At 70.4% G+C, this 115,343-nt stretch carries 89 protein-coding genes, 1 other RNA gene and 2 pseudogenes (1 of these 92 only partly in view); 45 read left to right on the top strand and 47 right to left on the bottom strand.

The window, feature by feature from the left end:
• The 5 genes from ACZ4UU_RS03450 to ACZ4UU_RS03430 all read right to left on the bottom strand — a co-directional run.
• Nucleotides 1-438: the 5' portion of an LLM class F420-dependent oxidoreductase gene (locus ACZ4UU_RS03450; protein ID WP_468036222.1), read on the bottom strand. 576 nt of this gene lie to the left of the window's left edge; 438 of the gene's 1,014 nt are visible here — the first part of the coding sequence; the start codon lies at nt 436-438; its stop codon lies beyond the left edge, outside the window.
• Between the two features lie 106 nt (nt 439-544).
• Nucleotides 545-1,315 carry a hypothetical protein gene (locus ACZ4UU_RS03445; protein WP_468036221.1) on the bottom strand — a complete coding sequence of 257 codons (771 nt, stop codon included), beginning with the start codon at nt 1,313-1,315 and terminating at the stop codon, nt 545-547.
• 193 nt (nt 1,316-1,508) lie between these two features.
• Nucleotides 1,509-2,456, bottom strand: coding sequence for an N-acetylmuramoyl-L-alanine amidase (locus ACZ4UU_RS03440; RefSeq protein ID WP_468036220.1), 948 nt, complete (start codon nt 2,454-2,456; stop codon nt 1,509-1,511).
• A 64-nt stretch (nt 2,457-2,520) separates the two neighbouring features.
• On the bottom strand, nt 2,521-3,171 hold the full coding sequence (locus tag ACZ4UU_RS03435) for a class I SAM-dependent methyltransferase (RefSeq protein ID WP_468036411.1): 651 nt from the start codon (nt 3,169-3,171) through the stop codon (nt 2,521-2,523).
• Nucleotides 3,172-3,302: 131 nt separating this feature from the next.
• On the bottom strand, nt 3,303-5,045 hold the full coding sequence (locus ACZ4UU_RS03430; RefSeq protein ID WP_468036219.1) for an MFS transporter: 1,743 nt from the start codon (nt 5,043-5,045) through the stop codon (nt 3,303-3,305).
• 240 nt (nt 5,046-5,285) lie between these two features.
• On the opposite strand from ACZ4UU_RS03430, the gene ACZ4UU_RS03425 reads away from it, so the two are divergent.
• The 6 genes from ACZ4UU_RS03425 (at nt 5,286) to ACZ4UU_RS03400 (ending at nt 11,958) form a co-directional block, all read left to right on the top strand.
• The gene (locus ACZ4UU_RS03425) at nt 5,286-6,722 is read left to right on the top strand and encodes an MFS transporter (RefSeq protein WP_468036218.1); all 1,437 of its coding nucleotides are present in this window, start codon (nt 5,286-5,288) and stop codon (nt 6,720-6,722) included.
• A 136-nt stretch (nt 6,723-6,858) separates the two neighbouring features.
• Entirely contained in the window at nt 6,859-7,398 is a 540-nt protein-coding gene (locus tag ACZ4UU_RS03420; RefSeq protein ID WP_468036217.1) for a SigE family RNA polymerase sigma factor, read from the top strand.
• A gap of 29 nt (nt 7,399-7,427) precedes the next feature.
• Nucleotides 7,428-8,273: a hypothetical protein gene (locus tag ACZ4UU_RS03415; protein ID WP_468036216.1), complete on the top strand. Its 846-nt coding sequence runs from the start codon at nt 7,428-7,430 to the stop codon at nt 8,271-8,273.
• A gap of 754 nt (nt 8,274-9,027) precedes the next feature.
• Nucleotides 9,028-9,885: a MaoC/PaaZ C-terminal domain-containing protein gene (locus ACZ4UU_RS03410; RefSeq protein ID WP_468036215.1), complete on the top strand. Its 858-nt coding sequence runs from the start codon at nt 9,028-9,030 to the stop codon at nt 9,883-9,885.
• A gap of 32 nt (nt 9,886-9,917) precedes the next feature.
• The gene (locus ACZ4UU_RS03405) at nt 9,918-10,994 is read left to right on the top strand and encodes a Zn-dependent alcohol dehydrogenase (protein WP_468036214.1); all 1,077 of its coding nucleotides are present in this window, start codon (nt 9,918-9,920) and stop codon (nt 10,992-10,994) included.
• A 25-nt stretch (nt 10,995-11,019) separates the two neighbouring features.
• Entirely contained in the window at nt 11,020-11,958 is a 939-nt protein-coding gene (locus tag ACZ4UU_RS03400) for a 3-oxoacyl-ACP reductase (RefSeq protein ID WP_468036213.1), read from the top strand.
• 78 nt (nt 11,959-12,036) lie between these two features.
• Here the strand turns inward: ACZ4UU_RS03400 and ACZ4UU_RS03395 are convergent, their stop codons facing one another.
• Both ACZ4UU_RS03395 and ACZ4UU_RS03390 read right to left on the bottom strand, forming a co-directional pair.
• Nucleotides 12,037-12,201, bottom strand: a complete 165-nt coding sequence (locus tag ACZ4UU_RS03395) for a hypothetical protein (RefSeq protein WP_167366203.1) — start codon at nt 12,199-12,201, stop codon at nt 12,037-12,039.
• A 95-nt stretch (nt 12,202-12,296) separates the two neighbouring features.
• Nucleotides 12,297-13,475, bottom strand: a complete 1,179-nt coding sequence (locus ACZ4UU_RS03390) for a hypothetical protein (protein WP_468036212.1) — start codon at nt 13,473-13,475, stop codon at nt 12,297-12,299.
• A gap of 233 nt (nt 13,476-13,708) precedes the next feature.
• Here ACZ4UU_RS03390 and ACZ4UU_RS03385 point away from each other — a divergent pair, with 233 nt between their 5' ends.
• From ACZ4UU_RS03385 to ACZ4UU_RS03375, 3 genes are read left to right on the top strand one after another with little or no spacing between them, the layout of a single operon-like run.
• Nucleotides 13,709-14,563 (top strand): Nif3-like dinuclear metal center hexameric protein, encoded by an 855-nt coding sequence (locus tag ACZ4UU_RS03385; RefSeq protein ID WP_468036211.1) that lies wholly within the window; start codon nt 13,709-13,711, stop codon nt 14,561-14,563.
• Nucleotides 14,560-15,303: a zinc ribbon domain-containing protein gene (locus tag ACZ4UU_RS03380; RefSeq protein ID WP_468036410.1), complete on the top strand. Its 744-nt coding sequence runs from the start codon at nt 14,560-14,562 to the stop codon at nt 15,301-15,303. The genes ACZ4UU_RS03385 and ACZ4UU_RS03380 overlap by 4 nt, the downstream gene beginning before the upstream one ends.
• Before the next feature lie 20 nt (nt 15,304-15,323).
• Entirely contained in the window at nt 15,324-16,670 is a 1,347-nt protein-coding gene (locus tag ACZ4UU_RS03375; RefSeq protein ID WP_468036210.1) for a bifunctional RNase H/acid phosphatase, read from the top strand.
• On the opposite strand, the gene eda is transcribed toward ACZ4UU_RS03375, so the two are convergent.
• Nucleotides 16,653-17,300, bottom strand: coding sequence for a bifunctional 4-hydroxy-2-oxoglutarate aldolase/2-dehydro-3-deoxy-phosphogluconate aldolase (eda, locus tag ACZ4UU_RS03370; protein ID WP_468036209.1), 648 nt, complete (start codon nt 17,298-17,300; stop codon nt 16,653-16,655). The two genes, ACZ4UU_RS03375 and eda, sit on opposite strands and share 18 nt — an antisense overlap.
• A gap of 101 nt (nt 17,301-17,401) precedes the next feature.
• Nucleotides 17,402-18,184, bottom strand: a complete 783-nt coding sequence (gene yaaA, locus ACZ4UU_RS03365; protein ID WP_468036208.1) for a peroxide stress protein YaaA — start codon at nt 18,182-18,184, stop codon at nt 17,402-17,404.
• A gap of 73 nt (nt 18,185-18,257) precedes the next feature.
• On the opposite strand from yaaA, the gene ACZ4UU_RS03360 reads away from it, so the two are divergent.
• Complete coding sequence (locus ACZ4UU_RS03360) at nt 18,258-19,706, top strand: RNB domain-containing ribonuclease (RefSeq protein ID WP_468036207.1); 1,449 nt, start codon at nt 18,258-18,260, stop codon at nt 19,704-19,706.
• Here ACZ4UU_RS03360 and ACZ4UU_RS03355 read toward each other — a convergent pair.
• Complete coding sequence (locus ACZ4UU_RS03355; RefSeq protein ID WP_468036409.1) at nt 19,669-20,259, bottom strand: hypothetical protein; 591 nt, start codon at nt 20,257-20,259, stop codon at nt 19,669-19,671. The genes ACZ4UU_RS03360 and ACZ4UU_RS03355 overlap by 38 nt on opposite strands.
• Complete coding sequence (locus ACZ4UU_RS03350; RefSeq protein ID WP_468036206.1) at nt 20,259-21,020, bottom strand: MerR family transcriptional regulator; 762 nt, start codon at nt 21,018-21,020, stop codon at nt 20,259-20,261. Before ACZ4UU_RS03350 ends, ACZ4UU_RS03355 begins: the two co-directional genes overlap by 1 nt.
• Nucleotides 21,021-21,184: 164 nt before the next feature.
• On the opposite strand from ACZ4UU_RS03350, the gene ACZ4UU_RS03345 reads away from it, so the two are divergent.
• The 8 genes and pseudogenes from ACZ4UU_RS03345 (at nt 21,185) to pglX (ending at nt 42,093) form a co-directional block, all read left to right on the top strand.
• Nucleotides 21,185-21,763, top strand: a complete 579-nt coding sequence (locus ACZ4UU_RS03345; RefSeq protein WP_468036205.1) for a Uma2 family endonuclease — start codon at nt 21,185-21,187, stop codon at nt 21,761-21,763.
• 41 nt (nt 21,764-21,804) lie between these two features.
• The gene (locus tag ACZ4UU_RS03340; protein WP_468036204.1) at nt 21,805-22,629 is read left to right on the top strand and encodes a helix-turn-helix domain-containing protein; all 825 of its coding nucleotides are present in this window, start codon (nt 21,805-21,807) and stop codon (nt 22,627-22,629) included.
• Between the two features lie 22 nt (nt 22,630-22,651).
• Nucleotides 22,652-23,431 (top strand): annotated as a pseudogene (locus ACZ4UU_RS03335) (DMT family transporter); the annotation flags it as partial.
• Between the two features lie 115 nt (nt 23,432-23,546).
• An RNA gene (gene rnpB, locus ACZ4UU_RS03330) (RNase P RNA component class A) lies at nt 23,547-23,961 on the top strand.
• 326 nt (nt 23,962-24,287) lie between these two features.
• Entirely contained in the window at nt 24,288-31,055 is a 6,768-nt protein-coding gene (locus tag ACZ4UU_RS03325) for a DUF3320 domain-containing protein (protein ID WP_468036203.1), read from the top strand.
• 189 nt (nt 31,056-31,244) lie between these two features.
• Entirely contained in the window at nt 31,245-33,131 is a 1,887-nt protein-coding gene (locus ACZ4UU_RS03320; RefSeq protein ID WP_468036202.1) for a DUF2075 domain-containing protein, read from the top strand.
• Nucleotides 33,132-33,787: 656 nt separating this feature from the next.
• A complete protein-coding gene (gene pglW, locus ACZ4UU_RS03315) occupies nt 33,788-38,497 on the top strand; it encodes a BREX system serine/threonine kinase PglW (protein ID WP_468036201.1) in 4,710 nt (1,569 codons plus the stop codon).
• Nucleotides 38,494-42,093, top strand: a complete 3,600-nt coding sequence (gene pglX, locus ACZ4UU_RS03310) for a BREX-2 system adenine-specific DNA-methyltransferase PglX (protein WP_468036200.1) — start codon at nt 38,494-38,496, stop codon at nt 42,091-42,093. The genes pglW and pglX overlap by 4 nt, the downstream gene beginning before the upstream one ends.
• Here the strand turns inward: pglX and ACZ4UU_RS03305 are convergent.
• On the bottom strand, nt 42,020-42,604 hold the full coding sequence (locus tag ACZ4UU_RS03305) for an ATP-binding protein (RefSeq protein WP_468036199.1): 585 nt from the start codon (nt 42,602-42,604) through the stop codon (nt 42,020-42,022). The genes pglX and ACZ4UU_RS03305 overlap by 74 nt on opposite strands.
• 196 nt (nt 42,605-42,800) lie before the next feature.
• Between ACZ4UU_RS03305 and ACZ4UU_RS03300 the strand changes: the two genes are divergently transcribed.
• Nucleotides 42,801-43,631 carry a helix-turn-helix domain-containing protein gene (locus ACZ4UU_RS03300; RefSeq protein ID WP_468036198.1) on the top strand — a complete coding sequence of 277 codons (831 nt, stop codon included), beginning with the start codon at nt 42,801-42,803 and terminating at the stop codon, nt 43,629-43,631.
• Nucleotides 43,628-43,831 carry a DUF397 domain-containing protein gene (locus ACZ4UU_RS03295; RefSeq protein WP_468036197.1) on the top strand — a complete coding sequence of 68 codons (204 nt, stop codon included), beginning with the start codon at nt 43,628-43,630 and terminating at the stop codon, nt 43,829-43,831. Before ACZ4UU_RS03300 ends, ACZ4UU_RS03295 begins: the two co-directional genes overlap by 4 nt.
• Before the next feature lie 197 nt (nt 43,832-44,028).
• On the opposite strand, the gene ACZ4UU_RS03290 is transcribed toward ACZ4UU_RS03295, so the two are convergent.
• Together ACZ4UU_RS03290 and ACZ4UU_RS03285 are read right to left on the bottom strand one after the other, a co-directional pair.
• Nucleotides 44,029-44,874: a helix-turn-helix domain-containing protein gene (locus ACZ4UU_RS03290; protein WP_468036196.1), complete on the bottom strand. Its 846-nt coding sequence runs from the start codon at nt 44,872-44,874 to the stop codon at nt 44,029-44,031.
• Between the two features lie 19 nt (nt 44,875-44,893).
• The gene (locus ACZ4UU_RS03285) at nt 44,894-45,649 is read right to left on the bottom strand and encodes a DUF6879 family protein (protein ID WP_468036195.1); all 756 of its coding nucleotides are present in this window, start codon (nt 45,647-45,649) and stop codon (nt 44,894-44,896) included.
• A gap of 172 nt (nt 45,650-45,821) precedes the next feature.
• On the opposite strand from ACZ4UU_RS03285, the gene ACZ4UU_RS03280 reads away from it, so the two are divergent.
• The 6 genes from ACZ4UU_RS03280 (at nt 45,822) to ACZ4UU_RS03255 (ending at nt 51,801) form a co-directional block, all read left to right on the top strand.
• Nucleotides 45,822-46,028 carry a hypothetical protein gene (locus ACZ4UU_RS03280; protein ID WP_468036194.1) on the top strand — a complete coding sequence of 69 codons (207 nt, stop codon included), beginning with the start codon at nt 45,822-45,824 and terminating at the stop codon, nt 46,026-46,028.
• 344 nt (nt 46,029-46,372) lie between these two features.
• Nucleotides 46,373-46,873, top strand: coding sequence for a hypothetical protein (locus tag ACZ4UU_RS03275; RefSeq protein WP_468036193.1), 501 nt, complete (start codon nt 46,373-46,375; stop codon nt 46,871-46,873).
• 71 nt (nt 46,874-46,944) lie between these two features.
• Entirely contained in the window at nt 46,945-47,601 is a 657-nt protein-coding gene (locus ACZ4UU_RS03270) for a class I SAM-dependent methyltransferase (protein ID WP_468036192.1), read from the top strand.
• A gap of 20 nt (nt 47,602-47,621) precedes the next feature.
• Nucleotides 47,622-48,038 carry an NUDIX hydrolase gene (locus ACZ4UU_RS03265; protein ID WP_468036408.1) on the top strand — a complete coding sequence of 139 codons (417 nt, stop codon included), beginning with the start codon at nt 47,622-47,624 and terminating at the stop codon, nt 48,036-48,038.
• A 297-nt stretch (nt 48,039-48,335) separates the two neighbouring features.
• Nucleotides 48,336-49,199 (top strand): hypothetical protein, encoded by an 864-nt coding sequence (locus ACZ4UU_RS03260; RefSeq protein ID WP_468036191.1) that lies wholly within the window; start codon nt 48,336-48,338, stop codon nt 49,197-49,199.
• 673 nt (nt 49,200-49,872) lie between these two features.
• The gene (locus ACZ4UU_RS03255; RefSeq protein ID WP_468036190.1) at nt 49,873-51,801 is read left to right on the top strand and encodes a PKD domain-containing protein; all 1,929 of its coding nucleotides are present in this window, start codon (nt 49,873-49,875) and stop codon (nt 51,799-51,801) included.
• 616 nt (nt 51,802-52,417) lie between these two features.
• Here ACZ4UU_RS03255 and ACZ4UU_RS03250 read toward each other — a convergent pair.
• The gene (locus tag ACZ4UU_RS03250) at nt 52,418-52,816 is read right to left on the bottom strand and encodes a PIN domain-containing protein (protein WP_468036189.1); all 399 of its coding nucleotides are present in this window, start codon (nt 52,814-52,816) and stop codon (nt 52,418-52,420) included.
• Nucleotides 52,813-53,145 carry a hypothetical protein gene (locus ACZ4UU_RS03245; protein WP_468036188.1) on the bottom strand — a complete coding sequence of 111 codons (333 nt, stop codon included), beginning with the start codon at nt 53,143-53,145 and terminating at the stop codon, nt 52,813-52,815. The genes ACZ4UU_RS03250 and ACZ4UU_RS03245 overlap by 4 nt, the downstream gene beginning before the upstream one ends.
• A 109-nt stretch (nt 53,146-53,254) precedes the next feature.
• Between ACZ4UU_RS03245 and pglY the strand changes: the two genes are divergently transcribed.
• Nucleotides 53,255-57,142 carry a BREX-2 system ATPase PglY gene (pglY, locus tag ACZ4UU_RS03240; protein WP_468036187.1) on the top strand — a complete coding sequence of 1,296 codons (3,888 nt, stop codon included), beginning with the start codon at nt 53,255-53,257 and terminating at the stop codon, nt 57,140-57,142.
• The gene (gene pglZ / locus ACZ4UU_RS03235) at nt 57,139-60,045 is read left to right on the top strand and encodes a BREX-2 system phosphatase PglZ (RefSeq protein WP_468036186.1); all 2,907 of its coding nucleotides are present in this window, start codon (nt 57,139-57,141) and stop codon (nt 60,043-60,045) included. The genes pglY and pglZ overlap by 4 nt, the downstream gene beginning before the upstream one ends.
• Nucleotides 60,046-60,092: 47 nt before the next feature.
• Here pglZ and ACZ4UU_RS03230 read toward each other — a convergent pair whose 3' ends face one another.
• Both ACZ4UU_RS03230 and ACZ4UU_RS03225 read right to left on the bottom strand, forming a co-directional pair.
• Nucleotides 60,093-61,139, bottom strand: a complete 1,047-nt coding sequence (locus ACZ4UU_RS03230; protein WP_468036185.1) for a CBS domain-containing protein — start codon at nt 61,137-61,139, stop codon at nt 60,093-60,095.
• Entirely contained in the window at nt 61,136-62,953 is a 1,818-nt protein-coding gene (locus ACZ4UU_RS03225; RefSeq protein WP_467463948.1) for a GmrSD restriction endonuclease domain-containing protein, read from the bottom strand. Before ACZ4UU_RS03225 ends, ACZ4UU_RS03230 begins: the two co-directional genes overlap by 4 nt.
• Nucleotides 62,954-63,092: 139 nt before the next feature.
• On the opposite strand from ACZ4UU_RS03225, the gene brxD reads away from it, so the two are divergent.
• Nucleotides 63,093-64,442, top strand: coding sequence for a BREX system ATP-binding protein BrxD (brxD, locus tag ACZ4UU_RS03220; protein ID WP_468036184.1), 1,350 nt, complete (start codon nt 63,093-63,095; stop codon nt 64,440-64,442).
• Nucleotides 64,442-66,640, top strand: a complete 2,199-nt coding sequence (locus tag ACZ4UU_RS03215) for a DEAD/DEAH box helicase (protein WP_468036183.1) — start codon at nt 64,442-64,444, stop codon at nt 66,638-66,640. Before brxD ends, ACZ4UU_RS03215 begins: the two co-directional genes overlap by 1 nt.
• A 323-nt stretch (nt 66,641-66,963) precedes the next feature.
• On the opposite strand, the gene ACZ4UU_RS03210 is transcribed toward ACZ4UU_RS03215, so the two are convergent.
• A complete protein-coding gene (locus ACZ4UU_RS03210) occupies nt 66,964-68,964 on the bottom strand; it encodes a ricin-type beta-trefoil lectin domain protein (RefSeq protein WP_468036182.1) in 2,001 nt (666 codons plus the stop codon).
• A 632-nt stretch (nt 68,965-69,596) separates the two neighbouring features.
• Between ACZ4UU_RS03210 and ACZ4UU_RS03205 the strand changes: the two genes are divergently transcribed.
• The gene (locus ACZ4UU_RS03205; protein ID WP_468036181.1) at nt 69,597-72,401 is read left to right on the top strand and encodes a beta-L-arabinofuranosidase domain-containing protein; all 2,805 of its coding nucleotides are present in this window, start codon (nt 69,597-69,599) and stop codon (nt 72,399-72,401) included.
• A 370-nt stretch (nt 72,402-72,771) separates the two neighbouring features.
• Here the strand turns inward: ACZ4UU_RS03205 and ACZ4UU_RS03200 are convergent, their stop codons facing one another.
• From ACZ4UU_RS03200 to ACZ4UU_RS03135, 14 genes are all read right to left on the bottom strand, one after another.
• The gene (locus ACZ4UU_RS03200) at nt 72,772-73,512 is read right to left on the bottom strand and encodes a hypothetical protein (RefSeq protein WP_468036180.1); all 741 of its coding nucleotides are present in this window, start codon (nt 73,510-73,512) and stop codon (nt 72,772-72,774) included.
• A 27-nt stretch (nt 73,513-73,539) separates the two neighbouring features.
• Nucleotides 73,540-74,028, bottom strand: a complete 489-nt coding sequence (locus ACZ4UU_RS03195) for a hypothetical protein (protein ID WP_468036179.1) — start codon at nt 74,026-74,028, stop codon at nt 73,540-73,542.
• Nucleotides 74,029-74,036: 8 nt separating this feature from the next.
• On the bottom strand, nt 74,037-75,314 hold the full coding sequence (locus ACZ4UU_RS03190; protein WP_468036178.1) for an MCE family protein: 1,278 nt from the start codon (nt 75,312-75,314) through the stop codon (nt 74,037-74,039).
• A complete protein-coding gene (locus ACZ4UU_RS03185; RefSeq protein ID WP_468036177.1) occupies nt 75,311-76,603 on the bottom strand; it encodes an MCE family protein in 1,293 nt (430 codons plus the stop codon). Before ACZ4UU_RS03185 ends, ACZ4UU_RS03190 begins: the two co-directional genes overlap by 4 nt.
• The gene (locus tag ACZ4UU_RS03180; protein WP_468036176.1) at nt 76,600-77,727 is read right to left on the bottom strand and encodes an MCE family protein; all 1,128 of its coding nucleotides are present in this window, start codon (nt 77,725-77,727) and stop codon (nt 76,600-76,602) included. The genes ACZ4UU_RS03185 and ACZ4UU_RS03180 overlap by 4 nt, the downstream gene beginning before the upstream one ends.
• Nucleotides 77,724-78,890, bottom strand: a complete 1,167-nt coding sequence (locus ACZ4UU_RS03175; protein ID WP_468036175.1) for an MCE family protein — start codon at nt 78,888-78,890, stop codon at nt 77,724-77,726. The genes ACZ4UU_RS03180 and ACZ4UU_RS03175 overlap by 4 nt, the downstream gene beginning before the upstream one ends.
• Nucleotides 78,887-79,927, bottom strand: coding sequence for an MCE family protein (locus ACZ4UU_RS03170; RefSeq protein ID WP_468036174.1), 1,041 nt, complete (start codon nt 79,925-79,927; stop codon nt 78,887-78,889). Before ACZ4UU_RS03170 ends, ACZ4UU_RS03175 begins: the two co-directional genes overlap by 4 nt.
• Complete coding sequence (locus tag ACZ4UU_RS03165; protein ID WP_468036173.1) at nt 79,924-81,192, bottom strand: MCE family protein; 1,269 nt, start codon at nt 81,190-81,192, stop codon at nt 79,924-79,926. Before ACZ4UU_RS03165 ends, ACZ4UU_RS03170 begins: the two co-directional genes overlap by 4 nt.
• Nucleotides 81,193-81,200: 8 nt before the next feature.
• Entirely contained in the window at nt 81,201-82,016 is an 816-nt protein-coding gene (locus ACZ4UU_RS03160) for an MlaE family ABC transporter permease (RefSeq protein WP_468036172.1), read from the bottom strand.
• A gap of 11 nt (nt 82,017-82,027) precedes the next feature.
• The gene (locus tag ACZ4UU_RS03155) at nt 82,028-82,798 is read right to left on the bottom strand and encodes an MlaE family ABC transporter permease (protein ID WP_468036171.1); all 771 of its coding nucleotides are present in this window, start codon (nt 82,796-82,798) and stop codon (nt 82,028-82,030) included.
• The gene (locus ACZ4UU_RS03150) at nt 82,795-83,742 is read right to left on the bottom strand and encodes an ABC transporter ATP-binding protein (protein ID WP_468036170.1); all 948 of its coding nucleotides are present in this window, start codon (nt 83,740-83,742) and stop codon (nt 82,795-82,797) included. The genes ACZ4UU_RS03155 and ACZ4UU_RS03150 overlap by 4 nt, the downstream gene beginning before the upstream one ends.
• Before the next feature lie 148 nt (nt 83,743-83,890).
• Nucleotides 83,891-84,988, bottom strand: a complete 1,098-nt coding sequence (locus ACZ4UU_RS03145; RefSeq protein WP_468036169.1) for an RNA polymerase sigma factor — start codon at nt 84,986-84,988, stop codon at nt 83,891-83,893.
• A gap of 236 nt (nt 84,989-85,224) precedes the next feature.
• Nucleotides 85,225-86,235, bottom strand: a complete 1,011-nt coding sequence (locus ACZ4UU_RS03140) for a lytic transglycosylase domain-containing protein (RefSeq protein WP_468036407.1) — start codon at nt 86,233-86,235, stop codon at nt 85,225-85,227.
• 142 nt (nt 86,236-86,377) lie between these two features.
• Nucleotides 86,378-87,472 carry a hypothetical protein gene (locus tag ACZ4UU_RS03135; protein ID WP_468036168.1) on the bottom strand — a complete coding sequence of 365 codons (1,095 nt, stop codon included), beginning with the start codon at nt 87,470-87,472 and terminating at the stop codon, nt 86,378-86,380.
• 172 nt (nt 87,473-87,644) lie between these two features.
• On the opposite strand from ACZ4UU_RS03135, the gene ACZ4UU_RS03130 reads away from it, so the two are divergent.
• From ACZ4UU_RS03130 to ACZ4UU_RS03115, 4 genes are all read left to right on the top strand, one after another.
• Entirely contained in the window at nt 87,645-89,153 is a 1,509-nt protein-coding gene (locus ACZ4UU_RS03130) for an alpha/beta hydrolase (protein WP_468036167.1), read from the top strand.
• A gap of 65 nt (nt 89,154-89,218) precedes the next feature.
• Nucleotides 89,219-89,935 (top strand): response regulator transcription factor, encoded by a 717-nt coding sequence (locus ACZ4UU_RS03125; RefSeq protein ID WP_468036166.1) that lies wholly within the window; start codon nt 89,219-89,221, stop codon nt 89,933-89,935.
• Between the two features lie 146 nt (nt 89,936-90,081).
• Nucleotides 90,082-91,884: a flavin-containing monooxygenase gene (locus ACZ4UU_RS03120; protein WP_468036165.1), complete on the top strand. Its 1,803-nt coding sequence runs from the start codon at nt 90,082-90,084 to the stop codon at nt 91,882-91,884.
• Complete coding sequence (locus ACZ4UU_RS03115) at nt 91,881-93,536, top strand: hypothetical protein (RefSeq protein ID WP_468036164.1); 1,656 nt, start codon at nt 91,881-91,883, stop codon at nt 93,534-93,536. Before ACZ4UU_RS03120 ends, ACZ4UU_RS03115 begins: the two co-directional genes overlap by 4 nt.
• 149 nt (nt 93,537-93,685) lie before the next feature.
• On the opposite strand, the gene ACZ4UU_RS03110 is transcribed toward ACZ4UU_RS03115, so the two are convergent.
• Complete coding sequence (locus tag ACZ4UU_RS03110) at nt 93,686-94,252, bottom strand: DoxX family membrane protein (protein WP_468036163.1); 567 nt, start codon at nt 94,250-94,252, stop codon at nt 93,686-93,688.
• 149 nt (nt 94,253-94,401) lie between these two features.
• Here ACZ4UU_RS03110 and ACZ4UU_RS03105 point away from each other — a divergent pair, with 149 nt between their 5' ends.
• Nucleotides 94,402-94,728, top strand: a complete 327-nt coding sequence (locus ACZ4UU_RS03105; protein WP_468036162.1) for a nuclear transport factor 2-like protein — start codon at nt 94,402-94,404, stop codon at nt 94,726-94,728.
• 68 nt (nt 94,729-94,796) lie between these two features.
• Entirely contained in the window at nt 94,797-95,819 is a 1,023-nt protein-coding gene (locus ACZ4UU_RS03100) for an aldo/keto reductase (protein WP_468036161.1), read from the top strand.
• A gap of 247 nt (nt 95,820-96,066) precedes the next feature.
• Here the strand turns inward: ACZ4UU_RS03100 and ACZ4UU_RS03095 are convergent, their stop codons facing one another.
• Nucleotides 96,067-96,843 (bottom strand): SDR family oxidoreductase, encoded by a 777-nt coding sequence (locus ACZ4UU_RS03095; protein WP_468036160.1) that lies wholly within the window; start codon nt 96,841-96,843, stop codon nt 96,067-96,069.
• Between the two features lie 134 nt (nt 96,844-96,977).
• Between ACZ4UU_RS03095 and ACZ4UU_RS03090 the strand changes: the two genes are divergently transcribed.
• Nucleotides 96,978-98,621 carry an alkaline phosphatase D family protein gene (locus tag ACZ4UU_RS03090; protein WP_468036159.1) on the top strand — a complete coding sequence of 548 codons (1,644 nt, stop codon included), beginning with the start codon at nt 96,978-96,980 and terminating at the stop codon, nt 98,619-98,621.
• On the opposite strand, the gene ACZ4UU_RS03085 is transcribed toward ACZ4UU_RS03090, so the two are convergent.
• The gene (locus ACZ4UU_RS03085; protein WP_468036158.1) at nt 98,608-99,639 is read right to left on the bottom strand and encodes a Gfo/Idh/MocA family protein; all 1,032 of its coding nucleotides are present in this window, start codon (nt 99,637-99,639) and stop codon (nt 98,608-98,610) included. The two genes, ACZ4UU_RS03090 and ACZ4UU_RS03085, sit on opposite strands and share 14 nt — an antisense overlap.
• A 103-nt stretch (nt 99,640-99,742) precedes the next feature.
• On the opposite strand from ACZ4UU_RS03085, the gene ACZ4UU_RS03080 reads away from it, so the two are divergent.
• The 3 genes from ACZ4UU_RS03080 (at nt 99,743) to ACZ4UU_RS03070 (ending at nt 103,701) form a co-directional block, all read left to right on the top strand.
• Nucleotides 99,743-101,041, top strand: coding sequence for a multidrug effflux MFS transporter (locus ACZ4UU_RS03080; protein ID WP_468036157.1), 1,299 nt, complete (start codon nt 99,743-99,745; stop codon nt 101,039-101,041).
• Complete coding sequence (locus ACZ4UU_RS03075) at nt 100,993-102,171, top strand: serine hydrolase domain-containing protein (RefSeq protein WP_468036156.1); 1,179 nt, start codon at nt 100,993-100,995, stop codon at nt 102,169-102,171. Before ACZ4UU_RS03080 ends, ACZ4UU_RS03075 begins: the two co-directional genes overlap by 49 nt.
• A gap of 522 nt (nt 102,172-102,693) precedes the next feature.
• Nucleotides 102,694-103,701, top strand: a complete 1,008-nt coding sequence (locus tag ACZ4UU_RS03070) for a small ribosomal subunit Rsm22 family protein (protein ID WP_468036155.1) — start codon at nt 102,694-102,696, stop codon at nt 103,699-103,701.
• A gap of 63 nt (nt 103,702-103,764) precedes the next feature.
• On the opposite strand, the gene ACZ4UU_RS03065 is transcribed toward ACZ4UU_RS03070, so the two are convergent.
• Nucleotides 103,765-103,977 carry a DUF6243 family protein gene (locus tag ACZ4UU_RS03065; protein WP_468036154.1) on the bottom strand — a complete coding sequence of 71 codons (213 nt, stop codon included), beginning with the start codon at nt 103,975-103,977 and terminating at the stop codon, nt 103,765-103,767.
• 109 nt (nt 103,978-104,086) lie between these two features.
• Between ACZ4UU_RS03065 and ACZ4UU_RS03060 the strand changes: the two genes are divergently transcribed.
• Both ACZ4UU_RS03060 and ACZ4UU_RS03055 read left to right on the top strand, forming a co-directional pair.
• Nucleotides 104,087-104,725: a TetR/AcrR family transcriptional regulator gene (locus ACZ4UU_RS03060; RefSeq protein ID WP_468036153.1), complete on the top strand. Its 639-nt coding sequence runs from the start codon at nt 104,087-104,089 to the stop codon at nt 104,723-104,725.
• A gap of 156 nt (nt 104,726-104,881) precedes the next feature.
• Nucleotides 104,882-105,613, top strand: a complete 732-nt coding sequence (locus ACZ4UU_RS03055; protein WP_468036152.1) for a bifunctional DNA primase/polymerase — start codon at nt 104,882-104,884, stop codon at nt 105,611-105,613.
• 37 nt (nt 105,614-105,650) lie between these two features.
• Here the strand turns inward: ACZ4UU_RS03055 and ACZ4UU_RS03050 are convergent, their stop codons facing one another.
• From ACZ4UU_RS03050 to ACZ4UU_RS03025, 6 genes are all read right to left on the bottom strand, one after another.
• On the bottom strand, nt 105,651-106,643 hold the full coding sequence (locus tag ACZ4UU_RS03050) for an SCO2278 family lipoprotein (RefSeq protein ID WP_468036151.1): 993 nt from the start codon (nt 106,641-106,643) through the stop codon (nt 105,651-105,653).
• Nucleotides 106,603-107,475, bottom strand: coding sequence for an iron uptake transporter permease EfeU (gene efeU, locus ACZ4UU_RS03045; protein WP_468036150.1), 873 nt, complete (start codon nt 107,473-107,475; stop codon nt 106,603-106,605). Before efeU ends, ACZ4UU_RS03050 begins: the two co-directional genes overlap by 41 nt.
• 6 nt (nt 107,476-107,481) lie before the next feature.
• Complete coding sequence (efeB, locus tag ACZ4UU_RS03040) at nt 107,482-108,738, bottom strand: iron uptake transporter deferrochelatase/peroxidase subunit (RefSeq protein ID WP_468036149.1); 1,257 nt, start codon at nt 108,736-108,738, stop codon at nt 107,482-107,484.
• Nucleotides 108,739-108,749: 11 nt separating this feature from the next.
• A complete protein-coding gene (gene efeO / locus ACZ4UU_RS03035; protein WP_468036148.1) occupies nt 108,750-109,907 on the bottom strand; it encodes an iron uptake system protein EfeO in 1,158 nt (385 codons plus the stop codon).
• Between the two features lie 129 nt (nt 109,908-110,036).
• Nucleotides 110,037-110,855, bottom strand: coding sequence for a heme ABC transporter ATP-binding protein (locus ACZ4UU_RS03030; protein ID WP_468036147.1), 819 nt, complete (start codon nt 110,853-110,855; stop codon nt 110,037-110,039).
• A gap of 382 nt (nt 110,856-111,237) precedes the next feature.
• Nucleotides 111,238-112,323 carry a FecCD family ABC transporter permease gene (locus ACZ4UU_RS03025; RefSeq protein ID WP_468036146.1) on the bottom strand — a complete coding sequence of 362 codons (1,086 nt, stop codon included), beginning with the start codon at nt 112,321-112,323 and terminating at the stop codon, nt 111,238-111,240.
• Nucleotides 112,324-112,391: 68 nt separating this feature from the next.
• Here ACZ4UU_RS03025 and ACZ4UU_RS03020 point away from each other — a divergent pair, with 68 nt between their 5' ends.
• Nucleotides 112,392-113,036: a PhzF family phenazine biosynthesis protein gene (locus ACZ4UU_RS03020; protein WP_468036145.1), complete on the top strand. Its 645-nt coding sequence runs from the start codon at nt 112,392-112,394 to the stop codon at nt 113,034-113,036.
• Nucleotides 113,037-113,046: 10 nt separating this feature from the next.
• Here the strand turns inward: ACZ4UU_RS03020 and ACZ4UU_RS03015 are convergent, their stop codons facing one another.
• Both ACZ4UU_RS03015 and map read right to left on the bottom strand, forming a co-directional pair.
• Nucleotides 113,047-113,694, bottom strand: coding sequence for a biliverdin-producing heme oxygenase (locus ACZ4UU_RS03015; RefSeq protein ID WP_468036406.1), 648 nt, complete (start codon nt 113,692-113,694; stop codon nt 113,047-113,049).
• A 143-nt stretch (nt 113,695-113,837) separates the two neighbouring features.
• Nucleotides 113,838-114,695: a type I methionyl aminopeptidase gene (gene map / locus ACZ4UU_RS03010; protein WP_468036144.1), complete on the bottom strand. Its 858-nt coding sequence runs from the start codon at nt 114,693-114,695 to the stop codon at nt 113,838-113,840.
• Between the two features lie 58 nt (nt 114,696-114,753).
• On the opposite strand from map, the gene ACZ4UU_RS03005 reads away from it, so the two are divergent.
• Nucleotides 114,754-114,984, top strand: coding sequence for a hypothetical protein (locus ACZ4UU_RS03005; protein WP_468036143.1), 231 nt, complete (start codon nt 114,754-114,756; stop codon nt 114,982-114,984).
• On the opposite strand, the gene ACZ4UU_RS03000 is transcribed toward ACZ4UU_RS03005, so the two are convergent.
• Together ACZ4UU_RS03000 and ACZ4UU_RS02995 are read right to left on the bottom strand one after the other, a co-directional pair.
• Nucleotides 114,985-115,131 (bottom strand): hypothetical protein, encoded by a 147-nt coding sequence (locus ACZ4UU_RS03000; protein ID WP_468036142.1) that lies wholly within the window; start codon nt 115,129-115,131, stop codon nt 114,985-114,987.
• Between the two features lie 65 nt (nt 115,132-115,196).
• Nucleotides 115,197-115,343: pseudogene (locus tag ACZ4UU_RS02995) on the bottom strand (MFS transporter); the annotation flags it as partial.

Below are 115,343 nucleotides of genomic sequence, written 5' to 3'. Positions count from 1 at the left end.
GCGATACGGGTGGGCGTGAAAGCGCCCGTCGAGCTCGACTGGTGCCTCGCGGCGCAGGACCTGCCGTACGACGTCGACGTACTCGCGCGTGGCGGTCAGCGGCGACCTCGGGAACGGCCGCCCGTACCACCCCTCCACCACCTGCGGCCCCGACAGCCCGAGCCCCAGCATCATGCGCCCGCCGGAGAGGTGGTCGAGGGTGAGGGCGTGCATGGCGGTCGTGGTCGGAGACCGGGCGGCCATCTGCGCAACGGCCGTACCGAGCCTGATCCTTGACGTCCGCGCGGCGATCCAGGTCAGCGGCGTGAACGCGTCGGACCCCCAGGACTCAGCGGTCCACACGGAGTCGTATCCCAGCCGCTCGGCCTCCTGCGCGAGGGGAACATGGTCCGCGGAGGGGCCGCGACCCCAGTAACCGAGTGCGAGCCCGAGCCGCATGCCGCCTCCTGACACACCGTCAGTTCTGCTTTGGCTTGCGACTGTACGACGACGGCCCCTCACCGGGAAGGGCGAGGGGCCGCTCGTACGGCTTCAGTTGCTGTGGTCAGCCGCGCTGGATGCCCGACGTGTCCTGGAGGACACCACGGCGACCGTCCTGCGTCTGCGCCACCAGGGCCGGACCGCGCTGCTCGACGGCCAGGTACCAGGTGCCCGGCGCGAGCTCGGCGATCGGCGTCGGCGAACCGTCCTCCGCGAACAGCGGCCGCGCCACGGGCACGGCGAACCAGAACGGCGAGAAGTCCGCGGCGGGCGCCTGCGGTGCCTGCGGCGCCTGGGGTGCCTGGGGTGCCTGGGGCTGCCCGCCGAACGGCTGCCCGGCCTGCGGCTGACCGCCGTACGGCTGCCCGGCCTGCGGCTGCTGAGCACCCGGGTAGCCGTAACCACCGGGGGGCTGGGCGCCGTAGGGCTGAGGGGCGGCGGGGCTGGGGGCGGGGAGGAGGGCGGCCTGGAGGGCGGGGACCAGGGGGGTGGCGATGCCGCCGCCGGCGATGATCAGGGCGGAGAGGAAGCCAAGGATGAGACCGGCTCCTGCCTCGATGCCGTCGGGGACGTCCACCAGGAACCAGAAGAGGATCCACGCGTCCAGAATGGCGAAGGCCGTACCGGTCGCACCGAGTTCCAGACCGGCCACCTTGCGCGGCTGCGGCAGGAGGCGGTTGACGACGATCAGGGCGGCGCCGATGATTCCGCCCAGGTAGGCGCCCATGCCGGTGTAGAGCTGTTCCCACGCGTTCGGAGTGTCGGAGACGCCTTCAGCGCTGTAGAAGCTGAGGAAAGACGCGATGAACAGCAACACCGCTGCTCCGATCACCACGCCGTCGCCTCGAGTGAGGGAGCGGATATTCACTTCAAAGGTCCTTCGTCGGTCGTCTCGTCGTCGGTAGAGGCGTCGCTGTCACCATGTCGCCGTCAGGCCCCGGTGTGAAGCGCGGGGGTGGCCCCTCATCGTAAGGACGACCTTATCGTCCGACCGACGAGGGTGTCCGCCTGGATCAGCCCATGGACCACTACCCGCGCAGGAAACTCACGATCCCTTCAGAGATCCCTTGCGCCGCCTTCTGCCGCCAAGCGCCACTGGTGAGCAACGCCGCGTCCTTGCTATCGCGCATGTTGCCGCACTCGATGAACACCTTGGGAACCGTTGACAGATTGAGACCGCCCAGGTCCTTACGCGTGACGAGACCGGTGCCGTCGCCGACGTAGTTGGAGGGAGCGCTGCCCGTGACCCGGACGAAGGAGCCCGCGATGCGCTCGCCGAGGTCGCGGGAGGGGGTGACGATGGGGCCGGTGTCGGCGGCGCCCGCGTTCACCTTGCCGGGGAGGATGACGTGGAAGCCGCGTTGGCCGGTGCCGGCTCCGTCGGCGTGGACGGAGACGACGGCATCCGCCTGCGCCTTGTTGCCGATCTGGGCGCGTTCGTCCACGCAGGGGCCCCACGAGCGGTCGCCGTCCTGGGTGAACCTGACCGTGGCGCCCTGCTTCTCCAGCAGGGTGCGCATGCGGTGGGCGACGTCGAGGGTGAACTTGGCCTCGCTGTAGCCGTCGTTGGTCGACGTCCCCGTCGTGTCGCACTCCTTCCAGTTCGTGCCGATGTTCACCTTGCGGTTGATTTCGGCCGTGTGCTGGAAGTTGTTCGGGTTGTGGCCCGGGTCGATGACGACGACCTTGCCCTTGAGAGGGCCGGAGGCGGGGGCGGACTCCGGGGTGGGGGTGGGGCCCGGGGGCTTGTCGTCGTTCGTGGCGGAGATGGTCGGCGCCGTGTCCGACGGCGTCACGGAGGACGGCCGTACGGCAGCGTTGCCCGAGCCGCCGCCGTCGCCGGGGCTGCCCACGGCCTCGTACACCACCCAGCCGAGCAGCGCCCCGGGCACCAGGGCGGCGAGCGCGACGGTCAGGGTTCGACGGCGGTTGCGGCGGGGCTGGGGAGGATCGAAGTCCGGGCCTACGTACGACACGCCTGCCACCTTACGGGCCGACCGCGGCCCGCGGCGGGAAGGCACGATCGGGCGGCGCCGGAGTTCAGACGCCTGCCCCCGTCCGCCGCAGCACGCGCAGCGAGCCCGTGACGGACACCTCGGTGAACGCGCCGGACTCCAGCGCCCGCAGGTACACGCGGTAGGGGGCCTGGCCCGTGAACTCGTCCGCCGGGTCCGGGAACACGTCGTGGATGACGAGCAGGCCGCCCTCGGCGACGTGCGGGGCCCAGCCCTCGTAGTCGGCGGTGGCGTGTTCGTCGGTGTGGCCGCCGTCGATGAAGACCAGGCCGAGCGGGGTGCCCCAGACCTTCGCCACCTGCGGGGAGCGGCCGACCAGGGCGACGACGTGCTCCTCCAGGCCCGCCGTGTGCAGCGTGCGGCGGAACGTCGGCAGCGTGTCCATCAGGCCGATCTCGGGGTCCACCGTCTCCGGATCGTGGTACTCCCAGCCCGGCTGCTGCTCCTCGCTGCCGCGGTGGTGGTCGACCGTGAGGGCTATCACCCCGGCCGCGCGGGCGGCGTCGGCGAGCAGGATCGTGGAGCGGCCGCAGTAGGTGCCGACCTCCAGGAGAGGGAGGCCGAGGCGCCCGGCCTCGACCGCCGCCGCGTACAGGGCCAGCCCCTCGTCCACCGGCATGAAGCCCTTCGCCGCCTCGAACGCGGCCAGGATCTCGGGCTTGGGTGACGGGGCCATGGGGTCCCTTTCGGTCGTACGGGTGCGTGGGGTGCTGGGTGCGCTGGTGTGCTGGGTGCTCATGGTGCACCAAAGCCCCCCGCCGAGTGGACGCCGGGGGGCGTACGTGGAGGGTGTCAGGCGGAGGGGCGTCAGGCGTTGACCGTCTCCCCGGGCAACGCCAGGTCCACGTCCACCGCGCAGTCGTCGCCCGCGTGCGTCGCCGAGGAGGCGAGCGGGGCGTGGCCGTCGGCCCGGGCGGCGAGGACGTAGGCGCCCTGGGTGGGGACGGTGAGGGTGTAGGTGCCGTCCTCGGCCGAGAGGGTGGCGCCGGCCTGGCGGCCGCGGCGGTCGATCAGGGTGACCTTGGCGCGAGCGACCGGGGTGCCCTCGGCGTCCACGACGCGGCCGCGGAAGCCGCGCAGGGCCTGCTCGGCGCGCTCCAGGTTGGCGTCCTCCTCGCTGCTGGCGCGCAGCTGGGGGTGGGTGGAGGCGGGGCGCTGCTTCGGGAGGAAGAGGGCCAGCGCCAGGCCCACCGCGACCGCGGCCGTCGCGATCAGGAAGGACACCCGGAAGCCGTGCATCGTCGGGATCTCGACGCCGCCGACGTCGTTCGCGGTGTTCGCCAGCACCATGCCGATGACGGCGCTGGAGACCGACGTACCGATGGAGCGCATCAGCGTGTTGAGGCCGTTCGCGGCGCCCGTCTCCGAGGCCGGGACCGCGCCGACGATCAGGGCGGGCAGGGAGGAGTAGGCCAGGCCGATGCCCGCGCCGAGGACCACCGAGATGACCAGGCTCTGCCAGGGGGCGCTCATCAGGCCGAGTCCGGCGCCGTAGCCGATGGCGATGATCAGCATGCCGAGGATGAGAGTGGTCTTGGGGCCGTACTTGGCGGAGAGGCGGGCGTAGACGGGGGCCGTGAACATCATCGTCAGGCCGAGCGGGGCGACCAGAAGGCCCGCGACGACCATCGACTGGCCGAGGCCGTAGCCGGTCTCCTTCGGGAGCTGGAGCAGCTGGGGGAGGACGAGGGAGACGACGTAGAAGCTGACCCCGACCATGATCGACGCCAGGTTGGTGAAGAGGACGGCCGGGCGGGCCGTGGTGCGCAGGTCGACCAGGGGGGCCTTCGTGCGCAGTTCGTAGACGCCCCAGAGGAGGACGACGACGGCCGACGCGGCGAACATGCCCAGCGTGAGGCCGGACGTCCAGCCCCAGTCGCTGCCCTTGGTGATCGGCAGGAGGAAGAGGACGAGGCCGGCGGAGAGGCCGAGCGCGCCGAGGAGGTCGAAGGTGCCTTCCGCGCGGACCTCGGACTCCGGTACGACGAGGAGGGTGAGGGCGATGGAGAGGACGCCGAGGCCGGCGGCGCCGTAGTAGAGGGCGTGCCAGTCGGCGTTCTGGGCGACCAGGGCCGCGGCGGGCAGGGCGAGGCCGCCGCCGACGCCGATGGAGGAGCTCATCAGGGCCATCGCCGAGCCGAGCCTCTCGCGGGGGAGCATGTCGCGCATCAGGCCGATGCCGAGCGGGATCGCGCCCATCGCGAAGCCCTGGAGGGTACGGCCGACGATCATGGGGATCAGATCGCTGGTGACCGCGCTGACCAGCGCGCCGATCACCATGACGGCCAGGCTGGATATCAGCATGCGCCGCTTGCCGTACAGGTCGCCCAGACGGCCCATGATCGGGGTGGCGACGGCGCCGGAGAGCAGGGTGGAGGTCAGGACCCAGGTGGCGTTGCTGGGCGCGGTGCTCAGCAGCTGCGGCAGGTCCTTGATGACCGGGACGAGCAGGGTCTGCATCACCGCGACAACGATGCCCGCGAAGGCGAGGACCGGGACGAGGGGGCCGGTCGCTCTGCCGGTGGGCTGGTCGTTCGTCGTTTGTGTCATGTGAGGGACCAACCCGGTGTGCCTGGGCAACTATTCCGATGCTTTGGCCAGCTAACGATTTTTTGACCTTCTCTTGGGGGAGGGCCGGGATGGCGGGGGTCTGGGGGCGACCCGGGATGACGGGGATGACGGGGATGACTGGGGGTGACCGGGGTCGACAGGGGACGACGGGCCTAGGTCGATCGGTGGCGGAGGGTCTGGGTCCAATTTCTGATGCCAGGAGCGTCGGTCGTTGAGACCATGACACTCATGCTCGGAGCCGCTGACGCCACCGCCCGCCTGTCCCGCCGTACCGCGCCCCCCGCCTGGCTGGTGGTGGCGCTCGCCTGCGCCGGACAGTTCCTCGTCGTGCTCGACGTGTCCGTCGTGAACGTGGCGCTGCCCTCGATGCGGGCCGATCTGGGGATGAGCGCGCAGGGCCTGCAGTGGGTCGTGAACGCGTACGCCATCGCCTTCGCCGGGTTCATGCTGCTCGGCGGGCGGGCCGGGGACCTGTACGGCCGTAAGCGGATGTTCCTCGTCGGGCTCGCCGTGTTCACCATGGCCTCGCTGGCCGGCGGGCTGGCCCAGCAGGACTGGCAGCTGCTGCTCGCGCGGGCCGTGCAGGGGCTGGGCGCCGCGGTGCTGGCGCCCTCGACGCTGACGATCGTCACGGCGGCGGTGCCGGAGGGGGCGGCGCGGGCGCGGGCCATAGGCACGTGGACGGCTGTCGGCGCGGGCGGCGGTGCGGCGGGCGGGCTCGTCGGCGGGGTGCTGGTGGACGTGCTGTCGTGGCGGTGGGTGCTGCTGATCAACGTGCCCGTGGGCGCGGTCGTGCTGGCCGGTTCGCTGCTGTGGCTCGTGGAAAGCCGGGCCGGGGACGGGCGGCGGCTGGATCTGCCGGGCGCGGTGCTGGTCACGGCGGGGCTGGCGACGCTGGCGTACGGCATCTCGCAGACGGAGGCCTCGGGCTGGACGGCGACGGCCACCGTCGTGCCGCTGCTCGCCGGTCTCGCCCTGATCGGCGTCTTCGTCCTCGTGGAGGCGCGTACGGCGGCCCCGCTGATGCCGCTCAAGCTGTTCCGGGCGCGGGCGGTGTCGTCGGCGAACGTGGCGATGTTCCTGTGCGGCTCGGCGATGTTCTGCATGTGGTTCTTCATGACGCTGTACGCGCAGAACGTGCTCGGCTACACCCCGCTGGAGGCCGGCCTGGCGCTGGTGCCGAGCTCGCTGGCCGTGCTCCTCGGCTCCAAGCTCGCGCCCCGGCTCATGCCGAGGATGGGCACGCGCACGGTGGCGGTCACCGGCACGCTCGTGGCCGTCGTCGGCTTCGGCTGGCAGTCGACGCTGAGCGTGACGGGCGGCTACGTCACCTCGATCATGGTTCCGGGCATCCTGATGATGCTGGGCGCGGGCCTCGCCGCGACCCCGCTCGCGGCGCTGGCCACGTCCGGGGCGGACCCGGGGGAGGCCGGGCTGGTGTCGGGGCTGGTCAACACCTCCCGCACGATGGGCGGTTCCCTGGGCCTCGCGGTCCTGTCGACCCTGGCGGCGGCCCGCACCGGCGGCACCGCGACGCCGGAGGCGCTGACGGAGGGGTACGCGCTGGCGTTCCGGACGGGGGCGTGGGTGCTGGGCGGGGGAGTGGTGCTGATGCTGGTGTGGCTGCCGCGGCGGTCGGCTGCGGCCGCGGCCTGAGTCGCCGGGCCCAGGCGAGTCGGCGGGGTTGCGGGAGGCGAACCAGCGACTCCGTGGCCCGGGTGGAAACTGGCGTGCGTCGGGAGGCAACGGTCCGGGCGCCTCATGGACTCCTTTGAATATCAAGGAGGTGCCCATGGGGGATCGCAAGGCGGCTCGGGACTCGGAGTTCCAGAGCTTCGTCATCGGCCGCTGGCCGCGCCTGCTGCGGACGGCATTTCTCCTCACGGGGGAGCAGCACGCCGCGGAGGATCTGGTGCAGTCGACGCTGGAGCAGGTCTATGTGGCCTGGCGCAAGGTCGGGTCGGCCGACGACCTGGAGGCCTACGTGAGGCGCATGATGATCAACGCGCACGCGCGCAAACACCGACGGCGGCTACGGGAGTTCCTGGCGCCGAAGGACGACTCGGGGCTGGCCCGCGAGGTGCCGGACGCCGGTGACCGCATCGCGCAGGCCGACGACCGCAGCGCCCTGCTGGCGGCGCTGGCCCAACTGCCGACACGGCAGCGGGAAGCAGTGGTCCTGCGCTACTGGGAGGACCTGACCGAGACACAGACGGCGGAGGCGATGGGCTGTTCCATCGGCGCGGTGAAGAGCAACGCGGCCAAGGGCATCGCGAAACTCCGCGCCATACCGGGACTGGCGGAGACGGTCACGCAGGGAGCGCGGAGCTGATGAGCGCGAACCGGGAGAGGAACCACGGGATGACGAGCCACGACATGACCCACTCGGACATCGCCGTCCTGCTGGCCGACGCCGCGGACGAGGTCGAGATCGGTATAGCCCCCTACGACGCCGTGCTCCGCGGCGGCCGCCGCCGCAAGGCCCGCCGCTGGGCGGTGGCCACGGCTACCGCCCTGGCTCTGGCGGGCTCGGCCGGGACCCTGGCGGTGGCCGGGATGCCGGACGGGGACGGGAACCGGGGCTCCTCGGTGGCGACCAGCCCGCCCACCGCGCCGCCCGCGCCGGACGTGCGTACGCCTTCGCGAACCCTGCTCGCGTCGGGGACGGACCACGGCGAGAAGTGGCGGGTCCTCATCGACGTCTGGCAGGCACCGCGCGACAAGCGCGAGGCGTCCGCCGAGCTCGCCGCGATGCGGGAGTTCGGGCAGACCCCGACGGGGCTGGGCGATGCCTCCGAACTCGTCGGCAAGGCCTCGTACTTCGTGGTGCGCGAGTACGGCGACTCGGGGAAGGAAGAGGTGATGATCGAGGACGCGTTCACCGAGGAGGACAACCTGTCCGGCCGGGACATCGAGGCCGCCGCGGTGTCCGTGGATCCCGGCGAGCAGGGCCCGAAGCGGCTGGTCGTCGGCCAGGTCGCCGTGACCGCTCAGCAGGTCACCTGCACCTGGAAGGACGGTTCGACCACCGACGTCCCCACGGAGTGGGAGGCCATGGGCGCCGGACGCGACCCGTCGGGAGGAGACGGAATCGACCTGAGCAGCGACAACCTCCTGATCCGCCCGGTGGGCGGCTCGCCGGTGAGCTGGTTCGTGTGCGTGGCCCCCGAGGGGACGGAGTTCAACTCGGTGGCGGTGACGAAGTAAGGCGGCCCGGGCGGTTCGCGTCCCGGTTCACAGCCCCCTGCTGACGTGCCTCCCGCGGTGCCTCCATGCGGTTGCGGGTGCCCGTCCTGCGGGCATGTCGCGAAGGAGAACCGCGTCACCCGAGCGAAGTTCGTATGCGCGGCGTGCGGGTTGCACACCGGCGGACGGCCCGGCTTGATGCTCTGCGGCAGCAACGGCTCCAGCCGGGCCCACTGGCTGTTCGTCCACTTTCGCGATAGATCCCTAGGCCATCGCCCCTGCGGGGTCTCCTGATCGCAGCAGGCTGGATCCTCGCCACAACCATCGCCGCCGGAGTGACCCGCAATCTCAACCGCCAATGACCTGTCCTGCCTGGAAGCCTCGATTTCGCGGTTGCCCAGCAGACGGTCTGGGCGTTTCCGTCTCTCCACGGACCCGCCTTGAGCGCGCCACTCCCGCCGGGCTGTAGCTACGAGATGCGAAAGCTGGCCGTCCGCCTTGAGGCGACCGTGCTGGTCGCAGTCCTCAACGAGTGGCTGTGACCAGCACTTTCGCAACAGGCCCTAGCCGCGACCGTAGGAAGCCCGCGCTGCGGTACGGCAGACCCATACAGACCTGACACGCCGTCAGGAGCCTTCACAACTGCCGTGCCCTCGGCTATACAGAGGTCGCCGGACTGGAACGCGTTCTAGATCGGCCCGCGACGACCTCGGTGCGGCCGACGGTGCGGACGGCCGTACCGGGGTCTTGACCTGAAGCCACTGTCAGGAGCCGTATGCCCATCGACGCAGCCAAGGCGCTCGCCGCCGAACCCCGGACCGGCGAGATCTCCTGGAACTCCAAGGACGTCCAGCTCTACCACCTGGGCATCGGGGCGGGGATCCCGGCCACCGACCCCGACGAGCTGCGCTACACCCTGGAGTCCCGCCTGCACGTCCTGCCCAGCTTCGCCACCGTCGCGGGCTCGGGCTCGCCCGGCGTGATCAGCGGACTGTCCATGCCGGGCATCGAGGTCGACCTCGCCCGTGTCCTGCACGGCGGCCAGTCGCTGACCGTCCACCGGCCCCTCCCGGCGACGGGCACCGCCACCGCCACCCACCGCGTCGCCGCCGTCCACGACAAGGGCAAGGCGGCCGTCCTGGTCCTGCGCACCGAAGTCGCCGACGCCGACGGGCCGTTGTGGACCAACGACGCCCAGATCTTCATCCGCGGCGAGGGCGGCTGGGGCGGCGACCGCGGCCCCTCCGCCCGCCTCGACCCCCCGGCCGGAGAGCCCGACCGGACCGTCGAGCGGCCGGTCCGCGAGGACCAGGCCCTGCTCTACCGCCTCTCCGGCGACTGGAACCCGCTGCACGCCGACCCCGAGTTCGCCAAGGTCGCCGGATTCGAGCGGCCCATCCTGCACGGGCTGTGCACCTATGGCATCACGCTGAAGGCCGTCGTCGACACCCTGCTCGGCGGCGACGTGACCCGGGTGCGGGCGTACACCACCCGGTTCGCCGGGGTCGTGTACCCGGGGGAGACCCTGCGTATCCGCATGTGGCGGCAGGAAGGTGCCGTACGGGTCGCCGTCAGCGCCGTCGAGCGGGAGGACGCGCCCGTCCTCGCCGACACCGTCGTCGAACACTCCTGAACCCAGAACGCCGTACGAGGGGAGCCCGCACCATGCGCGCAGCCGTACTGCACGAGACCGGCCAGGACAAGCTGGAGGTCCTCGACGACGTCGAGGCGGTGGGCTTCGGGCCCGGCCGGGTGAGGGTCCGGGTACGGGCCACCGGGCTGTGCCACTCGGACCTGTCCGCGATGAACGGCGTACTGCCCCAGCCCGCCCCCTTCGTACCCGGTCACGAGGGCGCCGGCGAGATCGTCGAGGTCGGGGAGGGCGTCCGCCACCTGAAGCCCGGCGACCGGGTCGTCGTCTGCTGGCTGCCGGCCTGCGGTGCCTGTCCCGCCTGCAAGCGCGGCCAGACCGAGCTGTGCCTGGCCGGGTTCATGAACGCCGGCACCCCCAACTTCAAGCGACCCGCCGGGGACGTCTTCGGCTTCGCCGGCACCGGCACCTTCGCCGAGGAGGTCGTCGTCGACGCCGGCTGCGCGGTGCCGATCCCCGACGACGTGCCCTTCGACATCGCCGCCCTCATCGGCTGCGGGGTGACCACCGGGCTCGGGGCCGCGCTCAACACCGCCGACGTGGAGGCCGGTTCGTCGGTCGCCGTCATCGGCTGCGGCGGCGTCGGCATCTCCGCGATCCAGGGCGCCCGGCTCAAGGGCGCCGCCGAGATCGTCGCCGTCGACCCGGTGGCCTCGCGACGCGAGGCCGCGCTCAGGTTCGGCGCCACGAAGGCCGTCGCCCCGGACGGGCTGGCCGACGCCAAACAGCAGGTCACCGCCGGCGAGGGCTTCGACTACGTCTTCGAGGTCGTCGGCAGGTCGGCCACCGCCCGCACGGCCTACGAGAACACCCGGCGCGGCGGCACCCTGGTCGTCGTCGGCGCGGGCGCCATGGACGACTTCCTCCAGCTCAACATGTTCGAGCTGTTCTTCGACGAGAAGCGGATCCTGCCGTCCATGTACGGCGGTGGAGACGTCCTGCGCTCCTACGAGCGCACGATCGCCCTCTGGCGCGCGGGCCGCATCGACCTCGCCGGCCTGATCACCCACCGGGTGCCGCTGAGCGAGATCAACGAGGCCCTGGACCAGATGCGGACGGGCACGGCGCTGCGTACGTGCATAGAGATCTGAACCCACCTGCTGCGAAGGGGCGTTGATGTCACTGCCACTCGAAGGCCTGTGCGCGATCGTCACCGGTGCCGGGCGCGGGCTCGGCCGGGCCGAGGCGCTGGAGCTGGCCCGGCTCGGCGCGGCCGTCGTCGTCAACGACTACGGACAGCCCGGCCGGGACGGCTCGGGCGAGGCCTCCGCCGGGCCCGCCGAGGAGGTGGCCGCCGAGATCCGCGCGGCCGGCGGCACGGCCGTCGCCCACACCGGTGACGTCGCCGACTTCCAACAGGCCTCCGCGCTGGTCGAGTTGGCCGTCGCCGAGTTCGGCAAGCTGGACATCCTGGTCAACAACGCGGGCATCCTGCGCGACCGCATGGTCTTCTCCATGGCGGAGGGGGAGTGGGACTCGGTGATCCGGGTCCATCTCAAGGGGCACTTCAACACCACCCGTTTCGCCGCCGCGCATTGGCGCGAGCGTTCCAAGGAGGTGGGCGGCCCGGTGTACGGGCGGATCGTGAACACCTCCTCGGAGGCGTTCCTCGCGGGATCGGCGGGACAGCCCAACTACGCGGCCGCGAAGGGCGGCATCGTCGGACTGACCACCTCCACCGCCCTCGCGCTCGCCAAGTACGGCGTCACCGCCAACGCCATCTGCCCGCGCGCCCGCACCCGGATGACCGAGGACGTCTTCGCGGGCCTCGCCCGGCCGGACGACGGACTGGACCCGCTCGCCCCGGAGCATGTCGCCCCGCTCGTCGGCTATCTGGCCTCGCCGGCCGCCGCACGGATCAACGGCCAACTGCTCGTCGTCCACGGCGGCATGGTGGCCATCGTCGAACGACCGCGGATCGCCGCCAAGTTCGACAGCAAGCAGGAGACGTTCACGTACGACGAGCTCGACGCGCTGCTCACCTCGCACTACGCCGGGCGGCCGGCGGGGGAGACGTTCGGGGCGGCGGAGGTGCTGGGGCTGAAGCGGGGCTGACGCGGGCTGACGGCTGCGGACACGGGAACGGCCCCGTCCCTCGTGGGGACAGGGCCGTATGCCGTTGCTCGCGCGGCGTCAGGCGGCCGTCTCGGTCTCCTCGACCGGCTTGCGGTGACGACCGCGGGGAGCCGTCTCGCCGTCCTGGGCGGACACCGGGCCCCGGTGCCTGCCGTGACCGGCGGCCTTCTGAACGTCGTGAACGTCGGCCGGCCCCGGCTGGGTCGTGCTGGCGTTACTCATCGGAAAACTCACCCCGTCAACATGATCTTTCTTACAGCCGGGCGAGTTTAACCGGATCACCGTGGGCCGAATCCAGGCGCCCACGCCAACCGCCACTACTTCGTTACAAGACCGCCCAACGGGGCTTGCTGCAACGGTACGGGGCGCGTCCGCGCGGGGGGCGAGGGGGACTGTGGCTGTGTGGGTGCCGGGTCCCGTGGTTGGGCGGGTGCTGCGCCGTCGTGGCTTGTCGCGCGGTTCCCCGCGCCCCTTTGGGGGGTTTCCCAGCGCGTTACTCCGCAAGGCACCGTCCCTGTCGCGTACGGCAGTTGCAGCACCCCGTCCCGCGTCCACCACCCCGACCCCGCCAACCACCCCTCCGGCGCCGGGAGATGACGTACCTGACGGTCGGCCGGGCGCCACACGCCGACCCAGCTGCCGGCCCGGCCGTCGACGCGCAACGCCACCCCGCAGCCCTCCGGCGTCAGTACCTGCCCCGGCTGGATCGCGAACGGTGTCACCACGCAGTCGGGCATCCGCAGGCACTCCGGGAAACGCACCGGCAGCGTGCTGCCCAGCACACCCCAGCCCAACCGTTCCTGCCCCGGCGAGGGGGCGTCCGACCGGATCAGCAGCAGCCCGCTGTCCGGGTCGGCGAGCGCCAACCGGTCGTCGCTGTCGTCCGTGATCTGCAGCAGCGCGGACACCTCGCCGCCCCGCTCCAGATCGACCACGACGGCCTTCGTACGGCCCCCGGACTCCCGGTCCAGGGCCAGCATCCGCCCGCCCCGGTCCAGCCACACCCCGCCCGAGCAGCGCCCCGGGACCTCCGCGAGCCGCTCGGGCCCGAAGGCGCCCCCCGCCACCAGCCACACCGTGCTGGAGCGCCGGCCCACCGCGAGCGCGTACGCCTTGTCGCCGCCCGGCGCCGGGGGCAGCAGCCGCAGCCGGGTCTGGTCGTCCGGGCACTGCACCGCGCCCAGCGGCAGCTCACCGGTGCCGGGGCCGGTCGGGTACAGCAGCGAGAACATGTGCCGTCCGTCGGTCGCGCGGCAGATCAGGACCCGCCCGTCGCCCATCGGCTGCACCTCGGTGCCGGGCTCCTCCGGCTGGTGGGCGGGCAGCGGCACGGCGTACGGCTCGGGGCCGTCCAGGGTCCAGCGCTCGGGGAACCAGCAGTCGCCGGCCGGGGCGAGACGGGCGGCGTAGGAACCGTCCGCCGTGATGCTGCATCCCGCCCGAGGCGAGTCGCCGTCCTCGTGCTCCGCCGCAGGCTCGATCGCACAGGCCGTCATGGTCCGGTCACCTCCGGTAACGAAGCTAGTTTTCGCACGCACGGACGTGGGATCAGCGAGGTTCGGCTTCACACAAAGGGGTGGCCCAGGAACGATTCGCCTGTGGTGACGGGGGTGATTGTGCTGGGCGGGGCCGGTCGTGCCGCGGGTGGCCGGGGCGTCCGCCACGAGGCACGATCCGACGGCTCCGGGACCGGTACAGCCGTACGGAACAGCCAGGTAGCCTTTCCCTCGTGCCCCGTCTGTCTGAAGTCATCGCCGCGCTGGAGAACCTGTGGCCCGCCGAGCGGGCCGAGTCCTGGGACGCGGTCGGCACCGTCGTGGGCGACCCCGACCAGGGGGTCTCCCGGGTCCTGTTCGCCGTCGACCCGGTGCAGGAGATCGTGGACGAGGCGGTGAAGCTGGACGCCGACCTGCTGGTCACCCACCACCCGCTCTATCTGCGCGGTACGACGACCGTCGCGGCCTCCACCTTCAAGGGCTGGGTCGTGCACACGCTGATCAAGAACGACATCGCCCTGCACGTGGCGCACACCAACGCCGACACCGCCGACCCGGGAGTCAGCGACGCCCTGGCCGGCGCCCTGGACCTGCGGGTCGTACGACCGCTGGTGCCGGACACGAGCGACCCGACGGGCCGTCGGGGCCTGGGCCGTGTCTGCGAACTCGACCACCCGCTGACCGTCCGTGAACTCGCCGCCCGCGCCGCCGAGCGGCTGCCCGCCACCGCGCAGGGCATCCGCGTGGCCGGCGACCCCGAGGCGACGGTCCGCACGATCGCCGTCAGCGGCGGCTCCGGGGACAGTCTCTTCGACCAGGTGCGGGCCGCCGGTGTCGACGCCTTCCTCACCGCGGACCTCCGCCACCACCCGGCGTCCGAGGCCGTGGCCCACAGTCCTCTCGCGCTGCTCGACGCGGCGCACTGGGCCACCGAGTGGCCCTGGTGCGAGCTGGCTGCCACCCAGCTCGACGAGATCTCCGACCGCAACGGATGGGACCTGCGCGTCCACGTCTCGAAGACGGTCACCGACCCCTGGACCGCCCACGCGGCATCCTCCGTCACCGATCCATCTGGAGCCCCCAACTGAACGCCGCGCCCGCCGACCAGATCCGCCTCCTCGACGTCCAGGCCCTCGACGTCCGTCTCCAGCAGCTCGCGCACCGGCGGAGGTCGCTGCCCGAGCACGCCGAGATCGAGTCGCTGACCAAGGACCACACCCAGCTGCGTGACCTGCTCGTCGCCGCGCAGACCGAGGAGAGCGACACCGCCCGCGAGCAGACCAAGGCCGAGCAGGACGTGGACCAGGTGCGCCAGCGCGCCACCCGCGACCAGCAGCGCCTGGACTCCGGCGCCATCACCTCCCCGAAGGACCTGGAGAACCTCCAGCGCGAGATCGCCTCCCTCGCCAAGCGCCAGGGCGACCTGGAGGACATCGTCCTGGAGGTCATGGAGCGCCGGGAGTCCGCGCAGGAGCGGGTCGCCGAGCTGACCGAGCGGGTCGGCGCCGTCCAGGGGAAGGTCGACGACGCGACCGCCCGCCGGGACGCCGCGTTCGAGGAGATCGACGGCGAGGTGGCCACCGTGACGAAGGAGCGCGAGGTCATCGCGAGCGCCGTCCCGGCCGACCTGCTCAAGCTCTACGACAAGCTGCGCGAGCAGCAGGGCGGCATCGGCGCGGCCAAGCTGTACCAGCGCACCTGCCAGGGGTGCCGCCAGGAGCTCGCCATCACCGAGCTGAACGAGATCCGCCAGGCCGCGCCGGACACCGTGGTCCGCTGCGAGAACTGCCGCCGGATCCTGGTGCGTACGGCCGAGTCCGGCCTCTGAGAGCTCTGGGAGTCTGTGCCGTGCGGGAGTTCATCGTCGAGGCCGACGGCGGGTCACGGGGCAACCCGGGGCCCGCGGGCTACGGAGCGGTCGTGATCGACGCGGCGACGGGGCAGACGCTGGCCGAGGCGGCCGAGTACATCGGCGTCGCCACGAACAACGTCGCCGAGTACCGGGGTCTGGTGGCCGGTCTGCGCGCCGCGTACGACCTGGACCCGGCGGCCACGATCCACGTCCGTATGGACTCCAAGCTCGTCATCGAGCAGATGTCGGGGCGCTGGAAGATCAAGCACCCCGACATGAAGCCGCTGGCCTTCGAGGCGGCGCGGGTCTTCTCGGCGCCTCAGGTGACGTACGAGTGGATCCCCCGCGAGCGGAACAAGCACGCGGACCGGCTGGCCAACGAGGCGATGGACGCCGGGAAGCGTGGGGAGCGGTGGTCGCCGGCGGCTTCGACGGCGGAGCTGGAGGCGGCTGACGCGAGGGCCGCGAGGGCCGCGAGGGCCGCGAGGGTTGCGCAGGGTGCCGCCGAGCCCGATCCGTCCGGTCCGCCGGGAGACGCCGCCGCGGGCGCGGCGCGAGCGCGTGCGGCGCTGGCGGAGGGGCGCGGCTCGGCGGCTTCCGCCGCTCCTGCTGCCGACGCTCCCGTCAAGGCCGGGGGCAGGGCCAAGGCCGAGGCCGATGTCAGCGCCGCCCGCACCGTGGCCGCGCCCTCGTCCGGCTGGGCCCCCGCCGACATGGGGGCGCCCGCCACCTTCGTACTGCTCCGGCACGGCGAGACCCCCCTCACCCCGCAGAAGCGGTTCTCCGGCAGCGGCGGCACCGATCCCGCCCTCTCCGACGTCGGCCGGGACCAGGCCGAGCGCGTCGGCGCCGCCCTCGCCCGGCGCGGCACCATCCAGGCGATCGTGGCGTCGCCGCTCGCCCGGACCCGGGAGACCGCCGGGATCGTCGCTGCCCGCCTCGGCCTGGAGGTGACCGTCGACGACGGCCTGCGCGAGACCGACTTCGGCGCCTGGGAGGGGCTCACCTTCGGCGAGGTCCGCGAGCGCCACCCGGACGACCTCACCGCCTGGCTGGCCGACCCGGAGGCCCGTCCCACCGGCGACGGCGAGAGCTTCGCGGCCACCGCCACCCGTATCGCCGCCACCCGCGACAAGCTGATCGCGGCGTACGCGGGCCGCACGGTCCTCCTCGTCACGCACGTCACCCCGATCAAGACGTTCGTACGCCTCGCGCTGGGCGCCCCGCCCGAGTCCCTGTTCCGCATGGAACTCTCGGCGGCCTCCCTCTCGGCGGTGGCGTACTACGCCGACGGCAACGCGAGCGTACGGCTCTTCAACGACACGTCACACCTGCGCGCCTGAGTTCCTGAGCCCGGCGGCCTCCCGCGCCAACGCCTCCACCCGCCCCCAGTCCCGCGCCGCCACCGCGTCCGCCGGGAGCATCCAACTGCCGCCCACGCAGGCGACATTGGGGAGCGCGAGGTATCCGGGCGCGGTCGCCGCACCGATCCCGCCCGTCGGGCAGAAGCGGGCCTGCGGCAACGGGCCGTGCAACGACTTGAGGTATGCCGTACCACCCGCGGCCTCGGCCGGGAAGAACTTCATCTCCCTCACCCCGCGCTCAAGGAGGGCCACGACCTCCGACGTGGTGGACACCCCGGGCAGGAACGGCACCCCGGACGCGCGCATCGCGTCCAGCAGTACGTCCGTCCAGCCGGGGCTGACCAGGAAACGCGCGCCCGCCGTGACCGAGTCCGTCACCTGCTCCGGCGTGATCACGGTGCCCGCCCCGACCACCGCGTCCGGCACGGCGTCCGCGATCGCCCGGATCGCCTGGAGCGCGGCCGGCGTCCGCAAGGTCACCTCGATCGCGGGCAGTCCGCCCGAGACGAGGGCCCGGGCCAGCGGTACGGCGTCGGAGGGGTCGTCGACCACGACCACGGGCACGACGGGCGCGAGATCCAGCACGGAGGCAGACAGGGGAGAGGGCATGGCCTCATCCTGCCGATGTCAAGCACTGTGCGCAAAAGTCATTGCGCATACTGCAACGCGCTGCGGCCATACCTCAGCGGCCGTACCTCAGCGGCTGTACCTCAGTGGATCTCCGCCACCAGCACATCCAGCGTCCACGCCTTCCCCGCCCTGGCCGGCGCCTCCACCTCCACCTCGTACCCGAGGTCCCGCAACGCCTCCACCAGCTCGGCCGGATCCTTGGGCGCCGCCCCGGCCGTCAGCAGGCTCCGTACGATCCGCCCCTTCGTGGCCTTGTTGAAGTGGCTGACGACCTTCCGGGTCGGCGCGTGCAGCACCCGTACCGTCGCCGTCCGCCCGGCCACCTCGCCCTTCGGCTTCCAGGCCGTCGCGTACGCCGACGACCGCAGATCCAGCACCAGCCCGTCCCCGGCCGCCTCGGGCAGCACTCGCGCCATCGGCGCCCGCCAGTGCGCGCCGAGCGCCCCGAGACCGGGCAGCTTCACGCCCATCGAACAACGGTAGGAGGGGATGCGGTCGTTGACCCGCACCGCGCCCCACAGGCCCGAGAACACCAGCAGCGACCGGGCCGCCCGCTTCTTCGCCGCCGCGTCCAGCGACGCCAGGTCCAGGGCGTCGTACAGCACACCGGTGTAGATCTCCCCGGCCGGCCGGGCCCCCGCCGAGAGCAGCCCGACGTTCTTCGCGACCTCCCCGCGCAGCCCCTCGCTCAGCCCGAGGACGTCCCGCGCCTTGTCCTCGTCGCCGCCGCACAGCTCGACCAGCTCGTTCAGCACGGCCTGGCGGGCTTCGGTCAGTCCCGGCAGGGACAGCGACTCCAGCTTCAGCGAGGCACCCCGACCGGACGAGGCCTTCCCTTCGGAAGGCGGCAGCAGGACAAGCACACGTACTCCTTCAATCGAACCCCGCCACAGGGTACGGCGTGCCACCCGGCCGACCTCGCCCTACGCTCGACTCATGCCCCGCCGCCACATCCGGGTGACCGGCGCCCCCGAGGCCCCCCTCCGGGCCGCCCTCACCGCGCTGCGTACCGAACTCGGCGTCCCCGGGAGCTTCCCGCCCGAGGCGCTGGCGGAGGCCGACCGGTCCGCGAAGGCTCCGGTCCTGCCGCCCCACGACGCCACCGACATCCCCTTCTTCACCGTCGACCCGCCCACCTCCACCGACCTCGACCAGGCCCTGCACCTGTCCCGCCAGGGCACCCGCGCAGGGACCGGCAGCGGCTACCGCGTCCGGTACGCCATCGCCGACGTCGCCGCCTTCGTCGTACCGTCGGGCGCGCTCGACCGGGAGGCCCACCGGCGGGTGACGACCCTCTACTTCCCCGACCTGCGCATCCCGCTGCATCCCGAGTCGCTCAGCGAGGGCGCGGCGAGCCTGCTGCCGGGCCAGGACCGGCCCGCCGTGCTGTGGACGATCGACCTCGACGCGGACGGCCGTACGCTCGCCGTCGACGTCCGCCGCGCCCTCGTCCGCAGCCGGGCCAAGCTGGACTACGCGGGCGTGCAGAAGGAGATCGACGGCGCGACGGCCGAGGAACCGCTCGCGTTGCTCAAGGAGATCGGGGAGCTGCGGGAGAGGCTGGAGGTCGAGCGGGGCGGGATCTCGCTCAACGTGCCCGAGCAGGAGATCGTCGAGCGAGACCACACCTACGAGCTCGCCTACCGAGCCCCGCTCCCGGCCGACGGCTGGAACGCCCAGATCTCCCTGCTGACCGGCATGGCCGCCGCCGACCTGATGCTGGCCGGCGGCACGGGCATCCTGCGCACCCTCCCGCCCGCCCCCGACGGCGCCGTCGGCCGGCTCCGCCGTACCGCGCACGCCCTGCGCATCGACTGGCCGCACCACGTCTCCTACGCCGGACTCGTCCGCTCCCTCGACCCGCACCGCCCGCACCACGCGGCCTTCCTCCAGGAGTGCACGACGCTGCTGCGCGGCGCCGGTTACACCGTCTTCCGGGACGGTGACCTGCCCGCCATCACCACCCACTCCGCCGTGGCCGCCCCGTACACCCACTGCACGGCCCCCTTGCGCCGCCTCGCCGACCGCTACGCCTGCGAGGTCTGCCTCGCGGTGGCGGCGGGGCAGCCGGTGCCCGACTGGGTGCGGGCCGGCCTCGACGCGCTGCCCGCGCGGATGGCCGAGGGGGCCCGGCGCGCGGGCACGGTCGAGCGGGAGTGCGTCGACATCGTCGAGGGGGCGCTGCTGAAGGACCGGGTGGGGGAGGTGTTCGACGGCTGGGTGGTGGACGTGGAGGAACGTCGTCCTGCCGTCGGGACGGTCCAGTTGGAGTCCCCGGCGGTCATCGGCCGGATCGAGAACACGAACGGGGACCGGCTGCCGCTCGGCGAGCGGCTCAGGGTCCGCCTCACCCGAGCGGCGAAGGTGCGGTTCGAGCCCGCTTGACCGCCTGGACGAGATCGGCGGCCTCGTCGCAGTGCAGGCGCACGAGACGGACGTCCCGCCGGCGGCCCAGGAAGGTGAAGTGAGCGACGGGCTCGGCGAGTTCGAGCGTCACGGTCGTCTGCGCGCCGATCGCCAGGTTGAGCTCACCGTCGGCCCGCTCATGGGTGGTGCGCAGCTCCCGCCGTACATGCGCGATGTTCTCCAGCGGTATGCGCAGATCGACGTGCGCGGCGCGCCGCACGCGCAGGGAACCGGCGTCGAGGACGTGGGGCCGTACGACGGAGGCGGCGTGCATCCCGGCGACGAGCACGATGGTGTACACGTCCAGCATGAACACCACCCGGTGCACGGCCGGGTAGTCCCGCAGCAGGACGGCCATGGTGAGCGACTCGATCACGCACACGAACGCGAACCCGAACATCATCGGGCCCTGCCCGCGCGCATACCCGAAGGCGGTGCCCGTGCCGGTCCCGTGCCGGCGCCGGGCGACCCACAGCCCGAGACTGCCGAGGAGCCGCAGCTCGTGCCGGGTGAGGACGAGCACGGTCCGCATCACGGCCCGTCTCCTTCCGTGAGGATGCGCAGGGTACGACGGATGGCCTCCGCCTGGGCCGGGGCGAAGTCGGCGTAGAAGGCCCGCAGGAAGCTGTTGCCGGGGTCGACGCCGACCGTCCCCGGAAACAGGTCGCGAGGCAGGCAGTCGGCGAGGGCACGGGCCGCCTCGTCCACGCGCGGGTCGGCGGGGTCGGCGTCGACGAGCTGGTCGAGCAGGGCATACGCGGCGAAGGCCCGCTCCTGGCCGCCGGGCCGGGCGAGCGCGCCACCCAGGGCGCCCATGAACTCCTCCCGAGTCTCGGGATCGGCCGTGGTCTCGATCAGCGCGAGCATCTCGCGGTCCTTGGCGGCCATGGGGGAGTCGCCGCCGAGGTGCGCCATGTCCTGGAACAGCGCGCCCAGCCTCGGCGACACCGGCCCCTCGGCCGGCAGCCCGCCCCCGGTCTCCAGCAACGCCCGCAGCCGCTCCCGCCGCTCCCGGATCGCCGCCTCCTGCCGGGCGAGGTCCTCATCGAGCTCGGTCAGCACCTCGACCAGGTCCTTCCCGGCGTCCTCGGCCAGGACGTCCCGCACCTCCGCGAGCCCGAGTCCCAGCTCCGTGAGCCGCCGGATCCGCGCCAGCACGACGGCATGCCGCAGCGTGTACTCCCGGTAACCGTTCGGCCGCCGCTCCGGCTCGGGCAGCAGCCCCTGATGGTGGTAGTGCCGCACCGTGCGCGTGGTGACGCCGACGGCGGCGGCGAGTTCTCCGATCCGCATGGGATCAGTAGAGACGTTGACGTTGCGGCAGGGTCAAGGCGACCGGGTCGTCGTCTGACGACAGCCGTCATCGTGTGCCACGATCGAGGGAACGGTTCCCGATCTCACGGACAGGTGATCTTCCGATGTCCAAGGCTGGCGAGCGACCGAAGGAGGGGCGTGACATGACTGCCATGGCCCATGAGCCGCTCACGCAGGAAGAGGTCCTGCTGGAGGGCTTTCTCGCCCTGGACACCCCGGAGGGTTTCCGGGCCGAGTTGATCGAGGGGGAGATCGTTGTGACACCGCCGCCGGACGGGGATCACGAGGACTACATCAATCTGATCATGAAGCAGGTGATCAGGCGGTCCCGGACCGACATGGACTTCTCCGGAAACAAGGGGCTGAAGCTGCAGAGCGGAGGCGGCTGCCCGAAGGACCACGTGATCCCGGACGGCACCTTCGCCGCCACGAAGCTGCGGCTCTACCGGGGCGCCGACTCCTGGATGCCCTGCGAAGGCGTCGCCATGGTCCTGGAGGTGACGTCGACCAAGCCCAAGGCCGACCGAGAGGCCAAGCGCCGCTGCTACGCCCGCGGCGGCATCCCGCTCTACCTGCTCGTCGACCGCGAGGCCTCGTCGGTCACGCTCTTCAGCAGCCCGGAGAAGGACGACTACCGAGAGCACTGCACGCGCCCCCTCGGCAAACCCCTCGCCCTCCCGGAACCCTTCGCCTTCGACCTGGACACGTCGGACTTTCTCTGAGCCTCTGAGCGTTGCACCCCCTGGGAACCCGGGGGTGCGCGATGAACACACAGGAACAGGCCAGTTGGACCAGAGCGAGGCTCGGCCGCTGCGGCCCGCCCCTCGACCTGCTCACCGCCCGATTCGCCCGGCACGTCTACGCCCCGCACGCGCACGAGGAGTTCACCGTCGGCGTGACGGTGGGCGGGCTGGAGGTCATCGCCTACCGGGGCGGGCACATCCGCTCGGGCCCCGGCTCCATCGTCGTACTGGAACCCGGAGAGATGCACACGGGCGGCCCCGCGGCCCCCGAGGGTTACGCCTACCAGGCCCTGTACGCGGCTTCCGCCCTGCTGTCCGACGGCACCACGGGCGGCCTCCCGCACTTCCGCGAACCCGTCCTGAACGACCCCGAACTGGCCTGCGCCCTGCGCCGCGCCCACACCGAACTGAGCGCCTGTCCCGATCCGTTGGAAGCCGAGTCCCGCCTCCCCTGGCTGCTCAGCGCGCTCGCCCGCCGCCACTCCACGGCCCGCCCGGCCGACGACAGGATGCCCGGCGCGGACCGGGTGGCCCTCCTGGTACGCGAGCGCCTCGCGGACGAGCTGCTTGCCCCGCCCTCCCTGGCCGACCTCGCCACCGACCTGGGCATGTCCCGCTACCAGCTCCTGCGCGCCTTCCGTACGACGATGGGAGTGCCGCCGTACGCCTGGCTGGCCCAGTACCGCGTGACCAGGGCCCGCGGCCTGCTGGAGTCCGGCCTGCGCCCCGCCGAAGCCGCCGCTCTGGTCGGCTTCGCGGACCAGGCGCACCTCACCCGATGGTTCCGCCGGGTCGTGGGGGTGACCCCGGCGGCATACCGCAACAGCGTTCAAGACCGACGGTGAGGCCGCGCCCGAGACTCACCTCATGACTGCACGAGGCTGGTTTCTGTTCTCCCTCATGGGAGTGATCTGGGGCATCCCGTATCTGATGATCAAGGTGGCGGTGGCGGAGGTCTCCCCGTCGATGGTGGTGTTCACGCGCTGCGCGCTGGGCGCCGCGCTCCTGCTGCCCTTCGCACTGCGCCAGGGCGGCCTGACCCGGACGGTCCGGACACACTGGCGCCCCCTGCTGGCCTTCGCGTGCATAGAGATCATCGGCCCGTGGTTCACGCTCACGGACGCCGAACGCCATCTCTCCAGCTCCACGGCGGGACTGCTGATCGCCGGCGTCCCGATCGTCGGCGTCGCCCTGGCCCGCTTCTTCGGCGACACGGAACGCCTCGGCGTACGGCGGACGACCGGGCTGGCACTCGGCCTGGCGGGCGTGACGGTACTGACGCTCCCGCACCTCACCGGCGGCGACGCGCTGTCCCTCGCCGAGGTCCTGGTCACGGTGCTGGGCTACGCCACGGCCCCGCTGATCGCGGCGCGCTGGCTGAAGGACGTCCCGTCCCTCCAGCTCACGGCATCCTGCCTGGCGCTGGCGGCGCTGGTCTACGCGCCCGCGGCGGCGCTGACCTGGCCGGACACGGTCCCCTCGGCCGAGGTCCTGACGGCGTTGGCCGCGCTGGGCGTGATCTGCACGGCGATCGCCTTCGTCGCCTTCCTGGAACTGATCAAGGAGGCGGGCCCGACGCGGGCGACGGTGATCACGTACGTCAACCCGGCGGTAGCGGTGACGGCGGGCGCGCTCTTCCTGGACGAGCGCCTGACGCCGACGATCGCCGTGGCCTTCGCCCTGATCCTGACCGGCTCGGTACTGGCCACGGCCGCGGCACCGAAGGGCCCCGCCCGCCCGGTACCATGGTCGACACGGCAGACGAGCCGGGCGGACGGCCGCGTGGAGTCCCCCTAGGGGGCTTCCCGAGGAACGTCCGGGCTCCACAGGGCAGGGTGGTGGCTAACGGCCACCCGGGGTGACCCGCGGGACAGTGCCACAGAAAGCAGACCGCCGGGGACCTCGGTCCTCGGTAAGGGTGAAACGGTGGTGTAAGAGACCACCAGTGCTCAGGGTGACCTGAGCAGCTAGGTAAACCCCACCCGGAGCAAGGTCAAGAAGGGGCCGCCTCCTCGAAAGAGGGGCGACCCTGCGCGGACGTTCGAGGGCTGCCCGCCCGAGTCCGCGGGTAGACCGCAGGAGGCCGGCGGCAACGCCGGTCGTAGATGGATGGCCGTCGCCCGGGGCTCCGCGAGGAACCCCGGGAACAGAACCCGGCGTATAGCCCGACTCGTCTGCCTTTCAGGCTTCTGGCCAGCTAAAGCCTGGGTCGGAGGCCCTCGCTTGGGGAACTGCGGCCGTCGCCTCGCCCTGGTCCGTATCGATTCAAACCGGACCTCACGGCTGCACCGAGGCTCTGTGAAAGCGAGAAAACATTCCGTAGTTAACGCTTCACGCATTGGTGCGCTGACCGTAGAATTCGCGTCCAGGGGGGATCAGCGGGACTTGTGCGGCCACCAGGACAGAACGGACGTCTGTGGCCGCGCTTTGCGTTGGCGGCAGAGGGGACTGCCGTCGACGCCGGTACTCCGTTGGCCCAGAAGCGACAACATCAGGGACCAGCGTGACGAACTCGGGTGATTTCGGGGGCAGCCAGGAACTCGACCGCCTCAAGGCGATGCTTGAGATCTGGCGCACGTCTCTGGTGGACCTGAGCGGCCGCAACCGGCTGCTCAACTTCCGCCACACCAAGTCGGCGACACTGGAGATCTCGACTCCATCCGCGCAGGAACTCGTCGAAGGCCTGGCCCGTGGCTGGGACTTCGCGCCGCTCCCAGACGAGGAGCCCGAGGCCGACCAGGGTAGGCGACTCGGCGAAGTGGTCCTCTCGAAGAAGGGCGACCGCACCGACGGAGTCGTCACCCAGAAGACCACCGCGCCTTCGCTCCTGCGTGCGTTGAATAGCTTGCGCGCCAGAGCGACGCAGGTCTTCAACGACTACGGCCTGTGGACCCTCAACCTCGGCGTCGGCATGCTTCGCTGGCGTGAGGACGGAGCCGAGGCGGGCAGCGACGCCCCCCTGGTCCTGATGCCGGTGGTCATCGAGCGCGCACGCAACGGCCGGATCCGCCTCAGGTCGAGTGACGACGAGGAACCGCGTCTCAACCCGGCCCTGAAGGTGAAGCTGGAGCAATTTCATATCGACTGGACGCCGGTTCGCGAACAGGACCCTTCGGACCTGCAAGCGGTGCTCTCCGCCGCGGCCCGCGCGGTGGCGGGCAAAGCCGGATGGCAGATCGCCGACCGTGTGGTGCTCGCACTCTTCGCCTCCCACAAGGAGTCGATGTACCAGGACCTACTGGACAACGAGGATCGAGTCCTCGGCAGTGACCTCGTACGGGCGATGGCGCTCGGCCCGAACTCGGGACTCGCCTCCGACCGTTTCGACTTCGAGGAGATCGAACTCGACCGGATCGACGAACTGAGCCCGCCCGAGGACAGTCCGCTGGTGCTTGACGCCGACGCCTCGCAGCGACAGGCCGTCGCCGCGGCCGTGGCCGGACAGTCGTTCGTCCTGGACGGCCCGCCCGGCACTGGCAAGAGCCAGACGATCACCAACATGATCGCCGGTCTTATGCAGGCCGGTCGGAGTGTGCTGTTCGTCAGTGAGAAGGCGGCGGCCCTCGACGTCGTCCTGGACCGGCTGAAGTCAGTCGGACTCGACTCGTACGCCCTGGCCCTCCACAGCCACAACACCAGCCGCATGGCGGTGGCCCAGGAGCTCGGTCGGGCTCTCGCGGAGGAACCGCGCGCACCGCAGCTGTCACAGCAGACCCTGGCCCAGGCCCGGGAACTGCGCCTCGCTCTCAGCGCCTACGCCGAAGCGATGAACGAGGTCCGCGACCCGCTGGGAAGGACCCTGCACGACGTGCTCGGTCAGGTCGGCCGACTGTCCGAGGCGCCGGTGGCCTATCTGAGCCACGGTGACGACACCCCCACGGGGACAGGGGCGACGTTTCGTGCGGAAACGCTCAGCGACGAGGCCCTGCGCCTGGTCGTTGAGGCGACGAAAGCCATTTCCGAGGCTTGGGAGGCTGTCGCCGATCCGTCGTTCCCTTGGCGTGACCTGCGGGCCGGCCTGCCGCATCCACGTCCTGTGCTGGAGCAGGCACAGGCGGCACGGGACGCGCTCGCGACGGCGGTCGACCGGTACCGGGATCTCGCGCCCGGGGGAGTGCCCGTCACGGACCAGAGCGGAATCGACCGTCTGATCGCCCTCCTGCGGCTGCTCGATGTGCGGAGTCCTGTACCGGAAGCGTGGTTGACCACGGATGTCTTCGCCGACGAGGTGGATGACCGGGTCGATGCCTTCCTGGCGGAACTGCGCAAGGCGCAGCGTACGAGCGCTGCCGTCCGAGCGACGGTGGGCGAGCGGTGGCAGGAGCTGTCCACCAGGCTGACGGCTGAGCCGAAAGAAGCCGAGAAGACGCTCTCGGCGATGGCGCCGCGTGGCCTTGACCTCGCCGGACTCACGGAGGAGCGAGCGCGACAGCTCGCCGGGGAGTTTGACGCGACCGCTGGTTTGCTGGAGCGGACCCTGCAGAGCCTCGCCAGTGTCAGCCACCTCACCGGACTCACGAATCCCGGCAGCCCCGAGGAAGCACGTCAACTGTGTGACGTGATCGTCGTGGCCGGCACCGAACACCGCCCTCTCGAGCAGTGGTTGGTCCCTGAAGGTCCCGCGCGGGCGGAGGCGGCGGCGGTCGGGGCCGTCGCCGACGCACTGAGAGACTTCTTCACACGACGGGACCACGTACTCTCCGCCCAGGCCCTCGCGACGGACCATGCGGGCCCGGGGTGGGCCGAACTGCGTCAGGAAGTGAGCGCCGAGCGACCGGCCAACGAGCAGGCCCTCGCTGCACTGGCACCGCCTGGCGCCGACATCGCGTCGTTGACCGGCCGCGAGGCCGCGGCACTGGCCGGGCGGTTCGACACGCTCGCCGACACCCTTGAGACGGCCGCCGAGCACGCCGACTCAGTGGCCGAGCGCCTTGGGTGTGACCGGCCCAAGGCGACGTCCGAGGCGGAGGACCTGGCCACGCTCGTGGAGCTGGCCACAGCCTCGGACCGCACGCTCGAAGCATGGCTCGATCCCCGGGCACTTCCCGGTGTCCAGGCGGCCGTCGCGGAGATCTCCGAAGCCGCCGAAGATTTGGCTGGCGCGGAGGAGGCGGCGCGCGACACCTTCCTGCCCGACGTCGTCTCCACGCCTGAACTACCCGAAGCAGTCCACCGGCTCATGGAGGGCCGCCAGGGCCTCGCCGGCATGCTGTCCAGCGGCGTCCGGGCCGACCGGAAGCTCGTGGCCCGGCTGACGCACGGCGGCTCGTGGCGTGGCGAGCTGTACGACAAGCTGCCACTCGCTGACGCCTGGTGCACCGCTTACCGGAAGCTGCTGTCGCTGGCCACGACCCATGCCGAGCTGCTCGGCCGCTATCGGGGCACCGCGTTGCCCGACGTCCCGGCCCTGCGTAAGGCGCTCGCGCACGCTGAAGCGGTCCACGCACTCGCGCCGGAAACCGTCGCCGATCCCTACCGCCGGGGCCTGCTCGCCACTCACCTGGCCGACGGCCGAGAGGCGCTACCCACACTCGTCGAGCAGGGAACGGCGCTGCACAGCGACCTCGCCACATGGCGAAGGGATTTGGGCAGCTCGTCGCTGGCACCTCATGCGGCCGACCTCACCAAGCAGCCGCTCGACGCCGCCGCGCGCTGGCTGCGCGCCCACCTCGCCCCCTTGCGACAGGCCGTCGCGTTGCTGGACACCGTGGCCTCGGCTGGTCGCCGGGACGGCGGCCCCGGTTCCGAGCACACGCTCGCCTCCGCGCGCACGGCGGTCACAGCTGCGCACGCGGCGCAGAAGGAGACTGCCGCGTTCGCCGCTCAGGCGGTGACCGACCGCGGCCTTCTCGGCCCCTGGTACCGGGGCCTCGACACGCGAGCGGACGACCTGTACGACGCCGCGCCCAACAGTGTGACGGGCTCCGAGCCCATGGGGCAGCTCCTGCGCCACGGCCTTGACCTGACGCGACGGCAACCGGGCCCGTACGCCACGGAGCAACAGCGCGAGTTGCTGGGCCGATACGTCGATGAAGGGCACCCCCACACCGAGGCCTTGCGAGCCGCCCTGGACTCCGCTGGGCTGATCGCCCGCCTCGCACTCGACACGCTCACGGAACCGGCGCGCCGGACCAGCCTCGTAGATGTACTGGCCGACGGTCGGCCCGAACCGCGCGAACTCCTCGCGCAGACCGACCAGATCCGCCGTCACCTGGACCTATGGCAGGAGTACACCGGGCAGCCCCACCTCGCGGCGGTCGGCACAGCACTCGCCGCCCGCCCCCTCGAACGGTCGGCGAGCTGGCTCCGCGCACACGTGGAGTCCTTCGAGGACGCGGCCGACCTCATCCACTCAACCGCCCGCGTCATGGACCAGGAGACGGGCCTCACCCTGTCGCGGGCCAGGGAAGCGGTGGCCGCAGTCGTCTCCGCCCGCGCCGCCGAGTCCTCTTTCGCTGAGAACGACGTCACGTACCGAAGCCTTCTCGGTTACCTCTATCAGGGCACCGAGACAGACCGCGATGCGATCCTGGACGCGCTTGACTGGGCCCAGAAGGTCCGTCGAACCGCACATGGCGGCCACTCCGCGCCCCTGTCGCAAACGGCAGCCCGGCTGATGCTGGCCGCGTCAGCCGAACCGTCCGTCGCGGACCGCGCCGGCGACTGGAGCCGTCAGCGCGAGGCACTCGCCGGGTACTTCGAGCCTGAGCGGGCTGAGGAGCTGCGGCGCGAACTCGCCGAATCCCTCACCGCGGCACAGTCCGTCCTGTCCCGCCTCGACGACGACCCCTTCGGCCCGGAAGCGTGGACCAGCTGTGCCGACGCACTGACCCTGCTGCGCCGCTACCACCTCGACGGGCTGCCCGACCAGCTCGCACGCCGCGAGGTTTCCGCCGAGGACTTCCCCGCCACCATGGAACGTGCCGTGCTCACCGCGTGGGTCGAGCACCAGCTCGCCACCGACCAGAGGCTGAAGCCGATGCGGGCCGTGGAACGCGACCAGTTGGTGGAGCGCTTCCAGAGGGCGGACCAGGACCTGGTGGCGGCGGCACACGCCGAGGTCATCGCCGCGTGCAACTCGCGCCGCCCCCGCCGGACATCGGTGGGCCAGGCCGCCGTGATCCGCCGCGAGGCCGAGAAACAGCGACGCCACATGCCCGTACGGCACCTGCTGAAGCAGACCCGTGACGTCGTACGGCTGGTCAAGCCCTGCTTCATGATGAGCCCGCTGACGGTCAGCCAGTTCCTGCCACCGGACTTCGAGTTCGATGTCGTCGTCTTCGACGAGGCGTCGCAGGTGCTGCCCCAGGACGCCGTGAACTCCGTCTACCGGGGCAAGGCCCTCATCGTGGCGGGCGACCAGAAGCAGTTGCCGCCGACCTCGTTCTTCACCGCGGCCGGCGACAGCGGCGACGGCGACGAGTGGGACGAGGACGCCACCGACGGCTTCGAGTCCATCCTCGACATGTGCAAGGCCAGCGGAGTCCTGCGCGGGCTGCCTCTGCGCTGGCACTACCGCAGCCGGCACGAGAACCTGATCGCCTTCAGCAACCACGACTTCTACGACAACTCCATGGTCACGTTCCCGGGCGCCCTGGAACAGGGACCGGACATCGGCGTGGAGTTCATCAAGGCGGACGGCGTCTACGACCGCGGCGGGAGCAGCGACAACCCGCTCGAGGCCACCAAGGTGGCCCAGCGCGTCATCCACCACTTCGACACCCGCCCCGAGCACACCCTCGGCGTGGTCGCGTTGTCGAAGGCGCAGGCGGAGGCAATCGAGGTGGCGGTGCAGAAGGCCAGGGCGGCGCGTCCGGACCTCGACCACCACTTCACGGAGGGTCGGCTCGACGGTTTCTTCGTCAAGAACCTCGAAACAGTCCAGGGCGACGAGCGCGACGTCATCATCCTCTCCATCGGCTACGGTCCTGACCACCGGGGCAAGCTGCTGTCGACCTTTGGCCCCATCAACCGGGAGGGCGGCTGGCGACGCCTCAACGTGGCCGTGACCCGCGCCCGGCGCCGCATGGAGGTCGTCGCCTCCTTCCACGGAGGCGACCTTCCGGACAGCAACAACAAGAGCGTGCAGCACCTCAAGCGGTACCTGCAGTACGCCCAGCACGGCCCTGCGATTCTCCAGACGGAGGCCCCCGATCCGGACGCTTCCCCGGAGAGCCCCTTCGAAGAGGAAGTCATCGACGTCCTGCGCGGCTGGGGATATGAGGTCCAGCCGCAGGTGGGGGTCGCAGGCTTCCGTATCGACATGGCGGTACGGCACCCGGGCGCGCCCGGCACATATGCGCTGGGCATCGAGTGCGACGGCGCCATGTATCACTCCTCGCGGGCGGCTCGGGACCGCGACCGACTCAGGGAAGCGGTCCTGCGCGACCTGGGTTGGAGGCTGCACCGGATCTGGGGTACGGACTGGTACCGGAACCGGCGGGATGCCATGGCACGGCTGCGGGCCGCGGTGGAGGCGGCCTGTGCGGAGGATCCGCATGCGGTGCGAGTGGCGCCGCCCGTGGGGGCGGTCGGCAGCGGTGGCGACCTCGGCAACGGTGGCAGTGCGGCAGTTGTTGTGGACGGCCCCCTGAGCGCGGAGGGCGGGGAGCCTGTAGAAGTGGCAACTGGTCCGGCAGTCCCGCGAGTGGATTTCGTGACGGTCGACGCCGGCCCTGCGCCCTGGAGCCGTCCCTACCAGGAGGTCGACCTTGACCTGTTGGCAGAGGTACGTGACAGGTCGAGCAGCCAGCGAGGCATGTGGGGCGTGGAGTTGCAGGATCCCGCTGCCCTCGACGTGGTGGCGGACGTGGCGCTGTGTGTGGTCGAGGTGGAAGGGCCTGTCGAGAAGGAGGTGATCTATACCCGGGTCCGTCTCGCGTGGGGCCTCGGACGAGCCGGCCAGGTGGTTCGCGACCGCATCGACCGAGCTCTTCGCCGCCTGCTCAAGCAGGGCAAGATCGTCCACGTCGGTACGGCCTACGACAGGCCCGGCCACGAGACGGAGTTCGCCCGCACGCCGACGGAGCGGTGCGCCCGACGAGTGGCGGAGGTTCCCGTAGCGGAGCGGCAGCTCGTGCTCAGAAACGTGGTCGACGAAGGACCTGGCGTGCATCGCGAGGACCTGCTGCGGGAGACCGCTCGCTTCTTTGGGTGGGCTCGGCTCGGCGCCGATATCCGGGACGCGCTGACTGGCGACATCGGCGCGTTGATCGCCGCTGGGGACTTGATCGAGTCGGAGGGCGGCCTGATGCCCGCCGAGGGTTCTTGATTCGTTCAGGGGAGACCGAGCACGGCGCCCCCTGCCGCCGCTGCGATCACTGGTACGACTGTCAGTACTGCCAGGTACCCTCGAAGCCATCGTCAACGCGGCCCGACGGGCTTCCGCTCCACCTCGGTGGAGTCTCGAAGGACATGCCCCCACCCGCACGAGTCTCTTCGTGCTGCCTGGGAGAAGTCCTTGCTGTTCCGCGCGTCCGCGAAAACGGTCGCCGTCATGGCACTCGACGGTTCGTTGTTCCTGCACCTCACCGACAAGTTCGTCCACATGCACGGCTATCGGCCCGGCACCTCGGAGGTGCGTTCCTGGGAGCGCAGCATCCCCGCCCTGGCCGCCGCACTCAACGACGCCGGCCTGGGCGACGTGGAGGTCATGCTGGAGTACTCGCTCCCGCTGAACAGTAAGCGTGCAGACGCCGTGCTCGCGGGAGTTCATCCGGTCACGGGCGAACCGTCGTACGTCGTCGTGGAGCTGAAGCAGTGGAGCCAGGCGCTTCCTCACGAGGACGACCCCACCCTGTGCCATGTCGACGCCTATGCACAGCCGGTCCTCAACCCCATCGAGCAGGTGCGCCGCTACTGCGAATACCTCGTCAATTTCAATGGCGCGGTGGCTGAACACGGGCAACGAGTGGCCGGAGTGGCGTATCTGCACAACGCCACCGAGTTCGGCGTGACCGGGCTGCGCGAGATCGAACGGGACGGCCACGGACTGCTCTTCACCGAGGAACGCCGCGGCGCCTTCCTCGACCACCTTCGTACGAGGCTGAGCGACAAGCACCCTGGAGCCCAGGCCGCGGACGAACTCCGTGGGGGCGCCACGGTGCCGTCGAAGCAGCTCATGTCCGTGGCTGCTGAGGAGGTGCGCGACCGCACACAGTTCGTCCTCCTCGACGAGCAGCAGGTCGCGTACCGCCTGGTGCTCAACGCGGTGGAGAAGGCGAAGCACGCCGATCGCAAGGAGGTCGTCATCGTCACGGGCGGCCCCGGCACAGGCAAGAGCGTGATTGCTCTCCAACTGCTCGGCGAGCTCTACCGGCGTGGCGTTCCGGCGCTGCACGCCACCGGCTCGCAGTCGTTCACGAAGACGATGAGGAAGATCGCGGGAGCCCGCAAGCGGGAAGTCCAGGACCTGTTCAAGTACTTCAACAGCTTCATGACGGCCGAGAAGAACAGCCTGGGCGCCCTGATCTGCGATGAGGCGCACCGCATCCGGGAGACCTCGGCCAACCGGTACACGCGTGCCGAGAACCGTACGGGCAGGGCACAGATCGACGAACTCATCGACGTCGCCTACGTTCCCGTCTTCTTCCTCGACGAGCACCAGGTCGTCCGCCCCGGTGAGATGGGCACAGTGGCCGAGATCAAGGCGGCAGCGGCGAAGCGGGGGATCCCCTGCACTGTCGTCCCGCTGGACAGCCAGTTCCGCTGCGGTGGCAGCGACGCCTACCTGCGCTGGGTGGTCCGACTCCTCGGGCTGGAGGCGGGCGGGCCGGTCGTGTGGGAACCCGACGGCCGCATGCAGTTGCTGGTCGCCGACAGCCCGCAGGAGATGGAAGCCTTCCTCGAAGCGCGTCGGACCCAGGGCTATGGGGCCCGTATGTCCGCGGGCTACTGCTGGCGCTGGTCCCCGGAACCCAAGCCAGGTGCCCCGCTCCCGCCCGACGTCGTCATCGGCGACTGGGCGCGCCCCTGGAACCTGCGCGGTGACCGCTCCGTCTCCGGCGCGCCCCCGGCCGCCCTGTGGGCCACCGACCCGGCGGGCTTCGGACAGGTCGGCTGCGTCTACACCGCCCAGGGCTTCGAGTACGACTGGTCCGGCGTCATCATCGGGCCCGATCTGCTCTGGCGCGGTGACCGCTGGATCACGGACCGCACGGCGTCGAAGGACCCGGTCTTCAAGAAGTCCACCCCCGACGCCGATGTGGACCGCCTGATCCGTAATACCTACAAGGTCTTGCTGACCCGGGGCATGGTCGGCACGATCGTGTACTCGCCCGACCCGGAGACGCGACAGAAGCTGCGGGAGCTTGCGGGTGGACCGGCACGGAAAGCCGTGCCGGTCTGACGGGACGTTCGCGTGCGTTCAGACGTCGTCAGAAACCCAGGTGGGTGGATTCCGCTGAGTTTCACGCAGAAAGCGGTCGACGTCGAATCCGTGCTCGCTCAGCCGGTACTGAGCCGTGTCCAAGTGGTGCTCCTGGAAGAGATGCCGGTACCACGGCAGGAGAACGAGAAACCGTCCGAGGTGTTGCCGCCGCGCAAGAGCTGCTTCGCGGCCCCGACACCGCCCAGCTCACCCAACATCTGCACGAACCGCGTGGGGTCTCATCGATGCCCCCTTCGTGGTGCGAGGAAGAGAACGTCGAGTCCCTGTCGGCAGGCGTCCTCGTAGAGCAAGAGTCCGGGCGGTCGAACAGGGCGGTCACACTGTCCCGCCAGTAGGCGAACTTCTAAGCATGAGTCCTGGGCAAGGCGCCACTCGACGCTTCACGGCCTCCTGCCACGCAGGGTGATTCGATCCGGTATAGGGCTGTTCAGCCGTTATCTGCGCCCCGGTGTGCGGGGTGCGGAGCACCCGATTCCCGCGATGCGCGAGGTATATCCCATAGCCCCGTTCTTCATCGCCCCTTCTCATGTCACAGGCACGGACTAGGATCTGCATCCTGGGTCTGGCCATGGGGAACGGTGACCCTTGCGGGACACAAGGAGCGAGGAACAGGCATGCGGGAAGGCCGGTGGGTCACGGTCACCGAGTCCGAGTTCGATCATGAACGCCGCGGCCTGGAGGCCATCCGCGAGAAGCTGCCGGATTCCGACCCCTGGCGCGCCTGGTCGAACTTCACCTTCACGGCGAACACCGGCCACGTCCGGGAAGTGGACCTGCTGGTCGTCGCCCCCGGCGGCGTCTGCATGATCGAGCTGAAGGACTGGCACGGCTCGGTCACGTCCGAGAACGGCACCTGGGTGCAGACCACGCCCGGTGGCCGCCGCCGTACGCACGGCAACCCGCTGCACCTGGTCAACCGCAAGGCCAAGGAGCTGGCCGGCCTGCTCGCGCTGCCCGGCAACAAGCGCGTATGGGTCGCCGAGGCCGTCTGCTTCACGGACAACGGCCTTCGTGTACGTCTGCCCGCCCACGACCAGAACGGCGTCCACACCGTCGACCAGCTGGTCGAGATGCTCAGACAGCCGCCGCGCGACGAGCGGCGCCGTATCACCGCGATCGGCTCGCGCGAGATCGGGGCGGCCCTCAAGAACATCGGGATCCGCAAGAGCGACGCGCAGTACAAGGTCGGCCCGTACGAGCTGGAGCGGAAGTCCTTCGACTCCGGCCCCACCTGGGCGGACTACCTCGCCCGCCACAGCGATCTCCCCGAGGCCGCCCGCGTCCGCATCTACCTCAGCGAGCGTGGCTCCGACACCTCTCTGCGTCAGTCCGTCGAGAACGCCGCCCGGCGCGAGGCCGCGGTGCTGGGCCGTTTCAAGCACCCGGGCGCGGTCGAACTCAAGCAGTACTTCCCCTCCGGCCATGCCGCCGGCCCGGCGCTGATCTTCGACTACCACCCGGACACCCTGAAGCTGGACGAGTACCTGGTCCAGTACGGCGAGAAGCTGGACATCCTCGGCCGGATGGCGCTGGTCCGCCAGCTCGCCGAGACGATGCGCTCCGCGCACTCCAGCCGCATCCACCACCGCGCACTCGCCGCCCGCTCTGTGCTCGTCGTCCCCCGCCCCCGCGGAAGGAAGGGCAGGGCTGTGGGGGAGGAGGCCGCCTGGCTCACCCCGCAACTCCAGATCTCCGACTGGCAGATCGCGACCCAGCGCAGCAGCGACTCCTCCCAGGGCCAGGGCATGACCCGCTACGCGCCCACCACCCTGTCCGCGATGCACCTGGCCGACGACGCCGACGCCTACCTCGCCCCCGAACTCACTGCCCTCAAGCCCGACCCCGTCCACCTCGACGTGTACGGGCTCGGCGTCCTCACCTACCTGCTGGTCACCGGCAAGGCCCCGGCCGCCAGCCAGGCCGAGCTGCTGGCCCGCCTGGAGGCGGGGGAGGGCCTGCGCCCCAGCTCCCTGGTGGACGGACTGTCGGAGGACGTGGACGACCTGGTGCAGGCCGCCACCGCCTACCGGCCCGGCCAGCGCCTGGCCAGCGTGGACGAGTTCCTGGAGCTGCTGGAGGTCGTCGAGGACTCCCTCACCGCCCCGGCCCCGGCCGCCACCGGCACCGAGGGGCCGGGCGACGAGGACGACGGGACCGCCGCCGACAAGGACCCGCTTGAGGCCGTCGCCGGTGACGTGCTCGCCGGGCGGTGGGAGATCCGCCGCCGCCTCGGCACCGGCTCCACCAGCCGCGCCTTCCTGGTCCGCGACCTCCAGGCCGAGGCCCGCAAGACCCGCCCGCTGGCCGTGCTGAAGGTCGCCCTCTCCGACAACCGCGGTGAGATCCTCGCCCGTGAGGCCGAGGTCATGGGCCGCCTGCGCCCCCACTCCGGCATCATCCGCCTCGTCGAACCCGAGCCGCTGCACATGGGCGGCCGTACGGTGCTGGTGCTCGAGTACGTCGGTGACGAACGCGACGACAATGGTCAGGGTGCCGAGGCCGGGACCCGCCCACGCCGCCGCGAGGAGACCGTCGCCCGTCAGCTCCGCGACAACGGCCGCCTCCAGGTGGACCAGTTGGAGGCGTACGGCGACTACCTCTTCGGCGCGGTCGACTTCCTGGAGGGCGAGGGCGTCTGGCACCGCGACATCAAGCCGGACAACATCGCCATCCGTATCCGCCCCAACCGCACCCGCGAACTCGTCCTCATCGACTTCTCGCTCGCCGGCTATCCGGCGAACAAGACCGACGCGGGCACCGACGGCTACCTCGACCCCTTCGTCGACGTCATCACGCGCGGCACCTACGACTCGCACGCCGAGCGCTACGCCGTCGCCGTCACCCTGCACCAGATGGCCTCCGGCGAGCTGCCCAAGTGGGGCGACGGCACTGTCCTGCCGCGCATGACCGACGCGAAGGAGTGGCCGTACCCGACCATCGCGGCCGAGGCCTTCGACCCGGCCGTACGGGACGGACTGGTCGCCTTCTTCCAGAAGGCCCTGCACCGCGACGCGGGCAAGCGATTCCCCGAGCTGAAGCCGATGAGGGACGCCTGGCGCAAGGTCTTCCTCGACGCCTCGCAGACGGTCCCGTCCAGCCACCGTTCCCGGCACCCGGCCGCCGCGACCACGGGAGAGGGGACACCCGCCGAGGGCACCGCCGCTGCGGCAATCGCGGACGCCGAGCCGGAGAGCGCGGAGCAGCAGCGCGACCGGCTCGCCGCCGAGGTCACCCGGGACACCCCGCTGACCGTGTCCGGCCTCACTCCCGCCGCCCAGTCCTTCCTCTACGGCCTGGGCATCACGACAGTCGGAGAACTGCTCGACTACAGCCGCCGCAAGCTCGTCAATGCCCCCGGCCTCGGCGCCAAGACCCGCAACGAGGTCCAGCAGCGCCAGCGTGAGTGGGGCGAGCGGCTGCGCGAGATCCCCGTCTCGCCGCTGACACCGAAGGGGCGAGCGGAAGCCAAGGAGGAGCTGGATCAGCTCACCGCCGCCGAGTCGGCCCTCGTCGGCGAACTCGCCACGGGCCCCTCGGCGGGCGCGCTGCCCCCGCGCACCCTGCGCTCCGTCAGCCTCGACACCCTCGCCACCGTCTTCGTGCCTGCCGTCAACAACAACGGCTCCAACCGCAACAAGGCGGAGATGGTACGGCTGTTGCTGCGCCTGCCCGACGAGCATGGGGTCCTGCCGGACATCGGGGTCTGGCCGAAGCAGAAGGATGTCGCGGAGGGCCTTGGGCTGAGCCATGGCCGTATCCCGCAGATGCTCAAGGAGGAGCGCAAGCGCTGGAAGGCCGAGCCTGCCGTCCAGGCGCTGCGCGAGGAGATCATCGACCTGCTGGTGAGCATGGGCCGGGTCGCCTCGGCGGTGGAGATCGCGGATGCCCTGGCGGTCCGGCGTGGCACGCATCTCGCCGGGCGCGAGCAGCGGCGCGCGATGGCGCTGGCGGCGGTACGGGCCGTGGTCGAGGTGGAGCAACTGGCCCCACAGGAGGCCGAGTTCCAGCACCAGCCGAACCGCAAGGCGACGGACGAGTCCCTGGGCGCCGGCCTGCTCGCCCTCGACGTACGGGAGACCGACGGACCGGACACCCCGACCGCGCCGGGCCTCCTGGAGTACGCGGCACGGCTGGGCAAGACGGCGGACAGGCTCGCGAGGCTGGACACGTTGCCGACGGCGGCGACCGTTCTGGCCGAGCTGGGAGCGCTCACGGTGCCGCCGGGTGCGGTGGACTGGGACGAGCGGCGCATGGTGGAGTTGGCGGCTGCAGCGTCCGTGAACGCTGCCGCCACTCCGCGCCTGGAGATCTACCCGCGCGACCTGTCGCTGGTCAGAGCGCTGCGCCTCACGCAGGCCGGGCTTGTCCGCTGGATCCCGGGTATGCCGGAGGGGCAGCAGCCGGGTCTGACCGGGGAGGCGGTGCATGAGCGGGTCCGTGCTCGCTTCCCGGAGATGGTCGTTCCGGATGGGCGTGGCGGCACGCACCACGAACTGCCGACGGGGGGCCCGCTCACCAAGGCGTTGCGTGACGCCGGCTTCGAACTGTCGCTCAACATGCACGAACGCGAGGGCGTGCTGCGCTACTTGCCGACGCGGGTCGATGACGCGTCGAGCTACCTCACGACGGGTGCGTGGCGGCAGTCGACGCGTACGGGTGCGGTGACGCGGTACGCCGACGATCCGCAGCTCGCGGGCGCGGTGCACGCGGAGGAACGGCTGCTCGCGTCGGCCCGCCGGGACGGGTTCCGGGTGCTGACCGTACGGCAGCAGTTGGTGCGGGACGCGGTGCGGGAGCTGGGTGCCGGGCGGTTGGGTACGGATGCGGTGTCGGTGACGGAGCTGTTCCTCGAGGCGCTGCATGCGCAGGTCACGCCTGGCACCAAGCCCACTTGGGAGACGCTGCTGAAGGCGGATGCCGCAGAGGCGGGTTCGAAGGGGGCGGTGCGGTTCGCGGAGTTTGCGCGGACGGCGTGGGGTGTGGTGGAGCCTCGGATCGCGGAGCTGGTGGAGGTCGGTGGCGGGGGAGGCGGGGCCGGTCCTGTGCTGCTGACGGAGGCCGGGGTGTTCGCGCGGTACGACGCGATGGGGGTCCTGGACCGGCTGGCGTCGGTGGCTCGGCGGGGCGGGCGGGGGCTGTGGCTCCTGGTTCCGCAGGCCGACCCGTCGCGGGAGCCCCGGCTGGGGCAGGTGGCCGTGCCGTATCAGGCCGGCCTGGGGGAGTGGATTCAGCTTCCGGATACGTGGGTGGGTAATGCCCATCGGGGGTCCGGTGAGGGCGTGGCCAGTGCTAGTGCCAGTGGTGTCGAGGGAGACGTCAAGTGATCGACCGCAAGGCTCTGTTGGATGACCTGAAGCAGCAGGTCAAGGCGGTCGAGACTGACCTTGGGCGCCAGGTGAAGGCGCTGGAGGGCGTCGGTGCGCGGCTGAGGGCTGAGTACGACCAGGCGCGCAAGCTGGGGCGTACGGCGGCGACGTGGACCTCGTGGCTGGACGAGCGGGTTACGCAGGTCGCGGTGGCGTGGGTCCTGGGGAGTGTCTTCGTACGGTTCTGTGAGGACAACCGACTGATCCCGGAGCCGTATCTGACGGGGCCGGACGAGGATCGGCGCGAGCTGGCGGAGTCTCGGTACGACGCGTATGTGGAGTCGGATGAGGATCCGACGTATCGCGGGTGGCTGGAGAAGGCGTTCGAGGAGCTGGGGCAGGGGCAGGCGGGGCGGCTTCTTTTTGATAAGCGGCACAACCCGCTGTATCAGGTTCCGCTTTCGCATGATGGGGCTCGGGAGCTGGTGGAGTTCTGGCGGGGGAGGGACGAGGGGGGTGTCCTTGTCCATGACTTCACCGACCCGCTGAACGAGGACGGTACGGAAGGGTGGGACACGCGGTTCCTGGGGGATCTGTATCAGGACCTGAGTGAGGCGGCGCGGAAGACGTATGCGCTGCTGCAGACACCGGAGTTCGTGGAGGAGTTCATCCTCGACCGGACGATGAATCCGGCTGTGCGGGAGTTCGGGTACAAGGAACTGAAGATGATCGACCCTACGTGTGGGTCGGGGCACTTTGTGTTGGGGGCGTTTCGCCGGTTGGTGCGGCTGTGGGGGGAGGGGCAGCCTGGGCGTGACGTGCACGAGCGGGTGCGGGCTGCGCTGGACTCGGTGCACGGTGTGGATATCAACCCGTTTGCGGTGGCCATTGCTCGGTTCCGGTTGCTGGTCGCGGCTATGGCGGCGAGTGGTGTGCGGGCGCTGAGGGAGGCTGCGAAATATGAGTGGCCGATTCATCTGGCAGTGGGTGACTCGCTCATCAAACACCGACACAAGCAAGGGAATCTGTTTGACGGCTTGGAGGAGGAGGGCACGGATGAGCTGGCCGACTTCAAGTATGAGACTGAGGATGTACACGAGCATCCGGAGATTTTGCGGCCGGGGCGGTATCACGTGGTGGTGGGGAATCCGCCGTATATCACGGTGAAGGACAAGAAGCTCAATGAGCTTTATCGGGGGCTGTACGATGCTTGTTCGGGTACGTACGCATTGTCTGTGCCATTTGCTCAGCGGTTCTTCGAGCTCGCGAAGGTTGGAGACACGGAGAGCGGGCTCTGCTATGGAATGGTCGGGCAGATCACCGCAAATTCCTTCATGAAGCGAGAATTCGGGACTCGACTTATTGAGACGTATTTCGGTCACGAGGTGGAACTGACCGAGGTTATTGACACCTCAGGGGCTTACATTCCGGGGCATGGGACACCTACGGTCATCCTTGTGGGGAAGCGACGCGGCGGAATTAGACGCTCGGGGGTCATCCGCACTGTGCGAAGCATCCAGGGTGAGACGTCCCCGCCGGAAAAGGCTGAGAACGGCAAGGTCTGGAACGCAATCGTGGACCAGATCGACAGGCCAGGATCCGTCACCCGGTGGGTTTCGGCAGATGATCTGGAGCGCCGGCGCTATTTCGGCAAGCAGCCCTGGGTTCTGGTCGACGGTGGCCTTGAGATGGTTGAGCAGCTCTATAGCGCATCCACTGGCCAGCTCGGCAGCATGGCCGACGCTATTGGCCGCACCACTCACACTGGCCTCGATGACGCTTTCTACATGCCTGTGTCAGCGTCCAAGACTCTCTCCTTGACGGACTACTCAGTGCCAGTAGTGCTTGGCGATGGGGTGCGAGACTTCGAGGCTACTGCACCCAACGTAACATTCTTCCCCTATGGTCAAGATGGACACCCGCGGGCAGTCAATACGCACGGATCTACTTTCTTGTGGCCCAATCGAACCGCACTCCAGCGACGAATTGACTTCGGTCAGACACCAACGGAACGAGGCCTCCGCTGGTTCGACCACAGCATGTTCTTCCCTAAGAGGTATGCCTCGCCCCTCGGAATCACATTCTCATTCGTGGCGACACACAACCACTTCGCACTGGACCGTGGTGGAAAGGTCTATAACCGCCATGCACCAGTAATTAAGCTGCGGGAGAATATGGGCGAAGAGGAGCACTTGCGACTGCTTGGGCTTCTAAGTAGCTCTACAACCTGCTTTTGGCTTAAGATGGTCAGCCATGGTAGGGGGAACGGCGGAGTCAACGAGGGACTTCGGGGCGAGAAATGGGAGGAGTTCTATGAATTCACAGGAACCAAGCTCCAAGAATTCCCGCTGCCGGCCGAGTACCCCGCCCGTCTTGGCGCCGCCCTGGATGTTCTAGTTCAAGAACTCGCGGCGACCAGCCCCTCAAGTATTGTGGCGCAGGGAGTACCGAAACCCGCCGCCCTGTACGCGGCCAGGGCCTCGTGGGAGGCCATCCGTGCGCGGATGGTTGCTTTGCAAGAAGAACTCGACTGGCAAGTCTACGCCCTCTATGGAATTTACGACGACCTCCGAGCCCCGGAATCCGACGTTCCCGAACTAGCCCCTGGGCAGCGGGCCTTCGAATTTGTCCTCGCTCGCCGAGCCAAAGAGGGCACCGCGTCCACCGACTGGTTCAGGCGTCACAACATCACAGCATCGATCCACTTCCCAGAAGACTGGCCCTCCACATACCGGGAGGTTGTTCAGAAGCGGATCCACGCCATCGAGTCGTCCCGCGCCATCGGCATGGTTGAGCGTCCCGAGTACAAGCGTCGCTGGGCCACCGAAGGATGGGACGTGCTCCAGGAGAAGGCACTGCGATCCTGGCTGCTCGACCGGATGGAGAAGCGGGACCACTGGTTCGACGAGAACGGTCAGCCCACCATCCTCAACCTGGCCCGTCTCACCGACGTCCTCTCCCGCGATGAGGACTTCGTCTCCGTCGCCAAACTCTATGCGCCCCGCAAGGAACTCGCGAAGGTCGTCGCCGAGCTGATCACCGACGAGCACGTGCCGTTCCTCTCCGCCCTCCGCTACAAGCCCTCTGGCCTGAAGAAGCGCGCCGACTGGGAAGAGGTGTGGGACCTCCAGCGCAAGGAGGATGCCGCACCCGACGAGCCCTCCAAGCGGAAGATCCGGGACTCCATCCCCGTGCCGCCGAAGTACACCTCGGCTGACTTCCTCCGCCCCTCCTACTGGAGGGCGCGCGGCAAGCTCGATGTGCCCAAGGAGCGGTTCGTCTCCTACGGGCAGTCCAACGCCGCCACCCCCGAGCTGTACGGCTGGGCCGGCTGGGACCACCGTGAGCAGGCCCAGGCCCTCGCCACGTACTTCACCAACACCGCCCTGTCCACCGAGGAGATCACGCCCTTCCTCGCCGGCCTGCTGGAACTCCAGCCGTGGCTGTCCCAGTGGCACAACGAGTTCGACATGCTCTACAGCGGCTCCCCGGCGGACTTCTTCGCCGGTTACCGCCAGCAGAAGCAGGGCGAGCACGGACTCACGGACGACGATCTCCGTAACTGGAAGCCCCCGGCCGCAACCCGAGCTCGTCGGACAGCCGTGAAGAAGTAGCCGTAAACGACTCGGTGTTGTGCCCGTACGCCGATACCGAGTCGGTTGGACGAGGGGCCGCCGGGTGCGTGTGCGAGGGGCCCCCGGTCGGTACGCGCAGCTCCGCCCAGACCGTTTTGCCGGGGGCGGCTTGGCGCGGGGTGACGCCCCAGTGGTCCGCGAGGACATCGACGAGGTGGAGGCCGCGGCCGGACTCGGATGCGGAGTCGGGGGTCGGGGGAGTCGACGGGGGCTGTTTCTCGGCTCGGGTGTCGGTCACCTCGATGCGGAACGTCTCGTCGGCCAGGGTGAGTTGGAGATGGAAGTCCCGGCCGGGGACGTGGCCGTGCTGTACCGCGTTGGCGGTCAGTTCTGCCGCGATGAGGGTGAGCGTTTCGTTGACCGGGGTCGTGTACGGGTAGCCCCACTCGTTCAGGCGGTGCGAGACGAGGCGGCGGGCGAGGCGGGCGCCGCGCGGCGTTGAGGTGAACCGCATGGCGAACTCGCGTTCGGGTGCGGTGGGCTCTGGCATATGCCCGTTCGTGGGAGTTGCTGACTTCATGAGGTGAACGGTTGCGGACTGTGCGTAGCGTTGAACAGGAGTGATGCGCTGACCGGTACGGGTTGTATGCGTTGGCGGTGCGCTTGTGTGCGGTGCGGGGCGTGACCGGTTCCCAAGCCGTGCGTTGGGTGGAGTCCGGTGGCTGTGGTACGGGAGGAGCGGCGACGTGAGCGACGAGGTTCAGCAGCCGGAGTATGAGTTCGGGACGGGCATTCTGTGCGTGTTCGGGCGGCAGCTGAAGCTGTTCCGGGAGCGGGCGGGGCTGGACCGGACGAAGTTCGGGTCGCTGACGGGGTATTCGGCCTCGACCATCGCGGCGTTCGAGCAGGGGAAGAGGATTCCGCCGCCGAAGTTCATCGACCGGGCGGATGAAGTGCTCGACGCGGGCGGGGTGTTGAGCGCAAGTAAGGAGGAGGTGGCTCGCGCTCAGTATCCGGCGTTCTTCCGGGATGCGGCGCGGTTGGAGGCGGAGGCCGTTGAGCTGCATGTGTACGCGAACCAGGCGGTGCCTGGGCTGTTGCAGACCGATGAGTACGCGCGGGCGGTGTTCACCAATTGGCGGCCCCTGCTGCACGAGGACGTCGTTGAGCAGCGGGTGGCTGCGCGACTGGCTCGGCAGGAGATCTTCTGCCGTACGCAACTGCCCACCATCAGCTTTGTCATCGAGGAGTCGGTGCTGCGTAGGCCGCTGGGCGGATGGGGCGTCATGCGAGGCCAGTTGGAGCACATCCTGCTGCAAGGGCAGCGGCGTAACGTGGAAATTCAGGTGCTGCCGATCGAGCGGGAAGAGCACGCTGGACTGGCTGGTCCGTTCACCTTGATCGAAACGAAGGAAGGGCGCAGGATCGCGTACGTGGAGGCACAACAGGACAGCCGCCTCTACACGGCGCGGAAGCCGGTCCGGGAGATCGAGGAGCAGTACGGACTCCTACGAGCCCAAGCGCTCACTCCGCGCGAGTCGCTGGCCTTCGTCGAGAAGTTGCTTGGAGAGAGATGAACGCCCAACAGCCCATAACGCCGGTGCCTGAGTCGGCCTGGTTCAAGAGCAGTTACAGCAGCGGGGCGGGTGGGGAGTGCGTCGAGGTCGCCGCATGCCCCGGCAGGGTGCACGTCCGCGACTCGAAGGACACGACCCGTACCGCACTAGCCGTACAACCCACGGCGTGGACCGCGTTCGTCGAGTTCGCTGCACTCTGACAGGCGCTGGGCCCTCGGCAGGTGCGCACGTGCCGAGGGCCCAGCGCTTCTCTCAACAGGGGGCAGACCCTCCCGCGTTCGGCATCAGGGCTACACCCCTTTGTCCCCTGGGGATGAGCGACTGCCCGCCGGGGAGGCGCTGGTGCGCGAGCCGATGAGAGTCGCCCCTCTGAAGCATGGCCCGCCGTCACGATCGGTCAGTGCAACGCCCGCCGCGCCGCACTGATGAGACGGTGCGCGTCAACGCCGTACACGGCGGACTCCCGGAGTGTCCTCCAGGTGCGCAGATAGGTGTCCACACTGGCCTCGTCGTCGATCCACAACTCCGCGTGCCAGTTCTCCACGATCACCTGGCGATCGTCGTAGATCCAGAAGGCGGTGGCCGGAGGGATCTTAAGGGCGGCGGAGAGCGGGATGATCCCCAGTTCGACCGTGGTGAGGCCGATGACTCCCATGAGGCGGTCGAGCTGGGCGGCGAGCACCGACGGAGGGCAGATCTGGGCGTGCAGGGCGGCTTCCCACAGGATGAGGTGGAAACGCTTCGACGAGTCGTAGAGCGCTTCCTGCCGTCTCATCCGAGAGCGCACTGCCTGCTCGGTGTCGCGCGGTGATCTCTGTAGCTCCGCGTATCTCGTGAAGATCGACTGCGCGTACTCCGGCGTTTGGAGAATCCCGAAAATCATGGACGACTCCCAGCCACGGAATACAGAGGCGTCGGCATGGGCGCGGAGGTGAGTGTCCTGGACCGCCTTGTGCCCAGAGGCCAGCTGTCGCCGCCATGACCGGATGTGCGACTCGAAGCCCCGCAGTCGCCCGAGCAGTTCGTCGTACGCCTCCGGTTGGCCGGTTGCCTCCGCCCACCTGCGCAGGCAGTCGGGCGTTGGCGTTGTCCGGCCGTTTTCCAGCTTGCTGACCTTCGACTTGTGCCATCCGCACCTGTCGGCCAGCTCGGTACCGGTGAGACGACTGCCGGGGGCTGACAGCCGTAGCTCCCGGAGGCGTATCCCGAGGGCTTCGCGTGCCTTCTGGTAGTCCGTGCTCACCGGTACACACCTGTTTCTGTTACTCCTTCACGGCCAGGCCGGCCGCGAACTCCTCGTACGGGACCGCGTGGTGCATGGCCGCATCGCGCACCATGGAGTACCGCACCACCTCGGCGGGCTCCGTGATCAGTTCGACCCCTACCAGGTCGTCGGCATCGTCGAACTTGAGCAACGCGACCATCCGTGAGTCGAAGATCCAGAAGTCTTCGGAGGGGAGGTTCAGCCGGTCGGCGTCGACGCGCCGGAGATTCATGATCCGCTCGCCGACAGCGCTGTTGCGACGTGCGTTGTCGAGCAAGTACAGCTGACCTGTCGTGGGCGGGTTGTCGACGATGCGTACCCGTCCCACCCGCTTGCCGAGCGCGGCTTGGGCGCGCCGGTTGGCACACCATTCCGAGTCCTGGTCGTCCCAGTTCACCGGCTCACCTCGGGTGAACTGGGCGTAGGTCTCGGTGACCTCGTCCGACGCGTAGCGACGCCGAGTTTCCAGCCGCCAGGCCGTGTGCTCGAACTGGGTGAAGAGCCGGTCGAACTCGTTCAGGTCGATGACCTTCGCCTTGCGGGTCATGTCCTTGGGCCCCCAATCCACGAGGAGTTCGCGTGGCACCACGACCGGCACCTCGCCCTCGCCCAGGTGCCGGAGCCGGGCGATGTCCTCGGGGTCGGTGAGCGGCGGGCCGTGCACGATGACCTCGCCCGTGTCGAGGTCCTCATGGACAGACGGACACCCATTGACGCCGCTACCCGTCCCGTTGAAGCGCAGCCGTCGCACCATGAGCAGTTCCTTTCACAGGGGACCAATGCGTCAAGCCTCCCCACGGGCGGCGCCTCATGCGCGCTGTTCAGACGGGCCATATGAGGAACTTCGAGGAACTTCTCCGTGAAGTCAAGCAACTTCGAGGAACTTCCCTGTCCCCCGGTCCCCGCCCATCCCTAACGTCTCGCTCATGGCTACAACGCAACAGGCTCAGGACACCGACCCTCTCGCGGCCGCGGAGGCCCTGAAGGCGGCACTCTCTCAGGCAGGCGTCGTGCTGCCCTCGCTCGCGGTCGATGCCGGCTCGCCCGCTCTCGGGCTCGTGGAACTGGGCCGCGTACGCGCCGACGTGGCCATGCGACTGGCAGATGCGCTCCGGCAGGGCGGCGAGAAATGAGCAGCCAGCCCGGGGAGACCTGGCGAGGACGGCGGTCTGCCGCCCCGGTTGACGTTGCGGGTCTCCGCCCCGTACGAGGATCTGCACGCGGAGTGCCGCCAGACCGAGGACGTTCCTCTTTCCTTCGCCACCGGACTCCTGCTCGTGCGCCGCTGCACCTGTCTGTGTCACGGCTACAACCGCCAGGATTCCACCCAAGTCGCCCGATCCGGCCAGGTCAGCCGGCAGCCCTCGCTGGAGCGGGATGTTCAGGGCGCCCGTGCCGCGCTTCCAGCCCACGAGGGGCCGACATGCGGAACGGGCTCGCATCAGTCCGGCACGACCATTCTCCGAAGGAGTAGTCCATGACCGTCACGATCGACCGACCCACGAGCACCCGCACACGGGATCCGAAGGAACTCCTCAACGCCGTCCAGCCCCGCGTCAAGCACCTGACGATCAACGTGCTGGACAGCGGCATGCCCCTGTGGGACCGCGAGGTCGCCCTACTGCTGCGCGACCACACGATGGTCCGCGACATGGCCGAACGCATCCTCGGCAACGCCATCATGTACACCATCGGCTGCATGGAGCACCCCGAGGTCCACCTGGGTGTCGGCAAGCTCGTCGACATCGGCGTTCACCAGCTCATCCTCGACACACCCGTGTGGTGGGCCCTCTGCGACACGTACAACGAGGGCCGCTACAAGCACCACGCCCCGTTCATCGAGCGCCGTCGCGACGGCCTGTGCCTGCGCACGGCGGACTTCCTGCAGTCCATCGGCTTCGACGTCGACGAGGAACTGTGGGCGATCGACGGCACGGACTGCTCGCCGTGTGACAACAAGGTCCCCGACAGCCACTGAACGGCCCTACCCTGGCCCCTGTCCTCGGTCCCCCGGAGGACAGGGGCCAGCCCTTGCGAAGAGGAATCGTCTTGCCCGCACACCACGACATCGCCGCCGAGACGGAACTGTGGGACACCTACGCCGCTTCCGCCTTCAAGGACGACGCCGAGCCCAGCTTCTGCTGGACCCAGTACGCCGGTCACGGACCCGGCCCTGAGCTACTGGGCGACCCGCGCTCCGTGCTGGAGATCGGCTGCGGCACCGGCCGCGCCCTCGCCCACCTTGCCCAGCACGGCATCACCGCTCGTGGCGTGGACCTGTCTCCCGTCATGGTCGAGAAGACCACCACGAAGTGGGCCGGGATCGGCGCGGAGTTCGTGTGCTCCGAGGTGCTGGAGTACCTGAGCGATCACGAGGGCGCGTATGACGCGGTCTACTCGATCTTCGGAGCCGCCTGGTTCACCGACCCGGGCCGTCTCTTCCCCCTTGTCCGCCGGAGGCTCAACCCCGGCGGCGTCTTCGCGTTCTCGCAGCCGCCGGCCATCCCCGGCGCGTACGGGCCGCAGGGCATGTACAAGGGAGGCTTCGCCGGAAAGGCGATGTTCACCTACCGCTACAGCTACCGTCCGGCCGTCTGGGAGCGCCTGCTCACGCGGGCCGGGTTCGCAACGGCCCACGCCCAGGTCCTCCACGCGCCTTACCCCGGGCACATCGGGACGCTACTCGTCCGCGCGGTCGCTCCGTGACGAACCCCCGTCGCGGGGCGATGCGCGACGCCTCCGTCATCGTGGCCCGAGACGCCGACGGCATGGTCGCCGTCCTGACCGCTGAATTCCCCCAGCACGGCGGCGAGTACGTGTTCCTGCCCGGAGGGCGCCGGGAGGACGGTGAGACATCGGAAGAGTGCGCGCGGCGCGAACTGCGCGAGGAAGCTGGCGTCACCGCCCAGACCTGGCAGCCCCTCGGCTCGTACGCCATCACCCTGAACTCCACTGCCCGCATCCACCTTTTCTTGGCCGAAGGCCTCACCTGCGGCCCGCAGCAGCTCACGCCCAACGAGGAGAGTTTCAAACTCATGTGGTGGCCGATGTCGGACGCGATCCGGGCCGCCACTGAGGGACGCTTCCTGCTTCAAGGGGGGCCGCTGGCGCTGCTGCTGGCCCAGCAGGTCATCGCAGTCTGAGAGGAGTCGATCCCGGGCGCCGACCGACAGCCCGGTCGCGTCAGCCCACCTCACCTCCGCGCGGAGGCACTCAGTTCGCGGCGGCGGTCGCTTTCCCAGGTGACGATCAGCATCCTGCCGGACCCAGGCGGCGTACACCGAAGGCAAGGGCGGCAGGGCAACGCCGAGCGCCCAACTCAGCTGCACAGACAGTTAGTTGCGGCCAGCCCGCCCGCCAATCGTCACTCACATAAGGCGGCCCAAACTGAGCGGACAAGACTGGGTCACTGGAGGGCGGAGCTACTGTAGGTTCCTGCTATGAATCAGGGCAAAGCGAGCGAGAACCCCGAGTCGCGCTTCTCCACAGTGCTGGTGAGCTCAGCCAGGCTGCCCGGCGTGCGTATCCATAGGGAGGCGTACCTCCGGAAGGCGCTGGCACGCTATTGCTCCGAGGACGAGATCCGCAGAGCAATCGCAGAGACCCCCGCAGCGGCGGGTATCTCTCTCGACGTTCTGGACAAAGCGGCCAACGACTCCATCCGTTACGAGACTGCCAAGGTCAGCGCCCTCTCCGCCGCTGCGGGGCTACCCGGTTTCATGGCCCTTCCTGCCACCGTGCCCGCCGATATGGCCCAGTACTTCGGCCACATGCTGCGTATCGCCCAGAAGCTCGCCTACCTCTACAGCTGGCCCGATCTGTTCTCTGACGACGGCGATGACGTCGACGACGCGACCATGGCGGTACTCACGCTGTTCTTCGGCGTGATGTTCGGTACCCAGTCGGCGAACGTCGCTGTGGGGAAGGTCGCCGAAATGATGGCGAAGCAGGTCGCCAAGAAGCTGCCACAGAAGGCACTCACCAAAGGCGTCATCTACCCCATAGTGAAGAAGGTCGCGGCCTACATCGGCGTCCAGATGACGAAGCAGACCTTCGCGAAGAGCATCTCGAAGGCCATCCCTGTCGTCGGGGCCGCTGTGTCCGGCACGCTCACCTTTGCGACCTATCGCCCCATGGCCAAGCGGCTGAAGAAGCACCTCGCCGAGTCGGAACTGGCGAAGCCGACGCACCGAGTCGTGGTTGTGGAAGCCGAGGAAGTCCACGAGTCCTTCGTCGCGGAACATGGTGAGAGCCATGCCTCGGACGGAACCGCCATCACGGCAGAGGGCCCTCGGCCCTCGTAGCTCACCCGCTGTGAGGGGCGGAGGGGAAGTCCATCGCAAGCTTCCGTTCGGGTGCGGGCTGCACACGTACGCCGTGCGCTTGTACGTGGTGTGGGCGTGACTGGTTCTCGGGCTGTGAGTTGGCTGGCTGGGCGATCGAACCTTCTCCAGCACCGCTGCGAACTGCGGGTTGTCGGCGGCCTGCCGGCGGTGACCACGAACGACAGCGGGCGGCACCGCCGGTCTGCCGACAGGTGAACCTTGCAGGTCAAGCCGCCGCGAGAACGCCCCAGAGCCGCCGCCTTCAGCCGGGCCCGCCCGGCGCCGCAACCGGCGCTCCTCGCGCTCCGGATCGGTCCCGGCTTCCTCGGCCGAGGTCACCGCCTCGGCTGCGGCCTGCCGCTAGCGGCGCTTTCGCGCACCCCCCCATTTCGGCCTCGGCAGCCTCCAGCTCACCTGGGAATGACCGCCCCACACTCTCCCAGAAGGCAACAACTCTCCCCGAAATCAACACAGTTCATGACGCCACCAGTCGATGACGCCTCGTAGCATCCACTCGGGCGCGCCCATTCTGGCGACGCCGCGACTCCCGGCGGGCCGCCCGGCCGGCCGGGCACGACGAGGCGGGGGACCTCCGATGCGACCACTGCTCAGATCACTCTTCAGAAGCGCCACGCTCCTGACCGCACTCAGCGTGCTCCTCGGACTTCAGTTTCTGCCCGGTGGCTCCGAAACCGCACAGGCCGCCACGAGCGGACCGGCAGCCGTATATCACGCGGACGAATTCCGGGCGAACGCAAAGTTCAACTCGGGCCTGCACTACTGGCACGACAACTGGGACGAAGGCCCCGGCGCCAATTCCTTCCAGGTGATGGACCGCTGCGACGACGGCTACGCTCCCGTCCTGAGCTGGACCGTCGAAGGCCGCGACGTCGACGGCTGGAGCGCTCCCGACTGCACGCGCTCAACCTTCTTCCTCCCCTTCCGTATGCACTCGGTCCGCATCGGCTACGAAGGGCCCGAGATGGCGAAGATGACCTGGTCCCTCGCCATCAAGGACACCAACGGTGAGCAGCCGGCCGGCAGCCAGCTCCAGTCCGACTGGGCCGGCTCGTACTACCACGACAAGGACGCGAGCCTCTTCACGCACTCCAGCACCTATGTGGAGCCCTTCGACGGCGGCGGCGACACCCTCACCACCTCCCTGGTCCCCACCGACTTTGCGAACGGCCCACACCCGCCCACCTTCATCGACGACTACACCAACCTCATCTGGACCGCCCTCCAGCTGCTCACCCCGGTACCCGACACGGCCACCGCCGACGAGAAGGAGTCGATGTACAAGCAGCTGTGGTGCCATGTCGCCTACTCGCTGGACGGCCGCAAGGGCGGCCCCACCTGGGACCTGGAGGCCGCTCACCCGAACATCGGCTGGGACCGGGTGAAGACCGGGGTGAAGGATCACAAGTGCAACTGGGGCAGCGACGGGGACGGCGGCTACTACTACCGCCCGCCCACCGACGGCACCGCCCCCGCCGACCTGGCTCCCATGGTCGACGCCGGCCCTGACCTCACCGGCGACGAAGGCTCCGAGGTGAATCTCAAGGGATCCGTCGCCGACGACAACGGCACCCCCGACACCAAGTGGACCTACCGCGCGGGAGACGACGTCGACGCCGGCACCACCTGCACCTTCACCGACGCCACCAGCCCGAGCACCGGCTTCCACTGCACCGACGACGGGACCTTCACCCTGACCCTCACCGCGGACGACGGCGTAAACCGCCCGGTCAGCGACTCCGCCACCGTTACGCTGCGCAACGTTGCCCCCGTCCTGGACCTTTCCGAAGCACCCGAGGACTGGGACGTCCACCGCGTGGAGCACGAGGTACCGCTCGTCGCCTCCTTCACCGACCCCAGCAGCAACGACACCCACACCTGCAAGGTCACCTGGGACGACGGCACCACCTCCGAGTCCACCGCGAAGGACGGCCGCTGTACGGCTACCCACACCTATCAGCACGCTGGCATGAACACCCTCTCCCTCCAGGTCACCGACGACGACGCCGGCACCGACAAGGGTGAACGCATGATCGTCGTCTACGACCCGCGCGCCGGACTCGTTTCCGGCACCGGCGCCCTGGCCGACGGCGCCGGGTACAGCATCACCGCGAAGTACCCGACCACCGGCTCCACGATCCCCGCCGGCACGGTCGCGCTCGCAGTCCCCACCCCCGACGGCAAACGCGCACTGCTCTCCACCCGCCTCGACTGGCTGGTGATCAACTCCGAGGGCAAGGTCGCTGTCAAGGGCCGCTCGGCCACCCACGGCTTCGTCGGCTACCTGGAGAAAGACGCCTTCCGCGGCGTCGTCTGGCCTCTCTCCCAAGGCGAGAACCCGCCCACGAAACCGCTCTACGACAGCACCCCGGGCGCCAGCTGGGACCTCGACACGGCCGAACCCCAACCGCTCCGCACCGGCCTCACCGTGATCGACACCGGCTGGATCCCCGGCCTGCCCGGCGGCGGCCTCCTTGGCGGCCTCACCGGAACACTGACCGACATTCTCGACGGCCTGCCCACACTCGGCACAGACCTGTCGGCGACCGGCAGCAGGAGCTGACCTCGCACCATGGCCGTATGCCCCGCCCGAAGAGACGGCTCCCGGGCGGGGCCCGTCGCCGCATACGCACAAGGGACCCTAGTCGATCTTCGGTGCCGCTTGGTTCACCGACCCTTTGCCGTCTCTTCCCCCTGTTCTGCCGACGGCTCAGGCCCGGTGGCGTTTTCGCCGCAAAGACGATGTTCGCCCACCACTACAGCTAGGGCGCGTATCGAGTCGTGATCAATCTTTGGGATTCGCCCTCAGTGCGAGGCCTGATCCGATAGATGCACACCTAGCGCCCGGCTGTACGGGAGCGCCTGCTCACCCGAGCCCTTTGTCACGGCCGACGCGAGGGTGCTCGACGCGCCTCACCCCGGGCGCATCGGGACGGTCCTCCTTTACGCGGTCGCTCCATGGCGGACCTCGGTCTGGACGACCTTCGTTAGGATTGGCAGGTCGCGCGTATCGCCGCCTAATTTCCGGATTCGGCCCTACGATCTGGACTGGTGGTCGGCCTCGGGCGGGAGCGGCGGACCGCACCCTGTGGGTCGAGCCGGTGTGCCGCCGTCCGGACACGGGGGCGGGCGGGCACCGACGGGAAGCGAAGTGCGAAGGGGGATGGGTCGTGCTCGGCTCAGAGCTTCACGACCACGACACGGTCGGCGCACAGCTTGCGCATGTCGTCCTCGTCCGATGTGAACACGGTGACCGGGCCGGGCTGCCGCAGGGCGACGGCGGCGAGGGCCGCGTCGATGGCGTACTTGTGGCCGTGCAGGCCCGTCTCCTTGACGAGGCGGATCGCCTCGTTGGCGATCTCCTCGGTCACCGCTTCGACACGGATCTGGGAGAGCGCCCACTGCCAGGAGGGGAGATAGCGCGTCGGGTCGTAGGCCTCGATCAAGGTCATCGACGTGGTCATGACGCGAATGTCGGCCTTGAGGGCGTCCTTGACGCGCATGCCCATCCGGCGCTCCCCTCGGACCCACTGGGACAGACCCTCACTGTCGAGCAGGTAGGCCGTTGCGCCGCTCACGCGGCCGTCCGGGATGCCTCAGGCGCCTCGGCCGTCCGCGTTCCGGGGGACGGCTCCTGTGTCTCCTCGGCCACGCGACGCGCACGGGCGAGTTCCGCGTGCCTGCGCTCGATCTCCCGTCGCTCGGCCTCCGCCTCGGCCATCTCGGCCTCGGTGATCCCGCCGTATTCCTTCTCCCACCAGGTGACTGCCTCACCGAGGCGGTCGCGTTCCCGCTGGCGCTCTATGGCATGCGTGACATAGCGGCTGAAGCCGCCGGGGCCGACCTCGGCCCGGATGGCCTCGGCGAGTTCCTCGGGAAGCGTCACGGTGTATTTCTTGGTTGCCATACCCTCGACCATACCGAGGCTTGATCGGGCAGCCAAGCCGATAGCAGACATCCCGCACGATCGAGTACAAGCGGTGGCGGAGGCCACCAGATGGAGAGCGTGACCTGTAATGGCCCAGCAGCCGCCCCTCCTCCGCGATGTCATCGGCATCAAAGAGAACATCTCGACCTCGGACTTCGTGCTGTCCCTTGCCGAGGCGACGACACCCGAAGGCGCCCGGCATGCGCTCAAGGACTACGTCGTCACCGAGCGGCTGCTGGAGAACTTCGACGAGGCGCTGGCGCTCATCAAGTCCTCGCTCGACGGGCACCGCTCCAAGGCGGCGTACCTGCACGGCTCGTTCGGTTCCGGTAAGTCGCACTTCATGGCCGTGCTGTATGCGCTGCTCAGCGGCGACCCGGCCGCTCGTGCCCGTACCGAGTTCGACCCGGTGCTGACCAAGCACGAGTGGCTGACCACGGACGGCAAGAAGTTCCTGCTCGTGCCGTACCACATGCTCGGTGCGAAGGCCCTCGAACAGCGGGTGCTCGGCGGGTACGTCACGCACGTCAAGAAGCTGCACCCGGAGGCCCCGACACCGCAGGTGTACCGGACCGACTCCCTCTTCGCCGACATCCACGCCATGCGCGCCAACATGGGCGACGAAGCGGTCATCCGCGGCCTGGGCGGCAGTGACGCGGACGACGGCGAAGAGGACGAGTGGGGCGAGGGCTTCGCCTGGACTCCGCAGCTCCTGGACACCGCGCTGGCCGCCGAGGAGGACCACGAAGGAGGCACGCCGCTCGACCTCCGCAACCCCTCCGCCCCGGCCGAACTGCGCGCCAAGCTCGTCAACGACGCCAGTACCAACCTCCTCCCCGGCTTCTCCAAGAACGCGGCCGAGGACGAGCACGGGTTCATCTCGCTCGACGCCGGTCTGTCCGTGATCGCCGAGCACGCCAAGTCGCTCCACTACGACGGCCTGATCCTATTCATGGACGAGCTGATCCTCTGGCTCGCCACCCTCATCCACGACCAGAAGTTCGTGGCCCGCGAGGCCAGCAAGATCACCAACTTCGTGGAGGGCGGTGACGCCCGACGTGCCATTCCCGTCGTGTCGTTCATCGCCCGCCAGCGCGACCTGCGCGAACTCGTCGGCGAAGAGGTGTCGGGTGCTGCCGAGTCGTCCATCCAGGACACTCTGAACCTGGCCTCCGGCCGATTCGACAAGATCACCCTGGAGGACCGCAACCTCCCGCAGATCGCCCACGCCCGCCTCCTCAAGCCCAAGGACACCGAGGCGGAACAGCTCGTCGAGGCGGCCTTCGAGCAGACCAAGCGGGTCGGCACCCAGGTCTGGGACACCCTCCTCGGCTCCGAGAAGGGCACGACCGGCGCGGACGCGGAGTCGTTCCGGCTGACGTACCCCTTCTCGCCGGCGTTCATGGACACCCTGGTCCACATCTCGTCCGCGCTGCAGCGTTCCCGTACCGGTCTGAAGCTGATGGGCCAGCTGCTCGCCGATCACCGCAACGAGATCCGGCTCGGACAGCTCATCCCGGTCGGCGACCTCTACCCGGTGATCGCGGAGGGCGGCGACAAGCCGTTCACCGACAGCCTGAAGGTCGTCTTCGAGGCCGCCGACAAGCTCTACAAGACCAAGCTGCGGCCGTATCTGCTCAGCTCCTATGACATCACCGAGGACGACGTCGAGCAGTACCGCAACCGTCCCGAGGCCATCACCGACCCCCAGCGCGCCAACCGCTGCCGCATGTTCGTCGGCGACAACCGGCTCGTGTGCACCCTGCTGCTGTCCGCACTCGCGCCCAGCGTGCCCTCCCTGGCCGAGCTGACCATCCGGCGGCTCGGCGCCCTCAACCACGGGTCGGTCCTCGCACCCATCCCGGGCGCCGAGGTCGGCATCATCAAGAACAAGGTCGCCGAGTGGGCGGCCCGGTTCCCCGAGATCAAGGAGACCGGCACCGACGCCAACCCCGGCGTACGGCTGGAGCTGTCCGGCGTCGACGTGGACTCCGTCATCGCCAACGCCCAGGTCAACGACAACCCCGGCAACCGGGTCGCCCTCGCCCGCCGTCTGCTGTCCCAGGAACTGGGCGTCGAGCACGGGCAGTTGAGCGACCAGCTCGGCTTCGTGTGGCGCGGCACCTCCCGCACCGCCGAGATCGTGTTCGGCAACGTCGCCGACGAGGACGAGCTGCCCGACCACGACCTGATGCCGCAGGAGGACGGCCGCTGGCGGATCGCCATAGACCTCCCCTTCGACGAGGGCGAGTGGGGTCCTGTCGAGGACGTCAACCGCGTCCGGCGGCTGCGCGAGCGCCAGCAGGGCGAGCGGTCCCGCATCGTCGCCTGGCTGCCCGCCCATCTGTCCGCGCAGCGCTTCGCCGATTTCCGGCGCCTCGTCGTCATCGACAAGGCCCTCGCCGACGAGCACCGCTTCGACACCCAGTACGCCGGCCACCTCAACGCCGACAACCGCAGCCGCGCCAAGGGGCTCCTCGAAACCCAGCGCGAGGCCCTGCTCAAGCAGGTCAAGGGTGCCTTCAAGCAGGCGTACGGGCTCGCCCAGAAGCAGGTTGCCGATGTCGTGCCCGACTTCGACGACCACCTCGTCCCGGTGCCCGATGTCGACAACCTGACCCTGTCCTTCGGGCAGAGCCTGCACGACGGCATCCGGCATGTCGCGGGCAGGCTGCTCGCCCACCAGTACCCGGCGCACCCCGACCTCGACCCCGACGCCACCGGCACCGCCGTGAAGTCCGCCGACACCCGCAAGGTGTTCACCCATGTGCGGGCCGCCGCCGAGGCGCGCGACGGGCGGGTGGAGGTCCCGGCCGCCGACCGCAGGCTCATGCAGCGGATCGCCGGGTCCCTCCGCCTCGGGCAGCAGAAGGAGGCGTACTTCGAGCTGTCCCGCTACTGGGCCGACCACTTCCGGCAGCTCGCCAGCGCCCAGGGCGTCACCGGGGACCTGTCCCTGATCACCCTGACCGACTGGACCGACAAGCCCGACCCGCGCGGCCTGCCCGACTTCCTCGCCCGGCTCGTCGTCGCCGCTTTCGCCGAGATGGACGACCGGGTCTGGGTGCGCGGCGGCACCGTGCTCGACCCTGCGCCCGAACTGTCCGCGATCAAGGACCATGACGCGCTGCGCAGCCAGCCGCTGCCCGCCGAGTCCGACTGGGACGCGGCACGGCAGCGCTTCGAGACGATCTTCGGGGAGAAGGCGCCCGCCCTGCGGCGCGGCCGGATGGTCAACCAGTTCGCCCGCCAGATCATCGAGGGCGCCCGCACCCACCGGGACCACGCGGCCGACCTGGTGCACCAGTTGGAGGCCCACGCAGCCTTCCTCGGCCTCGACCAGACCACCGACAGCGGTCGGCTCGCTCTCGCCCGCCGCTCCCTGCAACTGCTGGACGCCCTCACGGCGGAAGCCGGCAAGGGCGCGGCCGGCGCGAAGAAGACCGTGGAGGCCCTCGCCTCCTTCGACCTGGGCGAGACCAGCGCCGACCGGTACGGCACCTCCATCAAGCAGGCCCGCAGCGTCGCGGAGGCCGTCGCATCCGCGCCCTGGAGCACCCTCGAACTCGCCGCCGGACTCGGCCCGGAGGGCGAGGCACTGCTCGACTCGCTGCGCAACGTGGCCCGTGACGACCAGCGCACCGCGGACCTGCGCGACGCACTGACGCGGACCCAGCGCGAGGTCGTGGCCCTGGTCAAGCGCAGCCAGGCCGCCGCTCAGCCGCCCGCTCCTGCCGCGCCCCCGGTCACGGCCGACGACCTGTCCCTGAACACGCCGACCAGCGACCCGCGCATCCCCTACGCCCCGCAGGAGCCACCCACACCGGCGTCCTCCGGCAGCGGCTCCGCGCGAACGGCCGGTGGCCGCCGTACGACCGTGGCACGCGCCGCCGCCGATCTTCAGGCGGAACTGTCCGAACTGGCCGCCCGCCACCCCGACGCGACCATCGAGATCACCTGGAAGGTCGTCGAATGACGGACACCGTCGCCGCCGCCCCGGGCGCCGTCCGGCTGAACACCGCCACCGTCACTCAGTACCTGTCCTCGCAGTCCTCCCTCGCCGCCTCCCTGACCGGGGACGGCGGAGGCAGGCGCCGGGTCGTGCTCCTGCGGTCCACGCCCCAGTGGGACGGGCCCGTCGAACCAGCCTGGGGCGAGGGCCGGGCGGCCGGTGTCGCGGTGGCACCTTCGCCGCTCGCCGTCCACGAGCTTGTCCTCGACCACCTCGCGGGGCGGCGACCCGGCCCTGCCGTCCTGGTCGTCCTCACGGATCGCGAGCAGAACGAACTCGACCCCGCGATCCTCGCCCGCGTCCACAAGCTGCGCATCGACACGGTCGACAGCTGGGACGTCGTGCGGGAGGCATTCGGCGCCCGGCAGATCGACCCGCGCCTGAAGGACGTCAACTGGGCCGCCGAAGCCCTGCTCGACGCCACCCCGCCCGGCGGTTGGCAGCCGGTGCCCGGCGGCTGGCTGTCGCGGCAGTACGCACTCACCGCGCTCGCCCAGCGCCGACTGCGCCTCGGACGCTACGACACCGAAGGCGGCACCCGGCGCCCCGGAGACGACCGGCTCGACGCACAGACGCTGCTGCACTGGTCGACCCGGCCCGGAGCCCCCGAGCGGCTGCTGGGCCTGCGAGGCCCCGAGCGCTCCGGGCTGACCGCCTTCCTCGGTGAGGAGGACCAGGCCGGTCTCGCCGGACGCGCCCTGCTCGCTCTCGTCGACGCCGAGCGCGGCGTGGACGCGGCCGCCTTCGGCCTCGTATGCGCTGCCCTCTGGCAACACGCCGAGCCCGCCCCCGAGACGTACCAGGCGCGGGGCCGCGCCGAACGCTACTTCGGTGACCAGCCCCCGGCCGTCGGCGAACAACTCGATGCCCTGGTGGGCGTCTTCGGACGGTCCACTGAGGAGTACGTCAGCACGCTGCTGACAGCCGGACACCGGGGCGGCGGCCCCGACGCCGACCAGGCCCGCGAGGCACGCCGCACCAGCGGCATCGTGCTCGACCGGGCAGCCGTGCTGGCCCGCCAGTTCGGCGCGGAGACGGCCGCCGCGGCGAGCCCGGTCCTGCGCGGCGGACTGGAGGCGCGGTTCACCGCCGTGGGCCAGGCCCTCGCGGCGGGCGACACGGCCGCGGTCGCGGAGGCCGTCCGACGGCTCGCGGAGCACAGGCTCGCCACCGATCCGGCGGAGTCCGCCCGCATCGAACGCGCCCGTATGGGGCAGCGGCTCGCCTTCTGGCTGGCCACCGATCCGTCCGCCGACGCCCTCACCGTCGCCGACGCCATCCAGCGGCACATCGCCGAGACCGGCTGGGCCGACCTTGCCCTGGAGCACATCGAGGCCGGCGGCGACCCGGACTCCGTCCTCAAGGCCGCCTACGACACGCTGGGCACGCGCGTCAGGGACCGGCGGCGGCAGATCGACTCCTCCTTCGCGCGCTCGCTGGCCGGCTGGACGCAGGACGGCACCCGGCCCGGCAGCATGCTCACCGTCGAGACCTTCCTCGACCGGGTGGTCGGGCCCGTCGTCCGGCGCGGTGAGGAGCGGCGGGTGCTGCTGCTCGTGCTCGACGGCATGAGCGCGGCCATAGCGAACGAGCTGGGCGAGGAACTGCGCCGCTCCTGGGCGGAGTTCGACCCGCTGCCCGAGGGTGACCCCCTCCGGAGGGCAATGGCTGCCGCCCTGCCCACCGTGACGGCCGTGTCCCGGACGTCGCTCTTCGCGGGCACCCTGATGAAGGGCACCCAGGCCGACGAGAAGCGGCTCTTCCCCGCGCTGAAACTGTGGGGCGGGGCCCCGGCCGCCGTGTTCCACAAGGACGACCTGCGCACCGAGACGGCAGGCGACGCCTTCGGCCCGGCCCTCACGGATGCCCTCAACGACGGCAGGACGCACGTCGCCGTCGTCCTCAACGCCATCGACGACCGCCTCGCCAAGGAACAGAAACTCGGCGACGGAGCCTGGCGGGTCGACGACGTACCCGGCCTGCGCGAGCTGCTCCGGGTGGCAGCGGCCCAGGGCATGGCTGTCATCGTCACCAGCGATCACGGCCACGTCGTGGACCGGCACGGCACGAAGGCCGACGCGGCCACCGAGCCCGTGTCCGCGCGGCACCGCCTGCCCGGCGGCGGCCCGCTCGGCGAACGGGAGATCGCCCTTTCCGGGCCGCGCGTGGTCTGGCCCGAGCCCGGCGCGTCCATCGTCGCGCTCTGGGACGCGGACTCCCGCTACACCGCCCTCAAAGCCGGCTACCACGGCGGGGCCTCCCTCGCCGAGTTCACCATCCCGGTGCTCGCCTTCCTGCCGTTCGGTGCGGAACCGCCCAAGGGCTGGCGGGAGTTGGGAGACCAGCGGCCAACCTGGTGGGCTCCGGAGGAGGCGGGGGGGCCGGCATCGGACGAGCGCCCGGCTCAGCTGTCCGGCGCGGCTTCGAAGAAGGGGGCGGCGAAACCCCGGAAGAAGCAACCCGAACCCGGGACGCTGCCCGACGCGCTCTTCGACGTGGCGCTGACCGCCGGAGGAGACGACGCCCTGCTCACCCCCGCCGTCGTCTCCCGGACCGAAGCGCTCGTGGCGGCGCTGCTCGACTCGGAGACGTATCAGGGGCAGCTCGACGGTCTGGCGCGCAAGCCGCAGCAGGAGCAGGTCCACAAGGCCCTCGCCGCCCTGCTCGACGCGGGCGGCACCCTGCCCGTGACCGCGCTCGCCCAACGCTCGGGCATGCCCACCGCCCGGGGCGACGGCTTCGCCGCGGTCCTGAGGCAGCTCCTGAACTACGACGGCGTACAGGTGCTGGAGACGTTGCCGGACGGGCGCACGCTACGCCTCCATGAGGCGCTGCTGCGCGAGCAGTTCGCCCTCCGAGCGGGCTGACAGCGTTCGGGGTGCCTCTGACGTTCGCGTCGAGGCACCCCGCCGCTTCAGGCCACGAACGCCCGCAGCAGCTTCGCGAACGTCGTCAGCTCGTCGAGCAGCTCCTGCGGAAGCGGCTTCTCGTCGAAGTGGGCGATCCGGTTGCGGATGTCCTTCACTCGTTTCAGGCGGCCGATGAACTGCTCCCTGGGCATGCTCGGCCACTTCAGGGCTTCCCAGTTGGCGTCGGCGGCTTCGGCCAGTGACGTCTTCGTCTGGTCCCCGTCCAGGAGCCTCAGATAGTCGCCGAACATGAGGTCGGAGACCTGGCCGGTGCGGTGCTCGGCCTTCTTGTTCGTCTGGACCGCCTTGATGGTCTCCTCATCCAGAGCCGCGCCCAGACAGCGGCGCAGCAGGGACTCGATCTCCCCGACGATGAAGAAGGGCCGTGCCGCGCCCTCGAAGCGGTCCGTGACGTCCGCGGCGGTGACGATGCCCGAGAGACAACCGTCGTCTCCTCGGACCAGGAGATACCCGTGCTCGCGGATGACCGGCAGAGCGGAGAAGAACTCCTGGCGCGTGTCGGCGACCGGGAGCGAATCCTTCTCCATCGCGTTGTCCAGCGTCGGCTGCTTGCCCGCCTCGTACATCTTGGCGACGGACCCCCAGGTGACCACCCCGTGGATCTGCGCCATACCGGTCGTCACCGGGACCTGCGCGACGCCCTTCGTACGCATCAGGAACGTCGCCTGTGGCAGAGGCGTGCCGGGACCGACGGATACCAGGCCGCGCCGCGCCGACGGGATGTCCCCGAGCAGCAGACGCTGCGGAAGGGCGGCCGAGGGCAGGGCCTCCTCCGTCTCGTCCTCCTCCTCGTCGGCTGGGGCGGCCTGTGCGGGGATGGACGCGAGCGGCACCACGTCGACGTTGCTGCGCTGGCCGCACACCGCGAAGTCCGGCAGCGTCGTCAGCCCGGCGTCCGTAAGTGCCTGCGAGATACGGTGCACCGTCCGATGGTCGCGGACCCTGACCTGGAACAGGTCGAGAATGTCCTGCACGGGGACGGTCCTGCCCTTGAGCGCGGCGAGGTCCTGCCCGCCCGGTGTGGTCGTCATCGGGTGTCGCCCTCCGCGAGGTCACGGAGCATGGTCCGCTTGCCCATGGCGGAGTGCACGAGGTCCTGCAACTGCTTGGAACGGTCGTTGTAGAACCGTTCGTAGTCGTTGTCGCGGAGCGCTTCCGGATCGATGAGGTGGGTGGCGAGTACGTCGTCGAACCACTCGGGGCGCATGTCGGAGGCCGCGACCATGGTGGACAGGTAGGACGACGGTGCCCCGGTCATGTCCATCGCCGCGCGGTAGGACAGCGGGGTCTTGTTCACGATGGAGTTCGTCGGCAGGCCCTGGCTGTTGCCCCGCCGGAACCATGCCTTGGGGAAGATCTGGCGGACATTCACGCTGTACTCGTCCAGCCTGCCGGGGCTGAGTGGGCTGTCCGTGTGGTGCCAGTCCACCGCCCCCTGCTTGACCAGCAGGGCGTAGATGCCCTTGTAGGCGGCGCTGTTACGGGTGGTGAGGCTGTCGAGGCGGTCGGCGAAGAAGAAGGCGTCCGTGACGGTGTCGGGTGCCCGGTCGTCCTGCGCGATCCAGGGGACGAGCTGCTCGACGTCACGGGTGAAGCGGGTCTCGGTGGAGCCGCCGTACATCTCGCCGAGGACCCCGCACCAGTACCACTGCTCGGTCTTCTCCTCCGCTCCCAGGCCGTCCAGTGCCGTGTCGAGGATGGCGCGGACGGCCGCGAGCGGGACGAGCTGTGTCTTGTACGGCAGGTCGTTCGGGCGGACGATGCACTGCCGTTCCAGGAAGTCGCCCACCCAGGCGAAGGCTTCGGCGAGTTTCGGCGCCAGCCGGACGAAATCGGCCAGCGGGAGGTCCAGCAGGTCCCGGCGCTTGCACGACACCGTCGCCCCGGTGCCCGCCTGCTTCCGCTCCCAGGTGCGCACCAGGGCGATGGCCTGCAGGAAGTCGATGCTGCTCAGCCCGTTCTCGACGCCGCCGTCCACGCGGCCGAAGACCGGGTACTTGGCCGCCAGCGCCTGCTTGATCTCCCGCCACACCTCGGGGAGCTGGTAGTAGTCCCCGGTCCGGTCCACGTAGTCGCGGTCCCCGGCGTAGGTCGCGGTGAGCAGTTCGAAGACGTTCAGCGGCACACCGCCCGTGTTGACCCGCTCGAACACCGCGCAGACGGCGTCCATGGAGGTGGAGGCGGCGAGCCGGATCATCGGGACCTGGAAGGCGCGGATCTGCTGGAGGACCGATTCGTCGAACTGGCCCCACAGGTCCCAGTTCTGGTTCTCGTCCGCCTTGATGTAGGCCATCATCCACTGGTTCACGCGCTGGGCGTCGAAGACGAGGTGCAGAGGGAAGAGACCGGCCGCGCACTCGCCCTCCGTGGTGCTCAGATCCAGCACCACCGTGCGGTTGAAGTCGGTGCGGAGCACCTTGTCCGCCGGGACGGACAGGATGGCCTCGTCGCGGTCCGCGGACGGGCCGACGGCCTTCGCGATGTCGACGTAGTACCACCGTTCGATGGGCTTGCCACGGGCGTCCGCGGTCTCCACCGGGGCGTCCAGCCACAGGGCCTGGAAGAGGGAGGTGAGGCGCTGCTGCCCGTCCAGCAGGAGGAGGTCCGCGGCCGGGTCCCCGTCGGGGCGTGCTCCGGTGAGCGTCCGGGAGCGGAACCGGGTGGCGCCGCCGGTCTGCAACGTCATCACCACGCCGAGCGGATAGTCCAGCGTCACCGTCGCGATGATCGCGCGGATCCGGTCGTCGTCCCATTTCCAGTTCCGCTGGAAGTCGGGCAACTGTAAGGAGCCCGAGGCCACGTCCGCGAGAACATCCTTCAGCTTCACATTGTCGAGTGCCGCCACGTTCGTTCCACTCCCACCCTGGCGTATGTACGGAGAGTGATTCCAGCAGCGTCTCCGGGTGACCGTCAACCGATTCAACGAAGTGGGCGCCTCACGGTCCCCGTACGTGCGTGCCCGTGGAAATGGAAGACTGGCTGCTGTGAGCAGCACCGGATCCCAGCGCCCCGCACAGGTGAGCGCCGCGCGCCGCCGTACCGTCATCGACGCGCTGCGGCGCGGTGCCGTACCCGACAGCGGACTCGACCTGCTGGCCACCGGACTCGACCGGTTCGAAGCGGCCCTGGACGCGGAACTGGACGCCGTGGCGTCCGGCGGCTCCGTGTTCAAGGCCGTGCGGGGTGAGTACGGGTCCGGCAAGACGTTCTTCACCCGCTGGCTGGGGGAGCGCGCCAAGCGCCGCAACTTCGCCGTGGCCGAGATCCAGGTCTCGGAGAACGAGACCCCGCTTCACCGGCTGGAGACGGTCTACCGGCGGCTCACCGAACGGCTCACCACCTCCAGTTTCCCGCCCAGCGCGCTGCGGCCCGTGGTCGACGCCTGGTTCTACGCCCTGGAGGAGGACGCCCTCGCGGCCGGCGCGACCGAGGACGAGCTGCCGAGCGAGGTGGAGAAGCTGCTCGTCGCCCGGCTCGCCGAGGTCTCCCGGCACGCCCCGTCGTTCGCCACCGCTCTGCGCGGCTACCGGGCCGCCCTCGCGGACGGCGACGAGGCGACCGCCGCGGCCGTCCTGGCGTGGCTCGGTGGCCAGCCGCACGTCGCAGCCTCCGCCCGCCGGGCCGCCGGGGTACGCGGCGACCTCGACCACTTCGGCGCGCTCGGGTTCCTGCAGGGGCTCCTCACCGTGTTGCGCGACTCCGGGCACACCGGGCTGTTCGTCGTCCTCGACGAGGTGGAGACGCTGCAGCGGGTTCGGTCGGACGCTCGCGACAAGGCACTCAACGCGCTGCGGCAGCTCATCGACGAGGTGCACTCGGGCCGCTTCCCCGGTCTGTATCTGGTCATCACGGGCACCCCGGCCTTCTACGACGGGCAGCAGGGCGTGCAGCGCCTGGCGCCGCTCGCTCAGCGGCTGGCCACCGACTTCACCACCGACCCGCGCTTCGACAACCCTCGCGCCGTGCAGATCAGACTCCCCGGCTTCAACCACGAGTCCCTGGTCGGACTCGGCCTCACCATCCGTGACCTGTACGCCGATGCCGCGGAAATGCCCGAGCGCGTGCGGAAGGTCGTCGACGACGCGTATGTCGCGGACCTCGCAGTGGCCGTCGGCGGGGCGCTGGGCGGGAAGGTGGGAGTCGCCCCCCGGCTGTTCCTGAAGAAACTTGTCGGGGACGTGCTCGACCGCGTGGACCAGTTCGACGACTTCGACCCCCGGCAGCACTACCGGCTCACCGTCGCCGGCAGCGAACTCACCGACGTCGAACGGAACCTGGCCGCCACGGTCTCCGGAGACTCCGCGTCGGCCGATGACATCGACCTGGAGCTGTGATGGCGGACGCGGGACTCCCGGCCGGGCAGGAACCGGGTGACGAGGACGCCGACGTACTGGACCGACTCGATCCCGTCGTCCTGCATCACATCGTCAACACCCTTGGCTGGCCCGATCTGCGTCCCTTGCAGCGTGCGTCGATCACGCCGCTCATGGAGGGACAGGACGCCGTACTCCTGGCGCCGACCGCGGGGGGCAAGACCGAGGCGGCCTGCTTCCCCCTGCTGTCGGCGATGAGCGGGCAGAAGTGGACCGGCACTTCCGTGCTGTACCTGTGTCCGCTCAAGGCACTTCTCAACAACCTGGTCGTCCGCGTCGACTCCTACGCCCAATGGCTGGGGCGACGTGCTGCGCTCTGGCACGGTGACACCAAGGAATCGCAACGGCAGCGCATCCGGGCCGAGGCGCCGGACATCCTGCTGACCACGCCCGAGTCGCTCGAAGCGATGCTCATCGGCGTCAAGACCGACCACACACGCCTGTTGGGGAGCGTCCGGACCGTCGTCATCGACGAAGTGCATGCGTTCGCCGGGGACGACCGGGGATGGCACCTGCTCGCCGTGCTCGAACGTCTGGAGCGGGTCACCGGAAGGCTCATCCAGCGCGTCGGTCTCTCGGCGACCGTCGGTAACCCGGCCGAGTTGCTGCACTGGCTGCAAGGCGCGGGCGTCGGCAGCCGCGCAGGTCAGGTGGTCGCTCCTGGAGTGCACCTGCCGACTACCGACGGCAGCGGACCCGGCGACAAAGCGAGTCCCGAGCCGCCCCGCAGGCCTGCGGGCGAAGTGGAACTCGACTACGTCGGCTCCCTCGACAACGCGGCCAAACTCATCGCGGCGCTGCACAAGGGAGAGAAGCGGCTAGTCTTCTGCGACTCGCGCCGCCAGGTCGAGGAGCTGGGCGCGGCACTACGCGCGCGCGAGGTGACGGTCTTCCTGTCCCACGCCTCCCTCTCCGTCGATGAACGCACCCGTTCCGAGCAGGCGTTCGCCGAGGCCCGGGACTGCGTCATCGTCTCCACGTCCACCCTCGAGCTCGGCATTGACGTAGGTGACCTGGACCGCGTCATCCAGATCGACTCACCGGCCTCCGTCGCCTCCTTCCTGCAGCGTATCGGCCGCACCGGCCGACGTTCCGGGACTGTGCGGAACTGTCTGTTCCTCACCACCCGCAAGGACACACTGCTGCAGGCGGCGGGCCTGTTGCTGCTGTGGTCGCGGGGCTGGGTGGAACCGGTCGTCCCCCCGCCGGAGCCACGCCACCTGGTGGCCCAGCAACTGCTCGCCGTCACCCTGCAACAGCACAAGCTCGGCGACCAGTTGTGGGACCGGCAGTGGAACGGCCTCGCTCCCTTCGACAAGTCGGCGGCCCCCATCCTGCGCTTCCTCACCGAGGAGGGCTTCCTCGACAGCGACGGCGGGATGCTGTTCGTCGGCCCCGAGGCGGAACGTCGCTTCGGCAAAAGGCACTTCATCGAACTCACCGCCTCCTTTACCGCACCCCCGCAGTTCACCGTCCTGTCCGGACGCACGGAGATCGGCCGCACCGACCCGAGCGTGCTCACGGAGGAACGCCCCGGCCCCAGGCGGCTGCTGCTCGGTGGCCGCAGCTGGCAGGTCACCTATATCGACTGGCTGCGCAAACGCGTCTTCGTCGAGCCGGCCGACGGCGGCGGAATCGCCAAGTGGATGCACGGCGGCGTCGCCGGCCTGTCGTACGCCCTGACGCGTGCCATGCGCGAGGTACTGCTCGGCACGACTCCGCCCGTCTCCCTCACCCGGCGTGCGGAGGCCTGCCTGGCCGAACAGCGCGACAGCGACGCACCTGACACCGTCCACCCGGGCGGCACGTTGATCACGCGCGTCGGCTCCGACGTCCGCTGGTGGACCTGGGCCGGCTACCGAGCCAACGCCACGCTGGCGGCGACCCTCCAGTCGGTCACCGACCCCCTGCAACGGCCTACCGACAGCTGGCTGCGCCTGCGCGAGGACCTCACCCCGGCCGAATGGCGTGCGGCCCGTGAGAGCGTCGGCGAGAACCTCGTCCTGCCCGACGTGGACCGCCGGGCCGTACGCGGCCTGAAGTTCTCCGCCGCCCTCCCGGAACGCCTCGCCGTGGCCACGGTGGCGGCCCGATTGGCCGACTTCGAAAGCGCCCGCTCGGTGCTCGGTGAGTCGGCGCGCTTCCAGTACGGCGGGTGAGTCGGAAACGCCGCCAACGCCGCTTCAGAGCGACGCCAGGTGTTCCCCCCGGCCCCCAACTCCCGGACCGCTCCAGGGCGGGGTGTCTCTTTACGTAGCTATCAAAGTAGCCACACAAGCGCGCTCGCTACACGTTTGCACAGGTCACGCTGCGGTGGTACTCCCCGGCGTACAGCCCGACTCGTCTGCCGCCTAGTATTCCCTGTTCCCGCAGTACACGCACCGTGCTGTCCTCTGCGGCCTGCCGACCCGCTCTGCGCATACGGCCGGCGAGGGCGCGAGTGCGCTCTCGTCGGCCGTATGTCACGCCCTGGCGAGGGGTGTCAGGTCGTGGTCCACTTCTGGTTGTTCTGGCCGTTGCAGGTCCACAGGACCAGCTTGGTGCCGTTCGCGGTCTCGGCGCCGGACGCATCCAGGCACAGGCCTGAGAGGTTGTTGGTGATGGTGCCGTTCGAGTTGACGGTCCACTTCTGGTTGGTGCCGCCCGTGCAGTCCCAGATGATGACCTTGGTGCCGTTGGTGGTGCCGTTGTTGTCGGCGTCGAGGCACTTGTTGCCGTAGACCACCAACTCGCCGCGCGAGGTCTGGGTGAAGGTCTCGTTGCGTCCGCCGGAGCAGTCCCAGATCTGTGCCTGCGTGGCGTTGACGTAGGTGTTCTTGTCGATGTCCACGCAGCGGCCCGAGGCGGTGCCGACCAGGGCGACACCGTTGGTGCCGGGGATGCCCTGGACGCGGAGGGCGTCGATGTCGGGGGCGGTGCTGCCCGAAACCGCGGCGAACCGCACGGTGTTGGCGCCCTTGGCCAGGTGGGCCAGCACGGACACGGTGCGGTAGGTGGTGGCCGAGCCGGTCGGCGGGAAGGACACGACGTACTTGTACTGGCCGCCCACCTGGATGGTGGCCTTGCGGGCGGTGCTGCCGCCGTTGGCGTAGGTGATGTCCACCAGCTTCGTGCCGGCCGCCCCGGCGGTGACGTTGCTGAAGGTCGGGGTGGTGGCGGCGGTGGTGTCCTCGTGCGTCGTGCCGGACGCCTCGGTGCCGGAGACGGTCAGCAGGACCGCGTCGTTCGCGGGGACGGAGGTGGTGTAGCTGGTCGCGAACGATCCGGCGTTGGTACGGGTCCAGGCGTTGCGCACGGTGGCGGAGGCCGAGGTAAGGCCGAGGTCGGCCCAGCGGACGGTGATGTTCGCGGCCGAGCTCGTGCGGTTGAACAGCATCACCGCGCGCTTGCCGGTGCCGGAGAGCACCTTGCCGTACACCTGGAGGTTGCGGGTGTCCTCGGCGACCTTGACGCCCTGGAGGCCGCGCGGGTCCTGGTTGATGGCGAGGACCTCGGGGTTGGTGAGGATGTCGCGGGTCTCCGTGGTCATCGTGGCCACGTTGTTGCCGGCCAGCAGCGGGGCGCCGGCGATCGACCACAGGCTCATGTGCAGCCGGTTGCGGGCGGCGGTCATGCCGTTCAGGCCGACCATCAGCATGTCGGGGTCGTTGACGTAGCCGGTGTGATGGGCCGCGGGCTGCAGGGCCTCGTCGAAGTTGCGGTACATCTTGGTCAGGCCCGGAGTCTCCTTGTACAGGAGCACGTCGTGGCTGGTGCGCCACAGGTCGCCGTAACCGGTCGCCCAGTTCCAGGGCAGTCCGGTGCCCCACTCGCAGAAGGACAGCGCCAACTTGCGGCCGGTGACGGCCGAGGCGGCCTCGTTGGCGGCGGCGATCTGCTTGTACGTCGTCTCCTGGTCCAGGCCCTCCTCACGGCCTCCGCACCAGTCGATCTTGACGTAGTCGAAGCCCCAGCGCTGGAAGGTCTCCAGGTCCTGCTGGTAGTGGCCCTCCATACCGGTGTTGGGCGCCGCGGGCCGGGTGGTGGGGAAGTAGTAGCCGCAGCCCTGCTTGCCCGCGTCGGTGTAGATGCCGGCCTTCAGGCCCTTGCTGTGGATGTAGTCGGCGATCGCCTTCATGCCGCCCGGCCACAGGTTCTCGTCCACGACGATGTCGCCGTTCGCGTCACGGGCGCCCTGCCACCAACCGTCGTCCAGGTTGACGTACTTGTAGCCGGCGGTGGCCATGCCGGACGAGACCAGGGCGTCGGCCTGCTGCTTGATCACGTTGTGGTCGATGCTGCTGAAGAAGCTGTTCCAGGACGCCCAGCCCATCGGCGGCGGTGTGACGCCGATCTGACTGGTGCTCACGGCGGCCGGTGCCGCGGACAGCGGCACCGACGGCTCCTGTCGGTCCAGGGCCGCCAGACCGGCGACGGCGAGTCCGGCGGCGAGGACCTGGGCGGTGATGCGCCTGGTCCATCTTCGTGCAGCGGTACGGGACATGCGGCTCTCCAGAGGGGAGGGGAAGAACGCTGGTCTGGCAAGGGCGCCCGGTCCATGAACGGGGTGAAAGACGGCCCTGGGGCGCGAACCTGTGAGCACTGCCATGCGCATCCGATATATCGGACGGAATTCGGTGGGTCGGTCAGAAAGTAGGGTGAGGCAAACGGCGGGTCAATGGTTCTGTCGTTTTTCGATGGCTTCTGTGTGATTGAACCGGGCTGTAGGTACCCGTGCTTGGTGTATGCGGTGCCCTGCTGTCGGAGGTGGCGGCCGGGGTGGTCGTGCGTCTGTCCGACCGTTCCCGGCGTGCGTCCATCGAGCCAGTGATCGAGTTCCGGTGGTCAGTTACCTGTCATGGGCGTATTGATCCATCCGCCTTGACGGTGTCTCAGGAGGCGGCCGCTACCCCCGAAGTCGAAGCCGACGCCGAAGCCGTCGGCATCCGTTCACCCGCGTGAAGTCGGCGTTCGTTCACCCGCATCAACCGGAACTGACCCTGCCGGAAGCGTTGACGCGATCACGCCTCGAACCTATCTTCTGGTCGGAGTTCCGTACGCCGTTCAGAATATCGAACGTTCGTGATCTTCGTCCACCAAGCCTCGGCCCCACCCCCACGCAGAAACGAGGAACACATGGCAGGCGCTCTCCCCAGACGAACCCTCCTCCAGGCCGCGCTGCTCGCCACGGCGGCGCCGGCCGTGACGTACGCCGCGGGCGGCGAGGCAGCGGCGGCCACGCTGCCGGCGCCCTCCGCCTGGGGCCTGCGGCCGTTCGAGCTCAAGGACGTCAGGCTCGGGCAGGGCGTCTTCACCGACAAGCGCCAGCTGATGCTCGACCACGGCCGCGGCTACGACGTGAACCGGCTGCTGCAGGTCTTCCGTGCCAACGCGGGGCTCTCCACCGGCGGCGCCGTCGCGCCCGGCGGCTGGGAGGGGCTGGACGGCGAGGCCAACGGCAACCTGCGCGGCCACTACACCGGCCACTTCCTGACCATGCTGTCGCAGGCGTACGCGAGCACCGGCGACCAGGCGTACGCCGACAAGATCCAGACGATGGTCGGTGCGCTCACCGAGGTCCGTGCGGCGCTGCGCACCGACCCGCGCATGCTCACCGTCACCGGCAAGTGGGGCGGCGCGCACGAGAACGTCCGGGGCTCGTACCAGTACGTCGACCTGCCCGCCGCCGTGCTCGGCGGTGCGTCGGCGATCACCCTGTCGGTCTGGGTGAAGCCCACCCACGACGCCGACTGGCAGCGGGTCTTCGACTTCGGCAACAACACCACCCGGTACATGTACCTGGCCACCCGCAACGGCAGCGGAGTGCCGCGGTTCGCCATCACCACCAACGGGCCGGGCGCGGAGCAGGGTCTCAACGGCACCGCGGCCCTGCCGCTGAACCAGTGGAGCCATCTGGCGGTGACCGTCTCCGGCAGCACCGGCACCCTCTACGTCAACGGCACCGCCGTCGCCCAGAACACCTCGATGACGCTCAACCCGTCCGCCCTGGGCACCCTGACGAACAACTGGCTGGGCCGCTCGAACTTCTCCGACGACCCGGTGTACGCGGGTGCCTTCGACGAGTTCAACGTGTACTCCCGGGCCCTGACCGCGTCCGAGATCACCTCGCTGCAGACCAACGAGGCCAAGAACTCCTCCGCGGGACTCGGCAACCTCGCGTCGTACTACTTCTTCGCCACCAACGGCGGCACCTTCGCCGACGCCTCCGGCCGCGGCCTGACCGCCACCCTGCGCCGCACCTGGGGCGGGCCGAGCCACCCCGGGTTCCTCGCCGCGTACCCGGAGACGCAGTTCATCGACCTGGAGACGAGGACCAGCTCCGACTACACCAAGGTCTGGGCGCCGTACTACACCGCGCACAAGATCCTCAAGGGTCTGCTGGACGCATACCTCGCCACCGACGACGCCCGGGCGCTCGACCTCGCGTCCGGCATGTGCGACTGGATGTACTCCCGGCTGTCCAAGCTGCCCGACTCCACGCTGCAGCGGATGTGGGGCATCTTCTCCAGCGGCGAGTTCGGCGGCATCGTGGAGACGATCGTCGACCTGTACTCGATCACCGGCAAGGCCGACCATCTCGCCCTGGCCAAGCTGTTCGACCTGGACAAGCTCATCGACGCCTGCGCCGCGAACACGGACACGCTCGACGGCCTGCACGCCAACCAGCACATCCCGATCATGACCGGTTACGTCCGGCTGTACGACGCGACGGGTGAAGCCCGCTATCTCACCGCCGCCAAGAACTTCTGGGGCATGGTCGTCCCGAACCGTATGTACGGCATCGGCGGCACCAGCACGGGCGAGTTCTGGAAGGCCCGCGGGGTCATCGCGGGCACGATCAGCGACACCAACGCCGAGACCTGCTGCGCGTACAACCTGCTCAAGCTCAGCCGCACGCTGTTCTTCCACGACCAGGACCCCAAGTACATGGAGTACTACGAGCGGGCCCTGTACAACCAGGTGCTCGGCTCCAAACAGGACAAGGCCGACGCGGAGAAGCCGCTGGTCACGTACTTCATCGGCCTCAAGCCCGGTCATGTGCGCGACTACACCCCCAAGCAGGGGACCACCTGCTGCGAGGGCACGGGCATGGAGAGCGCCACCAAGTACCAGGACTCGGTGTACTTCAAGAAGGCGGACGGCAGCGCGCTGTACGTCAACCTCTACAGCCCGACCACCCTCACCTGGGCGGAGAAGGGCGTCACCGTCACCCAGACAACGGACTACCCGAGGGAGCAGGGTTCGACCCTCACCTTCAGCGGGAGCAGCGCCGCCTTCGAGCTGAAGCTCCGCGTGCCGTCCTGGGCGACGTCCGGCTTCCGAGTGACCGTGAACGGCAGCGCGGTCAGCGGCACCCCGGCCGCCGGCAGCTACTTCACCGTGTCCCGTACCTGGCGCAGCGGGGACGTCGTCCGCGTGACGATCCCGTTCCGCCTCCGGGTGGAGAAGGCGCTCGACGACCCGTCCCTGCAGACTCTCTTCTACGGCCCGGTCAACCTGGTCGGCCGCAACGCGAGCACCAGTCACCTCCCGGTCGGGCTGTACCGCAATGCCGGACTCTCCGGTGACCTGCTGCCCTCCCTCACCCCGGTGAGCGGAAAGCCGCTCCACTACACACTGAACGGCACCGAGTTCGCCCCCTTCCACGAGGGCACCGAGGACCCGACCCACGCCTACGTCCGGCGTTCCGAGCCCAAGGTCGTCTTCGGGAACACCGACTCCGGTGTCGCCAACCCGGCGAAGGCCGACGGCACCACGCTCCTGGACGAGGTCTGGGCCGGGGCGCCGTTCAGCAGCAAGAGCGCGCTGGTGACGCGGGTGCAGTCGACGGTGAACTCGTGGGTGTCCGCGGGCCTGCTCACACAGGCCGACGGACAGACGGTGGTCACCACGGCGCAGAACGCGACCTACGCGGCCTGACGGCGGCCGGATCCGCTGTCCGGTTGGCAGGGTCGGATCCCTGCGGGGCAGGATCTGGTGCGAGGAGTGGGTCCGGAGTGGCGGGCGACAAGGGCGGGTCGGTGTCGCCCCGATATCGCCGACCGCCTTCCTGTCCCACGCCTCGCTCTCGGTCGACGAACGCGGCCGCTCCGAGCAGGCGTTCGCCGAAGCACGCGACCGAGGATCTCGCCTGTGCGCTGCCTGGTCGCCTCCGGAAACCTCGCGGCCCGTGAACTCGTCGTCGGCGCCTACATCACCTTCGCGCGGATCCGCCTGGAGCGCGGAGCGTCACTGCCGGACGCTGTCCAGATCGGGACGCCGGTGGCGAGGCCGCGGCCATCCAGGGGTGTCAGAGTGCATCCACCGCGCTCACCCGCCAGCCGCTGTCCGTACGGGACATCGTCATCCGCACCCGGTTCAGATCCACCCGCGACCCCGAAACCTGCGTGCTCTCGGTGACCTGGTTGACGAAGAGCAGGACCACGACCTTGTCCGGTGAGGCCGAGACGACCGAGGCTGCCGGGGCTTCGCCGGTCGCAGGGGCGGCGACCGTCGCCTTCACCACGCCCCGGTACTTCGTGGCCGTCGGGCCGACCACCGTCTTCGTGGTCTTCGCGTACTCGTCGCGGAAGTCGCCGGTCAGGTGGGCGCGGGCCCTCGCGAAATCCCTGTCCAGGTGGCGGTGGTCGTACGACAGGACGGCCGGCGCCGCCTTGCGCGCGGCGGCGACCGCTTCGGCTCGGGCGTTCTCCGTCCGGCGTCCGTCCTGGTACTGCCGGCCCAGTACGGCGGCGGCCACCAGGGCGGCCACGAGGAGGATGCCGAGTGCCGCGGTGAGCAGCCGGCGTGGACGGGGGCGGTCGCCGTCCGCCGGCGGTGCGTCCTCCTCGAACGACTCCAGCGACGGCTCGGGCGGGTCCTCCCAGCCGTTCTCAGGGGCGTCGATCAGTACGGTGCGGCCGGCGACGGTGGTCTGCGGGGCCGGTTCGCGGTGGCCGCGCTCCGCTCGCTTGGCCGCCGCGCGGGCGGCTGCCGTCATCGTGCGCCGGGTGGGGGTCCCGGGGGCGCGGCCGGTGGTCGTCTTCGGCATGGTCGTACTCCTCAGTGGTGGTGCCGGTCAGCCGACGAACTCGACATCCGACGTGAGCCAGCGGCCGTCCCGGTGGACCAGGTCCAGTTGCAGGCGATACGTGCGCGCCTCTCCCTGCGGCACCGCCGTGTTGGTCACCTTGCTGTCGGCGACCACCAGGACCCGGGCCGAGTCCTCGTCGGAGCGGACGACGCCCGCTTCCAGGACCTGGCCTTCCGAGACCGACTTGTTCTGTGCCACCAGCCGTGTGAGCTGCTCCGTCTGGGCCGCGAACTGCTTCTTGAAGTCTCCGGTCGCGCCTGCCAGGACGTTCGCGCTGTCGCGGTCGTAGTGGCGGTAGTCGAGGGAGGTGAAGTTCAGTGCCGACTGACGGGCCGCCGCCAGGATGTCCTGGCGGCGCTGTTCCGCCTCGCGCTGTGTGCAGAGGCCGAGGGCCAGCCAGACCGCCAGTACGGTCGTGAGGATCGTCGCCGCGATCAGTCCCGCCGTGATCGCCCTTGAAGCCGGCACGCTCATCACCATCCTCATGCCATCGGGCCGACGAGCAGCCATTGCCACGACTCCTTTCCGAACACGGCCCGCTGGCCGCCTGTCGAGCCGATCTCGACGTTCCTTCCGTCCGGGCCGGTGGCGGTCCCGGTCTCCGGGTCGTACGGGGTGACGTGGGCCGCCTGGTTCTCGCCGCCGTACGTGGACCTCGCGCCCGGGGCGTTCTGCGCGCCCCGCACCGACGACTCGCTGCCCCGCGGGAGCGTGCAGCGGGCGTTCGTGTTCGCCTCGCGCGTGCTCGTGTCCGCCGGGTCCCGGCGCGTCGTGCCGTAGCCCTGGGTGCAGGCCGGCGGGTCGTCGGCGTTCAGCACCATGCCGAAGTGGGTCGTGCCGTCGCCCGGGACGACCGTGTAGCTGCCCGCCACCATCACCGGGAAGGTGACCAGCGCCTGTTCCACGCCGGGCAGCCTCGCAAGCGTCACCTGGCCGCCGCTGATCAGGTTCGCCAGCAGGACCGACAGCTCGGGCCCGGCCGACTTCAGCAGCGAGTTCACCTCCTGCGCCGCCGGCCGGGCATTGCCGATGAGTTTGCGCAGGTCACCGTCGCTGTCCTTCAACTGGGCGGAGAGCAAGGCCAGATCACGCGCGAATGATCTGATCGACGAGCCCTGGTCCGCCTGTGTCTTCAGGACCTTCCTCGAATCCTCGATCAGGGCGATGGTCTCGGGCAGCGCGTCGGACGCCGACTCCACCAGGTCGTTTCCCGAGTCCACCAGGCGGCTCAGGTTCGGGCCGGTTCCGGCGAAGGCGTCGCCCAACTCGTCGACCGTCACCCGGAGGTCTTCCTTGCCGACCGAGTTCACCAGACGGTCCAGGCTGAGGACCAGGTCCGTCGTCGGCAGCGGTACGCGGGTGTTCCGGCGCGGGATGTCGCCGCCCTCCAGCAAGTAGGGTCCGCGGGACGTGCGCGGTTGCAGGTCGACGTACTGTTCGCCCACCGCCGAGCGGTTCGCCACCACGGCCAGCGTGTCTGCGGGGATGCGAGGCGCGTCGTCCTCGATGTCGAGGGCGATCGAGACCCCGTTCCCGCCTGTCAGGTGCAGCGCTCCGACCCTGCCCACCGGCACCCCGCGATACGTCACCTCCGCGCCGGGGAAGACGCCCCCGGAGTCGGCGAAGTCCGCGCGCACGGTGTAACCGCCGTCCAGGACTTCGTCCACCAACCCCGTGTACTCGGCGCCCACATACGACACCCCCACCGCGGTGATCGTGGCGAAGGCCAGCAGTTGGACCTTGACCGTACGGGTGATCACGGCTGGACCCCCTTCAGCATCAGCTCGGCGAGTGCGAGGTCGATCCCCTCGGGCCAGCCGCCCCCGGCCACGAGTCCGGCGGCGCACACCGGCGGGCACAGCAGGTCTGCGCCGCCCCCGGACGGGGCCGAAGGAGACGACGGCGCGCCCGGGCCGTTCGGCAACGCCGTGGGTGTCGGCACGACCGGCAGCTCCGGGAGGTCCGGTACGTCCGGCAGGTCGGGGACCTCGGGCAGTTCGGGGCCCTCCGTGTCCCCGTTCCCCTCCGCGCCGTCACCGCCCGGCTTCTCCGTCAGGTTGCCGTAGATCCCCGCCAGGTCGAGGTCCGCGGTGATGTGGAGGTTCACGTAGTCGCCCTTGATCGCGTCCACCGCGTTGCGCGGGAACGGGTAGGTCGTCAACAGCTCAAGGGAGTTGGGCAGGTCGTCGCCCGCCTTGTTGAGCTGTTGCAGGATCGGGCGCAGCTGCTTCAGGTTGGCGACCGTGTCGTCGTGCGAGGCCTCGACCACCTCCGTGCCCGTCGTGCCGAGTTTCGACAGCGCCGTCAGCATCGCCGTCAGGTCGCGCCGCTGGTCGGCCAGGACCTTCAGTGCCGGGGGCATCTCCTCCACCGCCTCGGCGATGGTCTCCTTCTCCTTGCCGAGGCGTTCGGCGAGTCGGTCCACGGCCTTCAGCGCCCGGACGATGTCCTTCTTCTGCCGGTCCAGGCCGCCCAGGAAGGTGTCGAGCTCCCTCAACAGCGACTTGACCCGGTTCTCCCGGCCCTCCAGCGCCTTGTTCAGCTCCACGGTGATCGTCTTGAGCTGGGCCACACCGCCACCGTTGAGCAGGGCCGAAAGGGCCGACAGCACCTCCTCGATCTCCGGGTTGCGGCCGCTGCGGGAAAGCGGGATCACGTCGCCGTCGGTGAGGCGGCCGACCGGTGTGGTGCCCGTCGGTCCGGACAGCGCCACGTACTTCTCGCCGAGCATGCTGGTCTGCCGTAGCTCGGCCAGCGCGTTCGCCGGCAGCTTCACCGAGTCGGCGACCCGCAGGTGCACGCGCGCGTGCCAGCCGTCCAGCTCCACCTTCTCGACCGCGCCGACCGTCACGTTGTTGACCTTCACCGCCGACTGCGGCACCAGGTCCAGTACGTCACGGAACTCGACGGTGACGTGGTACGCGTTGCCGTCCGAGGCGGCGCCGCCGGGCAGCTGGACGTCGTACCAGCCGTTGAACTCGCAGCCGGTCAGGAGCAGCGAGCCGACCGCCGCCCACGCCGCCACCCCGCCCTTGCGCAGCCTGCTCATGCGCTCGCCCCCAGGATTCCGCCCAGCGTCCGGTCGACCGTGCCCGTGACCGCCGGCCCCTGCGGCACCTCCGGCAGGGAGTCGAACAGCTCCCGCAACTCCTCGCAGTCGGGGTTCTTGCCGCCCTCGTCCCCGGTCGTCCTGAGGACCGAGCACAGCAGCGACGCCGGGTCCTGCGCCTGATCGGCGTTGTTGCGGGTGTCGAGGGTGCCGGCCGACGGGTTGTAGGCGTTGTTCAGGTTCGACATGCCGGTCGGGGCGACCTCCAACAGCTCCTCCAGCGCGGCCCGTTGGGTCACGAGCACCTTGGTCACCTTGCTGAGACCCTCCACGTTCGAGGTCAGCGACTTCTTGTTCTTCCTCACGAAGGCCGACACGTCACCGAGCGCCGTGCCCAGGTTCTTCAGTGCCGCCGCCAGGTCCCTGCGCTCGCCCGCCAGCTGCTCGGCGACCTTCGCCAGGCTGCTGTTGAACGACCGCACGCTCTTGTCGTCGGCCGCCAGCGCCGCCGTGAAGACCTGGAGGTTGCGGATCGTGCCGAACAGGTCCGTGCGGCCGTCGGACAGGGTGGTGACCGCCGCCGAGAGATCCTCGACCGTCTGGTTGAGGTTCTTGCCCTGGCCGTCCAGGTTGTCCGCGCTGACCCCGAGCAGCCGGGACAGGGAGCCGTCCTTGTTGGCGCCGTCCGGGCCGAGTGCGTCGGCCGTGGTGTGGAGGCTGTCGAAGACACGGTCCAGCTCGACGGGGACGGCCGTACGCGACTGCGGGATCTCGTCCCCGTCCCGCATGACGGGGCCCTTCCGGTACACCGGCAGCAGCTGCACATAACGGTCGCTGACCACCGAGGAGTTGATGATGGCGGCCTGCGCGTCCGCCGGGACCCTGCGGCCCGCGTCGTACTCCAGCTCCACCCGCACCCGGCCGCCCTCCGGCGTGATCTCCTTCACCTCGCCGATCCGGACGCCGAGGACGCGGACGTCCGAGCCGGGGTAGATGCCGACCGTGCGCGGGAAGTACGCCGTGACGCGGACGGGCTCCGAACGCGGCCACAGGACGTAGGTGAGCGCGGCGACCACGGCCAGTACGGTCAGCAGGGCCAGGCGCTTCCTCCAACGGCTGCTCACTGCGCACCTCCGGTCCGGGTCCGCGGCACCACGGGAGCCGCGACCAGGTTCTGGACATAGGAGTCGAACCAGCGGCCGTTGCCGAGGGTGTTGGTGAAGAGCCGGACATAGGGGGCCAGGAGCTTGATGCTCCGGTCCAGGCTGGACTGGTTCCGTTCGAGCATCTCCACCACGCGGTCGAGGCCCTTGAGCGCGGGCCCGATCTCCTTGTCGTTGTCCTGGACGAGGCCGGAGAGCTGGATGCCGAGCGCGGCGGAGCTCTTCAGCAGTCTGTGGATCGCCTCGCGCCGCTTGCTGATCTCCTTGAACAGCTTGTCGCCGTCCTTGACCAGGGTGGTGAAGTCCGACGACCGGTCGGCCAGGACGCCCGTGACGCCGTTCGCGTGGTCGAGCAGCTCGCGCAGCGCCTTGTCGCGGGAGGCCACCGTCCGGGAGATCTGCGACAGGCCCTTGATGGACGCCCGTACCTCCGAGGGGGAGTCCTCGAAAGTGGTGGAGATCGTGTCCAGGGCCTTCGCCACGCGGTCGGTGTCGACCTTCTCCGTCGTGGTCGTGAGATCGCTGAAGGCCTGTACGACGTCGTACGCGGGGACGGTGCGGCGCAGAGGGATCTCGCTGCCGGCCTTCAACTGGCCCTTCCCCTTGGGGTGCAGGGCCAGGTACTTCGCGCCCAGGATCGTCTTGACCCGGATCGACGCGCCGGTCTGCGTCCCGAACCCCGGCTCGCCCTTGATCTTGAAGGTGACCTTGACGTGGTCGCCGTCCAGGTCGACCTCCTCCACCTTGCCGACCTTGACCCCGGCGATCCGTACCTCGTCGCCGGGCTTGAGACCGCCCGCCTCCGCGAAGGCCGCGCTGTACGTCTCGCCGTCGCCGATGACCGGCAGGCGGTCGGCGTTGAACGCGGCCACCGTCAGCAGTGCGAGGACGGTGAGACCCACCGCGCCGATGACGACGGCGTTGCGCTCACGGAAGGGGCCGAGGTGCGGGCGGCGGATGCGGGGGAGCCGGATGCGAGGCGGCTCGACGCGGACCTTGACCAGCGGTTGGCGACGCGGCTTTCGGCGCGGTGGGAGCCGTACCTTCGGCAGACGTATCCGCGGCAGCCTCGGCGGTTCCACCCGCACCCGGAACAGCGGCTCCGGGCGATGCTTACGGCTCATGCCCCGCACCTCGCCCTCGCCACATGCAGGTCGGGCGTGAGGACCTGCTTCGTCTTCGGCAGCACGATCCGGCCGTCGAAGTCACAGAGGTAGAAGTTGAACCACGAGCCGTAGGACGCCGTCCCCGTCAGCTCGCCCAGCTTGTTCGGCAGCCGCTTCAGCACGCCCTCCACGGTCTTCTCGTTGTCGTTCAGCGTCCCGGTGAGCTCGGTCAGCTCGGTGATGTCGTCCTTCAGCGGTGGACGCGCGTCCTTCAGCAGCCCCGAGGTGGCCTCCGTCAGATCGCCGATGCTCACCAGCGACCGCCCGATGGGCTTGCGGTCGGCGGACAGGCCCGAGACGACCCGGCGCAGCTGCTTGAGCAGCCCGGAGAAGCGGGCGCCGCGCTTGTCCAGCGTCGCCAGCACGGTGTTGAGGTTGTCGATCACCGAGCCGATCAGCTTGTCGCGGCCGGCCAGCGTCGAGGTGAGCGACGCCGTGTGGACGAGCAGGCTGTTGACGGTGCCGCCCTCGCCCTGGAGGGTCTTGATGATCTCGGTGGCGAGCTGGTTGACGTCCTTCGGGCTGAGCGCGGCGAAGAGCGGCTTGAAGCCGTTCAGCAGCGCGTTGAGGTCGAGGGCGGGCTGGGTGCGGGACAGCGGGATCGTCGCGCCGGGCCGCAGCGGCCGGGTGCCGTCGCCCGCGCCCTCGGTGAGCGCGACGTACCGCTGCCCGACCAGGTTGCGGTACCGGATGACCGCGCCCGTGCCGGTGAGCAGCGGCCGGTCCTCAGTGACCGTGAAGGTCACCTCGGCCAGCGTCCGGTCCTTGATCCGGATGCCCTCGACCTCGCCGACCCGCACCCCGGCCACGCGGATGTCGTCGCCCTCCTCCAGACCGGTGACGTCGCTGAACACCGCGCGATAGCGATGCTCCGGGGTGAAGGAGATGTTCACGATGGTGGCCGCGAGCAGGGCTGTCGCCAGCACGGTCACCAGCGCGAAGAGGCTGAACTTGATGAGGGGAGCGGCGGTCTGCCGTGCGCCTGCGGTTCTCATGCGACGGTCACCGCCGTCCCGCGCGCCAGCGGCCCGAACAGCAGCGTCGCCACCGGCGGCACCTCGTCGGTGGGCACGCCCAGGACCGGGGCCACGAGCGAGCCGACGGCCCGCTGCTCGGCCACGGTGGCGGAGACGCCGAGCGGGCCGGCTGGGGACGAACCCGGCTTCTTGGAGCCGTCGTTCAGGTGGACGCCCGGCGCCGGCACCTGCGGATGCGGCAGGCCGTGGCAGTTCGGCCCCGACCGCTCGCCGTAACGCGGCTCCTCACCCGGCTCGTACGCTCCCTGCGGCCGTACGACCTCCAGTGTGATGTGCATCTTGCCGCCCCGGAACGCCTCCTCCGAGGCCTTCTCCTGCCGGACCAGACCGGCCAGCAGACACGGGTACTCGGGGGAGTAGCGGGCGAACAGCTCCAGTGTCGGGCGGGAGACCCGGCCGAGGGTGATCAGCCTGTCGCCGTTCGCGTCGAGGAAGTCCTCCGCCGTGCCGGCCACGGCCGCCGTGGTCTTCAGCGCCGCCGCCAGCCTGTCCTTCTGCTCGACGAGCGTGCGGCTGGTGGTGACGGTGTTGCGCAGGATCTCCATCAGGTCGGGCGCCGCGTCGCCGTAGATCTCGGCGACCTCGGCGAAGCGGGCGATGTCCTCGGTGAGGGACGGCAGATGGGGGTTGAGGCGGCGCAGATAGGCCTCCAGGCGGGTGAGGTTGTCGCCGATGCGGTCGCCGCGGCCTTCGAGGGCGGTGGCGAACGCGGAGAGGGTGGCGTTGAGCTTGCCGGGCTGGACGGTTCGCAGCAGGGGCAGCAGGTCGTTCATCAGTTGCTGGACCTCGATGCCGACCCTGGTGCGGTCCTGGGTGATGACGTCACCGGCTCGGATCGGGCGGGCGGACGAGGACCCGGCGCGGGCCGGCGGCACCAGGTCGACGTACTTCTCGCCGAACAGCGTCTTGGGCAGCAGCCGCGCATGGACATCGGACGGGATGTACGCGACGTGCTCCGGCTTGAGCGCGATGTCCAGCGTCGCCTTCGTCCCGTCGGCGTGCACCTCGCGCACCTCGCCTACCAGCAGTCCGCGCAGCTTGACGTCGGCCCGCGGATCGAGCTGGTTGCCGAGGCTGTCGGCCTCCAGGGTGATCCGGACGACCGGCGTGAACACCTGCCGGTAGACGGCCACGGACAACGACAGCAGCAGCGCGAGTACGGCCAGGAACACGAGGCCGTACAGCCGCAACCTCAGCACCCTCGGCACCCTTGACGCCCTCATCAGGCGGCTCACCCCGCGATCCGTACGGTCGTGTTGGCGCCCCAGATCGCCAGCGACAGGAAGAAGTCCAGGACGTTGATCGCCACGATCGAGGTCCGCACCGCACGGCCCACCGCGACACCGACGCCCGCCGGGCCGCCGCTCGCGTAGTAGCCGTAGAAGCAGTGCACCAGGATGATCACGACGGCGAAGACGAGCACCTTGCCGAAGGACCACAGCACGTCGACCGGGGGCAGGTACTGCTGGAAGTAGTGGTCGTAGGTGCCGGCCGACTGGCCGTAGTAGCCGGTGGTGATGGTGCGGGCGGCGAGGTACGACGACAGCAGGCCGATCACGTACAGCGGGATCACCGCGACGAACCCGGCGATCATCCGGGTCGTCACCAGGAACGGCAGCGAGGGCACGCCCATGACTTCGAGCGCGTCGGTCTCCTCGCTGATCCGCATCGCCCCGAGCTGGGCCGTGAACCCGGCGCCGACCGTCGCGGACAGCGCGAGTCCGGCCACCAGCGGGGCGATCTCGCGGGTGTTGAAGTACGCCGAGAGGAACGCCACGAAGTTGGAGGTACCGAGCTGGTTGAGGGCCGCGTAGCCCTGGAGTCCGACCTCGGTGCCGGTGAAGAAGGACAGGAAGGCGATCACGCCCACCGTGCCGCCCACGACGGCGAGCGCGCCGCGGCCGAAGCTCACCTCGGCGAGCAGCCGCAGGATCTCCTTCTTGTAGCGGCGCAGAGTGCGGCCGGTCCAGGCCAACGAGCGGCCGTAGAAGGAGAGTTGGGCGCCCAGTGCTTCCAGTGAGCGCAGCGGGCGATCAAGAAGTCTCATCGGTTGGCTCCTCAACCCCTCTGCGGGACGACCTGGAAGTACACCGCGGTCATCACGAAGTTGGTCACGAACAGCAACATGAAGGTGATCACCACCGACTGGTTCACCGCGTCGCCCACACCCTTCGGACCGCCCTTCGCGGTGAGCCCCTTGTAGGAGGCGACGATCCCCGAGATCGCGCCGAACACCAGCGCCTTGACCTCGGCCGCCCACAGGTCGGAGAGCTGGGCGAGGGTGGTGAAGGAGGCGAGATAGGCGCCGGGCGTGCCGTTCTGCAGGACGACGTTGAAGAAGTAGCCGCCCGCCACGCCGACCACCGACACCAGGCCGTTGAGCAGCACCGCCACCAGCATCGACGCCAGGACGCGCGGCACGACCAGGCGGTGGATCGGGTCGATGCCCAGCACCTGCATGGCGTCGATCTCGTCGCGGATCTTCCGTGCCCCGAGGTCGGCGCAGATCGCCGTGCCGCCGGCGCCCGCGATCAGCAGCGCGGTGACGATCGGCGAGGCCTCGCGCAGCACGGCCAGCACGGAGGCGGCCCCGGCGAAGGACTGGGCGCCGAGCTGGCGGGTCAGGCTGCCGATCTGCAGCGCGATGACCGCGCCGAAGGGGATGGAGACCAGGGCCGTCGGCAGGATCGTCACGCTGGCGACGAACCACGCCTGCTGGATGAACTCCCGTACCTGGAAGGGCCGTCGGGGGATCGTCCGGACGACGTCGAGCGCCATCGCGAACAGGCTGCCCGAGTGCCGCAGCGCTCCGATCGGTGACAGACTCATGCGCTCGCCACCGTCTTCCGGTGCGGCGCGGCCTCGCGCCGGGCGATCGCCTCCCAGCGCGGTGGCCGGGGGATGCCCGGCCCCGGCAGCAGGCGGGGAGTCAGAGCCTGGCTGCCGGGGGACTGCGTGCCCTCGCCGTCGTCGCCGAGGGCGGCGAGCTCCTGCTCGACCTGAGCGGCGTCCTTCTCCTCCGCCATGCCGATCGGGCCCTGCATCCGGCCGTTCAGGAACTGCCTTACGACGGGTTCGTCGCTGGTCAGCAGTTCCTCGCGGGGCCCGAACATCACCAGCTCGCGGCGGAACAGCAGTCCGATGTTGTCCGGGACCTGGCGGGCCGAGGCGATGTCGTGCGTGACGATCAGGAAGGTCGCGTCGATCTGGGCGTTGAGGTCGACGATGAGTTGGTTGAGGTAGGCGACGCGGACCGGGTCGAGGCCCGAGTCCGGCTCGTCGAAGAGGATGATCTCCGGATCCAGGACCAGGGCCCGGGCCAGTCCGGCCCGCTTGCGCATTCCGCCGGAGATCTCGCCGGGCAGCTTCTCCTCGGCGCCGATCAGCCCGACCATGTCCATCTTCTCCAGCACGATGCGCCGGATCTCGCTCTCGGACTTACGGGTGTGCTCGCGCAGCGGGAAGGCGATGTTGTCGTACAGGTTCATCGAGCCGAACAGCGCGCCGTCCTGGAACAGCACGCCGAACAGCTTCCGCACCTCGTACAGGTCGTGCTCGCGCAGCCGTGTGATGTCCCGGCCCTGGATGGTGATCGAGCCCCGCTCCGGCTTCAGCAGGCCGACGAGCGTCTTGAGGAACACCGACTTGCCCGTCCCCGAAGGGCCGAGCATGACCGATACCTCCCCGGCGGGCAGCGTCAGCGAGACGTCCTGCCAGATGACCTGGTGACCGAAGGACTTGGTCAGCCCTTCCACACAGATCTCGACACCCATCCGGTTCCACCCTTCAGCCCATGCCCGTGGAGCAGCTCTGACATCTGCTCTACGGGGAGGGGAGGGGCGTCCGTCGCTCGGGTCGCGGAATTTTTTTCGGGCGGTTTCCGGGCGGCGGTTCGGGTGGGTCCACGACCGTGGGTCCGGGTTACGGCAGTGGGGCCGCCGTCGGGAGGGGGAGCGCGGCCGACGGTACGGCCGAGGGCTCGGCCGGCAGGTCAGGGGCCTCGGGCAGTTCTGGTGTCCCGGGCAGTTCCGGGAGCTCCGTCACCTGCGGGACCTCTGGCGCGGACAGCACCGGCAGGGGGGACACCGGGACCGCGGGCACCGAGACCGCGGGCACCGAGACCGCCGGCACCGAGACCGCGGGCACCGGCACGTCCGGCAGCGACGGCACGGACAGCGGCCGGAACGATTCCGCCGACGGCGACCCGGCCACCCTGTCCTCGGCCCCCGTCGCCGCGGGCCGGTTGTCCCGGGGCGTGCCGCGCACACCGCTGCCGTCCGGCCGCAACGCCTCCGGACCCGGCGAGGTGACAGTGGGCCGCGGAGCCGTACCGCCCTCACCCGCACCCGCGTCCCGGTCCAGCGCGTGCGGCAGCACGAACCCCGCCACCGCCAGCGTCGCCGCCGTCGAGGCCACCGCCACGGCCTGCACCTTGGCGCCGCCGCGCGGCCGTCCCCACCCGATGAGGAACAGCGCGAAGCCGAGGGTGGCGGCCAGCGACTGCCGCAGCGTCCGCCGCGCCCGGGCCAGCAGCGACTCGACGGTCCGGTAACTGAGCCCCATCCGGACGGCGACCTGCCCGACGTCGAGGTCCTGCGACTTCAGCCGCAGCGCCTCGGCCTGCCGGGCAGGCAGCTCACCGCTGCGCACCGCCAGCCACTTCGCCTCGGCCCGGTCGCACACCGCCTCCTCGACGGGGACCGGACCGGGCGCGATGAGCGTCGGACTGGTCCGCACCTCGGCCTCACGGTTCACCTGCCGGTACCGGTCGACGCACAGCCGCATCGTCACCGTCGTCAGCCACGCGGCCAGCCGCTCGTCGTCCAGGTCGGGCCGCTCTGCGGCGCGCAGCATCGCCTCGTGCACCGCGTCCTCGGCGTCCTCCGCACTCATCGACCTGCGCCGGGCCACCTTGAGCAGTTGCTCGCGGTGGCTCCACATGTGCCGCCACCGTTCGTCGGCGGCGTGCAGCTCCGCAGGTGTCTCTGCGGGCATGTCCGCAGGCATGTCCGTCGCCATGAGGGCCCCTTCGCGCTTCGAGCCTGTGTCCGAACCCCGGCCGGGGGCGCTGCCCGGCACGCGCTCCCCCGGAGGGGACCCCAGCCGCGGTGCCGAACCGCCCACGTGGCTCGTTCCCCATCGAGGGCGGCGTCGGCGCCTTGCGATCGCACGCACCGGTCGACGCGCGCTGATCCGGCCGGGGTTCGGACACAGGCTCATCCCACCGGTTCCGTTCCGTCCGGCGGGGCGCGACATTACCGCCGAGTATCGGCAGTTGTGGAGGGGGTGGCGGTCATCGATTCCGCGCCGTTACTGGTCAGCGGGACGCCGCCGGGCAGCAGGTCGTCGCCGGGAGGCTCGATGTCCGGGGTGGGGAGGGGGAGTTGGGAGTCCTCGGTCTCCACGGGTTCGGTGGCCGGACGGGACGGGGCGGGGGCCGGTGAAGCGGGGGCCGACGGCGGGTGGGAGGGGGACGGGTTCGGACGGGCGGAGGGGCGGGTCGGCGAAGCCTCCCGCGGCTGCGACGGTGACGGCTCGGGGCGTTCCGCGGAGCCGCGGCCGTCCCCGACGACACCGTGTCCGTCCAGGAAGTACGCGTACCAGGCGCGGACCGTGCGCAGATAGGCCGCCGAGTGGTTGTAGCCGAGAATCGCCCGGTCCAGGTCGGCGGGGTCCGACAGGTCCCGCCCGCCCGCACAGAGATACCGCCCGGCGGCGAGGGCCGCGTCGAAGACGTTGTTCGGGTCCCTGCGCCCGTCACCGTTGCCGTCCGCGCCCCAGCGGACCCACGTCGACGGGATGAACTGCATCGGACCGACCGCGCGGTCGTACGCCGTGTCCCCGTCGTGGGTACCGCCGTCGGTGTCCCGGATCAGCGCGAAGGCCACGCCGTCCAGCCGTGGGCCGAGGATCGGTGTCACGGTCGTACCGTCCGACGTCACCCTCCCGCCCCGGGCATGCCCGGACTCCACCTGGCCGATCGCCGCCAGTACCTGCCACCGCAGCCGGCAGCCGGGTGCTTCGCGTGCGAGCCGCTCCTCCGCTCGCCGGTATGCGGCGAACGCGCTCGCCGGCAGCGCGGCGGCCCTCTCCGCGGGCGCCCTGTCGCCGTCGGGCGTTCCGGTCCGCAGCGGTGGCAGCTCCGTGCGGTACGGAGCGTCGCCGGAGACGCTCGGTCCGTGCTCGGCGGGTGTGTGCCTCGATGCCGGTGCCGCGGCGTGTGCCGGGGCCGCCCCCGGCGCCTGTGAGGCGGTCAGTGCGGCCATCGCCGCGATCGCGGCCGCCGTACCCCTGGCGGTTCTGACTCCGTGCCCTGCCACTCTCTGTTCCCCTCCCTGCGGACGTCTGTCCGTCGTCTGCTCTACGGGGAAGGGCGGCGGGTCCGTCGCCGGGCTCGCGCGTGTGCTGCTACGGCGGTTTCCGATTCCCGCCCAGCGCCTCCTCCGCCCGCTGGTCGACGATGTGGGTGACCAGGTGCTGAGCCGCTCCGAAGACGATCGACCAGCCGAAGATCTGTGCGGAACTGTCGAGATTGCTCAGGCCCGGCACGAAGGCGCCCTTGATGAGGAGGATCCCGGCGACGGCGGACAGCGCGCCCAGCGGGAATTTCAGTACCGCCGCGGCGAGCGGCAGACGGAACTGGTACTGCGTGACGTGGTCCGGCTGGATCCGGCGCACTGCCGTCACGACGGTCAGTGCCGCTCCGATGAGCCCCGCGAACTCCACGGTCAGCACGTCCCGGGGCCTGGCGTAGTCCGCGGTGACGACGGCCGTGACGGCGGGGGGCTGGGCCAACGGGGGAAGGCCCACGAGAGGGACCTCGTGTTCGCCGGTGGGGCAGACCACCCTGTTGCCGGGCGGCTGGGGACGGAAGCACAGATCCACGGTGTCCTCGTCGGTGTGGCCCCACACCGCAAGGGCGACCAGCCCCAGCGTCACCGCCACCGTGAGGCACCAGAGCAGGTCCGCCAGGATGCGTACCCGCCTGTGCTTGCCGCCCAGAAACGCGTAGGCGAAGACCTGCGCCCTGACCAGGGTGTCCCGCTCCTGAGCCGTGAGGGCGGCGTCGTCGGCCTCCACCCGCGCGGCGACGTCCTCGACGGCCTTGCGCTGGGGGCTGCCCTCCGACAGGTTGCGTCGCACCATGCCCAGCACTTCGGGGGTTCGCGCCCGGGCCTCGTCATCGGAAACGAGGGAGAACAGCTCGGCGTCGGCGGCGCGGACGTTCGACCAGATGCGTTCCAAGGTGCCGGATCTGCGCCGGAACCTCGACGCGCTCAGGCATGCTTCCTCGGCTTCCTCGAGATGCCGCCTCGCTCCGTCGAGCGCGCACCCGCGCCGACCGTCTTCGCCCTCCGCGACACGGCACTCCTCGCGGGCGAGCTGGGTCCGCAGACGGGAGATCACCGTCAGCGGCAGCTCGCGCCAGGACGCGAGAGTCTTCCTGCGCCGCGCCGACATCCGGGCCTCCGTGGCTTCCCTCGTGAGACTCCAGTACGACACGCCTGTGCTCCGCACCACCAGGCAGGCTGCTCCCCATGGGTGACGCGCCGACCGGCCCCAGGCCCTCCCGCCCCGCCCGTCACCGCTCCGGCCTATCCCTGGAGGCCAGAGCCCCGGGCTTCATCTACTCAGGACTCAGGAGGAGTGAACCCAGGACGCTCGGAGGCAAGCCGTGGACGACAACCGCAGACTCCCCCTCGTCTACGTCCGCGGCTTCGCCGGAGGCACCCGAGGGATCGACAAGGCGGTGGACGACCCCTTCTACGGCTTCAACGAGGGCTCCGTGCACATCCGCGTCGGCGCGCACAACCAGCCGCACTTCCACCAGTTCGAAAGCCCCCTGCTGCGCCTGCTGAGGGAGGAGGGTTACGAACTGCTCGTGAAGGGAGACCAGGCGGCCTATCTGGCCGATCATGAGGAGATCCCCGCCAACACCGTCTGGATCCACCGCTTCTACGACCGCTCGGCCACCACCTGGGGCGGCAGCCCCCAGGAGTACCGGCTGGAGAACGCCGCTGCCGACCTGCTCGATCTCATCGACCGGATCCTCGACCGGACCGGGGCGCCCGCCGTCATCCTCGTCGCCCACTCCATGGGCGGGCTGATCTGCCGATGTCTGCTGCAGAAGGTTCTGCCGGACCGGGGGCGGGACGCCGTCGGCTGTGTCGCGAAGCTCTTCACCTACGGCACCCCGCACGGCGGCATCACCTTCGAACTCGGTGGCGGGCTGCTGGAGCGGCTTCGGGACATGACCGGCGTTCAGGGTGCGGACATCTTCGGTCCCCGGCGGATGTACCAGTACCTCACTCCGCAGGCCGACTTCGACCCCGACGGCCCGCCCGAGGGCTGGGACGCCCGCCGGATGCCCACCGGACCGGGGGCGCTTCCCGTCGAGCGGGTCTTCTGTCTGGTCGGCACCGACCCGGCCGACTACGACGTCGCCCTCGGGCTGTCCTCCGCCGCCGTCGGGCCGCACAGCGACGGGCTGGTGCAGATCGAGCGGGCGTATGTGCCGGGGGCACACCGCGCCTTCGTGCATCGCAGTCACAGCGGGCGCTACGGGATGGTCAACTCCGAGGAGGGGTACCAGAATCTGCGCCGGTTCCTGTTCGGGGACACCAGGATCGAGGCATCGCTCGTCGGCTACCGGTTGCGCCGTGACGGCGAGCTCGTGTGGCAGGCCGAGACACGGCTGTCGGTGCGGGGGCTGCCTGTCGTGATGCATCAGCGGCTCGCGGCCCACTGGTGCCCCATCCAGCTCGAGGCGCCCCCGGACGGGCAGGAGGCGTCGGCGACGGTGTCGCTCGCGACCACCTTCCTCAACAGCGGCCTCAGACAGGCCGAGGGCGAACCCATGCGGTTCATCCTCGATGTACGGCTCATCTCCTTGCGCGAGCGGCGCGGCATTCTCAGCCTCGGCGACCACCTGGAGCAGACCGCCGACTTCTCCGACACCCTCGTCATCGACGTCGGCACACCGGAGGCCGGCCCCGGTATCTGGGCCGCCTGGAACTCGGACATCGAAGGCGCCATCCGCGACCACCGCGTCGCCGGGGAACCCCGGGTCGACGAGGACCCCACCCCGGATCGCTGGGTCGCCCACATTCCCCTGCCCATCACCGCCGCACCCCTCGTCGGCCGCGACGCGCGGATCCGGCTCGTCGCCACGCCCTGGACGTGAGGGCGTGAGCGGCAGGCAGGGGGACGCGCCTACTCGCCTCAGGCACCCGCGGGTAAAGTGACCGTATGCCGAAGCCGCCGTCGACCGACGCGGTAGCGGAGGTCCTGCTCGTCGTCGGTGATGCCCGTACGTCCGAGCCGCTTTCCACGGTGCTGGAGCTGGCCGGCTACCGGACCGTCGCGGTGGACCGGGCCACCGAGGCCACCGACCGGCTCACCGAGCGCCGCTTCGATCTGGTCATCCTGGACGTGACGCTGCCGGACACCGACGCCCTCCGGCACAGTCGCCGTCTCCTCGCCCCCGACCGTCCGGCCGTCCTGCTCCTCACGGGCAGTGGTGAGTTCCTGGGCAGCCTCCCCGGGGGCGGCCCCGACGGCGCGGACGGCGTGGCCGGGCCGGGCGGCGGGGCCTTTGGCCGGGTGGCCGAAGTGCTCGCCCGTGCACGGCAGTTGGTGCGCAGCGGGGAGCCCGGCGGATGGGACGGCGCCCTGCGATACGGCGACCTCGTGCTGGACCACTCCACCCGTCGCGCCCGGCGCGGCGAGCGCACCATCGAGCTCACGCCCGCCGAGTACCGGCTGCTGCGCTGCCTGCTGGTGAACGCCGAGCGCGTGCTGTCCAAGGAGCAGATCGGGCGGCACGTCTGGGACGACCCGCCGACCGACAGCGCGATCGAGCGGCTCGTCTCACGGCTGCGGCTCAAGGTGAACGGGGAGCAGGCCGCGCTGATCCACACCCGGCGGGGGTTCGGCTACTGGCTGGGGCAGGCCGTGGGGCCGTAGGCACCCGGTCGGCGCCGTGTGGTCCGGAGCACCTTGATCACGTGTCCGGGATATGTCCGGGAGCTGTCAGCCCGGTTCGCTTGACTGGCGCTCACTTCCCCTGACCCGGCCCTCCCGTGGCCGGCCCCACGACCAGGAGAGCACCCATGCCCGAGCCCCAGCACCTGGACTTCGACATCGAAGCCCTGCGCGCCAGGTACCGCGCCGAGCGCGAGCGGCGCATCCGACCCGACGGATCCGCGCAGTACCAGCAGCCCGTCGGTGAGTTCGGGGCGTACGACCAGGACCCCCACGCCGACCCGGAGTTCACCCGCGAACCTCTCCGGGACCGGGTCGAGGCGGTGGTCGTCGGCGGCGGGTTCGGCGGGCTGCTCGCGGGGGCGCGGCTGCGGCAGGCCGGGGTCGAGGAGATCCGGGTCATCGAGAAGGGCGCGGACTTCGGCGGCACCTGGTACTGGAACCGCTACCCGGGCATCCACTGCGACATCGAGTCGTACATCTATCTGCCGCTGCTCGAAGAGCTCGGCTACGTGCCGAAGTGGAAGTACTCCCCGGGCGAGGAGATCCGCGAGCACGCGCGGGCCGTCGCCCGGCACTTCGGCCTCTACGACCAGGCCTGCTTCCAGACCCAGGTCACCGAACTGCGCTGGCACGAGCACGAGTCGCAGTGGAGCGTACGCACCGATCGCGGCGACGAGATGCGGGCGCGCTACGTCGTCGTCTCCAGCGGCACCCTCAGCGAGGCCAAGCTGCCCGGCATCCCCGGCATCGAGACCTTCCGCGGGCACACCTTCCACACGAGCCGCTGGGACTACGACTACACCGGCGGCGACGCGAGCGGCGGTCTGACCGGGCTCGCCGACAAGCGCGTCGCCGTCATCGGCACCGGTGCCACCGCCATCCAGGTCGTGCCGCACCTCGGGGCCGACGCGGCGCAGGTGTACGTCTTCCAGCGGACCCCGTCCTCCGTCGACGTACGCGGCAACCGGCGCACCGATCCGGAGTGGGCGAAATCGCTCAAGCCCGGGTGGCAGCGGCTGCGCATGGAGAACTTCCTCAAGGTCGTCACCGGCGTCCGGCAGGACGAGGACCTGGTCAACGACGCCTGGACGTCCAGCGCGCGGCTCCAGGAGAAGCTCATCCCGACGAACGCCTACGCGGACGTCCCGGCCGAGGAGCGCGAACTCGCCTACGAGATCGCCGACTTCCAGAAGATGAACGAGCTGCGCGCCCGGGTGGAGGGCATCGTCGAGGACCCGGCGACGGCCGAAGCGCTCAAGCCCTGGTACCGCTACATGTGCAAGCGGCCCACCTTCAGCGACCACTACCTCCAGACCTTCAACCGGCCCAACGTCACCCTCGTCGACACCGCCGACACCCACGGCGTCGAGCGGATCACCGAGAACGCCGTCGTGGTGGGAGGCGAGGAGTACGAGGTCGACTGCATCGTCTTCGCCACCGGCTTCGACGTCGGCCGCTCGGGTGTGCTGTCCGGCAGACTTCCGGTGTACGGGCGGGGTGGAGCGGGGCTGCTGGAGACCTGGATGACCGAGGGGCTGAAGACGCTCCACGGGTTCACCACCCGCGGCTTCCCCAACCTTTTCCTGCTCGGCTCCATGCAGAACGCCGCCTCCGTCAATTTCGTCCACATCCTCGACGAACAGGCCACACATGTCGCCGAGGTCGTCGCGGAGGCCCGCGAGCGGCAGGCCCGGTACGTCGAGCCGACCGGTGAGGCGCAGGACGCCTGGGTGGCGACGATCCGTCAGAAGGCCGCCGACGTGTACGAGTTCCAGGCCGAGTGCACGCCCGGGTACTACAACAACGAGGGCCGGCCGCGAGAGCGCAGCGAGTCGTACGGGGACGGGCCCGTCGCCTTCCACGAGCTGCTGCGGCGCTGGCGGTCGGAGGGCGGCATGCGCGAGGTGCTGGTGGAGGGCGAGGCATGAGCCGCGCCCGCGAGTGGAGCGGTGAGCCGAGCAGGTACGGTGCGGCGGGCGGGCGCGACGGCGCCGCCAGTGCCCGGTGGGCGGTCGAGCGGCTCAACCCGCCCAACCGGCTGTGGGGTTCCAACGGCGTCGCCTTCGGGCCCGACGGGCGGCTGTACGTCGCCCAGTTCCTCGCCGGGCAGATCAGCGCCGTCGACCCGGCCACGGGGGACGTCGAGGTGGTCGTACCGATGGACAGTCCTGTGCAGTCACCGGACGACCTCGCCTTCGGGGCGGACGGCTCGATGTACATCGCCGACCTGGTGCCGGGGCGGGTGTGGCGGCGCGGCCCGGACGGTGAGTACACGCTCGTCTCAGGGGACGTGGCCAACCCCAACGGCATCACCTGCCTCGGCGACCGGCTGTTCGTGAACGAGATGAAGCCGGACGGTCGGCTGATGGAGCTCTTCCCCCACGGCGGCCGCGAGCCGGTGGTCCTCACCAACGGGCTCGCCCTTGGCAACGCCATGCAGGTCGGCCCGGACGGGCACCTCTACTACCCGCACATGATGAGCGGGCCGAACCCCCTGCTCACCGGGCAGGTCTGGCGGATCCCTCCGGACGGGGGCGCGCCCGAGGTCGTCGCCGACGACGTGCATCAGCCGGTCGCCGTCCGGTTCGACCAGGGCGGGGTGCTGCATGTGCTGTCCCGGGGCCCCGAGGGCATCGTCACCCGGCTCGACCTGCACGGCAGCGGTTCGCGGACCCTGGTCACCAGCGGCGTGGTCGGGCTGGACAACGCGGCCTTCGACGCCGAGAACCGCATGTTCGTCTCCAGCTACGCCAGCGGCGGCGTCACCGAGATGCACCCCGACGGGCGCATCCGCGAGATCGTGCCGCGCGGACTCGACGGACCGTACGGCGTGACGATCGACCTCGGCGGCACGGTGTACGCCGCCGACCACTACCGGGTGGCCGGGCCGTCGCCGACCGGCGTCACCACCCACTGCCTGCTGCACTTCGCGCACGGCATCGCGGCCGACGGCGAACTCCTTCACCTCACTTCGCAGTTCGGGCAGATCCAGACGTACGACCCCGGCAGCGGGGCCGTACGGGAGCGGGCCGGCGGGCTGCGGCGGCCGCTCGGCATCACGGTCGCCCCGGACGGCTCGCTCGTGGTCGCCGAGTCGGACGCCGGGCGGGTCGTGGCCATCGACGCGATGGACGCCCTCACCGTGCTCGCCGACGGGCTGGAGCAGCCTGTGGACGTGGCCTTCGACGCCGAGGGGCGCTGCTACGTCAGCGACGAGGGGCTCGGCGCGGTGCTGCGGATCGAGGCGGAGGGGCCGCCGACGGTCGTGGCGGACGGGCTGGAGGCGCCTCAGGGGGTGGCGGTCCGCGGCGACGAGCTGTTCGTCGTGGAGACGGGGGCGCGCAGGCTGCGGGCGGTGTCCCTCATCGAGGGAGCGGCGGGGGAGAGTCGTACCGACGCGGAGGACCTGCCGGTCGGGGCACCGCCGGGGGTCGTACCGCGTGCTGAGCCCGCCCTGTTCGCCAACGGGATGCCGGGCATGGCGCGTCGGTTCGCGGGGTTGGCGGTGGCGTCGGACGGGGCGCTGCTGTTGTCGGGAAACGGGGACGGGACGGTGTTGCGGTTGACGCCGGGACCGTGAGTGCCGCTGTGGGTGGGGGCGACTGCGGGCTCGGCGTGGCTGGTCGGGCCCACGCGGCGGAGCCGCATATGTCACAGCCCCGCGCCCCTCGGGGGTTGCTGGACCGTTCCCCGGTTCGCTCAGGCCGCTCAGGTGGGCCGCACCGCCGCCTACTCCCCGAACAACGCCTCCTGTTCGTCGAACAGGCCCGCCTGCTCCTCCTTCTCCGCCCTGTCCAACCGCCTGTTCCGCGCCCCCACCACCAGCGCCGTCACCGCCGCCGTCGCCCCGAGTGCCGTCGGCACCATCCAGCCCCGGTCGAAGACATGGCCGAGGGCGTGGTCGAGGGAGAGGCGGCCGGGGCCGGCGATGGCGAGGCCGGTCGCGGCGAGGGCGAGGGTGGCGGCGTACTCGTAGCCGCCCTCCTGGTTGAAGAAGCCGTTCGTGGCGTGCACGGTGGCCGCGCCCGCCATGCCGCCGGCCGCCGCCGCACCCGCGGCCGGTGTCGCCAGACCCAGCGCCAGCAGCGTGCCGCCCCCGGCCTCGGCGAGGCCCGCCGCCGTCGCGCTCGCCTTGCCCGGCTTGTAGCCGACCGACTCCATGAACTGGCCGGTCCCCTCGATACCGTGCCCGCCGAACCAGCCGAACAGCTTCTGCGCGCCGTGCGCGGCCAGCACCCCGCCGGCCCCCACCCGGAGCAGCAGCAGGCCCAGATCACGTCGGTCGTAAGCACTCACGGTGACTCCCGGAACAGACAGCACGGGCAGAGACGACACGGGCAGGACGACCTGCCGTGTATCCACCGTCGCACCGCTGACACCCACCCGGCCCGCTCTCGCCGCCGTTCGGGTGGCGGGCCGGCGGAGGCGGTGTGAGGCTGACCCGTATGACGATTCAGACGTCCAAACTCAGCGACCCCGCAGTCCGCGCCTTCGTCACCGCCGTCAACGCCCATGACCGCGAGGGCTTCCTGAGCATCCTCGCGCCCGGCGCGACCATGGCGGACGACGGCACGGACCGCGACCTCGCCGAGTGGATCGAGCGGGAGATCTTCTCCTCCAACGGCCACATGGAAGTGGACAACGAGTCCAACCAGGGCCGCGACCTCCTCACCCACTACCGCAACGACACCTGGGGCGAGATGCGCACCCGCTGGCACTTCGAGGTCGAGGGCGACGGCAGGATCTCCCGCTTCGAGACGGGCCAGGCCTGACCGATCGCCCGTGGAAGGCCCCGCAAGCGCTTGCCCTTGTGTGCACTCCAACTCCTAATGTCTCCCGCATGGAGATCACGCAGATCACGCAGACCCCGGAAGCCACGGAGACCAAGAGGACTTTGGGGCGTACGGGCATAGAGGTCAGCGCCCTCGGTTTCGGATGCTGGGCCATCGGCGGTGAGTGGCGGTCCGCCGACGGGCAGCCGCTCGGCTGGGGCAAGGTCGACGACGAGGAGTCCGTACGGGCCGTCCGGCGCGCCCTCGACCTGGGCGTCACCTTCTTCGACACCGCCGACACCTACGGAGCCGGCCACAGCGAGCGAGTCCTGGGCCGTGCCCTCGGCAAGCGCCGCGCCGAGGTCGTCGTCGCCACCAAGTGGGGCAACGTCTTCGACGAGGAGACCCGCACCCTCACCGGCGCCGACGACAGCGTGGCGTACGCCCGCCGTGCGCTGACCGCCTCGTTGCAGCGCCTGGACACCGACTACGTCGACCTCTACCAGCTGCACCTCTCCGACGCCGACCCGGAGCGTGCCGCCGAGCTGCGTGACGTGTGCGAGGAGTTCGTGCGGGAGGGGCTGATCCGCGCCTACGCGTGGAGCACCGACGATCCGGCCCGCGCCGCCGTGTTCGCGCGCGGGGAGCACTGCGCGGCCGTGCAGCACATGGCGAACGTGCTCCAGGACGCGCCGGAGATGTTCGCGCTGTGCGAGGAGCTGGAGCTGGCCAGCATCAACCGCAGTCCGCTGGCGATGGGTCTGCTGACCGGCAAGCGCAGGCCCGGGCAGGCCCTGGAGGCCGGGGACATCCGCAGCCGGCCGCCGCAGTGGCTGAAGGGCTTCGCGGACGGATCCGGCGCCGACCCGGACTGGCTGGCCCGCGTCGACGCACTGAAGGACGTGCTCACCAGCGGCGGCCGTACCCTCGGCCAGGGCGCCCTGGCCTGGCTGTGGGCCCGCAGCCCGCGCACGGTGCCGATCCCGGGGTTCCGTTCCGTCGCCCAGGCCGAGCAGAACGCCGGCGCGTTGGCGAAGGGGCCGCTGACGGCCGAGCAGGTGGCGGAGGTCGACCGGATCCTTGGTCGCTGAGCGCCGCCGAAGGCGCGTACGCATACGGCAGCCGTTCCACGCACCGGTGCGTACCTCGCGGTCCCACGCGAGGTCCACCCCCACCCGGTGTCATGGAACGACTGCCGTCCCCCCTCGGTTTGGTACCGAAGTCCCTACTCCAAATGTGAAGCTCTGGTGTAGGTGAAGTTGAGCATAAGTCGCCTACCGGCCCTGACGCAGCGGAATTTCTAATTCCGCTTGTGCAAGTTGTGGAGACCGCAGCGGCTCAGCCGCGTCCCACGTACGGCATCGCCGTCGCCAGCACCGTCGCGAACTGCACGTTCGCCTCCAGCGGCAGCTCCGCCATGTGCCGCACGGTCCGTGCCACGTCGGCCACGTCCATCACCGGCTCGGGCACCACCGAACCGTCCGCCTGGAGGGCGCCCGTCCGCATCCGGGCGGTCATGTCGGTCGCCGCGTTGCCGATGTCGATCTGGCCGACGGCGATGCCGTACGGGCGGCCGTCCAGGGACAGGGACTTGGTCAGGCCCGTCAGGGCGTGCTTGGTCGCCGTGTAGGCGACGGAGAGCGGCCGGGGAGTGTGTGCGGAAATGGACCCGTTGTTGATGATCCGTCCACCCTGCGGGTCCTGCTCCTTCATCTGCCGGTACGCCGCCTGCGCGCACAGGAACGCCCCGTTGAGGTTGGTGTCCACCACGTGCCGCCAGGCGTCATAGGACAGCTCCTCCACCGGCACCCCGCCGGGACCGAACGTCCCCGCGTTGTTGAACAGCAGGTCCACCCGCCCGAAGCGCTCCACCGTCGCGGCGAACAGCGCGGCCACGTCCTCCTGCCGTGAGACGTCCGTCCGTACGGCGAGCGCGGCCCCGTCCGGCACCAGTGCCGCCGTCTCCTCCAGCGTCTCGACGCGCCGCCCGGCCAGCGCCACCGACCAGCCCGCGCGCAGCAGCTCCGCCGCGACCGCGCGACCGATGCCGGAACCCGCGCCGGTCACCACGGCGATCCTCGCGCCCGTCCCCGTCTCCGTTTCCCTGTCGTTCATGGGGCCGCAGGGTACGCGACGGTCCGCCATTCGGAACTCATCCATCCGCCATCCGGGTGTTGTGTACGCGCCAAGCGAGTGTCGTCCCCGGCCACTCCAATGCCTCGTGCATCCATCAGTCAGGGGAGGACCGGATGACACTCGCAGCACACCCCCAGCCCCAGCACGCACCCGAACTGCGTGCGGCCGCCCGCCATATCGGCCGCCGCCGCTTCCTGACCGTCACCGGCGCGGCCGCCGCGCTCGCCTTCGCCGTGAACCTGCCGACGGCCGGCGCGGCCGATGCCGCCCAGCTCGACGCCCGCCGGATCACCGACGACCCCTTCACCCTCGGCGTCGCCTCCGGCGACCCGCTGCCCGACTCGGTCCTGCTGTGGACCCGGCTCGCACCCGCCCCCTACCAGCCCGACGGCGGCCTGCCCGCCCAACGGATCACCGTGCACTGGGAGTTGGCCCACGACGAGAAGTTCACCAAAATCGCCAGACGCGGCGCCGCCATCGCGTACCCGGAGTTCCACCACACGGTCCATGTCGAGGTCGGCGCGCTCGACGCGGACCGCGTCTACCACTACCGCTTCCGCGCGGGCAGCTGGATCAGCGAGACGGGCCGCACCCGCACGGCGCCCTCGCCGACCGGCGCGGCGAGCTCACTGACCCTCGCGGCCGTCTCCTGCCAGGCGTACGCCGACGGCTACTACACGGCGTACCGCCATCTCGCGCAGGACGACGTGGACGTCGTCTTCCACCTCGGCGACTACCTGTACGAGTACGCGGTCAACTCCGTCGGCGGCTACCGCAACTACACCGACCGCACGCTGCCCGCCCTTTACAACCGGGAGACGGTGACCCTGGAGGACTACCGGCTGCGCTACGCCCTCTTCAAGTCCGACCCCGACCTGAGGGCCGCGCACGCCGCGCACCCCTTCGTCGTCACCTGGGACGACCACGAGACGGAGAACAACTACGCCGAGGACACCCCGGAGAACAGCGTCCCGCCGGAGGAGTTCCTGCTGCGCCGGGCCTCCGCCTACCGGGCCTACTGGGAGAACCAGCCGCTGCGCCGCCCGCAGCGTCCCGTCGGTCCCGACATGCAGCTCTACCGCCGTCTGACCTGGGGCCGGCTCGCCCAGTTCGACGTGCTGGACACCCGGCAGTACCGCACCAACCAGGCGTACGGCGACGGCTCCCAGATTCCCGGCCCGGACGTCGACGACCCGGCCCGCACGATGACCGGCGCGACCCAGGAGCGGTGGCTGCTCGACGGCTGGCGCGACTCGGCGGCGCTGTGGAACGTCGTACCGCAGCAGGTCACCTTCTCCCAGCGCAAGTTCGACCTGACCACGCCGTCCCGGGTCTCCATGGACGCCTGGGACGGCTACCGCGCCTCCCGGCGCCGGGTGCTGGACGGGGCGCAGGCCGCCGGGATCGAGAACCTGATGGTCCTCACGGGTGACGTCCACGTCGGCTACGGCTTCGACATCAAGGACGACTTCGACGACCCCGACTCCGCCACGCTCGGCACGGAGATCGTGGCCACGTCGATCGCCAGCGGCCGGGACGGCACCGACAAGCCCGCCAATTGGGACACTTACATGCGGGCCAACCCGCACATGCGGTTCTACAACGGCCGGCGTGGCTATGTGACCGTCGCGCTCGGGCAGCAGCTGGCGCGGACCGACTTCAAGACGGTGCCGTACGTGACCACGCCCGGGGCGCCGGTCACGACGTCCGCGTCCTTCGTCACGGAAGTGGGGGAGCCGGGGCTCACGCCGGCGTGAGCGCGGGCGCGAGGTCCTCGCCCTGATCCTCCTCGGGGGCCTCGCCGGGGTAGCGGACGCCGACCCGGTCCCGGATCGCGTCGAGCGTCCGCATCACGGCGAGCGTGCCCTCCAGCGGAACCAGCGGCGACTCCGTCTCGCCGGCCCGCAGCGCCCGCATCACCTCGGCGGCCTCGTGCCGCAGGCTGTTGCGGGGCCCGTCCGCCGGGTCGGCCGTGAACTCCTCGGGGTCACGGCCGTCGCGGTGCAGCACGAAACGGTCCGGGAAGAAGAAGCCGTTCGGCACGTCGATACGGCCGCCCGAGCCGGTCACCGAAGCGGAGGTCGCCGTACCGCCCACGATGGAGCAGTGCAGCGAGGCCAGCGCCCCGCTGTCCCAGGAGAGCAGGGCGCCCGTCTGCAGGTCGACGCCCTCGGGCGACAGCATCGCGCGCGCCGTCACGTCCGACGGCTCGCCGAGCAGCAGCTGGGCGAAGGAGACCGGGTACACGCCGAGGTCCAGCAGCGCGCCGCCGCCCTGCGCCGGGTCGCGCAGTCGATGCGCGGGCGGGAAGGGGCCGGCCAGCCCGAAGTCGGCCTGGACGTGGCGGACCTCGCCGATCGCGCCGTCGTCCACCAGCGCCCTGAGGCGCCGGACCAGGGGGTTGCAGTACATCCACATGGCTTCCATCAGGAAGCTGCCGCGCGCCCGCGCCAGGGCGACCAGTTCCGCGGCCTCCCGCGCGTTCAGTGTGAACGCCTTCTCGCACAGCACGTTCCGCCCGGCCTCCAGGCACATCCCGGCGGCGGCGCGGTGTGCCGCGTGCGGGGTGGCGACGTACACGACATCGATGTCGCCGTCCTCGGCCAGCGACCGCCAGTCCCCGTACGCCCGGGGAATCCCGAACCGCTCGGCGAAGGCGTCAGCCGACGCCTGGGACCGCGAGGCCACCGCCACCACCTCGGCGTCCGGCAGATCGACGAGGTCCGCGGTGAACGCGGCCGCGATCCCTCCGGTCGCCAGAACTCCCCACCGCACGCTTCGTTCCGCCACTGCGGCCCCGCCCCTCGCTCATGTGACCCTCGGCACTCTGTACGAGCTGAGAGCATAGAGGGCGGATCAGTCGAAGGGGGAGGGGCGCATGGGCGAGCGTGGTGGGCCGATACAGGACGTGCCGCAGACGGCGGCACCGACGGCGAGACAACCATCCACCCGTGCCCTGCGCCGCACCGGCCTCCTCGTCACCCTCATCCTCGGCGGGCTGACCGCCACACCCCCGCTGGCGATGGACATGTACCTCCCCGCCCTGCCGGAGGTCACCCGCTCCCTGCACGCCCCCGCCGCTACCGTCCAGCTCACCCTCACCGCCTGCCTGGCCGGCATGGCGCTCGGACAGCTGGTGGTCGGCCCGATGAGCGACCGCTGGGGCCGCCGGCGCCCGCTGCTGGCGGGCCTGGCCGTCTACGTCGTCGCCACCGCGCTCTGCGCCCTCGCGCCCACCGTCGAGCTCCTGGTCGCCTTCCGGCTGGCGCAGGGCCTCGCGGGTGCGGCGGCGATCGTCATCGCGCGGGCGGTCGTACGCGACCTCTACGACGGCGTCGCCATGGCCCGCTTCTTCTCCACCCTCATGCTGATCTCCGGGGTCGCCCCGATCGTGGCGCCGCTCATCGGCGGACAGGTCCTGCGGGTGACGGACTGGCGGGGCGTGTTCGTCGTGCTCACGGTGGTCGGCGGGCTCCTCGCCACCCTCGTCTGGCGGAAGCTTCCCGAGACCCTGGCGCCGGAGGACCGGCACGGCGGCGGGGTCGGGGAGGCGCTGCGCGCCATGCGCGGACTGCTCGCCGACCGCGCCTTCACCGGCTACACCCTGGCGGGCGGGTTCGCCTTCGCCGCCCTCTTCGCGTACATAGCGGCGTCCCCGTTCGTGATCCAGGAGATCTACGGCGCCTCGCCGCAGACCTTCAGCCTGCTGTTCGGGCTCAACTCGGTCGGCCTCGTGGTCGTCGGCCAGATCAACGGCAAGGTGCTGGTGGGGCGGGTCAGTCTGGACCGGGTGCTGGGCGTGGGCCTGACGGTCGTCATCCTGGCCGCGACCGCGCTGCTGCTGATGTCCCTGGACGTGTTCGGCGAGGTCGGACTGGTCCCGGTGGCCGCCGCCCTCTTCGTCCTGATGTCCGCGATGGGCGTCACCCTCCCCAACACCCAGGCCCTCGCCCTGCTGCGCACCAAGCACGCCGCCGGGTCCGCCTCCGCGCTCCTCGGCACGTCCTCCTTCCTCATCGGCGCCGTCGCCTCGCCCCTCGTGGGCATCGCCGGCGAGGACACCGCCGTCCCGATGGCCGTCGTCCAACTGGCCGCAGCACTGGTGGCGCTGGCCTGCTTCATGGGAATGTGCCGTCCCTGGAACAGACGTACGGATGCCGAGGGAGCAGAGAACTGAGCGCGCCGAGACTGCGCCGGGACACGCCGGAAAGGGCCGGACTCGACCCCGAGGAGATCCGTCACCTCGTGCAGGAGGTCCACGACCTCACCATCGGCCCGCGCCCCTGGGCAGCCGGGACCGTGCTGGTCGTCGGGCGGGGCCCGTACGTCGCCGTCGAGGAGGCGGCGGGCTGGGCCGTGCGGTACGCCTCCTACGACGAGGAGAGGGACGCCGGGGTGGAACTGCCGCCCCGGGCACGCGTCCCGATGACCACGGACACCCCCTTCGACCTGGCCTCCCTCACCAAGCTCTGCACCGCGGTCGCCGCCGTGCAGCAGATCGAACGCGGCACTCTCGGCATCGACGCACGGGTCGGGGCCTATCTGCCGGACTTCCGCGCGGCCGCCCGGCACGACGTCACGGTGCGCCAACTGCTCACCCACACCTCGGGACTGCGCCCCGAACTCCCGCTGTACGACTGCGCCGACGACGCCGAGCGGCTGGAGATGCTGCGGGCGGAGGCACCCGTCGGCGTGCCCGGCACCTACTGCTACTCCGACCTCAACCTCCTGCTGCTCCAGCACGTCCTGGAACGCCTCACGAGCCGCACCCTCGACGTCCTCGTCCACGACGGCATCACCCGCCCGCTCGGCATGACCGCGACCCGCTTCGGCCCCTGCCCCGAGGCCGCGGCGACCGAGGACCAGCGACGACCCTGGGCCAAGGCGGACCGGGGCATGCTGCGGGGCGTCGTCCACGACGAGAACGCCTGGGCGCTGGGCGGTGTCGCCGGCCACGCCGGCCTCTTCTCCACCGGCCGCGACCTCGCCGTCCTCTGCCGGGCACTGCTCTCCGGCGGCTCCTACGGCCCCGCCCGCATCCTGGGTCCCGACTTCGTGGAACTGCTGCTGACCCCGCCCGGGCTGGGGTTCGCCGTCGACCAGCCGTGGTTCATGGGGGAGCTGGCGGGACGCGGAGCCGCGGGCCATACGGGATTCACGGGGACCTCCCTGGTACTGGACCCGGCGACGGACACGTTCCTGGTCCTGCTGGCCAACACGGTGCATCCGCGCCGCCGGACACCGCCGGACAGCGGGCCGCGGGCGGCGGCGGGCACGCGGGTGGCACGGGCGGTCCGGGCCCTGTAGTGAACCGGGTGTTCCGCGCCCCCGCCGCCCCTACCCGTCCCGTCCCCAGGGGCTCCGCCCCTTCGACCCCGGTCGCCTTTCGGGTGCGGGCCGGTGGGGGCTGGTCGCGCCCACACGGCGGAGCCGCAAATCGACACAGCCCCGCGCCCCTTCTGGGGCTCCGCCCCAGACCCCGCTCCTCAAACGCCGGAGGGGCTGAGTACTTCAGCCTGTCCGGCGTCCGAGGACGAGGCGATCACTGTCCCGAGCCCCCACCGACCCGGAGGGGGCGATGGCGGGAGGGCTGGGTTTTCAGCCTGTCGTTCGGGGATGAGGCCATCACCGTCCCGAGCCCCCACCCACCCGGAGGGGGCTACAGCGGAAGGGCTGGATCTTTCAGCCCGTCCGGCGTTTGAGGACGAGGCCCGAAGGGCCGATGCGGGGGGCTGGGGGCGGAGCCCCCAGGGACGGGACGGGTAGGGGCGGCGGGGGCGAGGGAAGTCGGCGCCCGCCCCCGCCGGGCGGGGCTCGTAGAATCGCCGGGTGAACGCCCCCGCACCCCCGGCCGCCGAAACCCTGCGCAGCGCCCTCGCCACCCTCCTGGACGGCCTCCCGCACCGCCAGGCCGCGCAGGCCGTCGACCGGCTGATCGCCAGCTACCGCGGGGCGACCCCCACCGACGCCCCGATCCTCCGCGACCGGGCCGACGTGGCCGCATACGCCGCGTACCGCATGCCCGCCACCTTCGAGGCGGTGCACGCGGCGTTGGAGGCGTTCGCCGAAGCCGTGCCCGAGTGGGTGCCCGGCAGTCATGTCGACGTCGGCGGTGGGACCGGCGCCGCGACCTGGGCGGTCAGCGCGACCTGGCCCGGCGAGCGCGGCGTCACCGTGCTGGACTGGGCCGAGCCCGCCCTCGCGACCGGCAGGGAGATCGCCGCCGCGAACCCGGCGCTGAGGGAGGCCCGCTGGCAGCGAACCCGTATCGGCCCGTCCCTCGCCCTGGACCCCACCGACCTCATCACGGTCTCCTACGTCCTCAACGAACTCACCGAGGCCGACCGCACCGCCCTCCTCGACACCGTCGCCTCCGCCGCCCAGGCCGTCGTCATCGTCGAACCCGGCACCCCCGACGGCTACGCCCGCGTCATCGAGGCCCGCGACCGCCTCGTCGCCGCCGGCTTCCACATCGCCGCCCCCTGCCCGCACAGCGCCTCCTGCCCCATCGTCCCCGGCACGGACTGGTGCCACTTCGCGGCCCGGGTCAGCCGTTCCTCGCTGCACCGTCAGATCAAGGGCGGCTCGCTCCCGTACGAGGACGAGAAGTTCAGCTACGTCGCCGCCACCCGCCTCCCGGTCACCCCGGCGCCCGCCCGCGTAGTCCGCAAACCCCAGATCCGCAAGGGCCAGGTCCTCCTCGACCTGTGCGAGACCGAACCCGCCCTGCGGCGCACCACGGTCACCAAACGGCATGGCGCCCTGTACCGGGCGGCCCGCGACACGGACTGGGGCGACGCCTGGCCCCCGGCCGAGGACGGGGAGCCGGAGCTCTAGGTTCAGTACAGCCTCCGGGCGGCGGGCGAGGATCCCGCGCGAGCCGCGGAGGTGCCGGCCCGGTCATGAGGAACCGTCGACCGTGCCCTCCCCCTGATCTTCTCCTTGCCGCTCTGTCTCTCGCCTTTCCTGAAGCTTGCGCAGCAGTTCCTTCTTCTGGGCCTGGGGGTCGACGCCGCCGCCGATCCGGCCGTCGCGACCGCCGCCGCGCAGCGCCTTGCGGCCGAGGTTCCGGCGGGTGCCGCCGACTCCGAGCATGTTTCCGCTTCGGGCCATGGGGGGCTCCTTTCAGCCTCTTCGAATAAACGAGACGTATCGTCTCGATGTGTCCGCTTGTCAGGATCCGGCGAGACGCTCCGTCTTGTCAACCTGATAAATTCGAGCCATGGCAGCTCAGAAGTCCGCCCAGCAGCCCGCACCCAACTCCACCCGCCGGAGCGAGAAGTCCCGTCGGGCCATCTATGACGCCGCCCTCGCCCTCGTCGGGGAGGTCGGCTACCCCAGGACCACGATCGAGGGCATCGCCGCCCGCGCCGGCGTCGGCAAGCAGACGATCTACCGCTGGTGGTCGTCGAAGGCGGACGTCCTGCTGGAGGCCTTCCTCGACCTCAGTGAGCAGGCGTCCCGGGAGGCCGGTCCGGAGTACGAGTTCGCCATCCCGGACACCGGCGACCTCGCCGCCGACCTCAAGGCCGTCCTGCGCCTCACCGTCGACCAGCTCAAAGACCCCCGCTTCGAGGTCCCGGCCCGCGCCCTGGCCGCCGAGGGCGTGGTCAACGAGGAACTCGGCCGGGTCTGCATGACCAAGCTGCTCGAACCCTCGCTCCTGCTGTACGTCGACCGGGTGCGCGCAGCCCAGGAGGCCGGCCAGGTCCGCCAGGAGGTCGACCCGCGCATCGCCCTCGAACTCTGGGTCTCGCCCCTCGCCCAGCGCTGGCTGCAGTACACGGGCCCGATCACGTACGAGTACACCGACACCCTCGTCGACTACGCCCTGTACGGCATCGCCCCGCACGCGCGGTAACGGCGTAAATCCCGCCAAAGGATCCCATTACCGCTGATCCAGGTGCTGTGTACACCTCGCCCCACCTGGCCCGGTTGTCCGCTAAGGCCCCCCGAAGGGCACGATGGTGGGACCATAGGGCATGCTGTTCCGCACGACAGCGAGGCGAGGGGATAGATGAGCGCGGAGTTGGGCGGCCGGACCGGCCTGCAGGGCAAACTCTCCCAGTGGTTGCGCGGACGCCGCCCCAAGGACGCCACCGGCGACGGTGGCCGGGAGGACCTGCTGCTCGCCGCCGCGGCGGTGGGACTGCCCCTCGCGCCCGCCGCGCACCCGGCCGGCTACCGGTGTTCCTGTGACCGCGTCGGTTGTCCCACCCCGGCCCGGCACCCGGTGTCCTTCGCCTGGCAGACGCAGTCCACCACCGACCGCGCCCAGATCGAGCGCTGGGCCCGCCACCAGCCGCAGGCCAACTTCATCACCGCCACCGGCATGGTCCACGACGTCCTGGACGTCCCGGTCGAGGCCGGTCGCGAGGCGCTGGAGCGGCTGCTCGGCGCGGGCATCGAGGTCGGCCCGGTCGCCGAGAGCGACGACGGCCGCCTGCTGTTCTTCACCCTCACCCGCGGCACCCCCGAGGAGGAGGACGAGTGGTGGCCCTGCGAGCTGGACTGCCACCCCGAGACCATGGACGAGCACCCGGGTCTGCGCTGGCACTGCCGCGGGTCCTACGTCCTCGTACCGCCCGCGCAGCTGCCCGGCGAGGGCCAGACCGTGCATTGGGTACGCGGCCTCGAACACCCGCTGCCCGACCCGCTCAGCCTCCTCGAAACCCTCACCGACGCCTGCGCCCGCTATGTCGGCGAGGGGCCTGACCACGTCTCCGCGGCCTGGCCCCTGCGTCACTGAGCCCCCGGTGAACGGCGAGTCACCCTACGAGCGGTGACTACTCGCCCTTCGCCGACGTCATGCCCTGGGTCCGGCCGATGATCTGCACCTTCCCGGAGCCCTTCGGGTCCAGCGCCGCCCCGTTGGAGACGATCTCCACCGTCAGCGACTGCTTGATCTCACCGGTCGTCAGCGCCAGCACGGCCTTGTCCGGGGTGGGGACGGCGGCACCGGAGTGGGCCGTCTCCTTCTCGTAGTGGCGGGTGGTGAAGAACACCAGCGCCCCGCCGTCCTTCGTGCGCAGCGCCAGCGGCGCGTAGTCACCGCCGGTCAGCGGCTCGTCGATGTACTGCCGGACCAGGCCCGGCCGTTCGGCCTCCTTGGCCCGCTGGGCACGCCATGCGCTGGTGTGGCGGCCGTCCGCGAAGGTGTTCCCGCCTTCCTTGAGATAGGCGGCGTAGTCCTTGCTCAAGTCCTCCGGAGCCACGGCCAGTCCGGTCGAGTTCGCGGGGACGGCCTCGGCCCAGCCGTCCTTGTCCGTCTTGAACTGCGGTACGTCGTCGGGAGCCATCAGCGTCAGATACGACGCCTCCCACGGCTCGGCCAGGCTGTTGCGGCTGAACACGAAGACCCAGCGGGCGGTGGCGCCCTTGTTGGCGGCGGCGTCGGCCACGAACCAGCGCGGCCAGCCCGCCTTCTTCGGGATCGTGAACTTGGTGTCCGACAGCTCCAGCGGGGTGTGCGCCGGGTTGCCGTCGGGGCTGATCGCCTTGCCCGCCTTCAGCCGCGCCTCGTCGATGTCACCGAGGGCGCCGCTGACATGGTCGGCGTCCAGCGAACTGTCATAGGCCTTGTCGGCCTCGTTGTACGCGGTGGTGAACTGCTGGAGGGCCTTGGCGGCCTCCGCCTTGGTGGCCGACGGGAGTACTTCCTTCTCCCCGTGGACCACCACGCATCCGCTTGCCGTCAACGACAAAGCGGTCAGCGATGCCGCTATCAGTGCGCTCCGGTCAAGCCTGCGGAGCTTTCGAGGGCCGCGATCCCTGCTCATCAGGTTCCTTCACCTTCCCCTTCCCGGAGGCGAACCCTACCGGGGCGAGGAACAGCGCGAGCGTCGGGACCAGGTACAGCAGCCACACCGTGACCTGGAGGACGGTCGGGTCGGGCTGGAAGTTGAAGACGCCCTTCAGCACAGTGCCGTACCAACTCGACGGATCGACGGTGTCACTGATGTCGAAGGCCTTGTCGCTCAGGCCCGGCAGCCAGCGCGCCTCCTGGAGGTCGTGGAAGCCGTACGCGAGGACGCCCGCCGCCACGACGACCAGCATGCCGCCGGTCCAGGTGAAGAACCTGGCGAGGTTGATGCGCAGGGCGCCGCGGTAGAAGAGCCAGCCCAGGACGATCGCCGTGGCGATGCCGAGGGCGACGCCGACCAGCGGGCGCGGCGTGCCGTCGCCGGCCGCGCGCACCGACGCCCACACGAACAGGGCCGTCTCCAGGCCCTCCCGGCCCACGGCGAGGAAGGCGGTGGCGACCAGCGCGCCCGTGCCCATCCGCAGGGCCGCGTCCAGCTTGCCGTGCAGCTCGGCCTTCAGATGCCGGGCGGTGCGCCGCATCCAGAACACCATCCATGTCACCAGGCCGACCGCGAGCAGCGACAGGGAGCCGCCGAGCGCCTCCTGCGCCTCGAACGTCAGCTCCTGCGAGCCGAATTCGAGCGCGCAGCCGAAGCCGAGCGCCAGGGCGACCGCGACGCCGATGCCGATCCAGATGGGTCGCAGCGCGTCCCGGCGGTCCGTCTTGACCAGGTAGGCGATGAGGATGCAGACGACGAGCGAGGCTTCCAGGCCCTCGCGCAGGCCGATCAGGTAGTTGGAGAACACGGGTCCTCACGCCTCCTTGGAGAACAGCGTCCGGCCCCACCAGTCGTCCTTGTCACGGACGCCGGGCGGGACCGCGAAGAGCGCCGAACCCACGTGCTGGATGTACTCGTTGAGCGCGTCAGTGGCCAGGTTGCGCTGGATGCGGATGAACCCGGTGCGCGGGTCGCGCTGGTAGGCGAGGAAGAACAGGCCCGCGTCCAGGCGACCGAGGCCGTCGGTGCCGTCGGTGAAGGAGTAGCCGCGGCGCAGGATCGTCGCCCCGTCGTTGGAGGCGGGGTGGGCGAGCCTAACGTGCGCGTCGGGCAGCATCGCCTTCAGGAACGGCTCGTCACGCTCCTTGGCCTTGCCGACCGGAGCGCCCTCGCCCTTGTCCCGGCCGAAGATGTCCTCCTGCTCCTGCAACGAGGTGCGGTCCCAGGTCTCGATGTGCATCCGGATACGCCGGGCGACGAGGTAGGAACCGCCGGCCATCCACTCCGGGCCGTCCTCCTCACCCACCCACACGAACTTCTCCAGCCGGTCCGTCTCCGTCCCCGCGATGTTGCGGGTGCCGTCCTTGAACCCCATGAGGTTGCGCGGGGTCTGCGCCTCGGGGGTCGTCGAGGAGGTCTTCCCGAAGCCGAGCTGGGACCAGCGGATGACGACCTTGCCCATGCCGATGCGGGCCAGGTTGCGGATGGCGTGCACGGCGACCTGCGGGTCGTCCGCGCAGGCCTGGACGCACAGGTCGCCGCCGCTGCGGTTCCTGTCGAGGTTGTCGCCGGCGAACTTCGGCAGCTCTTCGAGGGCCTCGGGGCGGGCGTCCGCGATGCCGAACGCCTCGCCGTACTTCTCGAAGAGCGACGGCCCGAAGCCGATCGTCAGCGTCAGCCGCGACGGCATCAGCCCCAGCGCCTCGCCGGTGTCGTCCGGCGGCGCCTCGGCCAGACCGCCGTACGCGCCCTCGCCGACCGCCTGCCCGGCGGTCATCCGGCGCGCGGCCGCCGTCCAGTCCTTCAGCATCCGCACGAACTCGGCGCGGTCGTCGGTCTTCACGTCGAACGCGGCGAAGTGCAGCCGGTCCTGCACGGGGGTGGCGATGCCGGCCTGCCGGGCGCCGTGGAAGCCGATCGCGGCGCCCGTGTCGGCGCCCGCCGGGTCCACGTCGTCGCCCGCGCGGGCCATCGCCACCGCGCCGCCGGCCGCGGCGGCACCGAGCGCGAGCCCGGCACCGCCCCAGCCGATCAGCGCCCGCCGGGACGGGGACTGCGAGGTCTCTGTCATCGGGGTGCCCCCTACTTCACGACGACGGCGGCGGCGAGCTTGGACAAGGGCTCCGCGAGGGCGTTCACGCCGTCCGACAGCTCCTTGCGGTCGGCGTCGCCGACCTTGTCGTACGAGGTGAAGTCGTACGACGCCTTGTCCGCCCGGTACTTGTCGAGCAGCGTGTTCAGCGCGCCGAACTGCTTGTCGAGCTCGGTGACCAGCGCCGGGTCGTTCTCCTTCGCGACCGGCTTCAGCAGCTCGTAGGCCTTCTCGGCGCCCTCGACGTTGGCCTTGAAGTCGACCAGGTCGGTGTGCGAGTAGCGCTCCTCCTCGCCGGTGACCTTGCCGGTGGCGACCTCGTCGAGGAGCTCCTTGGCGCCGTTGGCCATGGAGGTCGGGGTGATCTCGGCCTTGCCGACCCGCTTCTGCCAGTCCTTCAGGTCGGTGATGAGCTGGTCGGCGAGCTGCTTCTCCCGGTCGCCGATCTTCTTGTCCTGCCAGAGCGCCTTCTCCAGCCGGTGCCAGCCGGTCCAGTCGGTGGCCGGGTCCTGGCCGGCCTCCAGGCCGTCCTCGCGGACGTCGACCTTCGGGTCGATGTCGCCGAAGGACTCGGCGACCGGCTCGGTGCGCTCCCAGCCGATACGGGAGGGGGCGTAGGCCTTCTTCGCGGCCTCGATGTCACCGTCCTTGACGGCCTTGGCGAACGCCTCCGCCTTCGGCAGCGTCTCGTCGGCCTGCGCCTGCGTGTACGCGCGGTAGGCGGCCACGGCCTTGTCCAGCCGCGGGTCGCGCTTGGCGGCCGCGCCCTCGCCGGTTGCCTTGACGGTCTGCCGGATGCCGTCGCCCTTCATGCCGGGCTTGCAGGCGATCGTGTAGTCGCCCGCCTTCACCTCGGCGGTGACGGTCTGCTTGGTGCCGGGGCCTATGTTCTCCCGCTCGGTGACGATGCGGTCGTCCGGGAAGAGGATGTAGACCTCGGTGACCTTGGACCCCTTGTTCTCGATGGCGAGTTCGACGTGGCCGGCCGGGAACTCCTTCCTCGACACCTCGCACTTGTCGTCCGTCGAGGTCACGTTGACGACCCGGTCGCCCCCCGCCGAACTGCCCTTCTCGGTGCACCCCGTGACGGAGGTCAGAGCCGCCACGGTGGCGGCGACGGCGACGGCGGAGAGTCTGGCGGGTCGCATGAAGGCTCCAGGAGATGGCCGGAAAGTGTGCGTGACGGGCCTCACATGGCAGCAAGGTGAGGCTCACCTAACGCAAATAAGGATCGCCTAAGTGGCCAAAAACGCCCCCATGGAGAAGTCAAAGTAAAGTCAAAGGTTGCGCCGCGGGGTCACCAGGAGGGCTCCCGTCCGGGGATGCGAATGCACGTCGACGGGCTGGTCGTAGACCTCCGACAGCAACCGCTCGGAGAACACCTCGGCCGGCGGCCCGTCCGCCGCGATCCGTCCGGCGCGCAGAATCGCGACCCGGTGCGCGTACGCCGCCGCAAGCCCCAGATCATGCAGTACGACCACCACCGCGTCCCCGGCCCGCGCCCGCTCCCGGCACACCCGAAGCACCAGCTCCTGGTGCTTCAGGTCGAGCGCGGCCGTGGGCTCGTCGAGCAGCAACAACGGCGCGCGCTGAGCGAGCACCCGAGCGAGCGCGACCCTGGCTCGTTCACCACCACTGAGCGCGGAGAACGGCCGTACGGCGAAGTCGGTCACCTCCGTGGCGGCCATCGCCTCGGCGACGGCCAGGTCGTCCTCGGCGGGCGAGGCGGCGTGCGGGGCGCGGCCCATCCGTACGACCTCCTCCACCGTGAAGGGGAAGGAGAGCGCCGTCGACTGTGGCAGCACCGCCCGACGCAGGGCGAGTTCGGGCGCCGTCCACTCGGTCGCCGGACGCCCGTGAATCCGTACGACGCCCTCAGCGGCCGGAAGATCGGCGGCCAGCGCCCCCAACAGGGTCGACTTCCCGGCCCCGTTGGGCCCGACGAGCGCCAACACCTCCCCGGCCCGAACGTCGACGGAGACCCCTCGCAACACTTCACGCCCCCCGAGCCGGACATGAAGCGACTCGGCGCCGGCGAGGACATCGCCGGCTTCAGCGGGTGCGGGGGGCGTGGGGCGCGAACGGAGCAGTCTCATGCGCGGGCTCCTTGGAGGGTTGGTCACGGACGATTCGGCACCGCCGACAAGGTTGTGGGGGTTGAGCGCCGTTGCGGCGGAGAAGGGGTGGCGGCGGACCGGAGAGCGCGGCGGGCTCTTGGCCGGGTTGGCGGACGCCCCTCAGGGACGCGCGGCGACGGGGGTTGTGGCGCGGGCGTGCAGTGGACGGTCGATGCAGTCGCCTGGGCTGGTCGCCGTCCCGCGGAGGCCCGGGGGTGAGGGCCCTGTGGCGCGGGGTCTGCGGCAGGCGGTCGTTGCCGTCGCCGGGCCCGCCCACGTCCCCAAGGGGCGCGGGGAACTGCGCGACCAGCCCCCACCCACCCGCACCCGGCACACAACCCACCGCACCCGGCATCCACCCTCAGCCCCACCCCCCTTGCCGCCGCCGAGTCCGACGCAGCAGCCAGAAGAAGAAGGGGCTGCCCAGCAGAGCCGTAAGCACCCCCAACGGCAACTCCGCGGGCGCCGCCAGAGTCCGCGCGGCGAGATCCGCCGAGAGCAACACCACCGCCCCACCCAGCGCACTGCCCGGAATGAGAAACCGATGCCCCGGCCCAGCCGCCATCCGCAGCAGATGCGGCACGACGAGCCCGATGAAGCCGATCACCCCGGACACACTCACCGCGGCCGCCGTGAGCAGGGCGACCACCAGGATCAACGCGACCCGCATCCGCTCCACGTCCACCCCCAGATGTCGCGCGGGCCGGTCGCCGAGGGCGAGCAGGTCCAGGCGGCGCGCGTACAGCGGTGCCACCACCAGCCCCACGACCGCGCACGGCAGGACGGCCGTCACCTTGGGCCAGGTGGACTGCGCGAGGGAGCCGAGCTGCCAGAAGGTGATCTGGTTCACCGCGGCGGTGTCCGCGAGGAAGATGAACAGACCGATCAGCGCCCCGGCGAAGGCGTTGACCGCGATGCCCATGAGGATCAGTGTCACGACCTCCGTACGGCCGCCCGAACGGGACATCGCGTACACCAGCAGCACGGTGCCGAGCCCGGCGACGAAGGCCATCGCGGGCAGGGTCCAGTTGCCGAGGAAGGTCAGCCCGAGCGAGATGGAGGCCACGGCCCCCACCGCCGCGCCCAGCGAGACACCGATGGTGCTGGGCTCGGCGAGCGGGTTGCCGAACACGCCCTGCATCAACGCCCCCGCGCACCCCAGCGACGCCCCGATGAGCAGCGCGAGCACGATTCTCGGGAACCGCACGTTCCACAGCACCGACTCGGCGACCCGGTCCAACTCCCCGCCCCCGAGCCCGACTTTGTGCTGCGCGGAGGCGAGGACGTCCCCGACCGGCACCGGATAGGCACCGATGCCCGCGGCGACCGGCACGAGGACGAGCAGGGCGACGCCCATACCGACGGTCAGCAGCCAGGCGACGGTGTGCCGTCTGCGGGGCGGCACGCCGACCACGGCCTCGGGCGCGGCCTTCTCCAGTACGGTCATGCCGCGTTCCCCTTCTCGTCCCGCATCCTCCGCCACTTCACTTTCCTCAGGGGTGCTTCAATGCCCCCGTGACTGACTACGACGTCCTCCGTGTCTTCTGCGGACCGACCGGCGGCTACGGCAACGAACTCGGTGTGGTCCGCGAGGGCTCCGTGATCCCCGAGCGGAGCGACCGGCAGGCGTTCGCCGCGAAACTCGGGTTCAGCGAGACCGTGTTCGTCGACGACCCCGAGCGCGGAGTCGTCGACATCTACACACCGACCCTGCGCCTGCCCTTCGCCGGGCACCCGTGCGTCGGGACGGCCTGGCTGCTCGACGTGCCCGAACTGGTCACCCCGGCCGGTGTGGTGGGCGCGCGGCAGGACGGGGAGTTCTGCTGGATCGAGGCGCGGGCGGAGTGGGCGCCGCCGAGGACGCTCCGCCGGTACGCGACGGCCGCCGAGGTGGACGATCTGGCCGTACCGCCGCCTGGGGAGTGGATATACGCGTGGGCGTGGGAGGACGAGGCGGCCGGACGGGTGCGTGCCCGGGGCTTCCCCGGGCGGGGCGACGGCATCGAGGAGGACGAGGCCACGGGAGCGGCTGCGCTGCTCCTCACCGACCAGCTGGGCCGCGCCCTGAACATCACGCAGGGCGCGGGGTCCCAGATCCTCACCGCACCGCATCCGGGAGGCTGGGTGGAGGTCGGCGGCCGGGTGTTCCTGGAACGCTGACCGCCGCCGGTCACGCGGACAGCGGGAACTCCTCGCCCAGCGCCCGGAACACCGCGGTGTTGAGGGCGAAAGCCTTCTTGCACTCCGCCACGATCCGCTGCTTCTCCAGGTCGTCCGCACGGACCCCGTCCAGCAGCTCGCGGTAACCCCGCTTGAACGCGGCCGGGTTGGGGATCTCCTCGAAGACGTAGAAGCGGACTCCGTCGCCCTTGCGCGCGAAGCCCCAGGTCTTCTCGGCCTTGTCCCGGATGATCTGGCCGCCGGAGAGGTCGCCGAGGTAGCGGGTGTAGTGGTGCGCGATGTACCCGGCCGGCCAGTCCTCGGCGCACTCCCGCACCCGGTCCGCGTAGGCCACCGTGGCGGGCAGCGCCGACAGTCCCGTCCGCCACCGCGGACCCCGCAGATGCGCCAGGTCCCGCTCCAGGGACGCCAGCCGGAGCAGTTCGGGCCGGATGAAGGGGCCGGCCACCGGGTCCGAGGCCAGTCGCCCGGCGCCGGCCTCCAGTGCCTCGTACACGAACCACAGCTGCTCGGTGTACCGCGCGTACGCGTCCACGCCCAGCCGGCCGCCGAGCAGGTCGCTCATGAACGTCGAGGTCTCCGCCTCCATGTGCTGCTCGTGGGACGCGGTGCGGATGACTGTCGCGAAGGAGTCCATGGCACCCATTTTCTGAGGTTAGGCTTACCTAAGTCAATAGGTTTGCCGACGCCGTGTCGGTAAAAGCGTACAAAGAAAACCCGCCCTCCGCAGGGGGCGGGTTCTCGGCGGTCGGTCGGCGGTCGGTCGGCGGGCCGGCCGAGTCAGGGGAGGGTGAGGATCTCCGCTCCCGTCTCCGTCACCACCAGCGTGTGCTCGAACTGCGCGGTGCGCTTGCGGTCCTTGGTGACGACCGTCCAGCCGTCGTCCCACATGTCGTACTCGTACGTCCCCAGCGTCAGCATCGGCTCGATCGTGAAGGTCATCCCGGGCTGGATCACCGTCGTCGCGTGCGGGCTGTCGTAGTGCGGGATGATCAGGCCGGAGTGGAACGACGAGTTGATCCCGTGCCCGGTGAAGTCCCGCACCACCCCGTACCCGAAGCGCTTGGCGTACGACTCGATGACCCGGCCGATGATGTTGATCTGGCGGCCCGGCTTGACCGCCTTGATCGCGCGGTTCAGGGACTCCCGGGTCCGCTCGACCAGCAGACGGCTCTCCTCGTCCACGTCACCGACCAGGTACGTGGCGTTGTTGTCGCCGTGCACCCCGCCGATGTACGCCGTCACGTCGAGGTTGACGATGTCGCCGTCGCGCAGAACCGTGGAGTCCGGGATGCCGTGGCAGATGACCTCGTTGACGCTGGTGCACAGGGACTTCGGGAAGCCGCGGTAGCCGAGCGTGGACGGGTAGGCGCCGTGGTCGCACATGTACTCGTGCGCCACCTTGTCCAGCTCGTCCGTCGTGACACCGGGCGCGATCAGCTTCGCCGCCTCGGCCATCGCCCGCGCGGCGATACGGCCGGCGACGCGCATCGCCTCGACGGTCTCGGCGGTCTGCACCTCCGGACCCTTGTACGGCGTCGGCGCGGGCTTGCCGACGTACTCGGGGCGGCGGATGTTTCCGGGCACGGAACGGGTGGGGGACAGCTCCCCTGGGGCGAGCAGTGACTGGCCAGACATGCCAGCGAGTCTAACCAGCGGGCATGGGGGAACATGTCGGTGGCGAGAGGAGCCGGACATGGCCTTGTTCAAGAAGCGCACGGTCGGCAAGCCGGGCGAGTGGTATTACTGCCTCGTCCACAAGAAGGTCGAGGAGGGGCCGGAGTGCCCCGCCAAGGACCGCTTCGGGCCGTACGCCACCCGGCAGGAGGCCCAGCAGGCGATGGACCTGGCGCGGGAGCGCAACCTGGAGTGGGAGAACGACCCCCGCTGGCACGACGCCCCGACCGGCCCGTCGGACGACGCCTGATCAGCCCTCGGTCGGTGCCGCTGCCGGTGCCGTTGTCGCTGCCGCAGCTGCCCGCTGCTCCCGCAGCCGTACCGCGTGCTCGTTCGTCCGTGCGTCGTACGTCATGAGCTTCGGCAGACACAGCGCCAGCAGCCCCACCGCGCCCACGCACAGCACACCGCCCGTCCAGACGACGTCCGCACGCTCCGCCAGGTCCGGCGGACGACGCCTGATCAGCCCTCGGTCGGTGCCGCTGCCGGTGCCGTTGTCGCTGCCGCAGCTGCCGCTGCCCGCTGCTCCCGCAGCCGTACCGCGTGCTCGTTCGTCCGTGCGTCGTACGTCATGAGCTTCGGCAGACACAGCGCCAGCAGCCCCACCGC

The organism is Streptomyces sp. NPDC028907 (assembly GCF_055564995.1).
The sequence above is the reverse complement of the archived record's forward strand: the minus strand, read 5'-3'. Positions and strand labels throughout refer to the sequence as shown.

What these genes read in the sequence shown, in the direction of transcription:
- ACZ4UU_RS03410 (WP_468036215.1), top strand. Translation starts at nt 9,028, where the DNA reads ATGCCCATCGACGCAGCCAAGGCGCTCGCCGCCGAACCCCGGACCGGC.
- ACZ4UU_RS03395 (WP_167366203.1), bottom strand. Translation starts at nt 12,201, where the DNA reads ATGAGTAACGCCAGCACGACCCAGCCGGGGCCGGCCGACGTTCACGAC.
- ACZ4UU_RS03195 (WP_468036179.1), bottom strand. Translation starts at nt 74,028, where the DNA reads ATGAGCGTGCCGGCTTCAAGGGCGATCACGGCGGGACTGATCGCGGCG.
- ACZ4UU_RS03060 (WP_468036153.1), top strand. Translation starts at nt 104,087, where the DNA reads ATGGCAGCTCAGAAGTCCGCCCAGCAGCCCGCACCCAACTCCACCCGC.
- ACZ4UU_RS03400 (WP_468036213.1), top strand. Translation starts at nt 11,020, where the DNA reads ATGTCACTGCCACTCGAAGGCCTGTGCGCGATCGTCACCGGTGCCGGG.
- ACZ4UU_RS03350 (WP_468036206.1), bottom strand. Translation starts at nt 21,020, where the DNA reads ATGCGGATCGGAGAACTCGCCGCCGCCGTCGGCGTCACCACGCGCACG.
- ACZ4UU_RS03435 (WP_468036411.1), bottom strand. Translation starts at nt 3,171, where the DNA reads ATGGCCCCGTCACCCAAGCCCGAGATCCTGGCCGCGTTCGAGGCGGCG.
- ACZ4UU_RS03155 (WP_468036171.1), bottom strand. Translation starts at nt 82,798, where the DNA reads ATGAGTCTGTCACCGATCGGAGCGCTGCGGCACTCGGGCAGCCTGTTC.
- ACZ4UU_RS03360 (WP_468036207.1), top strand. Translation starts at nt 18,258, where the DNA reads ATGCCCCGCCGCCACATCCGGGTGACCGGCGCCCCCGAGGCCCCCCTC.
- ACZ4UU_RS03245 (WP_468036188.1), bottom strand. Translation starts at nt 53,145, where the DNA reads ATGGCAACCAAGAAATACACCGTGACGCTTCCCGAGGAACTCGCCGAG.
- ACZ4UU_RS03115 (WP_468036164.1), top strand. Translation starts at nt 91,881, where the DNA reads ATGAGCCGCGCCCGCGAGTGGAGCGGTGAGCCGAGCAGGTACGGTGCG.
- ACZ4UU_RS03055 (WP_468036152.1), top strand. Translation starts at nt 104,882, where the DNA reads ATGAGCGCGGAGTTGGGCGGCCGGACCGGCCTGCAGGGCAAACTCTCC.
- ACZ4UU_RS03185 (WP_468036177.1), bottom strand. Translation starts at nt 76,603, where the DNA reads ATGAGCAGGCTGCGCAAGGGCGGGGTGGCGGCGTGGGCGGCGGTCGGC.
- ACZ4UU_RS03345 (WP_468036205.1), top strand. Translation starts at nt 21,185, where the DNA reads ATGACTGCCATGGCCCATGAGCCGCTCACGCAGGAAGAGGTCCTGCTG.
- ACZ4UU_RS03285 (WP_468036195.1), bottom strand. Translation starts at nt 45,649, where the DNA reads ATGGTGCGACGGCTGCGCTTCAACGGGACGGGTAGCGGCGTCAATGGG.
- ACZ4UU_RS03265 (WP_468036408.1), top strand. Translation starts at nt 47,622, where the DNA reads ATGCGCGACGCCTCCGTCATCGTGGCCCGAGACGCCGACGGCATGGTC.
- ACZ4UU_RS03420 (WP_468036217.1), top strand. Translation starts at nt 6,859, where the DNA reads ATGGGGGATCGCAAGGCGGCTCGGGACTCGGAGTTCCAGAGCTTCGTC.
- ACZ4UU_RS03150 (WP_468036170.1), bottom strand. Translation starts at nt 83,742, where the DNA reads ATGGGTGTCGAGATCTGTGTGGAAGGGCTGACCAAGTCCTTCGGTCAC.
- ACZ4UU_RS03025 (WP_468036146.1), bottom strand. Translation starts at nt 112,323, where the DNA reads ATGACCGTACTGGAGAAGGCCGCGCCCGAGGCCGTGGTCGGCGTGCCG.
- ACZ4UU_RS03160 (WP_468036172.1), bottom strand. Translation starts at nt 82,016, where the DNA reads ATGAGACTTCTTGATCGCCCGCTGCGCTCACTGGAAGCACTGGGCGCC.
- ACZ4UU_RS03090 (WP_468036159.1), top strand. Translation starts at nt 96,978, where the DNA reads ATGACACTCGCAGCACACCCCCAGCCCCAGCACGCACCCGAACTGCGT.
- ACZ4UU_RS03305 (WP_468036199.1), bottom strand. Translation starts at nt 42,604, where the DNA reads ATGCCAGAGCCCACCGCACCCGAACGCGAGTTCGCCATGCGGTTCACC.
- ACZ4UU_RS03295 (WP_468036197.1), top strand. Translation starts at nt 43,628, where the DNA reads ATGAACGCCCAACAGCCCATAACGCCGGTGCCTGAGTCGGCCTGGTTC.
- ACZ4UU_RS03065 (WP_468036154.1), bottom strand. Translation starts at nt 103,977, where the DNA reads ATGGCCCGAAGCGGAAACATGCTCGGAGTCGGCGGCACCCGCCGGAAC.
- ACZ4UU_RS03140 (WP_468036407.1), bottom strand. Translation starts at nt 86,235, where the DNA reads ATGGCCGCACTGACCGCCTCACAGGCGCCGGGGGCGGCCCCGGCACAC.
- pglW (WP_468036201.1), top strand. Translation starts at nt 33,788, where the DNA reads ATGCGGGAAGGCCGGTGGGTCACGGTCACCGAGTCCGAGTTCGATCAT.
- ACZ4UU_RS03340 (WP_468036204.1), top strand. Translation starts at nt 21,805, where the DNA reads ATGAACACACAGGAACAGGCCAGTTGGACCAGAGCGAGGCTCGGCCGC.
- ACZ4UU_RS03205 (WP_468036181.1), top strand. Translation starts at nt 69,597, where the DNA reads ATGGCAGGCGCTCTCCCCAGACGAACCCTCCTCCAGGCCGCGCTGCTC.
- ACZ4UU_RS03080 (WP_468036157.1), top strand. Translation starts at nt 99,743, where the DNA reads ATGGGCGAGCGTGGTGGGCCGATACAGGACGTGCCGCAGACGGCGGCA.
- ACZ4UU_RS03280 (WP_468036194.1), top strand. Translation starts at nt 45,822, where the DNA reads ATGGCTACAACGCAACAGGCTCAGGACACCGACCCTCTCGCGGCCGCG.
- ACZ4UU_RS03355 (WP_468036409.1), bottom strand. Translation starts at nt 20,259, where the DNA reads ATGCGGACCGTGCTCGTCCTCACCCGGCACGAGCTGCGGCTCCTCGGC.
- ACZ4UU_RS03165 (WP_468036173.1), bottom strand. Translation starts at nt 81,192, where the DNA reads ATGAGGGCGTCAAGGGTGCCGAGGGTGCTGAGGTTGCGGCTGTACGGC.
- ACZ4UU_RS03050 (WP_468036151.1), bottom strand. Translation starts at nt 106,643, where the DNA reads ATGAGCAGGGATCGCGGCCCTCGAAAGCTCCGCAGGCTTGACCGGAGC.
- ACZ4UU_RS03145 (WP_468036169.1), bottom strand. Translation starts at nt 84,988, where the DNA reads ATGGCGACGGACATGCCTGCGGACATGCCCGCAGAGACACCTGCGGAG.
- ACZ4UU_RS03120 (WP_468036165.1), top strand. Translation starts at nt 90,082, where the DNA reads ATGCCCGAGCCCCAGCACCTGGACTTCGACATCGAAGCCCTGCGCGCC.
- ACZ4UU_RS03415 (WP_468036216.1), top strand. Translation starts at nt 7,428, where the DNA reads ATGACGAGCCACGACATGACCCACTCGGACATCGCCGTCCTGCTGGCC.
- ACZ4UU_RS03005 (WP_468036143.1), top strand. Translation starts at nt 114,754, where the DNA reads ATGGCCTTGTTCAAGAAGCGCACGGTCGGCAAGCCGGGCGAGTGGTAT.
- ACZ4UU_RS03030 (WP_468036147.1), bottom strand. Translation starts at nt 110,855, where the DNA reads ATGAGACTGCTCCGTTCGCGCCCCACGCCCCCCGCACCCGCTGAAGCC.
- ACZ4UU_RS03095 (WP_468036160.1), bottom strand. Translation starts at nt 96,843, where the DNA reads ATGAACGACAGGGAAACGGAGACGGGGACGGGCGCGAGGATCGCCGTG.
- ACZ4UU_RS03175 (WP_468036175.1), bottom strand. Translation starts at nt 78,890, where the DNA reads ATGAGCCGTAAGCATCGCCCGGAGCCGCTGTTCCGGGTGCGGGTGGAA.
- ACZ4UU_RS03215 (WP_468036183.1), top strand. Translation starts at nt 64,442, where the DNA reads ATGGCGGACGCGGGACTCCCGGCCGGGCAGGAACCGGGTGACGAGGAC.
- ACZ4UU_RS03125 (WP_468036166.1), top strand. Translation starts at nt 89,219, where the DNA reads ATGCCGAAGCCGCCGTCGACCGACGCGGTAGCGGAGGTCCTGCTCGTC.
- ACZ4UU_RS03390 (WP_468036212.1), bottom strand. Translation starts at nt 13,475, where the DNA reads ATGACGGCCTGTGCGATCGAGCCTGCGGCGGAGCACGAGGACGGCGAC.
- ACZ4UU_RS03230 (WP_468036185.1), bottom strand. Translation starts at nt 61,139, where the DNA reads ATGACGACCACACCGGGCGGGCAGGACCTCGCCGCGCTCAAGGGCAGG.
- ACZ4UU_RS03100 (WP_468036161.1), top strand. Translation starts at nt 94,797, where the DNA reads ATGGAGATCACGCAGATCACGCAGACCCCGGAAGCCACGGAGACCAAG.
- ACZ4UU_RS03210 (WP_468036182.1), bottom strand. Translation starts at nt 68,964, where the DNA reads ATGTCCCGTACCGCTGCACGAAGATGGACCAGGCGCATCACCGCCCAG.
- ACZ4UU_RS03105 (WP_468036162.1), top strand. Translation starts at nt 94,402, where the DNA reads ATGACGATTCAGACGTCCAAACTCAGCGACCCCGCAGTCCGCGCCTTC.
- eda (WP_468036209.1), bottom strand. Translation starts at nt 17,300, where the DNA reads ATGCCCTCTCCCCTGTCTGCCTCCGTGCTGGATCTCGCGCCCGTCGTG.
- ACZ4UU_RS03015 (WP_468036406.1), bottom strand. Translation starts at nt 113,694, where the DNA reads ATGGACTCCTTCGCGACAGTCATCCGCACCGCGTCCCACGAGCAGCAC.
- map (WP_468036144.1), bottom strand. Translation starts at nt 114,695, where the DNA reads ATGTCTGGCCAGTCACTGCTCGCCCCAGGGGAGCTGTCCCCCACCCGT.
- pglY (WP_468036187.1), top strand. Translation starts at nt 53,255, where the DNA reads ATGGCCCAGCAGCCGCCCCTCCTCCGCGATGTCATCGGCATCAAAGAG.
- ACZ4UU_RS03425 (WP_468036218.1), top strand. Translation starts at nt 5,286, where the DNA reads ATGACACTCATGCTCGGAGCCGCTGACGCCACCGCCCGCCTGTCCCGC.
- ACZ4UU_RS03200 (WP_468036180.1), bottom strand. Translation starts at nt 73,512, where the DNA reads ATGCCGAAGACGACCACCGGCCGCGCCCCCGGGACCCCCACCCGGCGC.
- ACZ4UU_RS03405 (WP_468036214.1), top strand. Translation starts at nt 9,918, where the DNA reads ATGCGCGCAGCCGTACTGCACGAGACCGGCCAGGACAAGCTGGAGGTC.
- ACZ4UU_RS03260 (WP_468036191.1), top strand. Translation starts at nt 48,336, where the DNA reads ATGAATCAGGGCAAAGCGAGCGAGAACCCCGAGTCGCGCTTCTCCACA.
- ACZ4UU_RS03275 (WP_468036193.1), top strand. Translation starts at nt 46,373, where the DNA reads ATGACCGTCACGATCGACCGACCCACGAGCACCCGCACACGGGATCCG.
- efeB (WP_468036149.1), bottom strand. Translation starts at nt 108,738, where the DNA reads ATGACAGAGACCTCGCAGTCCCCGTCCCGGCGGGCGCTGATCGGCTGG.
- efeO (WP_468036148.1), bottom strand. Translation starts at nt 109,907, where the DNA reads ATGCGACCCGCCAGACTCTCCGCCGTCGCCGTCGCCGCCACCGTGGCG.
- pglZ (WP_468036186.1), top strand. Translation starts at nt 57,139, where the DNA reads ATGACGGACACCGTCGCCGCCGCCCCGGGCGCCGTCCGGCTGAACACC.
- ACZ4UU_RS03430 (WP_468036219.1), bottom strand. Translation starts at nt 5,045, where the DNA reads ATGACACAAACGACGAACGACCAGCCCACCGGCAGAGCGACCGGCCCC.
- ACZ4UU_RS03170 (WP_468036174.1), bottom strand. Translation starts at nt 79,927, where the DNA reads ATGAGAACCGCAGGCGCACGGCAGACCGCCGCTCCCCTCATCAAGTTC.